Origin of the sequence: Maribacter spongiicola, from assembly GCF_004364165.1 — a bacterium.
In the GTDB taxonomy this organism is placed as follows: domain Bacteria; phylum Bacteroidota; class Bacteroidia; order Flavobacteriales; family Flavobacteriaceae; genus Maribacter; species Maribacter spongiicola.
This window is the reverse complement of record NZ_SOAY01000010.1, coordinates 1,037,813-1,153,155: the sequence shown is the minus strand read 5'-3', so window position 1 is coordinate 1,153,155 and position 115,343 is coordinate 1,037,813. Positions and strand designations below refer to the sequence as shown.

At 34.6% G+C, this 115,343-nt stretch carries 91 protein-coding genes and 2 tRNA genes (2 of these 93 running past the window's edge); 45 read left to right on the top strand and 48 right to left on the bottom strand.

Annotated features, from left to right (window positions below; genetic code table 11):
• The 18 genes from CLV90_RS05345 to CLV90_RS05255 form a co-directional block, all read right to left on the bottom strand.
• Positions 1 to 590, bottom strand: partial view of a leucine-rich repeat domain-containing protein gene (locus CLV90_RS05345; protein ID WP_208295097.1) — the 5' portion only. 322 nt of this gene lie to the left of the window's left edge; 590 of the gene's 912 nt are visible here — the first part of the coding sequence; its start codon is at positions 588 to 590; its stop codon lies beyond the left edge, outside the window.
• A gap of 121 nt (positions 591 to 711) precedes the next feature.
• Positions 712 to 1,662 carry an alpha/beta fold hydrolase gene (locus CLV90_RS05340; protein ID WP_133686456.1) on the bottom strand — a complete coding sequence of 317 codons (951 nt, stop codon included), beginning with the start codon at positions 1,660 to 1,662 and terminating at the stop codon, positions 712 to 714.
• A 1-nt stretch (position 1,663) separates the two neighbouring features.
• Positions 1,664 to 2,524, bottom strand: a complete 861-nt coding sequence (locus tag CLV90_RS05335) for an alpha/beta fold hydrolase (RefSeq protein WP_133686455.1) — start codon at positions 2,522 to 2,524, stop codon at positions 1,664 to 1,666.
• 91 nt (positions 2,525 to 2,615) lie between these two features.
• Positions 2,616 to 4,049 carry an amidohydrolase family protein gene (locus tag CLV90_RS05330; protein ID WP_133686454.1) on the bottom strand — a complete coding sequence of 478 codons (1,434 nt, stop codon included), beginning with the start codon at positions 4,047 to 4,049 and terminating at the stop codon, positions 2,616 to 2,618.
• 343 nt (positions 4,050 to 4,392) lie between these two features.
• Positions 4,393 to 5,298: a TolB family protein gene (locus tag CLV90_RS05320; RefSeq protein WP_133686453.1), complete on the bottom strand. Its 906-nt coding sequence runs from the start codon at positions 5,296 to 5,298 to the stop codon at positions 4,393 to 4,395.
• A gap of 28 nt (positions 5,299 to 5,326) precedes the next feature.
• The gene (locus tag CLV90_RS05315) at positions 5,327 to 5,896 is read right to left on the bottom strand and encodes a hypothetical protein (RefSeq protein WP_133686452.1); all 570 of its coding nucleotides are present in this window, start codon (positions 5,894 to 5,896) and stop codon (positions 5,327 to 5,329) included.
• A gap of 226 nt (positions 5,897 to 6,122) precedes the next feature.
• Positions 6,123 to 7,184, bottom strand: a complete 1,062-nt coding sequence (gene trpS / locus CLV90_RS05310; RefSeq protein ID WP_133686451.1) for a tryptophan--tRNA ligase — start codon at positions 7,182 to 7,184, stop codon at positions 6,123 to 6,125.
• A 119-nt stretch (positions 7,185 to 7,303) separates the two neighbouring features.
• A complete protein-coding gene (locus CLV90_RS05305) occupies positions 7,304 to 7,990 on the bottom strand; it encodes a DUF4386 domain-containing protein (RefSeq protein WP_133686450.1) in 687 nt (228 codons plus the stop codon).
• A gap of 238 nt (positions 7,991 to 8,228) precedes the next feature.
• Positions 8,229 to 9,047 carry an alpha/beta hydrolase gene (locus CLV90_RS05300; RefSeq protein ID WP_133686449.1) on the bottom strand — a complete coding sequence of 273 codons (819 nt, stop codon included), beginning with the start codon at positions 9,045 to 9,047 and terminating at the stop codon, positions 8,229 to 8,231.
• A gap of 51 nt (positions 9,048 to 9,098) precedes the next feature.
• Complete coding sequence (locus CLV90_RS05295) at positions 9,099 to 9,716, bottom strand: hypothetical protein (RefSeq protein WP_243835267.1); 618 nt, start codon at positions 9,714 to 9,716, stop codon at positions 9,099 to 9,101.
• Positions 9,717 to 9,764: 48 nt separating this feature from the next.
• Complete coding sequence (locus CLV90_RS05290; RefSeq protein WP_243835266.1) at positions 9,765 to 9,965, bottom strand: hypothetical protein; 201 nt, start codon at positions 9,963 to 9,965, stop codon at positions 9,765 to 9,767.
• A gap of 375 nt (positions 9,966 to 10,340) precedes the next feature.
• Positions 10,341 to 12,131 (bottom strand): helix-turn-helix domain-containing protein, encoded by a 1,791-nt coding sequence (locus CLV90_RS05285; protein ID WP_133686448.1) that lies wholly within the window; start codon positions 12,129 to 12,131, stop codon positions 10,341 to 10,343.
• A gap of 430 nt (positions 12,132 to 12,561) precedes the next feature.
• A complete protein-coding gene (locus tag CLV90_RS05280) occupies positions 12,562 to 14,787 on the bottom strand; it encodes a CocE/NonD family hydrolase (protein WP_208295096.1) in 2,226 nt (741 codons plus the stop codon).
• A gap of 46 nt (positions 14,788 to 14,833) precedes the next feature.
• A complete protein-coding gene (locus CLV90_RS05275; protein ID WP_133686447.1) occupies positions 14,834 to 15,442 on the bottom strand; it encodes a hypothetical protein in 609 nt (202 codons plus the stop codon).
• A gap of 130 nt (positions 15,443 to 15,572) precedes the next feature.
• Positions 15,573 to 16,295, bottom strand: a complete 723-nt coding sequence (locus tag CLV90_RS05270) for a LytR/AlgR family response regulator transcription factor (protein WP_133686446.1) — start codon at positions 16,293 to 16,295, stop codon at positions 15,573 to 15,575.
• Positions 16,264 to 17,373, bottom strand: coding sequence for a sensor histidine kinase (locus tag CLV90_RS05265; RefSeq protein WP_243835265.1), 1,110 nt, complete (start codon positions 17,371 to 17,373; stop codon positions 16,264 to 16,266). Before CLV90_RS05265 ends, CLV90_RS05270 begins: the two co-directional genes overlap by 32 nt.
• Before the next feature lie 322 nt (positions 17,374 to 17,695).
• Positions 17,696 to 20,986 carry an ABC transporter permease/M1 family aminopeptidase gene (locus CLV90_RS05260; protein WP_133686445.1) on the bottom strand — a complete coding sequence of 1,097 codons (3,291 nt, stop codon included), beginning with the start codon at positions 20,984 to 20,986 and terminating at the stop codon, positions 17,696 to 17,698.
• Positions 20,987 to 20,988: 2 nt separating this feature from the next.
• The gene (locus tag CLV90_RS05255; RefSeq protein ID WP_133686444.1) at positions 20,989 to 21,876 is read right to left on the bottom strand and encodes an ABC transporter ATP-binding protein; all 888 of its coding nucleotides are present in this window, start codon (positions 21,874 to 21,876) and stop codon (positions 20,989 to 20,991) included.
• Between the two features lie 208 nt (positions 21,877 to 22,084).
• Here CLV90_RS05255 and CLV90_RS05250 point away from each other — a divergent pair, with 208 nt between their 5' ends.
• Positions 22,085 to 22,876, top strand: a complete 792-nt coding sequence (locus CLV90_RS05250) for a sensor histidine kinase (protein WP_133686443.1) — start codon at positions 22,085 to 22,087, stop codon at positions 22,874 to 22,876.
• Positions 22,876 to 23,571, top strand: coding sequence for a LytR/AlgR family response regulator transcription factor (locus tag CLV90_RS05245; RefSeq protein WP_341777682.1), 696 nt, complete (start codon positions 22,876 to 22,878; stop codon positions 23,569 to 23,571). Before CLV90_RS05250 ends, CLV90_RS05245 begins: the two co-directional genes overlap by 1 nt.
• Positions 23,572 to 23,782: 211 nt before the next feature.
• Here the strand turns inward: CLV90_RS05245 and CLV90_RS05240 are convergent, their stop codons facing one another.
• The 5 genes from CLV90_RS05240 to CLV90_RS05220 all read right to left on the bottom strand — a co-directional run bounded on the left by CLV90_RS05240 (position 23,783) and on the right by CLV90_RS05220 (position 28,148).
• The gene (locus CLV90_RS05240) at positions 23,783 to 24,283 is read right to left on the bottom strand and encodes a thioredoxin family protein (RefSeq protein ID WP_243835264.1); all 501 of its coding nucleotides are present in this window, start codon (positions 24,281 to 24,283) and stop codon (positions 23,783 to 23,785) included.
• Positions 24,284 to 24,306: 23 nt separating this feature from the next.
• Complete coding sequence (locus CLV90_RS05235; RefSeq protein ID WP_133686441.1) at positions 24,307 to 25,350, bottom strand: serine hydrolase domain-containing protein; 1,044 nt, start codon at positions 25,348 to 25,350, stop codon at positions 24,307 to 24,309.
• 36 nt (positions 25,351 to 25,386) lie between these two features.
• A complete protein-coding gene (locus tag CLV90_RS05230; RefSeq protein ID WP_243835263.1) occupies positions 25,387 to 26,208 on the bottom strand; it encodes a CPBP family intramembrane glutamic endopeptidase in 822 nt (273 codons plus the stop codon).
• Between the two features lie 159 nt (positions 26,209 to 26,367).
• Positions 26,368 to 27,471 carry an acyltransferase family protein gene (locus tag CLV90_RS05225; protein ID WP_133686439.1) on the bottom strand — a complete coding sequence of 368 codons (1,104 nt, stop codon included), beginning with the start codon at positions 27,469 to 27,471 and terminating at the stop codon, positions 26,368 to 26,370.
• Between the two features lie 26 nt (positions 27,472 to 27,497).
• Positions 27,498 to 28,148 carry an ankyrin repeat domain-containing protein gene (locus CLV90_RS05220; protein WP_243835262.1) on the bottom strand — a complete coding sequence of 217 codons (651 nt, stop codon included), beginning with the start codon at positions 28,146 to 28,148 and terminating at the stop codon, positions 27,498 to 27,500.
• A gap of 649 nt (positions 28,149 to 28,797) precedes the next feature.
• On the opposite strand from CLV90_RS05220, the gene CLV90_RS05215 reads away from it, so the two are divergent.
• The 3 genes from CLV90_RS05215 (at position 28,798) to CLV90_RS05205 (ending at position 33,878) form a co-directional block, all read left to right on the top strand.
• Positions 28,798 to 30,861: a helix-turn-helix domain-containing protein gene (locus CLV90_RS05215; protein WP_133686437.1), complete on the top strand. Its 2,064-nt coding sequence runs from the start codon at positions 28,798 to 28,800 to the stop codon at positions 30,859 to 30,861.
• A 1,427-nt stretch (positions 30,862 to 32,288) separates the two neighbouring features.
• Positions 32,289 to 32,975 (top strand): hypothetical protein, encoded by a 687-nt coding sequence (locus tag CLV90_RS05210; protein WP_133686436.1) that lies wholly within the window; start codon positions 32,289 to 32,291, stop codon positions 32,973 to 32,975.
• Between the two features lie 279 nt (positions 32,976 to 33,254).
• Positions 33,255 to 33,878, top strand: a complete 624-nt coding sequence (locus tag CLV90_RS05205; protein WP_133686435.1) for a DUF4468 domain-containing protein — start codon at positions 33,255 to 33,257, stop codon at positions 33,876 to 33,878.
• Between the two features lie 171 nt (positions 33,879 to 34,049).
• On the opposite strand, the gene CLV90_RS05200 is transcribed toward CLV90_RS05205, so the two are convergent.
• Positions 34,050 to 35,213 carry a PIN domain-containing protein gene (locus CLV90_RS05200; RefSeq protein ID WP_133686434.1) on the bottom strand — a complete coding sequence of 388 codons (1,164 nt, stop codon included), beginning with the start codon at positions 35,211 to 35,213 and terminating at the stop codon, positions 34,050 to 34,052.
• A 104-nt stretch (positions 35,214 to 35,317) separates the two neighbouring features.
• Here CLV90_RS05200 and CLV90_RS05195 point away from each other — a divergent pair, with 104 nt between their 5' ends.
• Entirely contained in the window at positions 35,318 to 36,160 is an 843-nt protein-coding gene (locus tag CLV90_RS05195) for a hypothetical protein (RefSeq protein ID WP_133686433.1), read from the top strand.
• Positions 36,161 to 36,697: 537 nt separating this feature from the next.
• On the opposite strand, the gene CLV90_RS05190 is transcribed toward CLV90_RS05195, so the two are convergent.
• Complete coding sequence (locus CLV90_RS05190) at positions 36,698 to 37,300, bottom strand: JAB domain-containing protein (protein WP_133686432.1); 603 nt, start codon at positions 37,298 to 37,300, stop codon at positions 36,698 to 36,700.
• 62 nt (positions 37,301 to 37,362) lie between these two features.
• On the opposite strand from CLV90_RS05190, the gene CLV90_RS05185 reads away from it, so the two are divergent.
• Complete coding sequence (locus CLV90_RS05185; protein WP_133686431.1) at positions 37,363 to 37,806, top strand: DUF1569 domain-containing protein; 444 nt, start codon at positions 37,363 to 37,365, stop codon at positions 37,804 to 37,806.
• A 328-nt stretch (positions 37,807 to 38,134) separates the two neighbouring features.
• Here the strand turns inward: CLV90_RS05185 and CLV90_RS05180 are convergent, their stop codons facing one another.
• Entirely contained in the window at positions 38,135 to 39,490 is a 1,356-nt protein-coding gene (locus tag CLV90_RS05180; protein WP_133686430.1) for a UDP-N-acetylmuramate--L-alanine ligase, read from the bottom strand.
• Positions 39,491 to 39,742: 252 nt separating this feature from the next.
• On the opposite strand from CLV90_RS05180, the gene CLV90_RS05175 reads away from it, so the two are divergent.
• The 8 genes from CLV90_RS05175 to CLV90_RS05140 all read left to right on the top strand — a co-directional run bounded on the left by CLV90_RS05175 (position 39,743) and on the right by CLV90_RS05140 (position 49,204).
• Positions 39,743 to 42,595 (top strand): gliding motility-associated C-terminal domain-containing protein, encoded by a 2,853-nt coding sequence (locus CLV90_RS05175; protein ID WP_133686429.1) that lies wholly within the window; start codon positions 39,743 to 39,745, stop codon positions 42,593 to 42,595.
• Between the two features lie 3 nt (positions 42,596 to 42,598).
• Positions 42,599 to 43,552: a PorP/SprF family type IX secretion system membrane protein gene (locus CLV90_RS05170; protein WP_133686428.1), complete on the top strand. Its 954-nt coding sequence runs from the start codon at positions 42,599 to 42,601 to the stop codon at positions 43,550 to 43,552.
• Position 43,553: 1 nt separating this feature from the next.
• A complete protein-coding gene (locus CLV90_RS05165; protein WP_166638538.1) occupies positions 43,554 to 45,725 on the top strand; it encodes an OmpA family protein in 2,172 nt (723 codons plus the stop codon).
• Between the two features lie 81 nt (positions 45,726 to 45,806).
• Positions 45,807 to 46,124, top strand: a complete 318-nt coding sequence (locus CLV90_RS05160; RefSeq protein ID WP_133686426.1) for a cupin domain-containing protein — start codon at positions 45,807 to 45,809, stop codon at positions 46,122 to 46,124.
• A gap of 54 nt (positions 46,125 to 46,178) precedes the next feature.
• A complete protein-coding gene (locus CLV90_RS05155; RefSeq protein ID WP_133686425.1) occupies positions 46,179 to 46,964 on the top strand; it encodes an SDR family oxidoreductase in 786 nt (261 codons plus the stop codon).
• Between the two features lie 705 nt (positions 46,965 to 47,669).
• On the top strand, positions 47,670 to 48,407 hold the full coding sequence (locus CLV90_RS05150) for a hypothetical protein (RefSeq protein ID WP_133686424.1): 738 nt from the start codon (positions 47,670 to 47,672) through the stop codon (positions 48,405 to 48,407).
• A 237-nt stretch (positions 48,408 to 48,644) separates the two neighbouring features.
• Positions 48,645 to 48,890 carry an AbrB/MazE/SpoVT family DNA-binding domain-containing protein gene (locus CLV90_RS05145; protein WP_054559793.1) on the top strand — a complete coding sequence of 82 codons (246 nt, stop codon included), beginning with the start codon at positions 48,645 to 48,647 and terminating at the stop codon, positions 48,888 to 48,890.
• Complete coding sequence (locus CLV90_RS05140) at positions 48,881 to 49,204, top strand: type II toxin-antitoxin system PemK/MazF family toxin (RefSeq protein ID WP_133686423.1); 324 nt, start codon at positions 48,881 to 48,883, stop codon at positions 49,202 to 49,204. Before CLV90_RS05145 ends, CLV90_RS05140 begins: the two co-directional genes overlap by 10 nt.
• A gap of 275 nt (positions 49,205 to 49,479) precedes the next feature.
• Here CLV90_RS05140 and CLV90_RS05135 read toward each other — a convergent pair whose 3' ends face one another.
• The gene (locus tag CLV90_RS05135; protein WP_133686422.1) at positions 49,480 to 52,023 is read right to left on the bottom strand and encodes an excinuclease ABC subunit UvrA; all 2,544 of its coding nucleotides are present in this window, start codon (positions 52,021 to 52,023) and stop codon (positions 49,480 to 49,482) included.
• Between the two features lie 212 nt (positions 52,024 to 52,235).
• On the opposite strand from CLV90_RS05135, the gene CLV90_RS05130 reads away from it, so the two are divergent.
• The 5 genes from CLV90_RS05130 (at position 52,236) to CLV90_RS05110 (ending at position 56,252) form a co-directional block, all read left to right on the top strand.
• On the top strand, positions 52,236 to 52,742 hold the full coding sequence (locus tag CLV90_RS05130) for a hypothetical protein (RefSeq protein ID WP_133686421.1): 507 nt from the start codon (positions 52,236 to 52,238) through the stop codon (positions 52,740 to 52,742).
• A 104-nt stretch (positions 52,743 to 52,846) separates the two neighbouring features.
• Complete coding sequence (locus tag CLV90_RS05125; RefSeq protein ID WP_133686420.1) at positions 52,847 to 53,410, top strand: TetR/AcrR family transcriptional regulator; 564 nt, start codon at positions 52,847 to 52,849, stop codon at positions 53,408 to 53,410.
• A 51-nt stretch (positions 53,411 to 53,461) separates the two neighbouring features.
• Positions 53,462 to 53,869 (top strand): nuclear transport factor 2 family protein, encoded by a 408-nt coding sequence (locus CLV90_RS05120; protein WP_133686419.1) that lies wholly within the window; start codon positions 53,462 to 53,464, stop codon positions 53,867 to 53,869.
• A gap of 4 nt (positions 53,870 to 53,873) precedes the next feature.
• Positions 53,874 to 54,848: an alpha/beta fold hydrolase gene (locus CLV90_RS05115; protein ID WP_133686418.1), complete on the top strand. Its 975-nt coding sequence runs from the start codon at positions 53,874 to 53,876 to the stop codon at positions 54,846 to 54,848.
• A 222-nt stretch (positions 54,849 to 55,070) separates the two neighbouring features.
• Positions 55,071 to 56,252, top strand: a complete 1,182-nt coding sequence (locus tag CLV90_RS05110) for a hypothetical protein (RefSeq protein ID WP_133686417.1) — start codon at positions 55,071 to 55,073, stop codon at positions 56,250 to 56,252.
• 258 nt (positions 56,253 to 56,510) lie between these two features.
• Here CLV90_RS05110 and CLV90_RS05105 read toward each other — a convergent pair whose 3' ends face one another.
• Complete coding sequence (locus CLV90_RS05105; protein WP_133686416.1) at positions 56,511 to 58,124, bottom strand: choice-of-anchor I family protein; 1,614 nt, start codon at positions 58,122 to 58,124, stop codon at positions 56,511 to 56,513.
• A 385-nt stretch (positions 58,125 to 58,509) separates the two neighbouring features.
• On the opposite strand from CLV90_RS05105, the gene CLV90_RS05100 reads away from it, so the two are divergent.
• Positions 58,510 to 64,611, top strand: coding sequence for an alpha-2-macroglobulin family protein (locus CLV90_RS05100; RefSeq protein WP_133687021.1), 6,102 nt, complete (start codon positions 58,510 to 58,512; stop codon positions 64,609 to 64,611).
• A 171-nt stretch (positions 64,612 to 64,782) separates the two neighbouring features.
• On the opposite strand, the gene CLV90_RS05095 is transcribed toward CLV90_RS05100, so the two are convergent.
• Positions 64,783 to 66,831, bottom strand: a complete 2,049-nt coding sequence (locus CLV90_RS05095; RefSeq protein WP_133686415.1) for a M13 family metallopeptidase — start codon at positions 66,829 to 66,831, stop codon at positions 64,783 to 64,785.
• 268 nt (positions 66,832 to 67,099) lie between these two features.
• Here CLV90_RS05095 and CLV90_RS05090 point away from each other — a divergent pair, with 268 nt between their 5' ends.
• Both CLV90_RS05090 and CLV90_RS05085 read left to right on the top strand, forming a co-directional pair.
• On the top strand, positions 67,100 to 67,831 hold the full coding sequence (locus CLV90_RS05090) for a carboxypeptidase-like regulatory domain-containing protein (RefSeq protein ID WP_133686414.1): 732 nt from the start codon (positions 67,100 to 67,102) through the stop codon (positions 67,829 to 67,831).
• Complete coding sequence (locus tag CLV90_RS05085; protein WP_133686413.1) at positions 67,831 to 68,838, top strand: transglutaminase domain-containing protein; 1,008 nt, start codon at positions 67,831 to 67,833, stop codon at positions 68,836 to 68,838. The genes CLV90_RS05090 and CLV90_RS05085 overlap by 1 nt, the downstream gene beginning before the upstream one ends.
• 2 nt (positions 68,839 to 68,840) lie before the next feature.
• On the opposite strand, the gene CLV90_RS05080 is transcribed toward CLV90_RS05085, so the two are convergent.
• From CLV90_RS05080 to CLV90_RS05070, 3 genes are all read right to left on the bottom strand, one after another.
• The gene (locus tag CLV90_RS05080) at positions 68,841 to 69,359 is read right to left on the bottom strand and encodes a DUF4136 domain-containing protein (RefSeq protein ID WP_133686412.1); all 519 of its coding nucleotides are present in this window, start codon (positions 69,357 to 69,359) and stop codon (positions 68,841 to 68,843) included.
• 66 nt (positions 69,360 to 69,425) lie between these two features.
• Positions 69,426 to 70,427 (bottom strand): GTPase ObgE, encoded by a 1,002-nt coding sequence (gene obgE, locus CLV90_RS05075; RefSeq protein WP_133686411.1) that lies wholly within the window; start codon positions 70,425 to 70,427, stop codon positions 69,426 to 69,428.
• A gap of 270 nt (positions 70,428 to 70,697) precedes the next feature.
• A complete protein-coding gene (locus tag CLV90_RS05070; RefSeq protein WP_133686410.1) occupies positions 70,698 to 71,807 on the bottom strand; it encodes an adenylate kinase in 1,110 nt (369 codons plus the stop codon).
• Between the two features lie 136 nt (positions 71,808 to 71,943).
• On the opposite strand from CLV90_RS05070, the gene CLV90_RS05065 reads away from it, so the two are divergent.
• The 5 genes from CLV90_RS05065 to CLV90_RS05045 all read left to right on the top strand — a co-directional run bounded on the left by CLV90_RS05065 (position 71,944) and on the right by CLV90_RS05045 (position 80,534).
• Positions 71,944 to 73,098 (top strand): 5-(carboxyamino)imidazole ribonucleotide synthase, encoded by a 1,155-nt coding sequence (locus CLV90_RS05065; RefSeq protein ID WP_133686409.1) that lies wholly within the window; start codon positions 71,944 to 71,946, stop codon positions 73,096 to 73,098.
• 5 nt (positions 73,099 to 73,103) lie between these two features.
• Positions 73,104 to 73,592: a 5-(carboxyamino)imidazole ribonucleotide mutase gene (purE, locus tag CLV90_RS05060; protein WP_133686408.1), complete on the top strand. Its 489-nt coding sequence runs from the start codon at positions 73,104 to 73,106 to the stop codon at positions 73,590 to 73,592.
• Between the two features lie 123 nt (positions 73,593 to 73,715).
• Complete coding sequence (locus CLV90_RS05055; protein ID WP_133686407.1) at positions 73,716 to 75,737, top strand: M3 family metallopeptidase; 2,022 nt, start codon at positions 73,716 to 73,718, stop codon at positions 75,735 to 75,737.
• 590 nt (positions 75,738 to 76,327) lie between these two features.
• Positions 76,328 to 80,113: a PAS domain-containing sensor histidine kinase gene (locus tag CLV90_RS05050; protein ID WP_133686406.1), complete on the top strand. Its 3,786-nt coding sequence runs from the start codon at positions 76,328 to 76,330 to the stop codon at positions 80,111 to 80,113.
• Between the two features lie 7 nt (positions 80,114 to 80,120).
• Positions 80,121 to 80,534, top strand: coding sequence for a response regulator (locus CLV90_RS05045; RefSeq protein ID WP_133686405.1), 414 nt, complete (start codon positions 80,121 to 80,123; stop codon positions 80,532 to 80,534).
• Positions 80,535 to 80,560: 26 nt separating this feature from the next.
• On the opposite strand, the gene CLV90_RS05040 is transcribed toward CLV90_RS05045, so the two are convergent.
• Positions 80,561 to 80,914 carry a rhodanese-like domain-containing protein gene (locus tag CLV90_RS05040; RefSeq protein WP_133686404.1) on the bottom strand — a complete coding sequence of 118 codons (354 nt, stop codon included), beginning with the start codon at positions 80,912 to 80,914 and terminating at the stop codon, positions 80,561 to 80,563.
• A 72-nt stretch (positions 80,915 to 80,986) separates the two neighbouring features.
• Between CLV90_RS05040 and CLV90_RS05035 the strand changes: the two genes are divergently transcribed.
• Entirely contained in the window at positions 80,987 to 81,541 is a 555-nt protein-coding gene (locus CLV90_RS05035) for a sigma-70 family RNA polymerase sigma factor (RefSeq protein ID WP_133686403.1), read from the top strand.
• A gap of 2 nt (positions 81,542 to 81,543) precedes the next feature.
• A complete protein-coding gene (locus tag CLV90_RS05030; protein WP_341777681.1) occupies positions 81,544 to 81,774 on the top strand; it encodes a hypothetical protein in 231 nt (76 codons plus the stop codon).
• Here the strand turns inward: CLV90_RS05030 and CLV90_RS05025 are convergent.
• Positions 81,761 to 82,594, bottom strand: a complete 834-nt coding sequence (locus tag CLV90_RS05025; protein ID WP_133686402.1) for a UbiA prenyltransferase family protein — start codon at positions 82,592 to 82,594, stop codon at positions 81,761 to 81,763. The two genes, CLV90_RS05030 and CLV90_RS05025, sit on opposite strands and share 14 nt — an antisense overlap.
• Positions 82,595 to 82,724: 130 nt before the next feature.
• Here CLV90_RS05025 and gcvP point away from each other — a divergent pair, with 130 nt between their 5' ends.
• The 4 genes from gcvP (at position 82,725) to CLV90_RS05005 (ending at position 88,191) form a co-directional block, all read left to right on the top strand.
• On the top strand, positions 82,725 to 85,577 hold the full coding sequence (gene gcvP / locus CLV90_RS05020) for an aminomethyl-transferring glycine dehydrogenase (protein WP_133686401.1): 2,853 nt from the start codon (positions 82,725 to 82,727) through the stop codon (positions 85,575 to 85,577).
• 161 nt (positions 85,578 to 85,738) lie between these two features.
• The gene (locus CLV90_RS05015; protein WP_133686400.1) at positions 85,739 to 86,797 is read left to right on the top strand and encodes a 3-oxoacyl-ACP synthase III family protein; all 1,059 of its coding nucleotides are present in this window, start codon (positions 85,739 to 85,741) and stop codon (positions 86,795 to 86,797) included.
• 2 nt (positions 86,798 to 86,799) lie between these two features.
• Positions 86,800 to 87,321, top strand: coding sequence for a class I SAM-dependent methyltransferase (locus CLV90_RS05010; RefSeq protein ID WP_133686399.1), 522 nt, complete (start codon positions 86,800 to 86,802; stop codon positions 87,319 to 87,321).
• A gap of 15 nt (positions 87,322 to 87,336) precedes the next feature.
• Positions 87,337 to 88,191, top strand: a complete 855-nt coding sequence (locus CLV90_RS05005) for a glycosyltransferase family 2 protein (protein WP_133686398.1) — start codon at positions 87,337 to 87,339, stop codon at positions 88,189 to 88,191.
• A gap of 49 nt (positions 88,192 to 88,240) precedes the next feature.
• Here the strand turns inward: CLV90_RS05005 and CLV90_RS05000 are convergent, their stop codons facing one another.
• The 7 genes from CLV90_RS05000 to CLV90_RS04970 all read right to left on the bottom strand — a co-directional run bounded on the left by CLV90_RS05000 (position 88,241) and on the right by CLV90_RS04970 (position 95,443).
• Positions 88,241 to 88,750, bottom strand: coding sequence for an OmpH family outer membrane protein (locus CLV90_RS05000; RefSeq protein ID WP_133686397.1), 510 nt, complete (start codon positions 88,748 to 88,750; stop codon positions 88,241 to 88,243).
• 53 nt (positions 88,751 to 88,803) lie between these two features.
• Positions 88,804 to 89,637, bottom strand: coding sequence for an OmpH family outer membrane protein (locus CLV90_RS04995; protein ID WP_133686396.1), 834 nt, complete (start codon positions 89,635 to 89,637; stop codon positions 88,804 to 88,806).
• Positions 89,638 to 89,740: 103 nt separating this feature from the next.
• On the bottom strand, positions 89,741 to 92,350 hold the full coding sequence (locus CLV90_RS04990; protein ID WP_133687019.1) for a BamA/OMP85 family outer membrane protein: 2,610 nt from the start codon (positions 92,348 to 92,350) through the stop codon (positions 89,741 to 89,743).
• A 4-nt stretch (positions 92,351 to 92,354) separates the two neighbouring features.
• A complete protein-coding gene (locus tag CLV90_RS04985; RefSeq protein WP_133686395.1) occupies positions 92,355 to 93,095 on the bottom strand; it encodes an isoprenyl transferase in 741 nt (246 codons plus the stop codon).
• Between the two features lie 8 nt (positions 93,096 to 93,103).
• On the bottom strand, positions 93,104 to 93,790 hold the full coding sequence (gene porG, locus CLV90_RS04980) for a type IX secretion system protein PorG (RefSeq protein WP_133686394.1): 687 nt from the start codon (positions 93,788 to 93,790) through the stop codon (positions 93,104 to 93,106).
• A 113-nt stretch (positions 93,791 to 93,903) separates the two neighbouring features.
• Complete coding sequence (locus CLV90_RS04975) at positions 93,904 to 94,785, bottom strand: NAD kinase (RefSeq protein ID WP_133686393.1); 882 nt, start codon at positions 94,783 to 94,785, stop codon at positions 93,904 to 93,906.
• 1 nt (position 94,786) lies between these two features.
• Entirely contained in the window at positions 94,787 to 95,443 is a 657-nt protein-coding gene (locus tag CLV90_RS04970; RefSeq protein ID WP_133686392.1) for a CBS domain-containing protein, read from the bottom strand.
• Between the two features lie 92 nt (positions 95,444 to 95,535).
• Between CLV90_RS04970 and CLV90_RS04965 the strand changes: the two genes are divergently transcribed.
• From CLV90_RS04965 to clpX, 6 genes are all read left to right on the top strand, one after another.
• Complete coding sequence (locus CLV90_RS04965; RefSeq protein ID WP_133686391.1) at positions 95,536 to 96,249, top strand: pyridoxine 5'-phosphate synthase; 714 nt, start codon at positions 95,536 to 95,538, stop codon at positions 96,247 to 96,249.
• Positions 96,246 to 97,022, top strand: a complete 777-nt coding sequence (locus CLV90_RS04960) for an alpha/beta fold hydrolase (protein ID WP_133686390.1) — start codon at positions 96,246 to 96,248, stop codon at positions 97,020 to 97,022. The genes CLV90_RS04965 and CLV90_RS04960 overlap by 4 nt, the downstream gene beginning before the upstream one ends.
• 29 nt (positions 97,023 to 97,051) lie before the next feature.
• On the top strand, positions 97,052 to 97,399 hold the full coding sequence (locus CLV90_RS04955; RefSeq protein WP_133686389.1) for a phage holin family protein: 348 nt from the start codon (positions 97,052 to 97,054) through the stop codon (positions 97,397 to 97,399).
• Positions 97,400 to 97,499: 100 nt separating this feature from the next.
• Positions 97,500 to 98,822: a trigger factor gene (tig, locus tag CLV90_RS04950; protein ID WP_133686388.1), complete on the top strand. Its 1,323-nt coding sequence runs from the start codon at positions 97,500 to 97,502 to the stop codon at positions 98,820 to 98,822.
• 88 nt (positions 98,823 to 98,910) lie between these two features.
• On the top strand, positions 98,911 to 99,591 hold the full coding sequence (gene clpP / locus CLV90_RS04945; RefSeq protein WP_133686387.1) for an ATP-dependent Clp endopeptidase proteolytic subunit ClpP: 681 nt from the start codon (positions 98,911 to 98,913) through the stop codon (positions 99,589 to 99,591).
• Between the two features lie 87 nt (positions 99,592 to 99,678).
• Positions 99,679 to 100,914, top strand: a complete 1,236-nt coding sequence (clpX, locus tag CLV90_RS04940) for an ATP-dependent Clp protease ATP-binding subunit ClpX (RefSeq protein ID WP_133686386.1) — start codon at positions 99,679 to 99,681, stop codon at positions 100,912 to 100,914.
• A gap of 79 nt (positions 100,915 to 100,993) precedes the next feature.
• Here the strand turns inward: clpX and CLV90_RS04935 are convergent, their stop codons facing one another.
• Together CLV90_RS04935 and CLV90_RS04930 are read right to left on the bottom strand one after the other, a co-directional pair.
• The gene (locus CLV90_RS04935; protein ID WP_133686385.1) at positions 100,994 to 101,551 is read right to left on the bottom strand and encodes a dienelactone hydrolase family protein; all 558 of its coding nucleotides are present in this window, start codon (positions 101,549 to 101,551) and stop codon (positions 100,994 to 100,996) included.
• 253 nt (positions 101,552 to 101,804) lie between these two features.
• Complete coding sequence (locus CLV90_RS04930) at positions 101,805 to 103,319, bottom strand: GH3 auxin-responsive promoter family protein (RefSeq protein ID WP_133686384.1); 1,515 nt, start codon at positions 103,317 to 103,319, stop codon at positions 101,805 to 101,807.
• Positions 103,320 to 103,398: 79 nt separating this feature from the next.
• Between CLV90_RS04930 and CLV90_RS04925 the strand changes: the two genes are divergently transcribed.
• On the top strand, positions 103,399 to 104,193 hold the full coding sequence (locus tag CLV90_RS04925) for a DUF2797 domain-containing protein (protein WP_133686383.1): 795 nt from the start codon (positions 103,399 to 103,401) through the stop codon (positions 104,191 to 104,193).
• Here the strand turns inward: CLV90_RS04925 and CLV90_RS04920 are convergent.
• Genes CLV90_RS04920 through sppA form a run of 3 tightly spaced genes read right to left on the bottom strand, consistent with a single transcriptional unit; the run spans position 104,186 to position 109,436 of the window.
• Complete coding sequence (locus CLV90_RS04920; protein WP_133686382.1) at positions 104,186 to 106,924, bottom strand: AsmA-like C-terminal region-containing protein; 2,739 nt, start codon at positions 106,922 to 106,924, stop codon at positions 104,186 to 104,188. The two genes, CLV90_RS04925 and CLV90_RS04920, sit on opposite strands and share 8 nt — an antisense overlap.
• A 30-nt stretch (positions 106,925 to 106,954) precedes the next feature.
• The gene (locus tag CLV90_RS04915; RefSeq protein ID WP_133686381.1) at positions 106,955 to 107,671 is read right to left on the bottom strand and encodes a queuosine precursor transporter; all 717 of its coding nucleotides are present in this window, start codon (positions 107,669 to 107,671) and stop codon (positions 106,955 to 106,957) included.
• A 4-nt stretch (positions 107,672 to 107,675) separates the two neighbouring features.
• Positions 107,676 to 109,436: a signal peptide peptidase SppA gene (gene sppA / locus CLV90_RS04910; RefSeq protein ID WP_133686380.1), complete on the bottom strand. Its 1,761-nt coding sequence runs from the start codon at positions 109,434 to 109,436 to the stop codon at positions 107,676 to 107,678.
• Between the two features lie 72 nt (positions 109,437 to 109,508).
• Here sppA and folK point away from each other — a divergent pair, with 72 nt between their 5' ends.
• Complete coding sequence (gene folK, locus CLV90_RS04905; protein WP_133686379.1) at positions 109,509 to 110,651, top strand: 2-amino-4-hydroxy-6-hydroxymethyldihydropteridine diphosphokinase; 1,143 nt, start codon at positions 109,509 to 109,511, stop codon at positions 110,649 to 110,651.
• Positions 110,652 to 110,768: 117 nt separating this feature from the next.
• Here folK and CLV90_RS04900 read toward each other — a convergent pair whose 3' ends face one another.
• A complete protein-coding gene (locus CLV90_RS04900; RefSeq protein WP_133686378.1) occupies positions 110,769 to 111,299 on the bottom strand; it encodes an RNA methyltransferase in 531 nt (176 codons plus the stop codon).
• 165 nt (positions 111,300 to 111,464) lie between these two features.
• On the opposite strand from CLV90_RS04900, the gene mutS reads away from it, so the two are divergent.
• From mutS to CLV90_RS04885, 3 genes are all read left to right on the top strand, one after another.
• Complete coding sequence (gene mutS / locus CLV90_RS04895; RefSeq protein ID WP_133686377.1) at positions 111,465 to 114,050, top strand: DNA mismatch repair protein MutS; 2,586 nt, start codon at positions 111,465 to 111,467, stop codon at positions 114,048 to 114,050.
• Between the two features lie 98 nt (positions 114,051 to 114,148).
• A tRNA-Gly gene (locus tag CLV90_RS04890) sits at positions 114,149 to 114,220 on the top strand.
• Positions 114,221 to 114,261: 41 nt separating this feature from the next.
• Positions 114,262 to 114,348 (top strand) — tRNA-Leu (locus tag CLV90_RS04885).
• 114 nt (positions 114,349 to 114,462) lie between these two features.
• On the opposite strand, the gene CLV90_RS04880 is transcribed toward CLV90_RS04885, so the two are convergent.
• A protein-coding gene (locus tag CLV90_RS04880; protein WP_133686376.1) for an AAA domain-containing protein crosses the window boundary here: on the bottom strand, positions 114,463 to 115,343 show its final stretch. 2,092 nt of this gene lie beyond the right edge of the window; only the last 881 of its 2,973 coding nucleotides appear in the window; its start codon lies off the right edge, out of view; the stop codon is at positions 114,463 to 114,465.

Here is a 115,343-nt window from a genome sequence, read left to right as displayed (position 1 = left end):
CTTATGTCGAGTGAATACAAATCATTATTACTCATATGTAAAACCTGTAACGACTCACTAGAAATACTAAAAGTTTCAAAATAATTCCAAGACAAATCCAAGTCCCTTAATTTACCCAATTCTGATAATCCAACTACTGAATTCATTTCATTAGCAGTCAAATCAAGTAAAACTAATTTACTGTTGTTGCTAATATCAATACTTAACAATTTATTCCCCGCAAGACTTAAGGTATCCAAATTTAAATTATCACTTAAATCAATTTGTGCTATATTATGCTGGATGGCAATTAATTTCGTTAAACTAATGAAGCCTTCTATTCCCGTTAAGTCAGTAATAGCTCCATATTCTAGATTACTTAAGTCAAGGGTAGTTATTTCTTCAGCATCACTGCTTAGCATTTGCTGATTTATAATACCATCAGAATCTACACCTGTTTTTATAAGTATCGCTTCAAAACTTGAATCGGGTATGTTTAAATAAGCAAGATTTAAAGCCTCAATATTATCATCATTTGAGCATGAGACTGAGACACCCATCAAAAATAATATGCAGAAATAGGTTAGTGAAATTTGTTTTGAATTTTTCATCTTATTGGCTTATTTCTCGATTATTTAAATTTTCAATTATTTTTAATGCTACATATTTGTATAGTCTCTAACAAATTCTGCTCCTTCTCTATAAAATACCTTTCTTGTTTCCATTTCTTTTTTAACCATTAAATTTTGCCAACCATTTTAAAATCGATTCATTTGTTTCATGTGGTAACTCTTGTTGAATGTGATGGCCACACTCTAGACAAATCACATCCAGATTCGGAACAAAATCCTGTAGCCTTTCAAATTTTGGAATCATATCTAGATTACCATAGATCATAAGTGTAGGCTGTTTGATGATTGGGTCTATATCTGCTAATAAGTGCCAGTTTCGGTCAAGGTTTCTATACCAATTAATAGCACCATTAAACCCAGAATTTCTAAAGGCACTTACAAATACAGACAAATCAACGTCGTTCATAATAGGCTCACCAAAAGGCTTTTCCGCTTTTGCAAGATTCATCATTAACATTCCTGGTTCTGGTGGTGCAAGAGGCAAATTCTTACGAAATAAATTACGAAGAAAGTTTTCTGCATGATTCTCTAACACAGCATCTGCTACTCCTGGTTTTTTATTAAAATGAACAAAATAGAAATCTTCACCAAAAATCTCTTCCATAAACTGAATCCATGGTTTTTCACCTCGTTCTTGATAAGGTAATGCAAGATTTAGTATTTTATTGACACGCTCTGGATGCAATAGTGCAAGGTTCCATACTACATTTGCGCCCCAATCATGCCCCACAAAAACAGCATCTCTGTAGTTGTAATAATCAAGTAAGGCCACTAAATCATCTGTTAAATGGGTTATATCATATGCCGTTACTTCTTTAGGGCACGATGAATTGCCATATCCTCTTTGATTTGGAACAATGACATGATAACCAGCTTTAGCAAGCGCTGGTATTTGATAACGCCAAGAAAAGGCATGTTCGGGAAAGCCATGACAAAATACAATTGGATTGCCAATATTTTCTTTACCTGCTTCAAATACTTCTAACTCAATTCCATTTATTGAAATTATATTGGATTTGGGAAATTTTAAAGATTTAATTTCTTGTATCATTTCAGTACCTGATTTTATCCATAATTAAATCTTCTATTTTTTTAAAATCCTTTGAATTTGGTACGTGTTTAGCATCTTCAATCAAAACAACTTCTTCTAAAGAAGAAAATATTCGTTTTGCTCTTTTAATCATTTTTTTTCCGGGAAACATGATATCCTTTTCACAGGCAAAAATGGAAATCGGTGTTTTTATTCTATTTGCATCATTTTTAGATAGTATTGGTAAAGGAGAAAAATCCATATCGCAATGTTGAAACGTAGTAGACATAAACTCAAATGCAAAATCATCGTATTCAGAAAAAAGTACGTTCATTACCTTTTTAATGTGCTTTTGATTGTTAGTTCTTATAAACTTTTTTAATGGTAGGAACATTTTAAACAAACCTACAAGAGGATTGCCATTTACCATATAGACTGGAGCGATTAAGCAAACCCGTCTAATTGGTGTCTCGTTAAACTCCAGTGCTTTTAAGCTAATGAAACCACCAAAAGAAAAACCTACTAGGGTCACGTCTTTCAGTCTTAGTTTTATGATTACTTCAATAAGCCATTTTCCATAATCTAAAGATTTCATGTCCAACCTATTCTCTGCACTTTTATTGGGCTGCGCTAAGACATCAATGGCATAGACACAATATTTTGAAGCTAGATTGGGGAAAGAATCTAAAATTTGTGGAGCACAACCTCCTGTGCCATGAATCAGTACTAAAGGAGGATTTTTAGTATTGCCAGTAGTAATAACATGAGTGACTCCAAACTTTGTTTCTACAGCTTTTTCTGAATATTCAATATTCAGCTCATCTAACTTTTGATTGTAAAGGGTTATGATTTTTTCTTTACCTTCTTTAGTTTTGAAAAACATATTTATTCTTTATTTGATTGATGATTGTAATAGTTTTTTTGATTAAATGATATATGACTATTTCTGATTTTAATACTTTATAGCCTATATTTTATTTTTCAATAATTAAGTTTTCCAAATACCTAAGAGCCGTAGCTATTAAATTCTTTCGGTTTTTTGCCTTTTCATTAAAAGAATCCAAAGTCTCTCTATTTAATTTTCTTCCCTTCACAAAAACATAGGTTGGATTACGAAGTGTCGATAACTCAACAAGAGGATTTTCATCCACTAATAATAAGTTGGCAATCTTGCCTTCTTCAATAGTTCCAAGTTGATTCATCATTGAATGTGTTTGGGAAGCATTTACAGTAGCCGTTTTCAAAACTTCGTAATTAGAAAGTCCAGCTTCTTTGTAAAAATTCAGTTCTTGATGGATTGAAAAACCGGGAAGGGTAACTCCAATACCGCCATCAGTTCCACAAATTATAGTAACACCCGCTTCATGTAGCTTTTTAACGATGGTCATATGAAAATCGTGCTGTTTTTTTATCCTATCAACGGTCGTAGGATCTTCTTTTTTTGCATTAAACCAACGTTCAAACTGTTCTTTGCTATCCGTTTTTTTAATGAGTGGATTCATGTATTTTAATGATTCTGATTCTAAAATGTAATCATCCATCATCATTTGATAAATATTATTAAATACCGTAATTGTAGGACTATAATTTGTGTGTTTGGATTGCGAAATTGAATCTATTATGGGTTGCAGTTTAATAGTATCTAAATCAAACTGTAAGGGTTGCTGTACAATTTCTTCAGCATGTTCAATAGTTTTGATTTGAAAATTCAAATGATATGAAAAAGATACTTTTTGAGAAGGGTGAGCAACAATGTCAATTTCAGAAATCTTAGCTTGTTCAATCACAGCATCAAAAATCTCTTTATCCAATCCATAATATGTTTTGATGAAATCGTAACCTCTGTCTTTATATGAAATCACCTTGTCTTTAGCTTCACTCGGATTACTTAGATTTAAATTGTCATCACCAATGAATTCTGAGCCTGTTAATTTTGGTCCTGTCGTAAAAAACGATGGTGAAAAAATATTTTCTTCCATTACATCTTCTTTAATTCTTAAATGCATTGGCATACCCCAAAGATTTCTAACTGCCGTTACACCATTGGATAGGTAAAGTCCGAGTTCATATCTATCCCACACATGTACGTGCATATCGATAAGTCCTGGTGTTAGATACTTATCTTCTCCGTCAAAAATTTGAATTCCATTGACCTCAATAGTATCAGCAATCTTATTAATAATCCCCTCTTTTATATACACCATTTTATTAACTAAAACAGTGTCTTGGTTCATTGGGATAACATTGACATTCTTTATGAGATAAGAATTATTAGATATTGATTCATTCTTATTAATATCGAGATAATTTGTTCCTGATGAATCAATCCAAAGTGTAATGATTCCTATGAGCACAAGCAAGCCGATGAGAGCGAAGACAATTTTTAAAATTCGTTTTATTATTTTCATTTGTATAAATTTAAACAACTGATGGTATCAGTTAAAAATAATTAGTAGCTGCTCGTTTAAAAAACATTTGCTGTTCGTTTTTTTATTATGATTTATAAATTGAGATTTCATTCATTCTCCGAATAAGAACATCACTTGTAGTTACTGAAGTAGCACAGGTTTTTATAAGTACTTCACTATCTTTTGGTATTGGTTTTTTTACATTACTTAGCACCAGGTTTTCTACCCCCCATATTTTAGACATTCTATTGCTTTCATAATTGTTTTTGTTAACAGCAAAGTTGGTTAAAATGTGGGGTACAAAAGTTCGTATTTTGAAATTGGAACAAACCTTTACTTTTCATTATTCCTTTTTAAGAGCAAAGATGATTTTTGCGTCTACCCAAAAAATATCTACATTTTCAAAATCTTCTGACCCTACATTTCTGCTAAAGAAAAGGTATTTACCGTCTGGTGTTATACTAGCAGAAGCTTCCCAAGCGTTAGTGTTTATTTTGTCGCCTAAATTAATTGCATTACCCCAAGTACCATCTTTATGTTTAAAACTGATATAAATATCAGATTCTCCAAAACCATCGTCCCTTTTAGCATCAAATAATAAATACGATTCATCTGGTGCTATAAAAGGATGGCTCAAAAAGGTTCCTGTATTTATTGCTTTGGGTAAGGCTTTTGGCTCTTCATATTTACCATTAATTAAACGCGAATAACGAATTGGAAATGTTGAATCGTTTTCTTTATAAGTGTCAAAATAATACGTACCATTTGAAGACGATGAAAGGCGCATAATATACATAGAATCATTACTTACAGTAGGAGGTTTTAGTTTTTGTAATTCTGACCATCCAGATTCCGTTTTTTCTAGATAACGGTCACCTAAATGCATGGTTTTACCGTCTGGAGATATTACAGGTCGTCCTATCCATGGAGATGCTATTTCAGATTTTTCCCATTTCCCATTTGTTTCGTTGTATTTGTATTCGTAAAAAGCTGATTTTTTATGTTCTTCGCCTCTTCTAATAAAATAAAACGCTTTCATATCTGGGGTGAATGCACTATTGACTTCATACAAATCTGTAGATACCAGACCTGGGGCAAATGGTATAGGCTTTAATCCTGGTGGTTTTTGTCCCAGATATGGGTTTTTAATGGTTGGTATATTATTATCTTTAGTTTTTTGTTTTTTTGCATCACAAGATTGCAAAGAAAGTATTCCAGCGATAAGTAGTGTTATGAAGGTCTTTTCCATTTTGATATTCAAATTATTATTGTTTTTGCTAAAACCTATATCCTATACGCAAGTGCATATTTAATTCCATTTCACTTTTGTTGTTCAAATAACCAGCACGTTTAGCAAATGTGTAACTAAATCCTGCACCAAGACCTGCTTCATAATTAAAGTGTTTGCCTATGTTTCTTCTAATTCCCCAGGTGGGTATAATAGAAAAATCACTTACAATAGGAGCATCGTCAGTATTGAATAAGACAAACCAATCTGGATGATAACCCATTTTTAAAGCAATAAAGTTGCCACTATTCCCATCAATTCTTTTTGAGTTTTTTGAACGTTTTTCGAGGTTATAATAAAATCTTGGCTCCACAACTATTACAGGTGTTAGTAGAAATGGAGAATCATAATCATCATAATACGTAGATTCCCAAATACCAAAATCAAAACCAATCTCTGTTCTCAGTGCTAGGGTATTTGATAGTTTTGCTTCATTATATGCCCAGATTCCTAGAACTCCAGTTTGTAATCCGAACGTTGATTTTTCTACACTTGTGTTTTGAGCTTTGGCGATTAATGTTAGTCCGCACAAAGTCAAGGTAATTAAAGTTTTTTTCATGATGATGTTTTTTGATTAATGATGATTATTGATTGATTGATATTTGTATGAAGTTTACCTTCTTGAAAAAGTAGAATTAAATAATGGTTTTAGTTATTTTGTTTTTTTGAAATGCTTCCGTTCGCTTTATTTGTTCTTCGAGATTCCATTCAAAATCAAATCTATTCTTTCAAAATAAAAAGATTGAATCAAGTCCGATTTCAGTTCTTTACTGGATGTAGTGCTATTATATTTTCATATTCATTGCCTCAGTGACTTCACTCAACGTTCCAATAGCTGTTTCTCTCGCTTTACTTATACCTTTAAGCAAAATATCCCTGACATAATCTTTATTTTTTTCAAGCTCTATTCTTTTTTTTCTAATAGGCTCAAAATATGTGTTTATGGCTTCTTCCGTTAGCTGTTTAAGTTTTCCTGAACCTTGGTCGCCAATTTTATCAGCAATATCTGTTGGACTTTTATCTGAACATAAGGAAGCTAACTTAAGTAAGTTGGAAACCTCTGGTCTGTTTTCGGGGTCGTAAGATATGTAACGACTTGAATCAGTTTTGGCAGATTTTATTAGTTTTGCTGTTTCGTCAGCTGTTGACTTTATCATAATTGAATTGTTGCGACTTTTACTCATTTTTTGAATACCGTCTAACCCAAGAATAGTAGGGGTATCAGTAAAAAATGCAACTGGTTCTGTAAAAATATTTTTATTGAATTTGGTATTAAAGCGCTTTGCAATTTTCCGAGTTAATTCTATATGAGGTAATTGATCTTTTCCAACAGGAACCACATTACTTTTACAAAACAAAATGTCAGCAGCTTGATGAACTGGATAGATATACATTCCTGCATTAATATTACTCAGTCCTGAAGCAGTAATTTCTTCTTTAACAGTTGGATTTTTGTTTAATTCTGAACTGGAAACTAATGTCAGAAATGGAATAGTTAGTTGATTTAATTCAGGAATATGACTATGTGGAAAAATATGAGTTTTATAATTTTCAGGGTCTAATCCACAGGCTAAATAGTCCAAAGTTAGTTCATAGGTGAATTTTGAAATTTCATTAAAAACATTTCTATCTGTCAACACTTGATAATCAGCAATTAAAATATTAGTCTCAATTCCCAAGCTTTGTAATTTTAATCGGTTTATAATAGAGCCAAAATAGTGTCCAAGATGCAAATTACCTGTAGGTCTATCTCCCGTTAATACGCGGTACTTTTGAGGATTCTTATACAAATCATTTTCTAATAATTTACTTTGCTCTTTTGCTTTTTCAAAACTTTTATTAATCATTTTTTGTTTAATTTTATGAAGTAAGTTCAATTTTTCACATTACACACACCGGTTTGCTATGCGTAGTGTCCAGAAGGGCGTTGCGTATAAGTTTTGTTGTGTGCCGGTTTAATTAACTTTCATTCGTCCATAGGTCTTATGCCAAAAATTAGTAAATAACCTATCATCCAAAATTCTCCAATGGTTGCGGGTAGAGTTAGAAAATTATTGTAGTTAAAATCAATTCCTGCGTAGTGGATAACGGTGCTAATTAGATAGCCAACACCACCTAAAACAATAATTCTTCCTAACCAGACAGGCATTCTTTTTGATTTGATGACTATGTATCCCATAGGAAATAGCCAAAGCCCAAAGAATAGACCACCTATACCCCAAGCATTTGAAATTATATTTTGAAAAACCTGAATTAGTAGAACTTTGTCTTCCATAGCACTTATTTCAGAATTTGCAATACCTATTGCTGAGGCGATTGAAATTGCACTTATCATAATGGCTAAAGCATTTACCATTCCCCATATACCTAGAGTCCAAGCTTCCCATTCATAATTATCTTTAAATAACTTGAAAAACCAAATTGCGGTAAGAGCCTGAGAAATTACTATGCCAAATTCTAATAGCAACCTAATTCTTGCTGTAGATTCTAATTCTACTAAATTTGTTAGCGTTTGTTCAGGATTACCAGACACAAATATTTGAGAATGAAAGACCATAAACCCTAGAATTCCTGTAATAGCCATCATTAAATACCATAAGCCAGTTATTCTAGCGGTCTTAATTAAATTTTTCTGTTCTGTATTTGCAATCATAGATTATTTATTTTTATTATTTTATACTAATTCTGACTCTGTAAAAGGGTAATTGTTACAATTTTGCCCTAATGGCACACAACGTGTTTGTATATGGTTTGTTGCGTGTTTTAAGCAACTAATTACCGACCAAGAAAGTCCGCAAAGACTTTCGCAAGTAGGCAAAAAGCCAGCAATAAATTATTTACGGTGTTACCAAACGTATTTGTTGATATTACCAGCTTCGAAATCATTCCTCTTAATTAATATATTTTAACCCTTCGTATAAAGCTACTAATGGTACAGAGCGATGGTTTTCTTTTTCAAAATATTCTATTTCGATATTTAGAGGTTTATCCGATTTCTTTGTTATTAAAGTATAAAGAGAGTCGTGTCTTTGTTTATTCCTTTCGTAATTAGCCTCTCCTTGATTGGCAGTAGCGATATAAAGTTTTTTATCTAATGATATTGAGGAAATAGAATCAACTTTGTTTTTCATCATCTCCTCATTCCACCAAATACTTGGGTCTATAGAAATGTAAGCATTGAATACGCTATTTTCATCCATATAGGAATTTAGTGTAAGTAGTCCTCCTAAAGAGTGCCCAACAAGAGTTCTAAACGATTCTGTCTTATACTTTTTATCAATATAAGGTACTAGTTCTTTCTCAATGAAATTCAAAAAAATCCTTCCACCTCCCATATTATTCGGTCGTTTGGTCTTAATTTTTGTAAATGTAAAATCTCGTTCTCGGTCAACATTCTCTATGGCTATGATAATACTTTCAGGCATTAAATTGTTTCGATTCCTATTAGAACCCATAAAATGTACAATTCCAGATGCTGTTTTAAAATGAGTATATCCATCCAATAATATGATAACTGGATATTTTTTATCAACTTCAGATGAATTATTGTATGAATCAGGAAGACTTATTAAACAGGTTCTTTCTTCATCTAAAATAATAGATTTAAAAACGAACTTACTTCCTACTATAATATCTGTTTCATTCTGTCCAAATGTGGTTTGTACTCCTGAAAGAAGAATATATAAAATTACAAATGTCAAATTTTTCATAGTTTGCTTTATATGTTTGGTAACAATAGAATATATGCCATTGATAAATTTTTATAACCAACTAAACCCTAATCCTACATTAAAAATTACTGCGTCCCTATGCGAATCACCATCTAAATTTGCACGACCAAGCACTACTTTAGATTGCACATTAAGTGCGAAGTTTTTCTTTTTGTAAATTTCGTAACCTGTACTTGCCATTACAGCGCAACCAAAATTCCAATCGTCATTTACATTGTCTTTAATATCATATAGTGCCGGCGAATCTATTGCTAAACCAATTCCGCCATGAATCCACCAGTTGTCTTTTACCCAATATTGTAGCGATGGAATAAAGCCTCCAAAGTTCCTGTCATTATCTTGAAATTCGTATATGTTTCCTGGCATAGCGGCAGTAACAGCAAGATTTTCATTCAACATATAGCCCAACTTTAGATCTGGAAAAACAAACGTTCCTTGAGATGTGTCGAACGTTTGAATACCTTCACTATCTTCTAAACTGATTAGACCTCCACCTACTGAAAATTCAATAATAAAGCCATCTCGCTGTGTTGTTTTTTTAGAATCTGCGTTTTGTGCATATGTTATACTTGATACTAATGCAAAGGCTACACAAGCCACTTTTAATCCGATTTGTTTTTTGATTGTTTTCATTTTAATTGATTTCATGATTGTTCGTTTTTTGATTTTTGTTTCTGATGTTACAAGCATTAATAGCTAATGCTTAAAAAAAAGTGGAATGTGTAATGAGTGATTTTTATTTTTTATGAATTTTTTGGCACCATATTCTAATGCTGAACCTAAAGCAATCCCTAAAACAAACCACAATTGAATATTTGAGGTCAAATAGCCAACTATAGCGCCTAGTATAATCCCTATTCCTAATTTTACGCCCTTTCCACTTTTTTCAATTTTCATTTTTGCTATAATTATTAGATTTTTGATAAAATTAAATAGACTTCGCAACTAAAAAGTTCTACTTTAAAAACCAGAACCAAATCTTTTAATCGGCAATCAGCATTCTAATTAATTAATTGATTTTGAATTTTTAGAATAACTGTTCCTATTTGATGGTACAAAGATGCCATGAACCTTGAAGCAACAGTAAACAGTTATGAAGCAAGAGTTATTAAGTTTAGCGCAAGACTATAAACTATGAAGCAAAACTATAGATTATGACGAATTTTGAAATATTGCCTAAGTATAAATCAAGTAATCTCTTACTGTTACTAATTTGATGAAGTAAAACTAATTGTAGGTTATAAAAGGAAGGTTCTATTTTTTTAATCAGAACTAACTATTACTCTTAAGATAAGTATTTGGTGTAATCCCTTCTATTTTTTTAAAAAAGGTATTGAACACTGTTTTAGAGTTAAAACCACTATCATACGCTACAGCCATTAAGGTTAAACCTTTGTTTTCCTCTAGAAGAACCCGCTCTTTAAATTCGCTAATTCTATAGGTATTAACATATTCCGAGAAGTTTTTTTGAAACCCCAAGTTTAATAATTGGGATACATAGTTCGCAGGAAGTTCCAAGTAAGAAGCTAAATCTTTTAAGGATAGGTCTGGATTTAAATACAGTTTGTAGTCTATCATTATTTGCTCTAGTTCTTTGCTATACTTTTTAATTTCGTTGGAATCTAGTAAAGCCTGTTTATACTTCTTTTTCTGTTTATAATTTAAATTATCTGGAATGGCTTTTAGCATGATGTCTTTAAACCTTTTGTGATTTTTTACAGGTTTAAGAATTGGGGATGGATTTAATAATAAAATTACTGGCAAACGATTATTGTATGCTTGAGTTATTAAATCAATTACCTTTTCGTTATTATCCAACAAGGCATTTACCAATATCAAAAACGTAAATGCCTTATCTACAAGATCAGTATTTGAATACGTCTCTAATTCTTTTAATCCTTCATTACACTTTTCCGTTTCATTGAGCATTGCATAGCACATGGTTTCACCTCCTAATTTGGTGAGGTCTTTCACAGAAACGCCTTCAAGTGAACCGAAATATGTCAAAGCTTCATTTGGTTTGCCTGACATTAATAAACAAATTCCTATATAGATTGGTGGAAAGGGTAACTTTGGGTCCAAATCTAATGCCTTTTTCAGATAAGGTATCGCAGTTTTATAATCTTCTTTCAAGTAGTACAAAAACCCCTTGTAATGATGATTTATAGCGGCATAAGGATCTAACTGTAAGGCTTTGTCAAGATAATTACTTGCCGCATCTAATTTTCCTTCCACGGTCAAAAAATTAGAAATGGTTAAATAAATATCGTCTGTTTGTTGCATCTCCAAAGCCTTATTGGCATGTTCGTAAGCTTTCTTAAGATTCCAGTTTTGCCAGCATTCTATCCAAGCCAAATTCAATTGTGACCTTGATGAGTTTGGATCTAGCTCTAATGCCTTTAACAAATAAGGCTGGGCCTTCTCGTATGCTTCCAATGCAGGTAAAAGCCCCATAGTCCCCATATTAACATAGGCTAGATTAATATCTAAATAGGGATTTGAAAAATTGGGCGACTTATGAATTACTTCTTTTAAGATATTGACACCCTTTATAGAGTTTTTATAATCTAGTCTCATCATGTAGTACCTTCCTTTCAAATATTCTCTATAAATAGCTACAGGTACATCAATAGCTTCTACTAGCTTATCTTCGATTTCCAGATGCCCTATGTGTTCGCGTAATTTCTCTGCGATAAACAGACTGATTTCATCTTGAATTTCAAAAATATTTTCAGGATTTCTATCAAAAGTTTCTGACCAGAAATGAAAGTCGTCCAAAGCATCAATCATTTGCACAGTAATGCGCATTTTATTTTTGGATGTCCTTACACTGCCTTCTATAAATGTAGCCACCTTTAGTTTTTCCCTTATTTCTTTAGAGGTTACTTTTTTGTTTTTAAAATAGAAGGAAGAAGTACGAGAGGTCACTAATAATACCTTTATAGATGCTAAGGCGTTAATTATTTCTTCGGTTAAGCCATCGCAGAAATATACATTGTTAATATCATTACTCAAATTAACAAATGGCAAGACAGCTATTGATTTCTTATCGATTACACGCATTATTCAAAGCTAAATTTACAAAAACCATATAGTTTATTTAACGATATATGGGAGAACCTTGCAAATATTTCTAAAGCTTGAAATGCCATAGAAACAAGTAATCAATTTGGATTACATATTAACTTCTATGCATATGAATGATACTCATTTTTAAAATAAATTTTTCAAGGCCTTAAACCTAGATATCGAAAAACAGGAAGTAAAGGTCATGGACTTCACTCTATTCCATAACCATTTGTGAGATGATACCAAATCCATTAAATTATTCTTTGGGGCTCCTTTTCTCATATATCTTTACTATGGAACTCACCACATCGTTAATTTTGCTTCGATCAATAAGTGCAACCCTGCAGCCCCTCCACGGAAAAAAACAGCCAAAAGGAGAATCGAACAGGCTTTTTTTGCCAATAAAATACTAATAAGAATTTGATTATTCCTTCTGGGAGTACCAAACCGGTAAGGAAATACTGCTATTACCTGAAAATATAATTTTTAACGGGACTTCCGCATCTTTAATATTTTCTTCATTCACTTCCTTCCCCGTTCCATAATTAAGTTGTGCATTATTGTTTTTATTTACATTGACCACTGCTACCATCCTACTTCCTTTTTGTAGTTTTTTACTGATTAGTTTAGAATTGTTGAAGGACACTTGTACCTTTTTATTGGGAGTTAGCAATTGTCTGTGCTCCCTACCATGAGCATAACTCGCTCTACCAATATAATAGCTTAAATGAAAATAATTTCCTTCTGGCGTTAACTGATATAGGATAACGGAATAATCAACATCTTTTTTATTTATAGTAAATTCTAGATTCCCGAGAAAGGATCCATTTATAATCACATCCTCCTCTAAGGATTCCGATTTAAAAAGCAATCCATCCTTTAAATTGATGCTTTCCTTTTCTAAAGGCCAAGGATAATAACCTGTGTTGGTCATGCTTTCTCTATCTTTAAAATCAACGGTTAAGCTAATTTTGGAAGCATTCGATTTAGATTTAAGCGCATAAAAATCATCCGTTTTAGCATCACTTAAGTGAAAAGTCAAGGTATCATTGGTCATGGCACTTAAACTCGGTTTGTGCATCCATGTATTGGTTCCCATTACCTGAAAATTCACTTTATCCTTTAGAATATTTGGTTTTTCTTTACCTTTTAAGATGTAATCGAACCATTGATAAACCAAGTCATATCTAATGTCAATTAAGGCGGTTTTATCTAATTTATAATTCCTTAAGAACTCCTGAGGTTGGGTTTGTGCCGTCCAATGATCGTAAGGTCCTACCAATACATAGTGATTTGGATTTTTTACATACTTAGTATGCTGGTCATAATAATATAGGGCTCCTATTTGAGAATCGTCATAATAGCCTGTTATGGTCAATATTGGAATGTCAATTTTCGAAAATTCCTGTTTAAAAGGAATCATTTTCTTCCAGTAATCATCATAACTAGGATGCTGCATATAGGTATTCCATAATCTATTGACTTGACCATCCAAGCTATCCAATCTATTAAAGGCAACTCCAGAGGTATACCACCTATTTTTTAAGGTATCCCATCGATTATAATCTTGCGAGACTTTAAAATCCAAAAACTTAGTATTGGTCACATAAAAATTCCAAGAGTAGGAATAATTATGCAGAACATTATTTTCCATAGGATAATCAATTCCTGGTGCTATGGCTACCATGGGAACAATGGTTTTTAAAGCTGGATGCACTTTATGTTTCATGGATGCCCATTGGGTAAATCCGTTATAACTACCACCGTACATTCCTACTTTTTGATTGGACCACGGCTGCTTGCTAATCCAATCAATCACTTCATAGACATCTGTGTGTTCATGTTCTAGAGGCTTTACCGGTCCTTTGCTTAATCGTTTTCCCCTTGTATTGGTGATTACTCCAACATAGCCTTTTGAGGCGGATAACATTGCCCCAGTCTCGTTGGTACCTGCGTAAATTGAAGCAATTAAGATGGTCGGTTTCTTCGCTTTAACAGTTTCTTTTCTTTCAACCACTACTACGGAAACCTCTGCCCCATCTTTCATGGGCACTATTATATTGTCATTTATACGATATCTGCGTTTATGGTCTTGTTTAATGGCTTCAAAAAACAGATTTCTGGTGGATTCATAAACCGTTTTTAAGAAATATTTGTGGATTAAATTTTGTGCAGTTTCATTTGAAATGGTTTCAGCAGTCATACCCTCATAAGTACGTTCGAAATCAGAAATAAAATAGTCCGTACCATCTCTGGCGATTAATGTGTCATCTAAATTAAGTACCTGAAAATCATCGGCCTTTGTCACATAGGATTTATATAATTCTTTAAAGGCCACTTGAAAGTTAGGTGCGAGTTTTGCTTTGGCATACTGGTGATATAGATCTAAATAGATCTGTTCCGTTTTTGGCTTGTCCTTAATTTCTTTTTCGATAGTTGCTATGGCATCGTCATATTTTTCACTTAGGATCTGAACCTTGATCAAGTCTAATCCTGATAACTTTTTTAAAGGATAGGATGCAGCTAAGACTTGCATATGATTGGCAAGCACCCTAGCATTGGACAATGGTACTTTTTTAAAGTCAAATTCTTGTCCAAAAGAAGTAAGATGAATAAGAGTCAGAAATAATATCAGCAATGTACTTTTCATGGTTTCCTTTTTAAAAGTGCAATTGGAAAATGCTCAATTTTCATTTTTAATTTGAATACTGTTTTAACTCCTCTTCGTATAAAAAGTCATCTTGAGTTTGAGTAAGCTTTATAAAATTTTTTACAGCTGGAGCATACAACCAAACTTCATCCGTTTTGGCATTATAGCCTCTGGAATTTGTAATTACACCTTTATATTGTATCGTATAAGCCATGAACGTTCCTGCTTCTACCGTTTCTTCCTTAAACGACAATACCTCTACATCTTGACTTTGCTTTCCTGTAGTACCATCTTGACTGGTCCAATTTTTTTCATATTTCCACTTTTTACCCACTTCCAAAGGCCAATCATATTTTGGCGTTTCGCTTTCTTCCGGTTTTACGATATCTGTTACCGGAATCGTATCATTACCCATTGTCATCCCTAAAACACCATCCGCAATAACTACTTCTCGTGTATCTTCCCCCTCTGAGCGTACCTCGCCTTCGGTGGTTACCCCTTTATACTTCCAGATCCATTTTTCTCCAACGGCGTAATCGGATAAAGTTGGTTGTGCAGCGATTTTTAAAGTGTCATTGGTACAGGAATAGAGCCCCGTAATAATCAATACAATTAGAATTACAGGTAGGTGATAATTATTTTTTAAGTTACACATCGTTCTATTTTTTTTAATTAAAATTTTAATTCTGAAGCAAAGAAATGATGAATATATATATGTGTAAAGGGAAAGTACAGGAACGTAAATAAAAGATAATAAGCGTAAATTAAATTTACAAACCAATCAATTATAAGCTGTTCCAGTTTTTAAACTTAACAGACTGTCGGCTTGAAACTTCAATCTTTTCACCAGAAATCAAGATGATGTGTAGCTTATTATTAAAATGCGGGTGAATTTCTTTAATAAAATGTGTGTTTATAATTTGACTCCTATTGGCCCTAAAAAACACGGTGGTATCTAACTTTTTTTCCAGTAGATTCAACGAACGTTTAATCATAGCTTTTTTATCGCCAAAATATAGGCGTGCATAATTCTCCATCGATTCAATATAATAGATATCGGAAATTGGAATAAAGTAACAAGATTCGCCGTCTTTAATAAAAATCTTTTTATGCATGGGCAAAACATCTTGTGGCACCTTTGCCTTCTCTACCAACTCCTGCTTTACTTTTTCTATGGTTTTTGCAAAACGTTCTTCCCGTAAGGGTTTAACCAAATAGTCCAATGCATTCAACTCAAAAGCTTTTACAGCGTATTGGTCATAGGCAGTTGTAAAAACAACTTCTGGAACTGTGGTTAATTCTTCTAATAAATCAAATCCTGACTTTTCAGGCATGTGTATGTCCAAAAACAATAGATCTGGATCTTCATTCGCTATTAATTTTATGGCGGCATCCACATTGTTTGCCTCTCCTACCACGATAAATTCTGGATATTTCTTTAAAGCACGTTTTACCTCTTCTCGCGCTAAACGTTCATCATCGATAATAACCGCTTTGTATGTTTTCATCTGTTTTATAGGGTACTAGTATAGTCGCTTGCACTATGTTATTATCTATTTCTTCTAAATTAAAAGAAGCCTCTTTGTTATATTGAAGCTCCAAGCGCTTCTTTAAGTTCATTAAACCTAAACCTCTTGCAGATTTAGTATCAGTTAATTTTCCTGGATTTTGAACTTTAATATAGACTTGATCTCCGTTCTTACCAATTTTCAAAGTTATTAGCCCACCTTCAATAATTTTGTCAATTCCGTGTTTAATTGCATTTTCTACCAACAATTGGATACTCAAAGTGGGAATTTTAAAATTGGTTAATTTTTTATCAATGGTGATATCAATGGTCAATCGTTCTTCAAAACGAAGTTTTTCCAGCTCTATATAATCTTTTACTAAAGCCAATTCGTTTTTTATTGAAATTAGGTCTTTATCTTTTTCATATAAAGAGGAACGTAATAAGTCGGACAATAGGTCTATCCCACGTCTGGCTACATTAGGGTTCTCAACGATTAAGGACTTTATGGAATTCAAGGAATTAAATAAAAAATGTGGGTTTAGTTGAGCCGCTAAATTGTCTAATTGTGCTTGTTTCGCCACTAAGGAAAGTTGAGCATATTCTCTTGCAGTTACAACTTCTTTTTGATAATAATGATACAGGTGATACGCTAAAATCCAGATAGACATTAACCGTAAACCGGTAAGCAATATGGGGTCCCAATAAAGAAGCGATGCCCATATATCCTTATCCTGTTCTGCGATCAAGGTCCAGTAACCATACCACTTCATATTGTTTAAAAGCACATATAAAACAGCCAATAAAAGTATACTGGGAATTACACGAACAAGCAACCTTTTAATGGGTAATTGACTCCAATTTGCCTTTAAAGCATATGTTCTGTACATATGGGTCAGGAAAATTCCGATGCCTACATCCAAAACATAATTACTGAAAGTGTAAAACACCCCATAGTTATCCCTGGTATATACCGTGTATGCCCAATAAACAGAAACCGTACACCATCCTAATAATTGGCACTTCCAATAAAGGGCCTTTGTAGTATTACTTTTAAGTGTTTTTGTACTGATATTCATTCATATACAAAGAAACAAATTGATTTTAAATACGGAAAGGAAAAATACATAGACGCAAGATTAAAGGTTTAAACGTAATTCAAATAAAAATTTCATTCTATGCCCATGAGCCGACCCTCCACCGATAGCAATCAGGATTGGGCGTTATAACTAGTGTTTACCCAGGTCATTTCTATTTTTATAAATCGGACCTCTTGACCGCCTACGTCGTTTTAGTCATTGCCAGTTATTTGTAAGTTCGGTATTCCTTTTGATAAACTATAATTTTACAAGATGTTCAATCTTGATTCCTAAGCCTGGAAAAGTGCCATAAGGTAAGAAATTACAATTCTACCGGTTTAACACTTTCAAATAGTTCAAGGATTATATGCTGAAGCGAATCAGGCGTAACCGCTCTAAAATAGCTTAACAAGTCTTGACTGGTAGCATAGCGATTGGTATTCATTTTTAGTTTACCGTTGGTGGTATTCCAATCTTCCAAAAAGCGTCTTAAAGCTTTATTGACCTGCTCCTCGCCTATAACCTTTTGAAATTGATACATGTTGAGGGCACCTTTGGCATAATAAATATAGTCTTGATTATCTACTAATGCTAGAGTTGGTTCTGCTCCAGACTCTCTGAGTTTGCCTTCTTCGTATTTCTCTAATTGCAACTCTAAAAATTGCTGAACCTTTTCTTTTGGATAGTGCGCTTTTAAAACCATCATGGCTGCATATTGAGAAAGCGTTTCCAAAATAAAGTATTGCCCTTTTACATTTGCGGCTTCTACTTGCATAGCAAACCATTGGTGGGCAATTTCGTGTGCAGTTACATAAAATGCCATATCTACATCCGTTTCATCATCAATATCTAAAACAAAACCTATAGATTCTGAGAATGGAACAGTGCCCGGAAATGATTGTGCAAATTGCGCATAACGCGGAAATTCCATGATACGTAACTGTTCATATTGATACGGGCTGAAACTCGTACTATAGTAATCTAATGAGGCTTTCATAGCCATCATCATTCTATCTATGTTATACTCATGACTATTATGATAGTAAATTTCTAGATCTACTTGTTTTGAAATTGAATTAGATTTTGAAATCCATTTACCTCTTTTTATATCATATTTTGCTGAAACAATTGAGTAAAAATCAATCATTGGAATTTCCATTTTATAATGAAAATAATTGCGATTATTTTCTGTCCACTCCCTCAATAAATTACCAGGAACTAATGCTGTTTGGTCAATGTCTGTTCCTATGACCATTTCAAAATGAATACCGTCAGAATCACTACCTGACCTTGCGTTAACTAATTCTTTCACGTCATTTCTATTTGCTCTATTTGTTCTTTCAGATAAATTATATTCCGAACGTTCATCCCTATCACTTAGCTCATATTTTCTGTTGTAACCTAATGTTGGAAAGTCTTTATTGTTAAAGAATGTCCCATTTTCAACAATATTGGCATTTGAATTACCTGCTTCAAATCCATTCGTAGTAAATGATTGCTTAAAGTTCATTTTAATTGAATCTCCAGGATTCAAAGGGCTATGCAACTGATAGATGGTATAATCGTAGGAAGCGTATGTATTATTTTCTATTGCGCCTCCATCAAAAGTGACAGCATCTAATGTGATATTCTCTTCGATTAGTTTTTGAATATGAATCTCATTAATGGGTTGCGCGTTGGTGTTTTTTAATATATAATACCCTTCCGCAGTATAATCTCTTGATGAAGGATACAATTCCACTTTTAAATTCACATCTACTATTTTGGGCTGTGGTATATATTCAAACTGTTTGAGTTCCTTTTCATAAGCTACTCTAAATTCAGTTGCTTTAGTATTGGTCCAATAAGTATTTAAAATATTCGTATTGTAAAAGATTAAACTTCCCATGAGTATAAATACTAGAAAGACCATAGAACCAACTTTAAAAAGCGGCTTGCTAAATCTGTTTTTGCTAACTCTTATGCGTTGCATTAAATTGGTTTCAGTACCTCTTACATTTACTAAAGACCCAATAATTAGTAATAGAATTCCGAAGAGAAACCAATATAATTTAATTAACAAATAGGGTTTTAAAAAATGACCATAACCATTCATATCAGAATACGTTCCTAAAGCACTTCCTCCGAAAAAATATAAATCGTGATCAAACCCGAATAAACCTAAAGCAACATTGGCTATAAAAAATATAATTACCAACATTATGCCTACAAATTTATGGTTTACCACAGATTGAATAAAAAATGCAATGCATGTATACAGTGCTAAAAACGGTAAAATCTCTAAGAAGAAACCATAAAAATAGACTTGGAATTCATATTTGTAATACCCACTTAATGTTTGAAATAGAATTCCTGAACCAATTAGTGCGAGCATTAATACTACATACACTAAGTTTAATCCAATGTATTTACCAATTAGTTTGATAAAACTAGATATTGGTGTTGCGTCATAGATCAAATCTAATTTAGCACCTCGCTCTTTCCATACCAATTCACTTGAATAAAACACTAAAATTATTATGAAGAAATAAATAGATGTTTCTTTGAGTTCTTCAACAATAAAATAGGTTGCTGGATAGCTATCAACACCATATACAGTTCCAAGATTTACGGAATTAATGAGAATGATAATCATCCCACAAATAACAATGCCCCAAAATGATGCTTGCTTGCAAATACTGATAAAGTAAAACCAAGAAAATTGTTTTAATTGATTCCATTTTGAAAGTAATCCATATTGCTTTGTAGCTTCAGGAATTTCTATACCACTAACAACACTAGTGCTTTTACCAACTAATTTTTCAACTTGCTTTCTCTTTGATTGCTTTTCTTTAACAACATTAAAATTGAATTTTTTATAACCATAGATTAGCGCCAGTATTCCTAGAGACATCCAAAATAGTTTGTTATATAGCAATGCTCCAATAAAAGGAAGTTCTTGTGTGCTTTTTTCTAAAGCTGACCAAAACTTTGTCGCAAAAGTGGTTGTTGTTAGCGAAAATGGATCTAGAATGGCTTGCCAAAATTCATTAGTGATAGCTTTGGTTAGCATAAAAACCACAAATAAAATAATACCTTGTGTATAGACTACCACCAGGTTTCTGCTTAAAGCACCTGTAACAAAAAATAACGAAGCTCCAAAAAACAACGTTGGTAACGTTACCATTAAAAATGTCTTTATATAAACAATGGCATTAAACCCTAATAGATCTTCTGGATTATGCCATGGCATAAATTCGCTTAGCATCATGCCAAATAAAATACCTGCAAATACAAATAGTAAAACTGCAAACGATCCTAAAAATCGACCTAGTAAATAATCTTTTTTGTTGATTGGTGCAGAAAATAGCAAAGATTCTATATTATATTCAAAATCCCTTAGTACAGAGACGCCCATTATCATCGAGGCTAAAATCATAAATATACCGGTAATGGCTCCCATTGTTTTTGCAATCACTATGGGTGAGTTTTTTTTCATAAGACCCATTTCTGAACCTTGAAAAATAAAGTCAACACCAATAATTGAAAATAGAAATAGAAAAAGGAAGAACACATAAGTATCTGGTCGTTTAATTCGGTATTGTATTTCGAACTTAAAAATAGTATACCACATAACTAATTAGATTTAAGGTTAGTAGTATTGAATATTTCCGAAAAATAGACGTCCTCTAATTCGGCATTAATAAGCGAAAAACCGTCTCCTGGATTCATATCACTTACGATATGAATGGTTGGTTTTCCAAGAAATAATCGTTCACTGATGACCTGATAATTTTCTTTATATAGGTTCAATTCTGATTTCTCGATTGTTTTTTTATAGACTTTATCCTTTAGGCCTTCTAGTATTTGCAACGGCTGCCCTTTTAAGCATACTTGTCCTTGATTAATAATGGCCATATTTGTGCAGAGCTCTTTGACATCGTCAACAATGTGTGTGGATAAAATAACCACGGTATGTTCCCCAAGCTCGCTTAGAACGTTGTAAAACCGATTGCGTTCTACGGGATCCAATCCTGCAGTGGGTTCATCTACAATAAGTAACTTCGGATTGTTAAGTAAGGCTTGTGCAATACCAAAACGTTGCTTCATCCCGCCTGAAAATCCTTTAAGGTTTTGTTGTCGTACGTCATATAAATTGGTTTTATACAATAGCGTTTTCACTAATTCTTTGCGTTCATTTTTATTAGTGATGCCTTTAAGCACTGCAAAATGATTGAGTAATACCTCGGCCGATATTTTTGGGTACAAGCCAAATTGTTGCGGCAAATAACCTAATACCTGCCGCAATTCATTTTTTTGTTTCAATACATCGATGTCTCCAAGAACAATGGAACCAGCATCGGCTTCTTGCAGTGTTGCAATAGTTCGCATTAACGTAGACTTGCCAGCACCATTTGGGCCTAATAGACCAAACATGCCTGTTGGTATAACTAGTGAAATGTTTTGTAAAGCTTTAATCCCGTTTGAATACGTTTTTGATAGATTGTCAATTCTAAGTTCCATATTGTTCGTTTTTCGATTGATTGAGGCAAACTTATAGTGGGCCTTAATTGTAAAAAACAAAAAGTGACACATCGGATGTTAGGCGTGATACAACACCTTAAGAAGGGTACAAACGTACTTTATCCCAACTAAGTATGTGTTTATCCCTGTGTATCTATTGTTTGTCAACTAATTTGTAGGAGGAATTTTATTTAATTAATCTTGACCTATGAAGTTGAAAATTTCAGATAGAAAAAAGAAAGTTATAAACAGAGTTTATAAGATATCCCTTGTAATTATAGGTATAGTCATTGTAATCTTTAATGACACTTTTGGTAAATTAGAAGGGTTTGCTGAGTTTGTTGTATTGTACTTTATTCTCTTAATCATTACAATTGCCCACTGGGTTTTTAAACAGATCAAATCAATTATTAGATTAAAGAATGAAAAAGAAAAAACAGAACTACTGCATTTAAAAAGTCAGGTAAACCCACATTTCTTCTTCAATACACTCAACAATTTGTATGGATTAATGGAAAAAGATTCTAAGGAAAGGGAAATGGTACTTAAACTTTCTGATATGATGCGATATAGTATTTATGAGGGCCAAAAAGATTGGGTTAGCCTCAAACAAGAATTAGATTATTTAAAAAACTATATTGAACTTCAAGGAATACGCTATCATAAAAAGTCTGATGTTCAATTTAATTCTGAAATTGAGAATCCGCAAGCTAAAATTATGCCTTTACTATTTATTATTCTAGTAGAGAATGCTTTTAAGCATGGCTTGGAAAATTTAGAAAAAGACGCGTATATCCATATTAACTTAACCGAAAAGGGTAATAACGTAAATTTCATAATTGAAAATAATTTTGAATTACAACAAACACCCAATACAGAAGGTATTGGTTTAAAAAACTTAAAGAGAAGATTAGAGCTAGTTTACTCCGATAAGCATGCTCTTTCTTTTGACGTAACCGCCAATAGTTATAAAGTTAAACTATCTCTAATATTAAAATAATGAGATATCTAATCATAGATGATGAACATATAGCCCACAAGATTATCATGGAATATTGTGAAATGCTTCCGCATATGAATTTGCAGAAAAACTGTTATAGCGCTTTGGAAGCGCTTGAGTATTTAAATACACATCAAGTTGACTTAATCCTTTTAGATATAAATATGCCCAAATTAAAAGGATTTGAATTTTTAAGAACCTTATCATCACCTCCTAAAGTTATTGTCACGACCGCCTATAGTGAATTCGCAATTGAAGGCTACGAATTAAACGTTGTAGATTACCTGTTAAAACCTTTTAGTTTAGAACGTTTTTTGAGTGCTATTAATAAAGTAACGTCTTCGACCATTAGTACAATGAGTATGGGAAGGCAGCAGAATATAAAGCCTGAAGGAAAGCATATTTTTTTAAAGCAAAATAATAGTCATGTTCAGGTAGCTATAGATTCCATACTATTTATTGAAGCTTCTGGCAATTATACCAAAGTTGTTACTACTGATGGCATCATCAGCATTCGAGAAAAAATATCGGATACGATACAATTATTTTCAGACAATGATTTTCTTCAAGTTCATAAGTCTTTTGCAGTTGCAAAAAAGCATATACGTAGTGTAGAAGGCAACAGAATTTACATTGGAGATCATATTGTGCCTATTGGTAAATTGTATAAATTAAATATCAACAAACTATTATAGGTTAATTGTATTAAATGAATTCTAATTTGTTTTAGGTCTAAGCGTTTCAATAATCTGAGCATCAAACCAAAAGATATTTGCATAACTTTCGTCTAAAGTATCACCCAATTTTATTATGGCTGCTTTTGGAAGCGAAATGTCTTTAGTCTTTTGTAATTTACAAGATGTATAATGTCGTTTTTTATATCAGGCGCTTCTACCTTACTTAGAATTAAGGCAAATTCAAATTTTTAAGTATTTCAAGGAATTCTGTTCTCCCAACCTTTCCTACGGCGTAATCAATTACATTTCCTTCAGAATCAATAAAAACTGTAGTTGGGGTAGCGCCAATGTTATAGTGCTTTGCGAGTTCTTTAACATTAGGGTCATCAATATTAATCTCAACGGGTATAACTTTCGCATTAATGGCACTCATAGCTTCTTTGTCTCCAAAAATTTCACGCTTCATAATGCGACAAGGTGAACACCATTCCCCAGTAAAAAATAACATTATATTTTTACCAGAACTGTCAGCAAGCTTTTGAGCAGACACCATGTCATCATTCCAAACCATATCATTTGAAGGCACATAGAATGAATACCATGCATACCAAAGAGAAACAACAAGGAAAGTGAGCCAGAACCAGCGCCAAAAAGGATAAGATTTAGTTTTCATGAGCTTGGGCGTATTGTTTGATACATTTGTTTCCGTAGTATCTGTTTTTTTTATCAAGTATATTAATTTTAAGGTATTGGTTACTTTCTCCTTTTCAGGATTTTTACAATTCTATTATTAATTTTTTCTGAGACGTTCCAAGAGTATCCGCCACTGGTATTTACAAATTGAACAACCACAGCATCAATATCCTTGTGATATTTGGCAATACTGCTATAACCTGGTAATAATCCAGTATGTTCATATACATAGATTGACGAATAGATAGCTTGTTCCTTATCATTTAGCAATGAGCCGTCGTTCAACGCCCTCAAGAATATACCCACGTCCTGTGCTGTAGCCACCATGGAGCCGGCAGGGCTTACAAAATCATTAGGCCTTAGGTCTGGCTCATAATCCACGGCATATCCGCTCATTACATCGTCTAAATTCACTTCACTTAGCAAACTGTAGGTATGGTTGAGCCCGAGGGGCATTAAAATTTCTTTTTTAATAAATTGGTGATGACTATATCCCAATGTTTTATTCAAAATATCGCCAATCAACAGATAATTTGTATTTGAGTACCTATATTTTTTATCCGGTTTAAAATCGGCAGGAGTATCGAGGACCAAATCGAGCGATTCTTTGGTATTTTTCGAATAGTCGTTTATCCAAAAATCTGGAGAGTCGGTGTAATTCGGAATACCACTCCGATGTTGCACCATCATTCTCAAGGTGATTTTATCCGCATTTTCAATTCGTCCCAATAGTTCCGGCATATAATCAGTGAGCGTTTTGTCTAAAGACAACTGATTGTCATTAACTAATTTTGCTACGGCAACAGCAACATACAACTTGCTAATGCTGGCAATCCGGAATAAAGCTTTTGGGTTGGCAGGAATTTTATTCTTTCGATCCTGCCAACCAGCGGAATAAAATTGAGGTGGCTTACCAGCTTGGTCTACATAAACAATCATGCCGTCCAATCCGTATCCAATAGCATCATTGACCTGTTCTTCAACCGTATCAGGTAATGGTGTTAACAGTAATCTTAGCAAAATCCATGGAACAAAGAATAGTGAGCTGATGCTTGACATAATTAATATGATTTTAAGTATTCGTTTTGATTGTTTCTTTGCCATAATACGGTTGTTTGTTTCATTTTATTATCTTAAAACCTATAGGTTCTCAACTTTCGCCTTTCGCCAAAAATAAATAGCAAATAGCGTCGTAATAATCGGTAGCATGAGTCCGTATTCATCTATCCAAAAAGTAGTGCGGTCATTTGTTATCGTCAACGGCGTGAAAACCTTCTGTATGAATATATTGTGTACGGAATGAAATAGGGCCGCAGGCCACAAGCTGTTGGATTTAAAAGTATAGTAGGCCAAAATGACCGAAATTGCAACTATCATTACGGTAAAAGCTGTAATGTGTAGCAACAGGTTTCCACTTCCCTTGTATATCAAAAAGATAATTGGCCAATGCCATATCGCCCAAATTACTCCACTAATAATAGAAACAGTGCCAAAGGAAAATAGTTTCCGAAGTTCGTAGATGAAGAATCCCCGCCATCCTATTTCCTCGCCCAATGTCGAACCAATGTTCTTTACAACACCAACAGTAGATAAGAGAACAATCATAGTCAATAGTATAATAGTACTATTGAAACCTTCCATACCTAATTCTTGCGACCATTCGGTGATAGTTTCCTGATTGATCATATTTCCAAAACCGATAACCCAAATTAATATATAAGAAATCGTAATGTAGGCTACCGGAATCAAATAGGATAGGCGTAAATTTTTCAAACTTTTCAGACCCCAAGAAAGACTTGAAATCGGTCTTTTCATTAGCTTCAATGTAATAAAGGCCGAAAGTGCAGGGCACATCATCAAAGCTCCGACATAGATACTTGTCGGATTTAATCTCAGTATTGCATAATAGCAAACAGCACTTAGCAAGGTCAAAATTCCCAAAAACAGCAGTATTGTTTTCAAGACTTGTTTTGGATGGCTTAATTTTTCCGACATTTTAATATTTTTAAAGAATTCTTAATAAACCTAGGCTTGTTACATTTCAACTTTCAAGACAATCAAAAAAGCAACATGAAAGTATCTTAAAAAGTGTGACCAATCGTTCGGTTTTTTAAATTGGAACTAATTTGAAGAGTCCTTAATTTTTAGATGATACATTTTCATGAGCTTTTTTGCTTTATTGGATTTCCATTTAAGTCCAAACAATGGCTTTAAGAATCCAATCCTTTTAATAATAAATTCATAAATAAGATAGCAGGCTAAAACTGTAAAAGCTACAATACCTCCGAATTTCAATAAGATAGGTATTTCCAATGGCAATATGAACATAGCCCCTACGTACAAAACAAACATGTGTATGATATAAACAGGATACGCTGCTTGGCTCAAATAACTCAGGATTTTACTTGGTTTGTTCAAGTACTTATATCCGAGTCCGAAAACGCCGAAAATCCAACAATTGGATTCGATAGCCGTAAGATAACCGGGTGCTTCCGTCGCGTAATTAAAATATCTTATACCGAACAGCACGACGGCCAAACCAATATATAACCAGCGCCATTTTAAAGCGGTCTGCCAGAATGTTTTACCACTGTACACGAAAAGAAAGCCGAAAAAGAAGGCCAAAAATCCAATAACAAAGCCATGCCAAGTCTGGGCGTATAATGCAAACAGCGAGGGCTTTACCAACAGAACCTCAAAGACAAAAAATAAGGATACCAATAAAGGCCCACCGGGATGGCTCATTAGCCACAATAACACTCTTTTAATTTTACCGTTTCCATTCTTTTTTAAGTAGTAAAAAAAAGGCAAGAGCAAGAGTACGTACACAAAGATATTTCCCAAGAACCATAAATGACCTTGATGGGGAAAATACCCCAAGGGCATGTTATAATATTCCTGAAAAATAAACATGTGCAGGGTGGTAATGGCAACGATACCAAATAGGAAAGGCAAGAGAATCCGCTTTGTGCGTTCTAAAAGTAATTGCCTCCAATTTCGTTTACGCATAGCGAAATAAAGCCCCATTCCTGATACATAGAATAATAACGGAATTCGCCAAACGTTGAGCATGGTCATTGGTTTCCATAGGCTCTCTAGGGATTCATCACTCTTGATAAAACCAATGAACATGGCCCAAGGCTGGAATATGATGGCTATGTGATAGATGAGTAGCAAGCCTATTGCTATGACCCTTAGCCAATCAATGTCGTATCTTCTTTCCATTTCATCATGTTTAATTTTAAAATCGATTATTGCAACATCATTGCTATGACCGGACGGGTTTTTTCGATTTCGGTCAACTCAATTTTCAAACCTATCGGCCCTAATTGTTGCTGTAGCATTTCATAAATGGGTTTTATTTCTACAAATGGCCCTATTACACTTTCCCTTGGCGTCATACCAAAGTTGTTTTTAGCGGTCTTATCGGCTTTGGCATCAATAAGTGACTGTACGACTTCGACTCTACAAAAGAATGCTGCCGTATGCAAAGCAGTTGCACCATCGTTATTTTTAGCCGATAGATCCGCACCGGCATCAATAAGGGCTTGAGCAATTTTATTCTTTCCAAAGCTAGCTGCTGTGATTAGTGGCGTAGCCCCGGTCATAGGGTCTTTTTTGTTCAAATCTGTTCCTGCCGAAATATGCTGTTTAACAGCTTCTAAATTATCGGATAGTATTGCAGCTTGAATATCAATTTCGGGTTTCATAACTTCTGCCTTGGTTTCGGTATTACTGGTTGCATCATCTTTTAACTTTTCACTCGACTGACCGCATGCAGCCGTAAGTAAAAGGAGTACTAAAGACATGTTCACCAAGGTTCTCAAATAATTGATTTTAAATGTTTTAGGCATGGCTTTGTTTTTTAATTTTAATAGATAGTTGTGAGCATTTGATTTCATGAATTTGAATTTTAATTGTTTGCTATAATTTTTGTTATGAGAAGGGATAGACTTTAATCTGGGCGTACCCATGTTTCTAAGCCTATAAGGTGTGTTTCTTAATGAAGGTATTCTTTTGGTGTTGCCAAACGGATTCTCTTGCTGTCCTTCATGTGACTGAAGTAAGTAAATCTTCTCAATTCCATTGGCGATTGACTGATGAATGTTTTACACATGGCTTTGATATTTGACTTTTAAAAGTATTCGTGAATCTTTGATTTCATGACTGTGTTGTTTTTTATTTTTTCTTATTGACCGTAATCAGCGGTTAAAGTTTCTGTACTGCGCCCATTGGGTTCTCTTGCTGTTGCTGAATGATGAGAAGTACTGTCCAGTCCTTGTTTCCGTTGCCGTTCTTGTAATTAATGCTTTCATAATTATTATTTTAAAATGTTCGCTATGATTTTTGTTGGTACAAAGATGCCATGGAACTTGAAGCAAGCCCTATGAGCTATGCAGCGAACTATATTAAGTTTCGGGAGGGTTTGAAAAATATGGCGCAGGTATATAAATTATGACGCAAAAGATTCTTTTAAGATTAATAAGCGACCTTAGGTATAACTGGTAATTACCTAGATTTTCACTAAATTAGAATCATTAAAAAAACAACATGTCAAATCCTTCGGTCAATACATCAACCTTTATTGAACAAGCAGAAGCGCTGATTCTGGAGAATTTGGCCAATGAACAATTTGGTGTTTCCGAGTTGGCCGAGGCTACAAATATGAGTCGGTCCAACTTACTTCGGAAAATCAAGAAGCAAACTAAACTTTCAGCAAGCCAATTCATTCGTCAAGTTCGCCTTAAAGAAGCTATGGATTTACTTAATGAAGGCTCCTCGACAGTTTCAGAAGTTTCGTATCAAGTAGGGTTTGGAAGTACCTCCTATTTTATTAAATGTTTTCGGGAACACTATGGATATCCACCCGGGGAGGTTGGAAAAGTTACGGTAGCTATTGAAGAGGAAAAGGATCATATTAGCTTTTTAAAGCGATACAGATGGGCTATCATTGCTGCTTCATGTGCAGTAATTCTACTAGTTTCCTCCTTGCTTTTCAATAAAAAGGGTGCTTTAGAAAATGCGGTAGAAAAACCAGAAATTGAAAAATCCATTGCCGTATTGCCTTTTAAAAATGAGAGTGCGGATTCCACCAATCTTTATTTTGTGAACGGCTTGATGGAATCCGCATTGAACAATCTTCAGAAGATTGAAGACTTGAGGGTAATCAGCAGAACCTCGGTAGAGAAATATAGAAAAACGGACAAGGGTATTCCAGAGATTGCTGAGGAACTGCATGTAAACTACTTGGTAGAAGGCAGTGGTCAACGCGTGGGCAATCAAGTTTTGCTCAACGTACAATTGATTAACGCTTCTACAGACACCCCTATTTGGGTAAAACAGTACAGTCGGGAAGTAAAGGACGTTTTTGAATTGCAAAACGACGTGGCCAAGAAAATAGCAGATGCCATTACAGCCGTCATAACACCCGCCGAATTGGAGCAAATTGATAAAAAACCGACCGAAAACCTATTGGCCTATGATTACTATCTAAAAGCATTGGACCCTTATTATTCTCGCTCGGAAGAAGGCTTGGAGAAGGCCATTTCATTATTCGAAAAAGCTATAGAACAGGATTCGGAATTTGCTCTCGCTTATGCTAACATCGCTATTTCATACTATCTTCTAGAAATGTCACAAATAGAGAAACAGTACACCGATAAGATTAACAGCTTTGCGGATAAGGCCCTGCTTTACGATTCAAAATCCGCCGAAAGCTTGGTAGCAAAGGCGTTTTACTATATTCAAACCAAGGAGTACAAATTAGCCTTACCATATCTTGATAAGGCACTAGAGTACAATCCAAATTCATCTTTGGCAGTACAAATGCTTTCGGAATTTTATTCACATTTACTACCCAATACTAGTAAATATTTAGAGTACGCCTTGAAAGGTGTACAGCTTACCATTGCGAGTGATTCTATTACCCAAAGCTATACGTATTTACAGCTAAGCAACGCCTTAGTATCGTCAGGTTTTGCAGATGAGGCTTTAAAATATATTAACAAGTCGTTGGATTATAATGCCGAAAACTTTTATGCTCCACATTTAAAGGCATTTATACTGTTCGCTAAGGATGGTAAAACTGAAAGGACAAGAAGTTTACTAAAAAAAGAATTGGAAAAGGATAGCACTAGACTTGATATTCTACAAGACATCGGTAAGTTGTACTATATCGATGAAAATTATGATAGCGCCTATTTCTATTATGAAAAATTTGTAAAAGCTAGGGCACTTAGTGGTCAAGATATTTATCCTCAGGAAAATATCAAAATTGCAACCGTATATAAAAAGATGGGCTTAGAGAAGAAAGCAGAGAAACTTTTCAATGATTTCTCTGAATACTGTGAAAAGGATCAATCGATTTATAAAAGTGTAAATCTAGTTTGGAAATATGCTTATGAAGGAAAGGTTAATGAGGCGATTGAACAGCTTAGAATATTTTCCGAAACAGAGAATTATCTGTATTGGTTTTTATTAATTGAAGATGAACCCTCGATTCAACCGTTAAAAAGTCACCCAGAGTTTGCCGGTATCATGCAAAAAATTAAAGATAGATTTTGGAAAAATCAGACCGACTTAAAAATGTCTCTACATGAAGAAGACTTGCTATAAACCGTAAAAAGCTTAACCACTTATTCAAATTTAAAAGACCTTACTCTAAAGAGCCTAGTTTAAAATCTAATTATAAAGGGTTTTTAAATAATAGCCTTAACACTATTTTGTAAGTTCTTATAATTTGCCTAATGAGAAAAGTTCTATACTTTAAGAATATTACCGAGGGGGATGTAAGTTTAATTATGATTTATTTTTCAAGAATCTTTTTAGTTTGATTTCTTGTTCCCTGATGAACCTATTCACAGAAAACCTTGTTTACTGTGGGTCAAATAAGTTGTGATTATTTTGTTGGCTGATTTGTTCACCATTTAGCAAATTAATCGACCAAAAACAATTTACCAAAGGAGAATTAAAAAACAAAAACGTGATAATCAATTGATTATCATGTTTACAATGTTAACAAAATATTAAAGTCAGAGTGGATGGATGACTTACCAATATAACGGAAACACTAACTCGGATAGAAAAGCGATTTACAACCGATCTGACAGCTCCCCTAATTGTAAGAGAATTCTCCTCTCACACCACAATACATACTGGTCTCGTATAGTGCGGACCGTAAATCATCAAACCAAGGCACTTTATACCTTTACACTATCTTATAATTTAGGCATAGGCTACAGCATATACTCCTATGCGAATTTTGAAGATAATTACGTTCGGTTCTTCCTTAATTGTGAGACCTCTGTTTTCTTTTTAAGAGCTCGTTTCCTCTAAGTACTATGACCTCTGCTGACTTCTTCATTTAGCTACACGTAACTTTGGAGACCTACCCCAGATAATAACATCTTCTTTCTCTCAATCCCTGCCGTATCTATATATCTACCCTTTTGGTGTTCTTAAGGCGATACAATGATGTGCTTGATTACTCAATTAAGTATGCCTCTGTATAATGTTCCTGTTCGTCAGTACCGAGTTTTATAGTCTCGCTTGCTTCAGATGTAACCTCGCGGTTACCACCCTTACGACTTACTATACTTAATAAGAGTACTTCACTTTCATATAATCATATATATCAAATACATACAATTTTCTGTTTATTTAATATGTACAGCTATTGTACTATGTAATGTCAAAAGGTATGATTTATTAAAAAATGAGGGGTGGAGGTTTATACCGACAGGCTATTGCACTATTAAAATTGACATAAAGCACTAACTAATTTCATTTAATATAAATCGATTTTCCCAAAGTGAAGAAAGTTACATTATTTTATTAAAAAGCTTGAGAAACTTTATTAAAATCAAATAGTAACTTCTATGAAAGCTTACAAATAACTCAACACTATCGACACTGTTAATAATGATATATTCTGAATTTACTTTAATTGATTTGCAAGAAACCTCGAATTACAAAACAGAATACTTAACTAAAAAAGTAATATCCATTTGATTTATATAAATTGTATCTCCAAATAAATCATAATGAATGAAATGGAAAGTTTTAAAGAAAATCAATTTAATATGAATTATGAATATACCTTTAATACATATTTTACAAATGGCATTTATTTAAGCTTAGCAGACATAGAAGATTTAATAAAAGATACTTCTAAATTTTTAATAGACCAATTATTGGAAAATTATCGATATGAAGATAACAATCAAGAATCTATTATAAATGATAAATGGACAAATAAAGTATTTCAATTTCATTTTGTTTTTCCCAATATATTATGGAAATCCATTTTTTTAAATATCTATTATACATTGGAAAGTACAATGAATCAAATCTGTAAAAATCTTGAGAATTTTTATGATTTTAATCTTTGCTACTCAGATTTAAATGGTAGCGGTATAATTAGAAGCTCGCTTTATTTTAGAAAAGTTTGCGGCATAAATAAGTGTTTTAGTACTAATATTTGGAATTGTATTTTAGATTACAACAAAATTAGAAATGTTCTTGCTCATTCAAATGGCATAATAACCGATAAAAAAAGTAAAATTCTACAATTTCCAAAAAAATATACCGATTTAGAGATTTTCGTAAACGACGAAAACAATAATGAAATTATAATTAATAAAGAGTTTTGTGAAAAATCCTTAAAAACAATAACTAATTTTATTAAATCCCTCCAAAATGAAATGAATGAAAAAAAACCTAAGATTTAGAAAAATTTAGAACTTCTCAATATAGTATGCATAATAAAATTACATATTCAATTGCCGCATTATTCATAGCACTATTTGGAAGAACTAAGGCTAATTTTAATGTAGATTTTATATACGGTTGGTAACTAGTTCCTTTGCTAATTTAATATGTAACATTAGCTCCAATTCTTTCCATAAAGTATAATAATTAATCCTTGTAGTGTTTTATTACTTATTCATTTGTCAATTTATTATAATACAAAAAGTTTAAATTTGAAACTATCCAATAAATAGAAATTAATGAAAAAATTATTACTACTTACTTTATTATTATCTTACACAGCACATTCTCAGCTAACTACAGACCCTGAAACCTATTTATACAATTATAAACAAATCTCAGAAGTTGATTTGCAAAAGGATGAACTTGCTAATGCAGTTGAAAAATGGTTTGCAGTAAAGTTCAAAGATTCAGATAAAGTAATTCGTTTATCGAACGATGAAAACATAATTGGAAAAGGTTATTTTACTGAGCCTGTAAAAAATGGTAAATATGTATTTGACCAAAAATATAATATGACTATTGATATAGCTTTTAAAGAAGGAAGATATAAACTTGAATTTTATGATTTTTATTTTGACAATCCTCTAGGTAGTGTTAATATACCAATCACTTATTTTGAAAACGTATCACTTGAAAACTATAAGGAATACAGCTTAAAAAGTCTTAAGTACTTTGAAGACCCTAAAATGAAAAAAGCTATGCTTAAGCAATTTGAAAAAGGTAAAATTGGTCAAGAACAAATCGACAATACAATTAGAATACAGAATCTGCATCGTGAAAATTTAGAAAAAAATTTAGAAGCTATTGCTAATGAATTGAATATCTATTTAAACAAGGAAAAAGACGAGGACGATTGGTAAAATAAATTTATGGGGCTTTACGAATTTATGATGTTAAGTGAAAAAGATCAATGGAGTAATGGTCAATTCATTACTGGCACGTTCCTGTTTATAAAGCCGTCTGGATAGTTGGTGCTTGGTTTACTAAAAAAATTAGAGATAATATGGGAAATGGTCGTTTTTAATAAAAGATTACTGATTTTTATAATTTTTCAACATTGACTCACTAATTTCTAATCTCAATATTTTTTCATTTATACTTTTCAATTCAAAGAAAACATCAGAAGGTACATTATCATGATTTTCAATCATATTTTCAAAATGAAGTTTACGTTCTCTATATCTAGATAATTCACTTCTAACTTTCCGTAAACTATTCAAAGATTTTAATTTTGATTCTGAGAAATCTTCCTTCAAAAATTGTTCAAAAGCAGCATCCTTCATTTTTTTTATTTTTGCTGCTTGTTCATCCAATCTTCTTGTAAATTCATCAGCTGAGTAAGATGAAGTATCTTTTACCTCATTTATAATTTCTTGTTTTACATCAGACTTTAAAAATTCGCTTATAAACTTTAGAAACTGAAAAGGTTGGTAAAATTGTATTTTTCTATTAGTCAAAGTATAAAATTCCCTAATCAGCTCTGGTCTAGGTCCAACAGTTTTTCCAGAGGAAATTAACCACCAATCTTCTTTATTATCATCCGTAATAAAAACAACATCTTTCTTATTCTCTTTCGCATATTCAATAATTTGTTTCCAAATAATTAGATCACCGTATGCACTGCCGTCATTTGCAGAAATCTTTGCCTTGTCCTTAAAACCAGGAGGAATACTTTTTTTATATCTATTTGCACCTTCATCATAAATTTTAATTAATTCCTCTTCGCTATAACTTTCTCCAATTTTTTTTGAAGTTATCTCAACCAGCTTATCTCTAACATCATCATTAACAAATCTTGATTCTTGGAATTCTTTTCCAGCTTCCAATTCTCTTTTTACCTCTGCATTAACTGATTTCATTTTCTTCAAAAGCTTAGGTGTTATAAAAGGATGTTTTCTTTCATGTTCAAAAACTTTCTCAAGGTTTTCCATATCCTTTAATGCGTCAGAGTATAAGGATTTTTGATTTTGTATTTCTCCTAAACGATTTTTTAAATATTCATTTATTGAATGATGGGCATACCATACTCTAGGACCTAGTTCCTCTATTTTCTCAATAAACTTATTTTTCGATTCTTCTGAGTATCTATAAAAATTCAGAAGAACATTGGTATCAAAAACAAATGTTGCATTCTCCCATAACTCTTTAAGCTCTGTCTCCGACAACTTAAAGTGCTCATAAAATTCATTTTTCATAGACACCAACATTAACATCAAAGAACTAATATACAATTTAGATGTAAGATGTTTGATTGTTAATTATTAATTTCCCGTTAGATAAAAAATATTTTAATAAATCAATGCAGAATACTGAAACCCAATCAAACGATAGCACCAATAAGCCTTTAGTTCATTTTATGTTATGGGAATGGACGATTATTGTTGTTTTACTCATTTTAATAATCTTTGGACCAATTATATTCACTCAACTCAGTTGGGGCCCCGATTTTAAAGCCACTGGCGGGATTGGTGATACCATTGGCGGTATTACAGCTCCGTTTGTCAATTTGCTTGCTGCATTTTTAGTTTACAAATCGTTCACAGCCCAAATAGAAGCAAATAGAAGGCAAAGAGACGATCATAATGCCCAAATGAAACAATTAATAACAGAGCACTCTTATAACTATATATCAAACCTATTCGTTTTAGCTAAGGATTATTATTACAGTAATAATGTGGATGCAGGTAACAATAAGAAATTTGTTATCAACCTATATGAAATTGCTTCCAAAGCAAGACAAAGAATTAAAGAAGATTATGAACATTCCTCAGAACACCATTTAATTTTAAAAGATCAACACAAAAATTTAATAAATAAATCAAACGGTAATGCTATTAATCAACTTCTAAAAATTAAATCTAATCTGGATAATATGTATGATTTTTTAATTGAGCTCGAAAGAACAAAATTAGAATCAGGTATAAGAAAATTTTATTTTCGGGAAATCCAAAGAATGCTAGTTGATATGAATATTTGGAGAATTACAGACAAAGAATACTTAAAAGATTTAAAGAAATATGATATTATTACAAATCAAGGATCTATAGATTTAATTGAAGATTGCTCCAATATTGTAGATAAAATGTATGATTTAGGAATTAAAATTGAAAAAGTCAGTAAGTATTTAGTAGAAACAGAATAGCAAAACAATACAAAAACCGTACATTTTTGAAACGAAAAAACCGTAACTACTTATTTAAAAGATTGTTACGGTTTTACTATGTACAGGCGGAGACGCTACCCCAACGCATAAGGGACTTGAACCCTCTAGATTTTTTCTTATATGGCTAAAAGATAAAGATGCCCATACTAGAAACACATAATGCCTAAACGTAATACGGGCTTTAGAGCAAAATAGAAAGGTCTATCTAATTTTCTAAAGTCGCTAAATCTTATAAATTTAGCTTTGAACACGAAAATTATAAAACTAAACAATAAGCTTTAGCTTGTGCGCAGACGGAAAAGAAAAGTTTCCTTACCACCGCACTAAGCTTAGCCGAGACGTCAGCCACAAGCGAAAAAATTAAAGAATTAAAGTTTGACAAAAACACGACAGTTTTATAAATCCCTAAAATCGTCCAGCGTTTATAAAGTATTTGCATTTGGTTCTGAAAGTGCCATCCTCTTTTGGAACTCAGGTACCCCTTAAACTATAATATTATGTAAAGTATAACCTCTGTTACGCCCTAAGAAACAAATATTTATCTATTTTTATTAACATAATAAAATACTTTACATAATGAGCAAGAATAATTGCAACTGCACCTAATTCTAAAGCTTGTTTCATAACAATACGCACATCTACTAAAGTACCTGTTATCCCACCTTTACTCAACTGTGCTTTATGTAGAACTTTATTGGAATTATTGAGAAAGAGAATCCAGAATTCTTCATGTTCCAAATCGCCCAACAGCGGTTGTAGAATTTCATATACATCTTTACTACTTCCTATTTTTTCAATTTTGGCGGCGTCTTCTCCCCTTCTTCTTCTACCTACTTCTAAAGCTGCTGCTATGCTTACTGCTTTTGCTTCACCAATACCTTTAAAGGTCATCAGCTGTTTTATAGAAAGTCTACCTAACTCATTAAGATTGTTATCTACAGATGCTAAAATACGTTTAGACAGTTCAACCGCACTTTCTGATCTACTACCCGAACCTATTAAAATGGCAATCAATTCAGCATCAGACAATACTGAGCGACCTTTATGTACTAGCTTTTCTCTAGGCTTATCGTCATCTGACCAATTTTTAATGGAAAACGAAGTGGGTTTATCGTGCATTGGCTAAAGATACAGAACAAATTATTTTTTGGTAAATTTATACATCATTTAAAAAACCAACCATGAAATCGATTTTAAACGAAGAGGCATACCAAGAAATTAAAGGTAGAATTGAGCAACTCTCAGAAACCTCTGAAAAAGGATGGGGTAAAATGACCGTTGGGCAAATGGTTTGGCATTGCCAATACCCGTTAAAATTAGCGATTGAAAATAAACCAAATACATCTAAAGGTAATTGGTTTATAAAAACCTTCTTTAAAAAATCTTTATATAATGATAAACCGTGGAGGAAGAATTTACCGACTGCACCTCAACTAAAAACAAAAGAAGATAAGGTGTTCAGTACCGAACATGAAATCCTTAAAACTTTAGTGAATGATTTTTATGCGGTTCGTGATCGTAAAGAATGGTATCCGCACCCTGCATTCGGACCATTTACAAAAGAGCAATGGGGACAAATGCAATACAAACATTTAGACCATCATTTAAAGCAATTCGGAGTGTAATTTGGTTATTGGTTGTTGGTTGTTGGTTGTTGGTTGTTGTTTGTTGGTTGTTGTTTGTTGTTTGTTGTTTGTTGTTTGTTGTTTGTTGTTTGTTGTTTGTTGTTAAAATAAAAGTTCAAGTTCAAAAGTCAAGTGTAAGTTCAAAAAAATTCAAAAATCAAGTGCAAGTTCAAACTCAAAAAGACTTCGTACTTTGTACTTAATACTCTTTACTTAATACTTTGTACTCTTTACTCTATTTTCTATCCTCTATTTTCTCTAACCCAACTTTGTACCTCGTACTTTTTACTTAATACTTATTACTTTGTACTTAATACTGTACTTTCCCTTAACCCATCAACTCTTGAAATCTCTTCAAATCGAATCCGCCATAATTACCTGAACTCATAAGTAACAATGTGGTATTATCGTACGCCTGCCTCTCTAGGTATTCATGAAACGAAGCTGCATCGGTAAAAATCTTTAGGTCTTTTCTTTGAAAAGCTTCTGAAATTTGTTCTGGAGTAACGGCTTCTAGTTTCTTAATAGCTACAGATTCTGGCAAGTAGAAAATAACTGCCTCATCAGCAGCATCTAAAGCACCTTTGTATTCCTTTAGAAATTCCGGATTAAAACTGCTGTATGTATGCAACTCTAAGCAAGCAATCAACTTTCTATTTGGGTATTGCTCTTTTACTGCCTTTGTAGTAGCGGCTACTTTACTTGGGGAGTGTGCAAAATCTTTATAGGCAATACTTGAATTACCCTCAGCTATTTTCTCTAAACGTTTGGATGCCCCTTTGAAAGTGGCAATTGCCTCATAAAAATCGTCTTCATCAACACCCATGTTTTGGCAAATCCACTTTGCACCTGCCAAATTACTTAGATTATGTTTTCCGAAAACCTCAATAGGCATTGGTCCTTCGTTAGTCTCTAATAAAGTTTCGCCATCTTCAACACTATATTCAGGTGTAGTATATGGTAATTTTCTAATGGCATTTTCAGAAGCTTCAACGATTTCCTTTACTGTTTCGTCTTCAATATTATAAGTTATAGAACCACCGTTAACGATACTATCGACAAATATTTTAAACTGCTCTACGTAATTCTCAAAAGTTGGGAATACGTTGATATGATCCCAAGCAATACCACTTAATAATGCGATGTTCGGTTGGTATAAATGAAATTTAGGTCTGCGATCTATTGGTGACGACAAATACTCATCGCCTTCTAGCACGATAAAATCATTATCTTCTGTCAAATGCACCATTCTATCAAAGCCATCTAACTGTGCCCCTACCATATAATCAACTTCGATATCATGAAAGTTGAGTACATGAAGGATCATTGAGGTTATAGTTGTTTTACCATGGCTGCCACCAATAACGACTCTGGTTTTATTTTTAGATTGCTCATATAAAAACTCAGGGTAAGAATAAATCGTAATGCCTAGTTCTTGCGCTTTTAGCAATTCTGGATTATCAGCCTTAGCGTGCATACCTAATACAATAGCATCTAGATCACTGGTAATTTTTTCAGAAAACCAGCCAAATTCGTCGGGCAGTAATCCTTTTGCTGCTAATCTAGATTTAGAAGGTTCAAAAATGACATCGTCACTACCTGTAATAACATATCCTTTATGTTCTAGCGCCAACGCTAAATTGTGCATGGCACTTCCTCCTATTGCAATAAAATGTATTTGCATTCCTGAATTTTAGGTGGCAAAGATACGTATTGTGCAATTAAAACTATTCAATTCCCACAAACCTAAAGCCGCACTTACATGTAAGAAAATCAATATAATATCGATGAATTGCGTTAAATTTTAACACTTTATATCATTATTAATAGTATTCACCCTACATTTTTAACTTTTCACAACATATAATTTCCTACAAAAACAATCGCAAATACCTTTAACATCTATTAATTCTATTCAACAACCAACCCCCTATTAATGAATAAATTAAAACTTAGGTTCTTAGCCATTGTAATTTTTACATTTGGTTTTTCAAACTTGGTCAAAGCACAATGCGCTGGAAATGATGCCAGCATTGTAGTTTGTGAAAAAGATGCAGATGACACTAATCGTAATTTTGCATTATTCCCAAGGTTAGGTGGCTCACCAACTGCTGGCGGAACATGGTCTACCACGAACCCAGAAAATTTCTACGCATTAAACCAAAGTACCGGTATTGTAGATTTGTGGCGTATTAATAATTACGGCACACACTCTTTTGTATATACCAACACAGATTGTAATGAAACTGCTACCGTAACCATAACTTTAGGTGGTTACCCTGGTGAGGATAATATTGATGGTAGTGCAAATGCCTGTGGTGATGACCCTAACGTTAACCTACATGGTTTTTTAGGAAGTAATGTAGACGGAAAAGTTCAAGATTTCAATGGACTTTGGGAAGAAGACCCAAGTACCTTTACCGGTCAATTAAATGAAAATTTTTTTAATGCCCAACAAGCAGGACCCGGTATCTATACATTTACATATACGGTACCTGATGTTGATAGTTGCCTAGGAAGAACCTCGACCGTAATTTTAGAAGTGCACCCGCCACCAAACGCAGGTAGGGCTCCTGCACTAATTTTTTGTGCTGGCGATGATTTATCGGGGTATACCGCATTTGACCTTAGTGAACAATTGATAGGTGAAGATCCAAATGGAACTTGGACAGAAGATGGAACCAACCAATTAAGCGACCTCAACGATTCGGTCATTAACATTCAAGAAATGTATGACAATTTTGGTTATGCTGATTTTACCTTTAATTATACAGTTTTCCCTAGTCACCCCGTGTGTGAAAAAAGAATTTCCGAGGTAAGCATTAGAATATTACCCATACTAAATGGCACAATTGAAACCGTTGATATCTGTTTTGGATCAGCATATGTCGTTAATCTTGATTATGACGACACACTCTTATTTAATGGTGATTTTTTAATTCAGTACACCATTGATGGTGTTTTAGGTGATGCACCGGCAACATTATCTGACGGAAATGGCAATTTTGTCATTGACCAGGGTCTAGTACCTTTAAATGAAGAGGTTACATTAGAAGTTGTAGGTATTACAAGCGTAACGCCACCACGAGATGTTTGCCCTAGAGTTGTTGTGCCACCCACCACATTTTTAGTAACAAGTTCAGATATTACCGCCGAAGATATTTGCGTACAAAATGACAATATTATACAAATAATTGATATACTTGATGTGGATGGAAATTTCGCAACCGGCAATTTTTCAACGACCTACACCTTAACAAACCCCGATGGTAGTACTGTAATTTCAGATTCTTTCGAGCTTGAATTTACAAATGGTAATGCTTCTTTTATAGTTCCTTCAAATAACTTTAACTCAGGTGGCGAATACAACATTAGAACAACACTATCGGGCATTTATGCCACAAGTTGCCCATTAGTGAATACTTTTATAGTAACTCCGTTACCAGATGCTATTCAGCTAAATCTTATTGTAGATAACAATTGCGATGCTACACAAATAGATGTTTTGGTAGATGCACCTATACTACCAGATGGCACCTATACGATAACCTATGATGTTACCGAATTAGGTTCAAATACCGTGCTCACTACCAATACTATAAATTTCACAGGTGGTACTGCTGCCTATCAAATCGATGTCGATGCTTTACCTATTGGTAATTATACCGCTAGTGTACGAAGCATTCAGAATGATACTACACCCTGCCGATTAGATTTTGAGTTCGAAGAGAGCGAAAATTTCTCTCGTGGCGGAGTGCCAGATGCTCCCGTAGCCGATGCCAGCCAGACTTTTTGTTTGAGCGATTTTAGTGGGTTACCGAAGTTAATGGATATTAATGTTACCGCAGCTGGCGATATCTTATTTTACGATACCGATACAGACACCAATATTCTACCGATTTCAACAGAGCTGATTGATGGTGAAGATTATTTTGTTACCAATAGCGATCCACTTACTAATTGTGAAGGAACCGAACGTGTTCAAATAACGGTCAATTTCAGTAATCCAGATGCGCCAACGAGTGATGATAATACTCCCTTGTTCTGCGCAGAAACGAGTCCGACATTGTCGAATATTACTGTAAATATAATTACAGGCAGTTCCATTACATGGTTTAGTACGCTCTCTGGCGACACTGCTTTAGATGCGTCAACCATTCTAGTAGATGGTCAAACTTATTTCGCAGCTACCAATAGCGGTGGTTGTACGAGTACAGATCGTTTAGAAATTACGCCGACAGTAATAACGGTTGCACCAACAGCAATATCTTCAGATATGTTATCAGTTTGTGGTTTAGATGACCCTACGGTCGTAGCATTACGGACTTTAGAAAACGAAACAGAAAATGAAGTATTATGGTTTATTACCGAAACTGGTGGTACAGCGCTAACAGATGACGTTCCGTTATTAGAAGACACAGTTTATTATGCAGAAAATTATAATTCCCTTACCGGATGTACTTCTGCAACACGTATACCGGTAACTGTAGATTTTAGTAATTGTGATCCCGAAAATTATGACTTCTTCATACCTGACGGATTTTCACCAAATGCCGACGGCAGAAACGATACTTTTTTCATTCCGAATATAGAAATCATTTTCCCGAATTTCACTTTAGAGATTTTGAACCGATACGGCACCTCATTATTTAAAGGCGACAAAACCAATCCCGCTTGGGATGGTAGAAATGGTTCTGCCACAGCACCAAACGGAGTCTATTTCTATATCATCAATTATAATAAAGGCAATTCAGAACCTATTCAAGGTCGCTTATACTTAAACAGATAACCCATGCACAAGAAAATAACAAACACTACTTGGGGCATCTGCATAGTTATGCTTTTGTTCTTGATACAACTACAAGGTCAACAAGACCCACAGTATACGCAGTATATGTATAACATGAATGTGGTCAACCCTGCTTACACAACCAATCAACCTGGCATGCTTAATTTTGGTACGCTCTACAGAACCCAATGGGAAAATGCTGTGGGCGCACCAAAAACGCTAACCTTCTTTGCACATACTCCGTTATCGGAAAAAATTGAAATGGGCGCATCTATAATATCAGATGATATTGGCGATGGTTCATTGAAAGAGAATAACATTTATGTCGATTTCGCCTATATATTAAAGCTAGATGAACAAAGTAATTTGAGTTTAGGTCTAAAAGGAGGTATCACCACGTTCGAAACAAATTTCAACGGATTCAGATTACCAGAGGTTCAAGATGATCCTGCTTTTAATGAGAATATGAATAACACCTTCCCAAATGTGGGTATTGGTGCATTTTATAACAGAGATAAATTTTACGCAGGTCTGTCAATTCCGAATTTATTGACCTCTAAACATTTAGAAAACAGGGATGGTCTAAACCGTATTGGATCAGAAGCTATTCACCTTTTTGGTATGGCGGGTTATGTATTTGACATTAACCCGAACCTGAAACTAAAGCCGTCTGTATTAACCAAAATGGTATCGGGCGCACCAATTACTGCAGATGTCTCTTTCAACGCATTATTCAATAATCGTTTTGAAGGTGGTGTCTCGTATAGGTTAGATGATTCTGTCAATGCCATGTTCAATATTGCGGTTATACCTTCTGTACGAATAGGCTATGCTTACGATTACACCTTGTCTAATTTAGGCGCATTCAATAATGGATCACATGAAATTTTCGTGCTGTTCAACCTAGACCTTTGGGGACTCAAAAAAGGCTATGATAAATCTCCTAGATTCTACTAAAATGAAAAACTTACATATTTATATCGTCCTAATTTTAGGCATTTTTCAATCCGCCTGGTCACAAGATTTAAAACGTGCCAACGACCTATTTGAAAAGAAATACTATGCAGATGCCATTGCCTTGTACGAAGCCGCATTACCGAGCAATAAAAGCAGTTTGGTCGTAAAGAACCTGGCAGATAGCTATTACCATACCTTTGACCTTAATGCATCGGCACGTTGGTACCGGTACCTTATTTCTAATTATGGCGATACGGTAGATGAGCAGTATTATTTTAAGCTGAATCAATCTTTAAAAGCTATTGGCGAATATGACGAAGCCGCACAGGTATTATTCGATTTTTACACCAAAGAAGGCAATTCAGAAAAATTGCAGCAACTAAAAGAAGAAAATATATACCTAGAAAATGTAAAAGCGATCGGTGATCGTTTCGCAATTGCAAATAGTAACCTGAATACGACAACATCAGAATTTGGGGCAATGCAGGTAGGTGATGCCATTTGGTATACCGCAGCACATAAAAAATCAACTTCGAAAACATACCGATGGAACAATCAGCAGTATCTCGATATTTACACGCACCCCATAGATCAAGAACAACTGGGCGATAGTATTAGTGTCAGCCTATCGAATGCTATTAACACAAAATTGCACGAAGGTTCTTTTACGGTTTCACCCGATGGAAACATCATGTACTTTACCCGTAACAACTATAACCATGGCAAGCGTAAAACGGATGATCAAAAGGTTTCTAATTTAAAGATTTACAGTGCTAGTTTAGTTGATGGCGAATGGGGGAATATTACAGAACTTTCATTCAACAGTGATGATTTTTCTAATGAACACCCTGCTTTAAATGCAGATGGTACAAAATTATATTTTTCTTCGGATAGACCTGGCGGATTTGGCTCTTTCGACATCTATGAAACAAGCTTACAAGCCGACAATTCGTTTAGCACACCCGTAAATTTAGGTAGTATAATTAATACCGATAAGAAGGAACAATTCCCTTTTATAGCTTCGGATAATTCTCTTTATTTTTCATCGAACGGACACCCAGGTTTCGGACTTTTAGATGTCTTTATTTCTATAAACAAAAATGGAACATTTCAGAATCCGGATAATTTAGGGTTACCTGTAAACAGTGGTTATGATGATTTCTCGTATGTATTGAATACTGATAATGCATCGGGCTATTTCGCAAGTAACAGACCATCTGGTATAGGTAGCGATGATATCTATAGTTTTAGCATTACCAAAGAATTATCAATTGAAGATTGCGAACAGTTTATTACCGGTATTATAACAGATCGAACCACTACCCTACCATTGGCCAATGCAACGGTAACTTTAGTAAATGCAGAAAAACAGGTGATAGCCACATGCATTACCAAAGAAAATGGTGCGTTTGACTTTGATATTGTCTGTGAAGCATCCTACGAAGTACAAGCAGAAAAAAATGGGTATGAAGGTAATGCCAAGAACATCCGTAGTACAAAAGAAAGAAACGCCGAACATGATGCATCGATGCCTTTATATTCCATCCTAGAAAAACAAAAAACAGAAGCACTAGCATTGCAAGAACAACAAGAAGCCGAACGACTACGCACAAAGCAAATGGTCGCTAAAAAGTTAGAGGTAGATAAAAAAGCCAATCTATTAGCAGAAAAACAACGTATTGAAAAAGCTGAACGTTTAACGAAACAGCGCATTGCCGAGAAAGCAAAAACCGAGAAGGCACTTGCAAAGAAAATAGCCGATGCCATAGCAACAGAAGAAGCTTTAGTAAAAGAGAGCGACCGTACGGTTATACAGACCGAAGAAATACATTTCGATTATAGTTTATGGTATCTAAGAAGAGAGTCTCGCGAACGTTTACAAACGGTCATAGATATTATGAAGAAAAACCCGGGTATGATCATTGAAATTGGCACTCATACAGATATTCGTGGCAATAAAAACTATAACAAAGACCTTTCTCAAAAACGTGCCGATTCTGCGAAAGATTTCTTGGTCAAAAACGGAATTGAATCTGGCAGAGTGGTTTCAAAAGGATACGGAGAATCAAAACCTATTGTAGTTTGTGCAACTGAAGAAGCCTGTTCTGAAGAAGATCATGAGTGGAACAGACGCTGCGAATTTGTGGTACTTGATTGGGAATACGGCAACTAACCGAAAACAACATTTCTAGACGAACAACTATTATAAAATTGCGACAGATTCTAGTATCTTTAGTTCTTAAACTAAAGAATAATGAACTATAAGCTTTCTACAATACCGTCAAAAGAGATTATGCCCGGTTTACATGGCAAATTGGTACACTCTGAAAATATGAGTATGGCATTTTGGGATGTAGAAAAAGGCGCTACAGTACCTGAACATGCGCATATGAACGAGCAGATCATGCATGTGATGGAGGGTGATTTTGAATTCACTTTAGATGGAACTACAAAGGTGTACCACCCAGGTGACATCGTGGTAATTGCCCCGCATTTAAAACATAGTGGTGTTGCTTTGACCCCTTGTAAGTTATTAGATGTATTTAGCCCAACACGAGAAGAATACCGTTAGCAGTTGGTTGTTAACCTCGGCTTCGCTCAGTTACCTAATCCAAAAATATAAGAAATGAACATATCGTTAAGAAATAAGAAAGCATTAGTTGGTGGTAGTAGTGGTGGTATTGGTAAAGCAATAGCACAGCAATTGGCTGAAAGTGGTGCCAGTGTAACTTTAATGTCGCATAGCGAAGAGAAATTGCACAACATTGTAAATGAACTGCCAACGGACCAGGGGCAACAACATCAATACCTTGCGGTAGATTTTAATAATTTTAATGACTACAAAAAGGTTATTACAAAATACTTTGAAAACAACAGTGTCGATATTCTTGTGAATAATACCCAAGGTCCCGCTGCTGGTAATGCCCTAGAAAAGCAAGTAAACGATTACCAACAAGCCTTTGATTTACTTTTTAAAACGGTGGTGTTCACCACAGAATTGGCATTAACTTCTATGATAGCAAACAATTGGGGACGCATAATAAATGTAGCTTCCGTTTCTGTAAAAGAACCACTTTCATATTTAGCATTATCTAACACGATCAGAGCGGCAGTGGTAACCTGGGCAAAATCGTTGGCTACAGATGTAGGCAAGCATAACATAACCGTCAATAGCGTTCTTACCGGATATTTCGATACCGACCGCATTACGCAACTTAATGCCAAAAAAGCCGAACAATTAGGTATTGAAGCAAGTCAGGTTAGAAAAGAAATGGAATCGAGAGTGGCAGTACAGCGTATTGGTAAACCAGAAGAATATGGTTATTTAGCAGCTTTCTTGGCATCTGACAATGCCGCTTATATTACGGGAACAAATATTCCTATTGATGGCGGACTTTTAAAATCGCTTTAGCTATATTAATTGATACGTTAAGATCAGAATTAAACGTTTACAAACGCATAATATGCGCATAATATACGTTTGTAAACGGATAACATATTGTATTAATTGACATTCTACAAGATATTATTAAATTACTGGTAAATAAGAAATATGTGCAATTGTGCACATATACAATTGTTAGCAAACATATTGCCATAAACTTAAATCGTTCCGCAATTAGCCTGAATATTTAAAAAAATTAGAGTTTGGCTCGGGTAAACCAGCATTTTTAAAATGGTTTCTTTTGGCTTGTTACTTTGTCAAACTTCAGCTATTTAATTAAAAATTACCTTACCAAAGTTCTCGCTCGGACGGACTTCACTCAGACGCAACTGTTGTGCGGTCGGACTTTTCACTTTCTTGGTTTGGTCTCCTTAAAGGCGAAATACATAAATCCTTTACTATTTAGGTTCGACGGACTTAAAAAAGAAACCATTTTAAAAGAGTTTGGGAAACAAATCAGTGGTCTTCGACCAGACCAAGGTTTGCGCTGCAACACGTTTGCTAACAATATGTATAATCTATACTGTCCGATTTTCCGTCGGAAAATCTACGTATATTTAAAATGTTATCGTACGGCGGGAAATCCTACGGATTTCAATGCCGTACAGATCATACATTAACCGTTAGCTTTAATTTTAAAACCCATAAAACTTAAACTTACCTAATAACCATATGAACCAAAATCCAGAATTATTAAACCAAATTCGGGACCTAACTCGGGAATATGATTGGATTAATATCAGATTAGAACTAAATTTTACTATTACCGGCGGTTATGGATTAAAAAGTTCGTATTTAAGTGAATCAGGAAAATATGAAACACTACCTATTTCACTTCGCTTGTTGCGTCCACATTTAAAAGAAATTATAGATCGATTTACGGATACAAAAAATACGGATACCCAATTTAACCAAGTCGTTCTATCCATAGATAAAGACTTCAATTTAAAAACTGATTATTTATTCAATCAAGAGTTCATTCAGGTTCAAAAAATCAATAATTCAAAAGTTTTTTACCAATGGTTAAATGAAACAATGATGAATCGAATTTTTGAGTTTGAAAAAGAAAACAATTTATTGAAACCTGTGTATGATGACCATGGAGAATTTGACTATTATGAATCTTCTTATGACAATGGCGTTTTTAGTTTTCTAATCAAAGAAAATAAAGTTTCACATAATTTGGAATTAATTAAAAATGGCGCTTCTAGGGACTTAAATATGCCTTTGCCCGATTATGTTAATAATGGAATATTAGAACATCATCAAATTACCAATACTGAATTAAAAAAGGAATGGAAACCTTGGAACAAATTGACTATTAAGTCTCCTCATAATGACATTCCTTTTGACAAATGCAGGGAATATGTAAAGTACAGTATGGAAAAAACTAAAGCTAACAAAGTGTAAAAATAATTGCTTGGTTCTTGCCTACTCGGAAAATCCCGCGGATTTTCCTTTGGTTCGTTCCATTTTTGTTAAGTTAGTTGCTTAAACACGCAACTATTCTTACACCAACCGTTGTGCAACATTTGGTACGATATACAAACATCCTTTACAAAGTTAAAGTCACATAGTTTACACTTTTAAGGTTATAATTTGTAAATCTAATAAAATGTAATAACTTTGTGACTACAATTTAAAGTTATGGAAACAGCAATTATTAAAATAGGAAATTCCAAAGGTTTGCGCTTGAGCAAAACCATTTTGGAAAAGTATAATATCAAGGACAAGGTAGAAATGATTTTGGAAAAAGGTCAAATAATCTTAAAACCAATAGACAGTCCAAGAAAGAATTGGGACAAAGCGTTCGAAAAAATGCGGGAAAACAATGATGACCGCTTGCTGTTCAACGATGTGTTCGAAGATGAAAACTTTGAGGAATGGAATTAAATCAATATTCCATAGTTCTGGTAAATCTCGACCCTACAATTGGGAGCGAAATCAAGAAAACTCGTCCGTGTGTTATCCTATCTCCCGATGAAATAAATCGTTATCTTAAGACAATTATTGTTGCACCGATGACAACTAATCTGAAAAAATATCCGACCCGAATTCAGGTAAAGCACAATAATAAAAAGGGGATGGTCGCAATTGACCAAATCAGGACAATAGACAAATCACGGATAATCAAAAAGTTCGACCAACTGACCAAGTCCGAGATTCAAAAATGCAAAGAGATTCTACGTGAGACTTTTGTGGACTGAAAAGTAGAAACGGCATAATATTGCGTAAAAGTACTAACGACAACAGAACCTATAAACAATACGGGCTTCGGGCTTTACGAAAGGTTTGCGTATTTTTATAAGGTCGCGAAATCTTTGGGATTTCGCTTTTGAAGTAAAAAAGAAAAAACCTGCCGGCAGGCAGGCAGGCAGGCAAAACCAAAAGATTTCGCACGCCTGATTTAATTTAAAATTTAAAGCAACCTAAGCATAGCATGTTTTGACTAGGCTAACTTCTAAAAATTTCAACTATCAAATTAAACGTAGCCGTTAAATGTTCTAGATAAATAAAGTGCCGTTTTGCTCCTTTTGTTTTTCGCTACTTTTTCGGGTATATCTGCTACAACTACATTGCCTCCTTCTTCTCCTGCACCAGGGCCCATATCTATAACCCAATCACTTTCTGCAATTACTTGCATATCGTGCTCCACTATCACTACTGTATTACCGGCATCAACTAATCTTGCCAATTGCAATTGTAATTTTTCAACATCGGTTGGGTGCAAGCCTGTTGTTGGCTCATCTAAAATATAAAGTGTTTTTCCTCGGTTTAAGCGTTGAAGTTCTTTTGCTAGTTTTATACGCTGTGCTTCACCACCAGAAAGTTCGGTTGCTGGTTGCCCTAAGCGCAAATACCCCAAACCTACTTCTTGCAATACCTTCAAGGGGCGCAATACGCGCTCATCATCTTTAAAAAAATCTGCCGCTTGGTTTACGGTTAAACTAAGAACCTCAGCAATATTTTTTTCATGATACGTAACTTCTAAAGTCTCTGGATTATAACGTGTACCTTCGCAAACTGGGCAAGGCGCATAAACGCTGGGTAGAAATAAGAGTTCTACCATTACGGCACCTTCGCCCTCACAATTAGGGCAACGCCCTTTTCCAACATTAAATGAAAAACGACCTGCTTGGTATTTACGTGATTTTGCCAATTTTGTAGTAGCAAATAATTTTCGCACAACATCAAACAAACCGGTGTACGTTGCCAAGTTAGAACGTGGTGTTCTACCAATTGGTTTCTGGTTGACAACAACCATACGCTTTATATTTTCTGAACCTCCGGTGATTTCTCCACCAACTGTTTCTATAACTTCTGGTGTTAAAAGGTCTTCCCCCTCCTCTTTTTCAGAAGCCATGCTGTTACCTAGCTTAGCAGACATGAGTTCTACCAAAACCTGACTCACCAAACTACTTTTTCCTGAACCAGAGATACCCGTAACACTTGTTAATACCCCTAAAGGAAAAGAAACGGTAACATCGTTTAAATTATTTTTGGTGACTCCGCTTAAGCTTAGCCATCCCGCAGGTTTGCATGGTTTATTTTTTTTATAAGGCAGGTCATTAAACAGATGTGTTCTAGTTTTAGATCTTGCAATATCCTTTAATCCCGCAGGAGGTCCACTGTAAAGTATTTCTCCACCGCCCTCGCCTGCATCGGGACCAACATCTACCAACCAATCTGCATGGCGCACCACATCTAATTCATGCTCCACCACAAAAAGTGAATTACCGCTTGCTTTCAATCGGTCTAATGTTTTCAATAAAGCTTCGGTATCTGCCGGGTGCAAACCTGCAGAAGGTTCATCTAGTACATACACTACTCCGAATAAATTACTACGTACTTGGGTTGCAAGGCGTAAACGTTGGTGTTCACCGGCAGATAGTGTAGGTGTGCTTCGTTCTAAAGACAAATAACCTAATCCTAATTCCAACAAAACATCTACCCTTGCCACAAGGTCTTCGGCGATACGTTGCGCCACCAGTGCCTTCTCTTCATGCTTTTCAGCCAATTTGGCTAAGCCGGGCGCTGTACCATTTGCATAAGGTATGAAAATGGACTGTAACTGTTTTAAAGGTAATCTAGAAATATCGGCAATATCATAGCCAACAAAAGTTACGGAAAGCGACTCTGGACGTAAGCGTTTACCATGACATGTGGGGCATTCGCTACTGATCATATATTTAGATACACGCTTTTTCATTAAGGTACTTTGCGTGTTGGCAAAAGTGTGTAGCACTAGTTTTTTCGCACCAGAATAGGTACCCATATAACTGGGTTCGCTTTTGTTTTTAAGCGCAATTTGTACTTCTTCGCGATTTAGATTTCGATATACGGGTACCTTTGGTGTTTCGTCTGTAAATAGAATCCAGTTGCGGTCTTTCTGCGGAATGTCTTTCCAAGGGATATCAACATCATAATTAAGTGTAACTAAAATATCGCGGAGGTTTTTACCTTGCCAAGCTTTTGGCCAAGAGGCTATAGCACCTTCTCTAATAGTTAAAGTGTCATCAAGTACCATACTCTTTTCTGTTACTTGGTAAACACGACCAAGACCATGGCATTCTGGGCAAACACCTTCTGCAGTATTGGTTGAAAATGAATCCGCATACAAAATAGGCTGATTTGGCGGGTAATCGCCTGCCCGAGAATATAACATGCGCAACAAATTAGACAAGGTGGTCACCGAACCAACAGAAGATCGCGTGGTGCCAGAACCTCTTTGTTGTTGTAGTGCTACGGCTGGTGGTAAACCATCTATCTCATCAACTTCAGGTATAGGCATTTGATGAAAAAGACGGCGTGCGTATGGTGATACGGATTCCAAATACCTTCTTTGGGCCTCTGCATATAACGTACCAAAGGCAAGTGACGATTTACCCGAACCAGAAATACCGGTAAATACGACCAAAGCATCACGCGGTATTTCTAAACTTACGTCTTTAAGATTATGCTGTCTTGCTCCAGTAACAGTAACAAAGCCTTCTCTTATTATTCTCTCGTCATGTGTTTGCTCCATAGGTTCGAATATAGCAAGAATCTATTGATACAGGTTTCAAGTTTCCGATTTTTCAATACGATAATGGTTACAAAAGCTACTTAGAAAAAAAGAAGATATTTGATAGCAAACGATGTTATAGCTTTAAAAACTGTTAATTTTAAATCTTAAAACATAAGAACACCGAGAACAAAGAACAGCAAAATAACAATTGCTTAATATTTAAATATCATATGAAGAAAATAGCAATTGGTTGCGGAATATTTTTAGTATTGGTCATTGGCACTGTTACCTTACTGTTCTATATACTTACAAAACCTAAATACAGAAATGTAGCTAATGAGAAACCATTTTCAGAAATTTTAAGTCAGAAAATAATCACGAAAAGACCTACCCTAATTTTAAACTATGATATGCCCAAATATAAAGATTATAGCTATCACTTAGAAGATGGCAATAGTTTTGGTATGGAATCTGATTTACAAATGATAGCCGAAATACCTACAGGCACAGAAGTAGAAATAGATAAAATAGAAATCCATACCAATTGGGTCAGCGGTTCTTCTACTATATATTTATTCGGTAATATTTATAGTGAAGAGAAACAAGAAAATTATTCTTTTCAGTATACCTGGGGCGATTACCATCTCATATACGAAGACCACCCCTACTGGACCTTTGAGCTTGCCTTTTGGCAAGATAAACCATTGACTGAAAAGTATTTTATAGATGTGCCATAATCGTTAGAGTTATCCTTCAATATTTTATCGCAGCAAATACGGAATAAATTTAATTTATTTTACCAATCGTTCGGTAAATACAAAAAAAGTATTACTTTTGTCCTATGAGACCACAGAAAGTATTGGACGAAGAAATTTTAACAGGCTTGACTAAAGTATTCAGAGCAAAAGGATATGAAGGTGCTAGCCTAAAGGATTTGTCTGATGCTACCGGACTTAAAAAGGCGAGTCTTTATCATCGTTTTCCTAACGGGAAGCAAGAAATGGCAAATGCCGTTTTAAGCCACTTAGATTATTGGGTTACAAATAATGTATTTAAAACATTGTTAAATGAAGAAATAACACCACAAACAAGATTGAAAAAAGGTTTAGCCGAAATTAAAAGATTATATGATGATGGAAATGAAACTTGTATTTTCAGGGCATTATCAATGCAGGCGGGTGTCGAGTTATTTGAAGAACAAATTAAAAATGGAATGCAAGAATGGATTGCAACTTTTTTCAATTTAGGTCTAGCACTAAATTTTACCAAACAAGAAGCAGAAATAATGGCTTTACAAGTATTAATAGAAATACAAGGTAGCTTGATTGTATGTAAAGGCATGGGTGACATCAAAATTTTTGAAACCGCTGTTCAACAAATCGAGAATAAATATTTAAACACATAAAAAAATTTAAAAATAAATTTTACCGAATGTTCGGTAAGTAATTCTCTTATTATGAAAAAATATCCATTACCTCCTTTTAATGAACAAACGGCACTACAGAAGGTGCAAATGGCAGAAGATGCCTGGAACAGTCAAGATCCTATAAAAGTATCTATGGCATACTCCGAAAACACAGAATGGCGTAATAGAACCAGTTTTCTCAACGGTCGTGAAGAGGTTCAAAATTTTCTAGCCGATAAATGGAAAAACGAATTACACTATAAGCTCAAAAAAGAACTTTGGGGTTTTAGAAATAATAGAATAGCAGTACGATTTGAATATGAATTTAAAAACAAAGAAGGGCAATGGTTTAGAGCCTATGGTAACGAAAATTGGGAATTCGATGAAGACGGATTAATGCAAAAACGATTTGCAAGTATCAATGATTTAAAAATAAAAGAGTCTGACAGAAAACTATAACAAAATGAAAAAGCTACATCTAACATATCTATTGCTATTGGTGACGATGACATCTTTCCAAGTAAAATCGCCACAAGAAACTAATAAAAATTCTACAATTAAAAACATGCATAAAATGACAACTATTACATACAAAACAATTGATATTAACGGTGTAAATATTGCCTACCGAGAAGCTGGTAACAGCAACAATCCTACCATAGTTCTTCTACATGGTTTTCCATCATCTTCACATCAGTATAGAAAAGTTTTACATCAATTATCTGATGATTTTCATTTAATTGCTCCAGATTATCCGGGTTTTGGTAATAGTGATTTCCCTTCAAAGAATGATTATGAATATACTTTTGACAATATTGCGGAAACTATCAACTCGTTTTTAGAATTAAAAGGAGTCAACCGATATGCATTGATGATACAGGATTATGGTGCACCAATTGGTTTTAGGATAGCGTCTGCCCATCCTGAAAGAGTAACCGCAATAATTAATCAAAACGGGAATGCCTATGAAGAAGGGCTTGGAGAAGCATGGAAAGGTATTAGAGAACTTTGGGCGAATAGAAATGAGAAAACGGAAAAAGCACTATTACCAGCTTTCTCGTTAGAAGGTTTAAAATGGCAATACACACATGGTACTAGAAACCCTGAAAATGTAAATCCTGATACTTGGCACTTAGATTACTTAAGATTATCTAGACCCAATGCACATGCCATAAATTTTGATTTGTTTTATGATTATCAAAACAATTTAAAATTATATCCAAAATGGCAACAATATTTAAGAGATAACCAACCGCCTTTATTGATTGTTTGGGGAAAAAATGATGAGTTTTTTCCTGAAAGTGGCGCTAAGGCCTTTAAAAAAGATGTGACTGACATTGATTATCACATTTATGAAACAGGTCATTTTGCTTTAGAAGAAGATGGTGACGATATCATTTCAAAAATGAGATTATTTATGAACAATATCAAGAAATAAAAAAGAATTAAAAATCTGTATATAAGCAACTAGTTTCAAGACTGAAACCAGTTGCTTTTCTTTTAGCTCAAATGTTAAGTAGTAATACCAGTTATTTTTACATAGCTAAACGAATTGGAATAGCATAAATATCTTCAAAAGATAATTTTAATTTAAAGTGCAAACTTTTACTTACCAGTATTTTTAAGGAAAGAAACATCTTATTTAAATAATCTATTAAGGATGAAAACCATAAGCATATTTATTTTCTGCATTGCCCAAGTTTCCTTCAACCAAATCACCGCCCAAGGTAGTTGGAACAAAAGCACCCAAAACGGTGTAACATTATTTTCACCTATTGGTTTAAAAAGCGGTAAAACATTTGACGTATACGCATACGGACCCACAGTAACTGAAAACGAGGATTTAAAAAATTGGGTACTTGAAACTGCAAAACAACAACAAAAAACGTTAGGTAATCCTCTTAAAAATTGGACAATAAAGCCTGAAAAAGAAGATTATAGTACTGTCAATAGTTTTGTTGACCAAAATGGCAATACCATGCAAGTTGCCTACCAAGGCGGTAAACTAGATGATGGTCGAAACTACTTTCTTAAACTTATAACCTCTAACGACCTTACTACGGTTCTTAAGTATGGCGCACAATTAGATGATTTATTGGTAGATATAAAAGCAGATTTATTAACGAAAAAAACTACTATAAATATAACCAATAGTATTGTAAGCAATCAAGTAACACCTACGTCAAATACTGCTTCCTATGTTGAGGAATCTATAGAAGAATTGACATCAGGCAAAGCTCCAAAAGATTTTATAGAATTAAGAGGAGTACTAAGTATGGGCATGCAAGCTAGCGGTATGTTCGGTACAACGAGCGAAGTTATCGCACTCTTTAAAGACGGAACTTTTACCAGAGATCTTGGACCAACCTTTTCAAAAGGCATATCGGTATCTAAAAGTGAAAAACCATATAGATGGGGACACTGGCGTTTGCGTAATAATGAACTTCAATTAAAAGAACATGATGAATCGGAATATGAAAAAGTGAGACAATGGCTTACGAGTCCTGCTACAGAAGGGTTAAAGCTTAATAATTGCTATGGTAACATTACTTCAAGAAGTTCTGATTATTATGGTGGTGGAAGTACTGTAGGCAATGCCAGTTCTTGGTGTTTTAAGCCGAACGGTAGATTTGCACATTCTAAAACTGGTTTTGCAAATTCAACTGGCGGTGTTAGTGGTTCTACCTCGTCCAACAAAAAAAATGGAGGCAGATATCATTTAGATGGCTATGTGGCAAGGTTCGTATACGATGATGGTACCGAAGTGATTACTTCATTCTGTTTTTTGAACAAGAACAAAACACATATAGGTATTAACGGAAAGCGATTTATGAGTAATTAAGCTTCCAAATCATATTAAACAAAATATATTCCTATTTGGAAATACAAATATGAAATGAGCGTAAATGATAATATAGATAACCCTTTACTCACAGTAACAATCTATATAAATATTCTGATCCTATTTCTAATAATGAAAACATACTTAAAGATGTATTATTTTAAAATTATCATAACCCTTACCAGAGTATAAAAAAACGCCAAATAATACTATTTGGCGTTTTCTTTTCAAATATTCTCTGAAATAATGATATCATATTTATTTCATCTCGTAAATAGCTATTGTACTAGATACTTCATGAGTTGCAATCATTAGGTAATTTCCTGTTGGACTATCGTCCTTATCTACCACTATTAAGCCTTCTGGTGAAATATCAGTAGCATCATATATCCAAGTAACAAAAACTGGGTTATATGGGTTGGTTACATTGTATGCCAATATTCCACTTGTTCTTTCCAATCCTACGAACAATAAGATCTCTTCACCAACCTTTAAAGTTTTTACTGATTCTGGCTCAGCACCCTTGTCATCTGACCTACCATCTACTTCACCTTCATCTTGATTAAATATAGACGGTGCCAATGCCAATGTTCTTCTAGCTATTTCAGAACCCGAATCGTACACTAACTGTCCATTCGTATCCCAAATAGAAAACGATCGAGCGCCGTAAGAATAAATTTGCTCATAGAACCCATCGTTATCTTCATCTCCGTTTGCAGTTGTGGTTTTTAATCTACCTAAATTTTCATCTTCTTGCAATGTTTCAAAATCAGGGTAAAAAGCGGGGTCTAAATCTAAATCCTTAACCCGCACCTCTTCAGAATAACCATCATAGTCCCTAGAATCGCCTTCATTGGCAGAAACAATAAAACCGTTACCGTTAGCTGTGAAATAATCTATTGCATCGGGCATATAAAAACCTAAAACATTCCAGTTTTTTAAATTTCCTGCGATTCCGTCTCTATTAGATGCATCAATTTCGTTACCTGATACATTATGATTCTTTGTTCCCAAACCTACCAAACCGGTAATGGTTTTAGAGTTAAGGTCAACTATAGCCATTCCGTTATTCTCCTGCAAACCAATATATGCGGTGCTAGAATCGTCTGAAATGGTAACATACTCCGGCTCCACATCCTGAACAAAAGACGAAGCAGCGTTATTACCAAAAACTCGGAATCCGTTACCAGGATTTATCTGTCCGGCAAAAGAAATTTGCGTTGCGGTTTCTGTAGCCACTTCAATAACGGTAATTGAACCTTCTGGATCAACCGTATAATCATCATTTGGCTCACCTTCATTGGCAGCAACAATATATTCCCCATCAGGCGAAAAGGCAACCATATCAGGTAACGCTCCTGCTACATAAGATTTGATTAGAATTTGCGTATCAGTGTCATAGGTATCAACAGTACCGTCTAATTGTTTATCGCTATTTTCAACGGCAATGGCTAAAATGCCATTATGAACCGCAACAGAGTTGGGACTACCCGTCAAAGCGATAGAAGCACCTTTTACAGGGTTTGTTGCATCCGTCAAATCTAATACCGAAATTTCATCTTCTTCAGGGTTTACTATGAACAACTTTTTGGTAACGGCATCAAAAGCAGATATTTCTGCAAAAGCTTCGTCATTACCATTGGTAAATGTTCCTATTTTAGAAAAGGTAAGCTGATCAATAGTTATTGGAAATTCGGCATCCATACCATCGGCGCCATCAGCACCATCAGCGCCGTCAGCTCCATCTGTTCCGTCTGTTCCGTCTACGCCATTAATACCATCGACACCGTCGATACCATCATCGGCACACGATATAAACATTAGCGAAATTCCAAGAATTCCAATACAAAAAGGTCTCAATAAATTTTTCATTTTAATACAGTTTGGTTTTAAGTATCAAAACAAATGGATCAATGTAAAGTTGGGGTTAACTCTGTCGCAAATAAATATTATGAAGGTATTAAGTTCTTGTAAACAACTGCTTAATACTTAATATGACTACTGACACATATGGTATTCAAAAATTAAATCTACCTACATATCTAGATTAGAACAGCTACAGAACAATCTCTTTGTAATTATTAAAATTGATAAAAGGTCAATTAATATCTTCGTGAATTACACGTTCCTACTCTTATGCTAATCATCACCTGTAACTTCAAACTAGCATAATTACCTCAACGAAAAGCACGTTTCACTCATTTTTCATTGCATATAAAATTACCTTGGCACAGTTTTGTATTGTAATTTTACTATGATGAAAAAGCTACATTTAATTCTGATTCTGTTTATGTCCATACAATTTGGTAACGCCCAAGAGCACAATTCTTATGATTCACTTTGGGATAAAGTTCTTGATCTAGAGATGGAAAATTTGAGTTCATCGGCATTAAAGCAGACAGAAGACATCTTTGAAAAGGCGAAAAAAGAAGGAAATAAAGTTCAGATTATCAAAGCCCTTTTATACAAGTCTAAATTCATCATGAGCCTTAAGGAAGATTCTAAATTGAGTATCATCAATGATTTTAAATCTGAGATAACAATTGCAGATGAACCAACCAAGCAAATTTTACATAGTCATTTGGCAAAACTATATTGGCAATATTTTCAGCAAAATAGGCATCGTTTTTATAACAGAACAATTACAGATGCCAAAGTTGATTCAGTAGATTTTAGAACTTGGGATTTAGATACGATTTTTAAAGAAATAGATTATCACTTTACTGCATCCTTAGAAGATGCTAACACTACTCAGCAACTTTCTATTTCAGATTTTGATGCAATTCTAGAAAAGAATGAAGAAAACAGAAAGTACAGGCCTACGTTATTTGACGTTCTTGCGCATAATGCTTTACAATTTTACACGACCAGCGAAAATAGCATCAATAAACCTGCAGATGCTTTTGAGATTGACAACGAAGCTATTTTATGCGAGGCATACACTGCTAGTTTTCTGACTTTTGATGATAGACAAAACCTGTCATTACAATCTAGAGCACTTGAAATATACCAACAACTCGTAGCGTTTCATTTTGGCAACCCAGATATAAACCCGCTCGTATTGATTGATATAGAACGATTACGCTTTATTCACCAAAACGCCACATTCGGTAATAAAGACGATTTGTATTTAGAAGTACTTAAAAATTCTGCCGAGAATATAAAGCACAGTCCGCTTTCTGGTCTATATACTTATGAAATAGCGCTTCAATATCAACAATTGGGGCGCCTTTATACATCTGAAGGCATTGCATCACACCAATTTAAATTTAAAGAAGCTGTCGCTTTATGTGATGATGTTATTGCAAGATTTCCAGAAAGTTTAGGTGCTCAAAAATGCCAGGTTTTAAAATCGGAGATTCAAGACTACAATGTGCAATTAACTGCTGAAAAGTACATTCCCAAAAATACTATTGGTAGACTTTTGGTCAATTATAAAAATGTTGAAAGCTTACATTTAAATGCCTATAAAATCACTCAAAATCAACTATCAAAACTAGAAGAAACTTACCCAGACAGTAAAAAGAAATCGTTTATTAAAAATCTTCCTATTGCTAAAACGTGGTCTGCACAGTTAAAGACCGAGAATGATTATCAATCGCACAGTACAGAAATTATAGTGCCGGCACTAGAAAACGGAAGTTATATTTTAACTGCTGAATCTAATAATGAAAAAATAGATGTATTCAGTTATACTACCATACAGGCAACAGATGTTGCCGTAATTGAATCTCAAACCAACAGACAGCAACAATACCAGATCATAAACAGAAACAACGGTAAACCGATTATTGGTGCAGAAGTTATTTTAAATTATCGTAAAAACTATAAAGATGCACTAAAACGAGCAGCTTACACTACAGACAAAAACGGTTTTATAACCATTGAAAAAAGTAAAGAAAACTGGAACAACATTAACATTACGGTTAAGACTAAAAATGACAAAGCCCATTTTGGCGAATACTACGTGAACCGAAATTATGCCCAAAATAATGGTCAAATCAACCATTCATGCTTTCTATTTACAGACCGAAGTATCTACAGGCCAGGGCAGCCTATTTATTTTAAAGGTATTGCCATTAGTCAGGATAAAGGCATATCTAAAGTATTGAAAAAAACGAATATTGATGTTACACTAAGCGATGTAAACGGACAAGAAATAGAAACACTTTCATTAACAACCAATGATTACGGTTCTGTTTCGGGTGAATTTATACTACCAAACTCTGGATTAACCGGGCAATTTTCAATTCGTGCCAGTTCAGACGACCTGAACTTAAATGGATACGCAAGTATTTCAGTTGAAGAATATAAACGACCAAAATTCGAAACTAATTTTGAGCCTATTACAGATACCTTTAAAGTAAACGATAGCATAACCGTAACAGGTAAAGCAACAGCCTATGCAGGTAGTACCATATCTGATGCGAAAGTAGTGTACAGTGTAAAAAGAGTAGTAAGTGTACCTAGAAGGTATTACTGGATCAGGCCTTTTTTTAATGGCACTTCACAAGAAATTGTACAGGGAGAAACTATTACGGATGCAGCAGGAAATTATAAAATTACCTTTAAGGCTATTCCTGACAATAGTGTTGAAAAAGAGAACTTGCCCACATTTAATTATGAAGTTACGGCAGAAGTAACCGATATCAATGGAGAAACACGCAGTACTACAACCACTGTCAACGTTGGCTATCACGCATTAGACGTAAGATTGCTAGTACCCAATGCTGTAGACAAGACCCAGAAAAACGCAAGTTTTAACATTACCAGCAAAAATTTAAACGGACAATCTGTTTTTGCCACGGGTGAAGTAAAATTATATAAACTTCAGGCACCTGATCATGTTCTTAGACCAAGACCATGGCCAGCACCTGACTATTCTGGTTTTTCAAAAGAAGAATTTAAAAAATTATATCCGCATGAAGCTTTTAAAAATGAAGACAACTCTGCTAATTGGCAGGAAGGCAAAATGGTTTGGCAATCTAAATTTGACACGGAAAAATCTAACGAAATTAGTTTTGGAAAAACCAAAAATTGGGAGTCAGGAAAATATAGAATGGAACTCTTCTCAAAAGATAAATTTGGGCAAGAAGTAAAAGATATTGCCATTTTTTCAATTACGGGCAATGAGCAAACCCTAGCAGATAACCAGTTGTTTTACGTAAAAACGGATAAGGAGCAATACTCGGTTGGCGACAAGGCACAAATCACCTTTTTTTCTAGCGCAAAAAATCTGAACGTCACAGTAATTGTTGAAAAAGACCAGAAGATTTTTGAAGAAAAAGTACTGACGCTAAACGACAATTCCAAAACAATAACAGTACCTGTTACCAAAGATGATTTGGGTGGCTTTGCCATCACCTACAGCTATGCGTTTGCCAATCATTTTGATGAAAATACCGTGAACCTGCTTGTTCCCTACCCTTCTAGCGATTTGCAAATAGAAACTATGAGCTTTAGAGACAAAATAGCGCCTGGTGTTGATGAAACTTGGTCTTTCAAAGTCAAAGGTCCTAAAGGTGAAAAAGTCAGCGCAGAACTATTGGCGAGCATGTATGATGCTTCTCTAGATCAATTTAGAGCTCATTCCTGGAACTTTAACCCTATAAGCCAGCCTCATTATTATTCTCGAAGAAGAACTAGTGCTTACAATAGCTTTTCAACAATTAGTTTTCAGACATTTCCTCACCATACCAACTTTAATTATCCAAGTCTTAGCTATGATACTTTTGATTCTTTTGGTCTGGATTTCAACTTAGGTAATTTTTATCAAAGTCGTTCTATTGGTTATAATTCTGGTCCCTTAAGAAAATCTATGATGGCAGACGATGCACTCTTGGAAGAGGTCGTTATGCTTGAGGATTCAGATACAAATATAGAAAGTAATTTAGCGGGCAGAGTTGCAGGTGTTGAAATTAGTTCATCGGCACCTGAATCTAAATCTGAACTAGAACCAAAGACAGACAAAGAAGATTTTGATGCTGTTACCATTCGCAAGAACCTACAGGAAACCGCTTTTTTCTTTCCATTATTACAGACCGATAAAGAAGGAAATGTTAGTTTCAATTTCACAACTCCCGAAGCATTGACTCGTTGGAATTTGCAACTTTTGGCACATACCAAAAATTTGGAAAGCACGATAACCAATCTCACTACAGTTACTCAAAAAGAGTTGATGGTAATACCAAATGCACCACGATTTTTACGCGAAGGGGATGAAATAACAATAAGCAGTAAAATTTCTAACCTAACAGAAAAACTACTTTCTGGTCAGGCGAAATTAGAATTGACCAATGCAGTAACTGGTCTAGATATATCAACACAATTGTTAGAGGCTTCTAATACACTAGAGACAACCACTTTTGAAGTTGATGCCATGGGGAATACCCAAGTATCATGGAGATTGAATATTCCAGAAGGGTTGCAATCCGTCCAATATAAAATCCTTGCAAAAGCAGGTGATTTCTCTGATGGCGAGCAAAACATGTTGCCCGTATTGTCAAATAGAACTTTGGTAACAGAAACGTTGCCTATGTGGGTTCGTAGTAACCAAACCAAGACGTTTACACTTGATAAGCTTAGCAATACCTCATCAACTACGTTGAAACACCACAAGCTGACTTTAGAGATGACTTCCAATCCTGCTTGGTATGCAGTGCAGGCACTACCCTACTTAATGGAATATCCGTATGACTGTAATGAACAGACCTTCTCTAGATATTATGCAAATACATTGGCAAGTCATATCGCAAGTAGCAATCCAAGAATTCGTGAAGTGTTTGATCAATGGGCAAACTCAGATGCCTTATTGAGTAATCTAGAAAAGAACGAGGAATTGAAATCCCTATTAATTCAAGAAACACCTTGGCTACGCGATGCACAATCTGAAACCGAACAGAAGAAAAGAATCGGATTATTGTTCAATTTGAACAAGATGAAAAACGAGCAGCAATCTGCTTTAAACAAGCTTACTCAAAATCAGAATTTTAGTGGTGCTTGGTCTTGGTTCAATGGCGGTCCCGATAACAGATACATTACACAGTATATCATTTCGGGGATGGGTCATTTGAATCATTTGGTTACTTCGGCTACGCTCAGCAACCAAAATTTGTCAACTTCGTTCAACTCTGAATCAGAAATGATTGAAAATGCAATTTCATATTTAGATGCTGAGTTTGTGAAAGAGTATGAATATATGAAGAAACACACATCGAATATTAACGATGACCATTTAAGTGCGAATCAAGTCCATTATTTATACATGCGTAGCTTTTTTAAGGATATTAAAACCTCCAAAAAAGTAGATGAGATAACGGAGTACTATTTAAAACAAGCTCAGAAATATTGGACAAAAAGAGGTTTGTATGCACAGGGGATGTTAGCATTGGTGCTACACCGAAAAGATGACGCAAAAACGTCTACTAAAATTCTACGTGCATTAGAAGAAAATAGCATTACCAGTGATGAATTGGGCATGTATTGGAAGAGTAATACCAGCTCATGGTTTTGGTATCAAGCACCTATAGAAACTCAAGCTTTATTGATTGAAGCGTTTTCTGAAATTCGCCCTGCGGATATCGAAACTATAGATAATCTTAAAATATGGTTACTTAAAAATAAACAGACCAATCAATGGAGCACTACTAAGGCTACTACTGAAGCAGTATACGCTTTATTATTACAAGGCAGCGAGTGGTTATCGGTTACCGATGCAGTTGAGGTTTTGGTGGGCGGAGAAAAAATTGACCCGTTAACTTTAGAAGATGTAAAGGTTGAAGCAGGAACCGGCTACTTTAAAACCTCTTGGAACACTACCGAGATCGAACCAAAAATGGGAGAAGTACAAATCCGTAAAAAAGGCAACGGAATTGCTTGGGGAGCTTTGTACTGGCAGTATTTTGAGGACTTGGATAAAATTACAAGTGCTGAGACTCCGTTGAAATTAAAGAAGAAAATATTCTTGAAAAAGAATACTGATTCTGGCGAGGTGATTTCTGAAGTAACCGACAATACTACCTTAAAAGTGGGCGACTTAGTTAAGATAAGAATAGAGCTAAGATCTGACCGCAATATGGAATTCATACACATGAAAGATATGCGTGCTGCCGGTTTTGAGCCTGTAAACGTAATCTCAAGATACAAGTGGCAAGACGGCTTAGGGTATTACGAAAGCACTAAAGATGCAAGCACCAATTTCTTCTTTGACTATTTACCAAAAGGAGTTTATGTATTTGAATATGATGTACGTGTAAATAATGCCGGAGATTTCAGTAATGGTATTACTAATATACAAAGTATGTATGCACCAGAGTTTAGCAGTCATAGTGAAGGAGTTCGTGTTTCGGTGGAGAATTAACGTCATTACAAACAGCGTGAAGTAATCTGTTTATAGGCTGACCAAAAACTCTCTCATAACCAATAACACGCAGATTACCACGTCGCAAAAAGCTCCTCGCAATGGCGAGTTAAAACACAAAAAAAAGGCGCTACAATGTAGCGCCCTTTCGTCTTTTATTTAAAAAATAATCTACCAAATATGTACTCTCTTTTCAGGAGCTAGGTACATGTCGTCACCTTCTTTGATATCAAAAGCATCGTAAAACGCTTGAATGTTTAGTAAAGGTTGTGTTGCTCTAACCATACCCGGAGAGTGTGGATCGGTTTTGATTTGAGTTCTTAAAGCCTCATCTCTACTCTTTGTTCTCCAAACCGTAGCCCAAGACATAAAGAAACGCTGTTCAGCCGTAAAGCCATCAATATCTTCAGGACGACCATTTTCAGCGTAGTATTTCTGAAGTCCGTCATAAGCTCCCAACAATCCGCCTAAGTCACCAATATTCTCACCTAAAGTGAATTTACCGTTTACATAAACATCTGGTAATACCATTACGCTATCGTACTGAACAGCCAATGCATCAGCTCTTTCAGTAAATGCAGCTAAATCAGCATCTGTCCACCAATTCTTTAAATTTCCATCAGCATCGAAACGAGAACCGCTATCATCAAATGCATGAGAAATCTCATGACCGATAACAGCACCAATACCACCATAATTTACAGCTTCATCAGCAGTATAGTTATAGAAAGGTGGTTGTAAAATTGCAGCAGGAAAAACAATCTCGTTATTCAACGGATTAAAATATGCATTTACAGTCTGTGGAGACATTCCCCATTCTGTTTTATCAACAGGCTCACCAATTTCAGAGTAGTTCTTTAACTCTCCCCACTTACTAACAGCGGTCATGTTCTCAAAATAAGACTTGTCCGCAGAAACTTCCATAGTAGAATAATCTTCCCATTTATCTGGATAAGCAATCTTCACGGTGAATTTATCTAACTTTTCAATTGCTTTTGTTTTTGTAGAATCGCTCATCCAATCCAAAACAGAAATACGTTCTTTAAAAGCATCGATTACATTCGCGATCATTAATTCAGCTTTAGCCTTTGCTTCTGGCGGAAATTTAGCATCAACATATAACTGACCTAAAGCTTCACCGACAGTACCGTTTACGGTTGCCAATGCCCTTTCATCTGCAGCACGTTGTTCTTTTGCCCCTCTAAGGTATTTGCTATAAAATTCCCAATCTGCAGTTTCGATATCAGTTGTTAATTTTCCGGCAGCGCTATTAAAGGTATCCCATCTAACCAAAGTTTTGATATCCTCAATCGGAGTAGTTTTTAAAAACTCATCCAAAGCTTCTGTATATCTCAATTGAGTAACCAATAGCGTATCGAACTTTTTTGTAATTCCTAAATCAGAGATAAGTTTTTCTATGTCTATAGTAGACATCATTTTATCAACCTCCGCAATTGTTCTAGGGTTATTGTAGTTTCTAGCATCTCTACGTTCTACTTTATTTAAACGAGGTTCTGCTAACTGCGTTTCTAAAGCTAAAATTTTATCTGCAGCTTTCGTTGCATCAGCTTCAGAATCACCTAATTTCTGTAACATTTTAGAGACGTGCTTTTTGTATTCTTCACGTATTTCTACAGATTTCTCATCTTCTTCTAAATAGAAATCGCGATCAGGCAATCCTAATCCGTTAGCACCCAAATACACAGCATTCATGCTACTATTATTTAAATCTGCACCTGCACCAATATTCAGAAATGGAGAAGACACAGCGGCATTAGTTGCCAATACCGTTTGTAAATCATTTAAATTCTTTACAGAGGCAATCGCTTCAAAGGCTGACGTTAATGGCGTAATACCTGCTTTATTTCTAGCTGCAGTATCTAACTTTGTATCAAAAATAGCCAAAGCTTTCGCTTGGTCGGTATCTGCACCGTAGTTTCCACTCTCTTTTGCAGTAGCCAATATTTTTAATACATCATCATCGGTAGATTTACGAAGTACACTAAACCCACCCCAGCTTGTTCTGTCATCTGGAATTTCGGTGAACTTCATCCAGTTTCCGTTTACGTAGTTATAGAAATCTGACTTTGGATTTTGGGTGGTATCCATATTCGCTAAAACGATACCAGGAATTGTTTCTACTTCAGCAGTAGGTTTAGCTTCCTCTTTACATGAAGCTAGTGCTACCAAACCGGCAGCTAGTAAATAAATCTTTTTCATTTGTGAGTTAGTTTTAAACGTGTCGACCTATAGGACGCTCGTTTTGAGTTTTGTTACAAAAATAACAGGATTTTATTTTCAGCAAGTTTATTTCACTATCAATTTAGAACATTAACATTTGAAATTAAGCTATTTACCGGTTATAGAATCCATCAAAAAACAGAACCACATCTTGTTAACTCATTGAAAGTACCGCTTCACTCATTAGTCATTTTATAAACTCTAGTTCCATTATACTTTAGAGGTATAGAAACTAAAACCAAATATTATGAAAAGCACATTAACTATTGCCGTGAACGAACCATGCAAAGAAAAATTCAGTAATTTTAGTAAAACTGAAAAAGGAGGCTTTTGCCAGAGCTGCGAAAAAGAGGTTATTGATTTTACCAACTTCTCAGATAATGAGCTCATAAATTATTTGAGCGGCGGAAATAAGAAAGCCTGTGGAATGTTCAAGGCATCGCAACTAAAAACATATGAAACCAACTCGTTACAAATTATGAATAATTCTATGTTACATAAGGGAATAGCAATGATGAGTTTTTCTTTATTGGCACTTTGTGCCACTGAGGTTAAAGGTCAAGAAACTGCGAGTATAGAACCGCCAATCGAGGTAGTCTCTACAGATATTATGGGCGATATTTCATATGTTGAAGTAATTCAAAAAAAATATACCGTAACCGGCACCATTGTCGACGAAGCAAATGAACCTTTACCTGGTGTAAATGTGGTTTTGAAAGGAACAACAGTAGGTACCCAAACAGATTTTGACGGTAACTTTGAATTCCCGCAACAATTAGCAGAAAATGATATTTTAGTACTTAGTTTTATAGGTTATGAAACTAAAACATACCAAGTTGCTGCAAGCGCAAATTCTAACATAGACATTAATATAACATTTGATGAATATGATATGGTTTTAATGGGCGATATCGTAATTGAAGGCACGTACTCAAGCAAAAGAAACATATTTCAGAAAATCGGAGGTATTTTTAAATAATGAGAGTTTCCGTACTACTACTCACGCTCTTATTTTCGATAACGAGCTTTGCTCAACGCTCAGATTTTCAAGAAATTGACTTTAAAAAAGCGGACAGTATTGCTCATTATTATAAAGATGCAAGCCTAAAAAACTTACCGGTACTAACCCATAATTTAACCGCATCATTAAAAACCGATATTGAAAAATTTAGGTCGATATACACATGGATCAGTTCTAACATCGCCAATGATTATTCTTCCTACATAAAAATCAGCAATAAAAGAAAGCGATTTGCAAAAGACCGAGAAGCCTTTTTAGATTGGAATACGAGCATTACACCTAAAGTCTTTAAAAGTTTGTTAGAAGACCGAAAAACTGCCTGCACGGGTTATGCGTATTTGGTCAAAGAAATGGCAAATTTAGCAGGATTTAATTGCGATATTGTTGATGGCTACGGACGTACGCCTACTTTACTACTAGAGGAAGATAGCACACCCAACCATTCTTGGAACAGAATTGAGATAAATGACAAATGGTATTTGTGTGATGCTACTTGGTCTGCCGGAGAAACTATTGTTGTAAATGGCACTCCGCTTTTTCAGCAAGATTATTTCGACGGCTATTTTTTAGCTGACCCAAAATTATTTGCAAAAAATCATTTTCCCATTAACAAAGAAGACAAGCAAGATTTAAAAACAGATGCATTTAAAGATTACGTTGCAGGACCGGTTATTTACAAAGAAGCTTTTTTAGCACCAATCATTCCTATTGCCCCAGTAGCAATGCATAACATCCTTCAAAAAGGAGCTTCGGTTACTTTTACATTACAAGTACCAAAAGAATTTGATGGAGATGTTCAGCTTTTATTGAATAAAGGAGGCAGTCAAAAGAACGGAAGCCCGATAGTAACTAAAAAAGAATATGAAATTAGTCTAGCACAACAATTTGAAAAGAAAGGTTTTTACGACGTGCATATTGCAGTTGGCGAACAACTGATTGCAACCTATGTAATTAAAGTAAAATAGCATTATTCTGGCGGGTATTTGCTAAATACCTTATCGACCACAGCTTGTATTTTTTCTGATTTTTCTTGTGGTGTATCACCTTCACGAAACGGACTCTCGCTTATAGCTTGCCATATCAACATATCTTTATTAGAATCAACAAAATCGATCTGTAGCTCTCTCGTCATTTTTGGCCCGCCAACCGGAATGCCTATCGACACTCCACCACCGATACCCCGATTACCACCACCGAGTCCGACACCAACATTATTTGCTGGTTGCGCTTTAAAAACGGTACTTTTTATATTGATAAAAATATCTGGTTCTTCAGCAAACTGGTATCCTTTTTCGCCCAAGGTAGCATCTAAAGCATCCATTAATCTTTTCTCGTCCAATTCACTTAGACCAGTTTCCATATCACCAAAATAATTATAAGTAGCATATGCCGTAAAATCGGTTTGATTATCGTAATCATAATTAACCTTTGCGGCTCCGCAAGAAGTTAAAACTAGTAGCACAACACTAAAAAAAAGGATTCTCATGATATTGACTTTCCTTAAAATTAAAGAAAATAAAAGAGTAAGATACTATTTTATGAAGGTATTCGATTAAGCGTTAAGCATTGCCCAAAGCTTATCTTTCAATTCTACGATACCCATTTGTGCCACAGATGATATAAACATAAAAGGAGTACCATTTAAATCTTTATTCAATTCTTCTCTCATTTCATCCATCAATTCATCATCTAGCATATCACTTTTAGAAATACAGATAAGGCGTTCTTTATCTAACAATTCTGGATTATACCTTCTTAACTCATCGAGTAGAATCTCATACTCCTTGCTAATGTCTTTGCTATCCGCAGGAATTAAAAATAACAAATTAGCATTACGTTCAATATGTCTTAAAAAGTAGTGTCCCAAACCTTTACCTTCAGCAGCACCTTCAATAATACCAGGAATATCTGCCATTACGAAACTCTTGAAATCGCGGTATTCTACAATACCTAAGTTAGGTTTCAAGGTAGTAAACTCGTAATCTGCAATTTTAGGTTTCGCAGAAGTTATTACCGATAACAAAGTTGACTTACCCGCATTAGGGAAACCAACAAGACCAACGTCTGCTAATACTTTTAGTTCTAAAAGAAACTCACCTTCTAGACCGTCCATACCAGGTTGTGCATATCTTGGTGTTTGGTTTGTTGCTGTTCTAAAATGCCAGTTACCACGACCACCCATACCACCTTTCAGCAGAATTTTCTCTTCGCCATGTTCTGTAATTTCAAAAAGCACATCTTTAGTTTCAAAATCTTTAACAACGGTACCTAACGGCACATCTAAATACACGTCTTCGCCATCTGCACCTGTACTTCGACTTTTACTACCGTGCTCACCATGACCGGCTTTAAAATGTTTGGTATATTTAAAGTTGATCAAGGTCCAAAGATTCTCGTTACCCCGAACAATTATATGTCCGCCACGACCACCATCACCACCATCTGGTCCGCCTTTGGTAATAAATTTTTCACGGTGCAAATGCACAGATCCCTTGCCTCCTTTACCAGAAGTCAAACCCACCTTTACATAATCTACAAAATTGCCTTCTGTCATGGTATATTTTTAATTATTCAATAAACCCATTTTTTAGGGTGTACAGCTAGCAAATTGTTTACGAAATAAATGAATATTGCTAGTGGTTGTTCTATAAGCCAAAATCTAAAGAGTCATCTATGTAAAAAACATAAATTAGATAAATTATGGCGATGATTATAAATGTCAAAATAGCAAAACCTACCGTAAGCATGCAACTCTTTAAACCATCTTTAGGTCTTATTACTTCGTCTGGCATAGGTATGTGCTATAATCCGTTTTAGAAATTCTTTACTCTAGATCTTCTATCACCTTTGTTAAACGCTCGGTAATTTCAGCTAAAGTCCCGATTCCGTCTACAGTATAGAACTTATCTTGAGATTCGTAAAACTCCTTAACAGGGGTAGTTTTTACATTATACTCATCAAAACGGTTTCTAATTTTGGCAATATCTTGATCATCACTACGACCACTTACTTTACCACGTTCCAATAGGCGCTCCAATAGAACTTCATCATTGGCTTCTAATGCAATGGTAGCATTGATTTTCATGTCTTTAGACTCCAAAAAATTATCAAGAGCTTCGGCTTGTGCCGCAGTTCTAGGGAAACCGTCAAAAATGAATCCATCTGCATCGGGGTTTTTCTCTACCTCTTCTTGTAACATTTTAATAGTCACCTCATCTGGCACCAAATCTCCCTTATCAATATATGACTTTGCCAAAGTTCCTAAATCCGTTCCGTTTTTAATATTGAATCTAAAAACATCTCCGGTAGAAATATGCTTCAAATTATATTTTTCTTTTAGGAATTCTGCTTGCGTGCCCTTGCCGGCTCCCGGCTTACCAAAGAGTACAAGATTAATCATATGTTTCTGGTTTAGTTGGTATACTTCTTTTAAATTTCTTCCTTGTTCTTTATAATCTAGACCATAACCAACAATAAAATTGTCGGGTATTGCCAAGCCAAAATAGTCAATTGCATATTCACCTTTATACACATCTGGTTTATAAAAAAGACTGGCTATTTTAAATTCTTTCACCTTGGTTTTAGAAAATAAATGCACCAATTTCTGCAAGGTACGCCCTGTATCAATAATATCTTCTAAAATAATAACACTACGCCCTTCAATATTTTCTGGGACATCTAATAATGTCTCTACAATACCCGTAGATGTTAAGCCTTGATAAGAACTAAGTCTTACAAAAGAAACTTCGCAAGGGTGCTCATAGGCTTTCATTAAATCTGAAATGAACATGAATGATCCGTTCAACACACCAACAAAAATGGGTGTTTCATCTTTGTAATCTTCGGCAATTTTATCGGCAACGGTTTTTACGGCCTGTAAAATTTCAGATTCGCTGAGATAAGGTTTAAAAAACTTGTCGTGAATTTGTATCAATTTTCATAAATTATCAAGGTTTGCAAAGATAAGGTATTGCCTTGTGTTTTTGATTAGAAAGGAATTGGTTTCTAAGATTTAACCGTATTTTTGTTGTACTTAAGGCGTTTTCTCAACTGCTAAAAGCTACAATTATATGGATTATTTTTCTTCAGGTTTTAAATTAGGCATTTTAGGTGGCGGTCAACTCGGTAAAATGATGTTGTACGAAACTCGAAAATGGGATATTTACACTAAAGTTCTAGACGCTTCTTCTGAAGCGCCAAGTAGAATGTCATGTAATGAATTCGTAGAAGGCAGTTTATTGGATTTTAATACCGTTTACAATTTTGGCAAAGATGTAGATGTATTGACAATTGAAATTGAAAATGTAAATCTTGATGCTTTAGAAAAATTAGAGGATGAAGGCGTAAAAGTATATCCACAACCAAAAGCATTACGTATAATTCAAAATAAAGCAAAACAAAAATTGTTTTATGTCGATAACGAAATACCCACTGCCGATTTTCAGCGCTTTGCATACTTGAGTGAAATTGAAGATAGTATTGAAAACGGCGGTTTACAATTTCCATTTGTGTGGAAAGTAGCTCGATTTGGGTATGACGGACAAGGAGTAAAAGTGGTTCGCAGTCTTGCCGATTTGAACGGATTACCTACGGGAGAATGCATTACTGAAACTATGATACCTTTTAAAAACGAATTAGCCGTTATTGTTTCTAGAAATGCGGAAGGAGAAATCAAAACTTACCCAGTTGTAGAGATGGAATTTCACCCAGAAGCCAACCAAGTAGAGTATGTAATTTGTCCTGCACGTATAGATGAAAAAGTGGCTGAAAAAGCGAGAGCCTTAGCTTTAAAAGTAGCAGATAAAATAGGACTTACAGGTTTATTGGCTGTAGAGATGTTCCAAACAGTAGATGATAAAATATTGGTCAACGAAGTAGCACCAAGACCACATAACAGTGGGCATTATAGTATAGAAGCTAGTTACACCAATCAGTTTGAACAACATATACGCAGTATTCTAGGTTTACCATTAGGAAACACCGATAGCAAAGTAGCAGGTGTAATGGTAAATCTAGTAGGTGCAGAAGGCCATACCGGTGATGTTGTATATGAAAATATAGAAGAAATTTTAGCAATGGAAGGTGTAACCCCGCATATATACGGAAAGGCACAAACAAGACCATTTCGTAAAATGGGACATGTTACCATCGTAAATAATGATTTAGCAAAAGCAAGAGCCATTGCCGAAAAAGTAAAGGAAACAATTCAAGTGATTTCAAAATAAAAAAAATGAGTAAAGTAGCCGTAGTAATGGGTAGTACAAGTGACATGCCCGTAATGCAAGATGCCATAGATATTTTAAAAGGTTTTGATATAGAGGTAGATGTAGATATTGTATCTGCCCATAGAACACCAGAAAAATTGTTCGATTTCAGCAAAAACGCACACACTAATGGGTATTCTGTAATTATTGCCGGTGCTGGTGGTGCCGCACATTTACCAGGTATGGTTGCTTCTATGTCTCCGTTACCTGTAATCGGAGTTCCTGTAAAAAGTAGTAATTCTATTGATGGATGGGATTCTGTGTTATCTATTCTTCAAATGCCAGGCGGCGTACCAGTTGCTACTGTTGCACTTAATGGCGCAAAAAATGCAGGAATTTTAGCTGCACAAATTATTGGTAGCTCAGACAAATGTGTTTTAGATAAAATTATTCTATATAAAGAAGGTCTGAAGCAAAAGGTAATTGAAGGCGCAAAAGCTGTAAATGGCAAATAGTTAATAAACAACCTCGGAACTTCGACTGAAACGTCGGAGTATTTAAATCTCGATGATCGAGTAAAACTAATTTTAATTTATTTGAGTGGTCTTGAATTTGACTCTTAAACTTGAACTTGAAATATGAATCCATTATTATCCCCTTTTGATACCGCTCCGTTTTCACAAATAAAAAATGAGCATTTTAAGCCTGCATTTTTACAATCTATAGAAGATGCACGAGCGGAAATAGATGCCATTACAGGAAATACAGATGCTCCGACATTTGAAAACACGATAGAAGCATTAGAATTTTCAGGTCAGCAATTAGACCGAATTTCAAGTGTGTTTTTCAACTTGAATTCCGCAGAAACAAATGAGGAAATTCAGAAAATTGCACAAGAAATTTCTCCGTTATTATCAGAATTCGGGAACGATATTACCTTAAACGAAGCGTTATTCAAAAGAGTAAAAGCAGTTTATGACCAAAAGGATGATTTGGACCTTACTATTGAGCAAAACACTCTTTTAGATAAGAAATATAAAAGTTTTAGCCGAAACGGAGCCAATTTATCCGAAGATAATAAGAAGCGTTTACGTGAGATAGATGCAAAACTTGCCAAGTTAAAATTGACTTTTGGCGAGAATGTACTAGCCGAAACCAATAAATATCAATTGCACCTAACGGATGAAGCTGATCTGGACGGATTACCGGAAGGAGAAAAAGAAGCAGCAGCCCAATTGGCTATTTCAAAAGGCAAAGAGGATGGTTGGATGATTACGTTAGATTACCCAAGCTATATTCCTTTTATGAAGTACGCCAAAAATAGGAAGTTAAGAAAAGAACTTTCAATGGCATTTGGCAGTAGAGCATTTCATAACGACAAACTAGACAACCAAGAAAACGTTCTTGATATTGCCAAGTTACGCTTTGAGAGAGCTAACCTATTAGGTTATAAAACACATGCAAATTTTGTTCTAGAAGAACGAATGGCAGAGACGCCTGAGAAAGTACATTCTTTTTTAAATGAATTACTAGCAAAGGCGAAGCCAGCTGCAGAGCGTGAGTTCAAGCAATTAGAAGATTTTGCAAAAAAATTAGATAATATTGACCGCTTAGAAAAATGGGACAGTAGTTTTTATTCTGAAAAATTAAAGCAAGAGTTATTTAACTTAGATGATGAAAAACTGAAGCCCTACTTTAAGCTGGAAAATGTTATAAACGGTGTTTTTAAAGTAGCGGAAAACCTATTCGATTTACAGTTTGAAGAAGTAAACGACATAGATAAATATCATGACGAAGTAAAAACCTATAAAGTTTACGACGCCGATAAAAACTTCATTTCGTTATTCTATGCCGATTTTCACCCAAGAGCAGGTAAAAGAGGTGGCGCTTGGATGACATCTTACAAATCGCAATGGAGGCGTAATGGCGAAAATGTGCGTCCGCATATATCAAACGTTTGCAACTTTACTCCGTCCACGAAAAGCAAACCATCTTTATTAACATTTAACGAGGTTACCACTTTATTTCATGAATTCGGTCACGGTTTGCATGGTATGCTGGCAAACACCACCTACCCTAGCCTATCTGGAACATCTGTATTTTGGGATTTTGTAGAATTACCGAGTCAGGTTTTAGAAAACTGGTGTTATGAAAAAGAAGCATTAGAATTGTTTGCAAAGCATTATGAAACTGGAGAAACCATACCGATGAAACTAGTTGAAAAAATAAAGGAATCGGCCACCTTCCAAGAAGGGATGCAGACCTTACGTCAATTAAGTTTTGGCTTATTAGATATGTCTTGGCACGGAATTGACCCAACAAGTATTACCAATGTAAAAGCACATGAAGACGAAGCATTTAAAGATACTAGTCTATACCCCGAAACACCGGAAACCTGCATGAGTACAGCATTCTCTCATATTTTTCAAGGAGGCTACTCATCTGGCTATTACAGTTACAAATGGGCAGAAGTTTTAGATGCAGATGCTTTTGCTTACTTTAAAGAAGAAGGCATTTTCAATAAAGAAGTTGCAACTAAGTTTAAAGACAATGTACTGTCGCAAGGTGGTACTGAAAACCCTATGACACTTTACAAAAGGTTTAGAGGCGCAGAACCAAAGGTTGAGGCTTTGTTAGAAAGAGCCGGGTTGCTAAACTAGCTTATACTTAAAATTGCATAGCATTTTATTTTAGAATAAAGAAATAGCCTGATATTAACTTATGAATACAATTCAGAATCAATATCAGGTTAAATTTATTCAATAAATAAGAAAATATCTGATTTAATTATTGTTATTATTAACATAATAAGACACCTTAATTTGAATTCAATGTTAAGCCCTCAAAAAACCATATACCGTTTATAATTTTACCTCTATTTATCTGCTTATCAATCCTTTTTAACTTAATATATTCGCTGTATCTCCCTGTTATCTATTTAAAGATTCAAATCCTTCTCACAAATAAAATTTTACTGTATTATATGTGGTTAAATTAATATCAACTAAAAGTGATAAAAAAAATTTAACCCAAAACTAAACGGTATTATGTTTAATAGCCTGTTAAATGCTACGATTAGTAACAATAGTTGCCTAACGGAAAAGATATTTACATTTCAAGAAAGCTACGAACCTTCTATAAATCAATTATTTATTAATTATATTGTAGCTAATTAGCCACAACACAGCTTTACAATCAAAACCTCCCCCGTTTTGTTTTCACATGTTTAATAGTAAACTCTTGAAATGAAATGAGTAAAGAGAACACTCTTCTTCAAACAGACCAAGTTGATGCAGCCATCAACAGCAATACTGATATAGGTATATTCAAATTTGAAGTAGATTCTAATAAGGTATATTGGAACGATGCCTTGAAAGAAATTCATCAAGTACAAAAAACATATATACCCCATACAGATAATATCTACGGAAATTGCAAAGAAGGTACTCTTAAAGAAAATCTTCTAAAAGCACACACACAGGCTTTATTAAACGGAGTTTCATTTGAACTGGAATATGAAGTGTTGACCAGTAAAGGAAATTCTCGTTTTCTAAGCATAGCAACACATGCTTTTAAAAGTGATGCTAAATGCACAAGCTTACATGGTTTCATCACAGACATTACGCATTCTAAAGTGAAAAACATTGAGACTCATTTGTTAAAAAAACAACTAGCCTATGCTGAGAAATTAGCAAATTCAGGCTCCTGGAAATGGGATATAAATTTAGACACGCTGACCTGGTCAGGTAATTTTTACCATATTCTAAATCGCAATAAAGAAAACCCTTTGTCCTTCGATACATTTTTAGAATATGTTCATGAAGAAGATAAAGAAAAAATAGTTGCAAAATTTGACCTAGCCTTAAAAACAAAGCATTTTCCTGATTCAAATTATCGTATCGTATTAAAAGACGGCTCCATCAAAACCATGAAATCTATTGGTGAGGTAATAACCGATACACATGGAAAAGTAATAACAATAATGGGCACCTGCCAAGATATTACCGAAAGCAAAGTAAGAGATCACCAGCTAAAACAAAAAAACAAACAATTACAATTAACTGAAAGCAGTACTGAAGCAGGCACATGGCAATTGAATACAAAAACAGGTGCGTTTAAATGGTCAGAAAATCTATACAAGATAACAGATTTTGAATATGGGGAACCCATGAGTTTCGAAGTTCTTTACGCCAGAATACACCCAGAAGACAAATCGCATGTTGATGAGGCTTTAAAATGTGTACAAAAAAATGGTATAAAGCACACCTTCATTCACCGACTTATCACCAGAAATGGCTGTGTTAGAACACTAGAGATAACTGCAGATCTCGTATCAAATAAAATAAGTAATAGTAAAGAATTAATAGGCACTGCACTCGATATTACCAATAAAGTAAAAATTGAACATGAACTAATAGAAAAAAACCAATTACTTAATTTTACTGAGCATCTAACCACAATGGGTTATTGGAGATATAAACCCGAAACAAATGATGTTTTTTGGTCAGACAACCTTTTTCAAATTTTCGACCAACCAAAAACCGATAAATTATCATTTAGTTCGTATTTCAATAAAGTTCACCCAGATGACAAAGCATTTGTAAAAGAAAAAATAGACCAATCTATTACTGATCATCAATTTTATGACTTTACACATAGAATTATTCATCGTAATAACTCTATAAAAATTATTCAAATTATCGGTAAGGTAACGATAAACGAAAATGATGGTTCGCAAGAATTACTGGGAACATGCCTCGATATTACAGAAAATGAATCTAGAGAGTTTGAACTTACAAAAAAAAATCAACAGCTAAACTTTGCCGAAAAATTGGCTATGATAGGGTATTGGCAATGGGACACACCTACAAACAAAGTGTATTGGTCAGATAACTTACACGCTATATACGGTCATGACAAAAGTGACGATTTAACCTTTGAAACTTACATTAGCTATATACATGATGAAGATAGAGAAAGGGTAGTTTCTAGCCTAGAAAACGCCATGTTAACTGGCAAATTCCCTGAATCAACTTATAAAATTCAATTAAACGATGGTAGTGTAAAAACTATTAAAACTGTAGGTCAAATAGATCGTAATAACCAAGGTGAAGTATTAAAAATGTCTGGCACGTGCCAAGATATAACTGAGGTAAAAAGAAAAGAATTAGAATTATTACAAAAAAATGATCAATTTAATTTTGCAGAAAAAATAGCGAATATTGGTTCTTGGCAGTGGAACCCAAAAACTAAAGAAATTAAATGGTCAGACAACCATTACAGAATTTATGAATTTGAAATTGGCTGTTCATTACATATAGAAACCATACTCTCTCGCATTCACCCAGAAGATATCAGGGTCGTTCAAGAGTTAAAAAACCAAATTTTTATTGATAAGAAGTTTGAAAAAATAATATTCCGTTTAAAATTAAATAACGAAACAACTAAAACGGTAGAGGTTATAGGTCAAGCTATTACTGATCAAGAAGGTAATATTATCTTATTTAAAGGCACTAGCCAAGACATTACAAGCCGTGTAAAAGCAGAACAACTAATTAAAGAGAAAAACCAATTACTCTCTTTTACCGAAGAAATGGCACTAATGGGGTCTTGGCAATGGAACCCGAATACAGGCACGTCTAATTGGTCAGACAATCTGTACAAGATTTATGATATAGAGCCGGGCCATCCAATAGATATGGATTTATTTTTATCAAGAGTACATACAGATGATACTAATAGGATAAAAAAAGAATTAGAGACCATTGTTAAAGCTAAAACCAGCAAAACTATACTGTCATTCCGAATTGTTTTAACCAATGGAAACATTCGTTCTATTGAGCTTTTAGCAGAGGTTATAAAAGACCGACAAGGAAATATATTAGAAATGATAGGTACCGCACAAGACGTTACAGATCGCATAAGAAGAGAACAAGATTTAATAGAAAAAAACCAACTTTTAAATTTTGCCGAGCAACTATCTAGCCTTGGGCATTGGAAATGGGATATTGTGAACGACATAATGGAAAAGTCGGCAAACCTGTTGAAAATTTTGGATTTTAATAAAAATACGCACTTAGATTTTAAAACCTATTTAGATAGGGTACACCCAGATGACAGAGACAAGGTCATTTCTGAAATTGAAAAAATTCTTGACTCTAAAAACTTTGATAAATTTCAACACAGAATAATTAGAGATAACGGTAACATAAGAACTATAGAAATTATTGGCGCCGTGTTACTAAATGAAGCAGGTGATGTTGTTGAACTTATTGGATCAAGTCAAGATATTACTGAACAGGTAGAAGCTCAGCAAAAAATCATAAAAGCAAATAAAAATTTAGAAGAATCAACAATCATTTTGACTTCCAAAAATGAACAATTAGCAGAATTTAATCATATTACATCTCATAATTTAAGGTCTCCTGTTAGTAATTTAAATGCATTGCTCGGTTTATTTAAAAATTCAGAGAGCGAAAGTAAAAAAGTAGAAATTTTTGAAAAATTCGAAATTGTAATACATCATTTAACAGAAACACTAAATACCCTGATCGAAACCATAACAGTTAAACACAACGCTGGCGGGATCAAAGAAAACCTTTACTTTGAACAAACCTTAAGCAAAACAAAAGAGATCCTAGCTGCTGAAATAATGAATACAGGTGCCATTATAAAATATGATTTTTCTAAAATTGAAAACGTACTGTATAACCCCATATATTTGGAAAGTGTATTTCTAAATCTAATTAGTAATTCTTTAAAATATAAAGCTCCTGACAGAGCACCCGAAATTTTAATAATTTCGAATGTGGTAAATGGAAAAACAACTTTAGAATTTAAGGATAACGGATTAGGTATAGACATGAAAAATTACGGTGATAAATTATTCGGACTTAATAAAGTATTTCATAAACACCCAGATGCAAGGGGGGTTGGTTTATTTTTAACCAAAGCACAAATAGTAGCAATGAACGGCTCAATTTCGGCGGAAAGTGAAGTTAATGTGGGCACCACATTTTTCATCACCTTAAACTAATAAATAGATGGACAAAAGTATAAATGTTTGCATAATAGATGATGATGAAGTTTTTCAATACACCATACTTCATACATTAGAGGCCCATAAATCTGTTGGTAACATAATGCCATTTACAGATGGTGCCGAAGCTATGACCTTTTTTAATGAAAACTTAGACAATCTTGACAAATTACCAGATGTCATTTTTTTAGATGTAAATATGCCGGTAATGGACGGGTATAGATTTATGGATGAATACACTAAAATAATACCCGAAGTTGTCAAGAAAATAACCATTTACATCTTATCCTCTTCAGTAGATTTAGTAGATTTTGAAAAGACGAAAAATATAAAAGAGGTATCAGATTATATTATTAAACCTATACGAGAACCTCAGTTGACAAAAATTCTGGCTGAATTGGTAATGAATAAAAATTAATAGGGGGATTAAAATGCTCTTCTAAATTATTTTTTAGCCAAATATGCATCATAGCCACCTTCTAAATCCACTACATTTTTAAATCCGAGTTCGAGAAGTCTTGCTTGAGACTTTAAGCTTCTACCGCCTTTTTTACAATAAACATAAATCTTTTTGGTTTTATCGAGTGATGCTACTTTTTGGTTGAACTCGCTTGACAACCAATTCATATTCAGAGCTCCATTAATACAACCAGCAGCATATTCTTCTGGTGTTCTTACATCAAGTAATATTGCTTTTGTTTCATCGAAGCCTTCAAATTCAACAATTGGTTGCGATACTATTTGCGCCAAAACAAAATGTGAGCTAAGTATCAAAACGAAAAAAAGTATATTCTTCATTACATAAGTGTTTATACTCAAAAGTAATCATAATACACAAAATTAAATTACTTTTGAAGAGCAGATTATAAAATGGAAACAAACAGCCTAAATCCTGATAAATGGGTAGATCTCTATGCAGACTACCTCTTCAATTACGCCGTAACAAGAGTAAGTGATACAGAAATCGCGAAAGATCTTGTTCAAGATACTTTTATAGCGGGATTAAAATCTGCAAAAAATTTCAAAGGCGATGCAGCAGAACGCACGTGGTTAATAGCCATATTAAAACGTAAGGTAATTGACCACTACCGCAAAATAAATTCAAAAAAAGGCAAGGCAGAGGTTCGCATGAGTTACAGTTCGCAAACAGACGCTGAAGGTGATTGGTTAGAAGAGCGTATTGCCGATCCTAATAGCAATTTTGAAAATGACGCTCTTGAAAATGAAGAATTAGGTCTTGCGATTCAAAACTGCATATCAAAATTACCTAAAAAGCAAGCTCAGGTTTTTACCATGAAAACTATTGAAGGCATGGAAACTGAAGATATTTGTAATGCATTAGGAATAAATGCGTCTAACCTCTGGGTAATGATACATAGGGCCAGAACAGGCTTAATGGGTTGTTTAAATCAAAATTGGTTTTAGTTATGATGATTTCATGTGAAAAGGCAGCAAATATTTGTGATAAAGCACAATACAAAGAAGCTACGGGTTGGGAAAAAATAAAATTAAAGTTTCACTTACTATTATGTAAAACCTGTGCAAAGCACAGCAAAGACAATACGAAATTAACATCGCTTTGCAATCAAGCACGACTAGCTGTATTGTCTGATGAGGAAAAAAAGAAAATGAAAGAAACTTTTTCTAAAGCAAAATAATACACTTTTTACTTACTATAAAAAACAACCACCAAAGCAACGGAATTGCCTCTACCCAAAAAGAGGAAAAATATTTCTTTTGGTTTAATTTCGTCTTATAAATCACTATCAATAAAACTAAGAACAGCATTGTTTTGACTAAAATGTGTGTACTATCTAAATCTGTTTTTAGAAAGGTGATTAAGTAGAATAGAATTGTCCACCCGTAACCAATCATTTTCGCCCCTTTTACCCCTACTCGTTGTGGTAATGTTTTCAATTCATCATTATCATATTTCAGATCTCGTATTTCAAAAGGTACCAATAGTATCAGTACAAAAAGAAAACGTTGAAAAGTTTCTATCTTCACATTCCAAGAGATAGTATCTAATTGAGATATTGCGGGTAAAATTACCGTTGTACCTGCCCAAACTGCGGCAACTATTAATATTTTTAATCCGCTAAAGCTTCTAAAATTCTTATTCTTCGGCAAAACAGGTAACGCATACAATCCGGTAATAGCCGCTAAAATCAATAATCCTACAAATACTCTTTCCGAAAGAAAAAACAATTGATAACCTGCAACAAGAAGGCATCCAAAACTAAAAAATTGTATGTTTTTTTGATACGTATTGGCAACAAGAATATATTTCTCGGCCTCAACTCCGAATTTCACAAAATTATAACAGCTTATCGACCCGAAAAAAATAAAAAAATAAAGCTCAAGAGGCACATTTATGTTTAAGGTAAGTGCAGTTACATGTACCAAACTAAAGATACCTAAGGCAACGTGTATACTGGCATCGAGATAAAAATCAAATATCTTGTTGATTAAGCTCATTAAACAAAAGTAGCTAAAGTGTTTATAACCTTTAGCTTTGGTTAAAAACTTTCAATAGTTGAACAACTTACAACCCTAATTTAAACACATAAAAGTGGTAATTTTACACATTATATAACAATTAGTATCTATGAAGACTGACGTGTTTGCTCTGCGCCATATCGGCATTAGGGAAGAAGATTTAAATACCATGTTCAACACTGTCGGTGTTGAAAATTTGGAACAACTAATTAGTGAGACCATACCGGATCATATTCGCCTAAAGCAGCCTTTGAAATTAGATGCGCCTATGAGTGAGCATAAATTTCTTGCACACACCGAGGCTTTATCTAAAAAGAATAAAGTTTTTAGAACTTATATTGGTTTAGGTTATCATGAAAGTTTGACCCCTTCGGTAATTAAAAGAAATATTCTCGAAAATCCGGGATGGTATACCGCCTATACTCCGTATCAAGCAGAAATAGCACAAGGTAGACTAGAAGCGCTATTAAATTTCCAAACCATAGTTGCCGATTTAACAGGTATGGAATTGGCCAATGCTTCGCTACTTGACGAAAGTACGGCAGCAGCCGAGGCAATGACAATGCTTTTTGATGTAAGAAGTCGAGATCAAAAGAAGAACGATGTAGTAAAATTCTTTGTATCAGAAGAAATATTACCACAAACGTTATCGCTTTTAAAAACCCGTTCTATTCCTTTAGGTATAGAGTTGGTGGTTGGCAATCATGAAGAGTTTGATTTTGGTACTGATTTTTACGGTGTATTATTACAATACCCGGGCAAATATGGACAAGTATATGACTACTCCAGTTTTGTCGCTAAAGCAAAAGAAAATGATATTAAAGTTGCGGTAGCCGCTGATATCATGAGTTTGGTTTTATTGACCCCACCGGGCGATTTCGGTGTAGATGTAGTTGTCGGTACTACCCAGCGTTTCGGAATTCCGTTAGGTTATGGTGGTCCGCATGCAGCTTTCTTTGCCACTAAAGATGAATATAAAAGAAGTATACCTGGTAGAATAATCGGTCTTACAAAAGACACCGATGGCAAACCTGCATTACGTATGGCATTGCAGACCAGAGAGCAACATATTAAAAGAGACAAGGCAACCTCTAACATTTGTACAGCTCAAGTCTTATTGGCTGTAATGGCAGGTATGTATGGCGTATATCACGGCCCGAAAGGCCTTACCTATATCGCAACTAAAATTCATTCCACGGCCGTTACTTTGGCTGATGCTCTTGAAAATTTAGGGCTATACCAACTAAATACTGCCTATTTCGATACTATAACGGTAAAAGCAAATTCAAGTAAAGTACGCCCAATTGCAGAAGCAAATGAAGTTAATTTTTGCTACGTAGATAATGAAACTATTTCAATAGCTATAAACGAAGCGACATCGTTAGAAGACTTAAATCAGATTATTGCCATTTTCTCTGAAGCACTTGGCAAAACTGCATCTGAGGTTAGCAGTTTATTGAATTCAACTTCAATACCAGAAAATAATCAACGTACTACTACTTTCATGGAAAATAAGGTATTTAACTCTTACCATTCAGAGACAGAGTTAATGCGTTATATTAAAAAGTTGGAGCGTAAAGATTTAGCTTTAAACCATAGCATGATTTCACTAGGTAGCTGTACCATGAAATTGAATGCCGCAAGTGAAATGTTGCCATTAAGCTCATCGAACTGGGGAAACATTCATCCATTTGTACCAGTTCAACAAGCAGAAGGCTATCAAATTATTTTACGCGAATTGGCAAAAGACCTTTCTACAATCACTGGTTTCGCAGATACTTCGTTACAACCAAATTCTGGTGCACAAGGTGAATATGCAGGGTTGATGGTTATTAGAGCATACCATGAATCTAGAGGGGAATCTCATAGAAACATATGCTTGATTCCTTCATCAGCACACGGTACCAACCCAGCTTCTGCTGTTATGGCAGGTATGAAGGTTGTGGTAACAAAAACTGATGAAAAAGGAAATATCGATGTTGCCGATTTAGAAGAAAAAGCATTATTACATTCAGACAACTTGGCTGCGTTAATGATCACATACCCATCTACACATGGCGTATTCGAATCATCGATAAAGAAAATCACACAATTAATTCATGATCACGGTGGTCAAGTTTATATGGATGGTGCAAACATGAATGCACAAGTTGGCTTAACGAACCCGGCTACTATTGGCGCAGACGTTTGTCACCTAAACTTACATAAAACATTCGCTATACCACATGGAGGTGGCGGACCAGGTGTAGGACCAATATGCGTGGCACCACAACTTGTACCATTTCTACCAAGCAACCCAGTAATAAAAACCGGCGGCAAAGATGCCATAACCGCAATTTCAGCAGCACCATGGGGAAGCTCATTGGTATGCCTTATTTCTTACGGATATATTAAAATGCTGGGTGAATATGGCTTAACACATTCTACAAAAATTGCCATACTGAACGCCAATTATATTAAGCACAAACTTGAAGGTAAGTTCGATGTTTTGTATACAGGTGAAAAAGGTAGAGCAGCCCACGAAATGATATTGGACTGTAGACCATTTAAACAAAATGGAATTGAGGTGACCGATATTGCCAAACGACTTATGGACTATGGTTTTCACGCACCAACCGTATCCTTTCCTGTTGCAGGAACGGTGATGATAGAACCAACGGAAAGTGAAAACTTAGCAGAGCTAGATAGATTCTGTGAAGCTATGGTATCTATTCGAGCAGAGATAGATGAATCTAAAACTGACGAACCAAACAATGTACTTAAGAATGCACCGCATACTTTAGAAATGGCCACAACAGATGATTGGCAATTACCGTACTCAAGACAAAAAGCAACTTTCCCGTTACCATATATTGCCGAAAATAAATTTTGGCCTACGGTACGTAGAGTTGACGATGCTTATGGAGACCGTAATTTAATTTGCACATGCGCACCAATTGAAGCGTATATGGAAGCTGAATAAACCCTCTAAACCTATACTAGCAAGCCTTTTCGAGAAATCGAAAAGGCTTTTTTAATGAAGCTTACTTTCAACAATCTTCATTGAGCATCGTAAATTTTACTATGCATGCATATTATATTTTAACAATTTGCTTAAATTCGGTTACAATTCAATTATTAAAAATGAGCATATCAATTACGGGAACAGGAAGCTATATACCTGAATTAAAAGTTACCAATAAAGATTTCAATAATCATAATTTTCTAAATTTAGACGGAACTACTTTTAAACATAATAATGAGGTCATTATTGAAAAGTTCAAAGCTATTACCGGTATAGAAGAAAGAAGATATGCTCCCCAAGAATACACCACATCTAACTTGGCTTTTTTCGCTGCTGAAAAGGCAATTGAAAATGCTAGCATAGACAAAGAAACATTAGACTATATTATTGTTGCCCATAATTTTGGGGACTTAAAAGACGGGTATATTCAAGGCGATACATTACCTAGTTTAGCTACTAGAGTAAAACACCAATTACAGATTAAGAATCCGAAGTGTGTTGCTTACGATTTAATCTTTGGCTGCCCAGGTTGGCTCGAAGGTATGATACAAGCCAATGCTTTTATTAAGAGTGGTATTGCAAAAAGATGCTTGGTTATTGGTGCTGAAACCTTATCAAGAATAGTAGATGATTTCGACCGCGATTCTATGATATATTCTGATGGCGCTGGTGCTGCGGTGGTTGAAAAATCTGATGATGGTGGCGAAATAATAGCACACGAGTCTGCTACTTACGCTAATGATGAAGCTAATTTTCTATTTTTCGGAGAAACCTATGACAAGGACGATGAAAAAAAGAAATTCTACATTAAAATGCATGGTAGAAAAATATATGAATTTGCGGTTACCAATGTTCCTGCGGCGATGGCATCATGTCTAGACGATAGTGGTATTAACATTGACGAAGTAAAAAAGATATTTATTCACCAAGCCAATGAAAAAATGGATGAGGCAATCGTAAAACGCTTCTACAAAATTTACGGTAAAGAAATGCCAGAAGGTGTTATGCCAATGAGTATTTCAAAGTTAGGCAATAGCTCTGTAGCGACCATACCCACGTTATACGACCTAGTAAAAAACGGGAAATTAGAAAATCAGGAAATTAAAAAGGGAGATGTTGTTATATTTGCTAGTGTTGGCGCCGGAATGAACGTCAATGCAATGGTATACAGAATCTAAACATGTACGAAAACAGCTTTCCAAACAAACGATATAAGCATACACTTCATTTTTTACGCAAACATATTACCACCGACGAATCAATTTTAGATTTAGGTGTCGATAATCCATTCGCCAAAATAATGAAAGAAGACGGTTATTCTGTTGCGAATACCGAAGGTGAAGATTTAGATATCGATTATGGCACAGTAACTAATACTGACGCTGAAGTAATTACTGCATTCGAAATTTTTGAACATCTTTTAGCTCCGCTAAACTTATTATCTAATACCAAGGCTACTAAATTAGTTGCCAGCATACCGCTAAAATTATGGTTTTCCCCTGCTTACAGAAGTAAAACTGATAAATGGGATAGACATTACCATGAGTTTGAAGATTGGCAATTCGATTGGTTATTAGAGAAAGCAGGTTGGGTAATTCAAGATTCTCAGAAATGGGCTCATCCTGTTAAAAAAATAGGGTTTAGACCTTTTCTACGATTATTCACCCCAAGGTATTATATAGTTTACGCTACCAGAAAATAAGAGACTATAATTCATATGAATTACTACATAGTTATTCCTATACACAACGAAGAGGCTTTTTTAAAAAGCACCTTAGACTCTATTTTACTTCAGACGTTAGCCGCAAAACAGGTTATTCTAGTTAATGATAATTCTACCGATGGTACAGAAAACATCATAGATGAATACTGTACAACGAGCAACCTGTTTAAAAAGGTAAACACTACTTCGTCTACACAGCATATGCCCGGCAGTAAAGTCATTAATGCGTTTAATAAGGGACTTGAATTATTAGACGACAACTATGATTTTATTGTAAAATTAGATGCAGATATTATTCTACCGTTGAATTACTTTGATGTTATTAGTCAGCACTTCAAAAAAAATCAAAATTTAGGCATTTGTGGTGGATTCATTTACGAACAGAATAATGCTAAAGAATGGATTTTAAATCACCCGATGGACAAAAACCATGTTAGAGGTGCCATCAAAGCCTATTCTAAAGCTTGTTTTAAAGCAATAGGAGGATTGAAGAACGCAATGGGATGGGACACTGTAGATGAGCTCTTAGCTCAGTTTAACGGCTACTCATTACAAACAGATGCAACACTTAAAGTAAAACATCTCAGACCTACAGGAAGGGCATATAACGCAAAAGCGAAAAGGTTACAAGGTAAAGCAATGTACACGATGCGTTATGGATTCGTGATCACCTGTATTGCTTCTATGAAAATGGCAATGAAAAATAAATCTGTAAAATCATTCTGGAACAATATGTCTGGGTACATACAAGCCAGTCGAAACAAAACCTCTTACCTGGTAACTGAAGAAGAAGGCAAGTTCATCAAAAATCTACGTTGGACGAATATTAAAAGAAAAATAAAAGCATAAAAAAAGCCATCTAAATAGATGGCTTTTCTTTTATACTATAAGGCTCTAATTAAAAACCTAATTGTTTTTTAACATCGGCTAAAAGGTCTTTACCTTTTGCTACGATTAGACCACCACCCGCTTGCGCATCGATAACGTAGTCAAAACCTTGTGCAGCTGCAACTTTTTCAATAGCCGCTTTAGCTTTTTCAGAAATAGGAGCGAATAACTCACCTTGCTTCTTTTGGAATTCTTGTTGTGCAGCTTGCTGCGCCTCACCAATATTCTTTTCGTAACCTTGTAATTCTATAGCTCTTTTTTCATTCTCTTCTTTAGACTTAGAGGCCGCTTCGTTTTGGTACTGTGTGTACTTATTACGCAATTCTGTCATTGAAGCTTGAATGTCTGCATTGTAAGTTTCTTGCAATTTCTTAAGTTCAGCTTCTGCAGATTTCATTTCTGGCATTGCTGATAATAATTGAGTAACGTCTATATGAGCTACCTTACTTTGGGCATTTACAAAACTTGTTGTTGCTACGAACAACAATAAGGCTACCGCAATTTGTTTTACTTGTTTCATGAGTGTAATTTTAATTCTAATTGAGTGTTAATTTTTATGGTCGTTAAACCTATTTAAATAGTACCGTTGTTATCATCTTTTTCGGTATCGCTATTTCTCTCTTTTAATTTTTCTTGCTTCTTAGCTTCGCGCTCCTCTAACAATTTCTTTCTTCTCTCTTCGTACGCTTTTTTACGCTCTTCTCGCAATTTCAGTTGTTCGGCTTTCGTATCGGCCGCACTTTTCGCTCTAGTTTCTGCTGCTTGGGCCGCTTTATCTAAACGATCCTGTAATGCCTCACTAACCACTTCTTCATCTTCGCCTTCAAAATCATCTAATCTACTAAGATCTTCTGATTTTTTTGTTGGTTTGCTAGTTTTTCTTGTTCTAGCAATACCTCTTAATACCAAATCACTGATATCATGTCTTTTTTCAGAATACAACATTACAACATCCGCAGATTTATCAAAAATAAAATCATACTTTTTATTCGTGCCAATTGATTGTACTTCATTGAACACTTGATCCTGAATTGGCTGTATGAGCCTGCGCTTCTGTAACACTAAATCCCCTTGAGGACCAAAACGATCTTGTTGATACTCGATCATTTCTCGTTCTAAAATTTGAATCTCCTCTTCGCGCTCAGCAATTAGCTCTGGAGTCAATAGCACTTTCTCTGCCATTAAATCTTTCTTCATTTGCTCCACTATACTTTGCTTCTGCTCTACTTCAACCTTCCAACGTTGTACTTTAGTTTCTAACTGTTCGGTCGCTTCTCTGTACTCATCTACATTCTGTAAAATGTACTCCATATCTACGTAGGCCATTCTTACCCCTCTTTGGGCAAAACCCTGTATTGTCATAAAGATGACCGAAACTACTAATAGAACTTTTGTTTTTGTACTCATTGTTAATGTCGTTTAATCCTATAGAAAATATCGTGCCAAAATTACTAAATCTTTTAAAATTAAAGGATTAGCACTAAGCACGATTTTAATAATTCAATGAAAATTAAAACTGTTGACCAATAATGAAGTGTGTTTGCCATCCGCTTGGACCTTGCCCAGCAGATTGTGGCCTAAGATCCTCATCGAATCCGTATCCAAAATCAATACCCAACAAACCAAATGCTGGCATAAAGATTCGCAGCCCCACACCGGCCGATCGTTTTAATTCAAACGGATTAAAGTCCTGAAAATTGTTGAACGAATTACCACCCTCTAAAAATGCCAGTCCGTAAATAGATGCCGAGGGCTTTAAGGTTAATGGGTAACGTAATTCTAATGAGAATTTATTGTAAATCAATGCACCATCTGGTGTATTAGATCCATTTGCATAAGGCGTTATTGATTGATTATCGTACCCTCTAAGTTGTACAACATCTCTACCATCTAATGTAAAATTACCTAAACCGTCACCACCCACATAAAATCTTTCGAAAGGCACATTACCAACTGCACTGTTATAACTACCCAAAAAGCCAAATTCAGCATTTGTCTTCAATACCAATTTATCTACTAACGTAGTATACCAATCTCCTTTAAATTTAACTTTATAATATTCAAGTAATCTAAAACGCTCTTGATCAATAGACGACAATTCAGCTTGATCAGTAGTACTTAAAGCACCACCCTGAGCATTTTTTAAATCTTCAAGTTCTTCAGATCTATTCTTTAATGCTCTAAAATCTTTATTACTGAATAACGACCAAGGTGGTGTAAATTTAGCAGATAATTCAAATGTAGATCCAGACATCGGAAAAATACGACTAGGTCCTTGAGAACTTCTTGAAATACCAAAGGTATAAGCTACAGAATTTGCCTTACCATCTCCAAAGTTAAATAGACCGATGTTGTAGTTTCTAAAATCATATAATTGATAACTCAGTGAATGAGAAATGGTAAAGAAATCATCTGGCCATTGTACACGTTTTGCCAAACCAGCTGTGATACCTGTTATAGAAAATTGTTGATCTTTATCTACCTCAATGTTACCGTTATTACCATACGTAGCATTAAATTGTTGTGTTCTAGACATACTTAAGTTAAAACGTACCGGCTTTTTGCCTCCTAACCATGGCTCGGCAAAATTTAAACTGTATACTCTGTAAGTACGACTTGCCTGTAAACGAAGTGCAAAGGTTTGACCGTCACCCATAGGCACTGGCTTATACTTCTCACCTTTAAATAAATTCTGTATAGAGAAGTTACTAAAAGACAACCCTAATGTACCTATGAAGCCACCGCCACCATAACCACCTTGTAATTCTATTTGGCTAGATCCAGATTCTACCAAATTCCATGCTAAATCAACAGTACCTTCATTAGGGTTTGCGTTTAAAACATCTGGTGTAATCTGTTCTGCATCGAAAAAGCCAAGCTGACCTAATTCACGAATAGTTCTAATAATATCAGCTTTATTATACTTTTGACCTGGTCTTGTACGAAGTTCACGATAGATAACGTGGTCATTCGTTTTATCGTTACCAGAAACGGTAACATGATCCAAGAACGTTTCTTTACCTTCTATAATTCTTATTTCAAAATCAATAGTATCATTAGCAGCTGAAATCTCTACTGGGTTAATCGTAGAAAACAAATATCCGTTATTTTGATAAAGACTTGTAACATCAGTTGGGTCTGGCTTAGAATTATCTGCAATTCTTTCGCGTAATAATACTCCATTATAAGTATCACCTTTTTTAATACCTAAAACTTGATTTAATTGACGATCCGTATAAACCGTGTTACCTACAAAGTCGATATTACCAAAATAGTACTTATCGCCTTCTTCAACTTTTATTTTGATATCGATGTTATTTTCATCGACCTTAATAATAGAATCAGAAATTACCCTTGCATCTCGGTATCCATTTTCAGCAAATTTATCAACCAATAGCCCAAGATCCTCTTCGTAATCTTCTTGAATGTATTTAGATTTTTTCCAGAAACGACCAAATTTCTTCTGCTTTGTGCTCTTTAAAGCCTTACGTAATTTCTTATCGGCTAACTGCTCGTTACCTTCAAAAATAATGTCACGAATTTTAACCTTATCACCTTTATCAACATTTACCACCATACTTTGAGTATTGGTATCGGTAGTGTCTTTAGCAGTTGCAATGGTTACATTAGCATTTAAATACCCTTGCTTCTTATACTTGTTGGCAATGTAGTTCTTAGAATTAGAAATTAAACTTTCGGTGATTTTTTTTCCTTTCTTAAGATCTGTATCCTTAATTAGTCCTTCGATTTTACCTTTTTTAACACCGTAAAATTTTACATTAGTTAAAGTTGGCCTTTCGATAATATTAAGTTCTAAGAAAACGGTGTTTTCTTCTATGTTAGTTATAAAAAACTCAATCTCGCTAAAAAGCTCAAGACCCCATAATTTCTTAATAACCTCGCTAATTTGCTCTCCTGGCAAAGTAATAGGTTGCCCTACTCTAAGACCGGTATACGTTTTAACGGTTTGTTCATTATAGCTCTGCAGTCCGGTAACATCTAATCCTCCTAAAATATAACTTTTTCCGTCCTCATAGGAAGCATCCTGTGCGGCGGCAATAAAGGTGGTTAAAAATAAAAGGGTAGTTAAAAAGTGGTTCAAGGATATGAACCTAGCCATATCTTTAAGTGAGTTGTTCGCTTGTTTTTCCAAATCTTCGTTCTCTGTTCTGGTAATTTTTTATGGCTTCCACCAAGTGGTGCTCTCTAAAATCAGGCCAATATACGTCAATAAAATATAACTCTGCATAGGCTATTTGCCATAATAGAAAATTGCTGATCCGATGTTCTCCACTAGTACGGATAAGCAAATCTACGTCTGGTAAATCATGCGTGTAAAGATGGCTATTAATAATTTCTTGGTCAATGTTTTCAATTGAAATTATATTATTTTTAACTTTGGCACTTATCTCTTTTACCATAGACTGCAGCTCTTCGCGTGCACCATAACTCAAAGCCAAAGTCAACGTCATGCCTGTGTTTTGCTTAGTTTGATCCATTACTTCGACCAATTCCTTAAACGCTTTAGATGGCAGTGCATCTATATTACCGATGGTATTTAAACGAATGTTGTTTTTGTTAAAAGTTTTAAGTTCTTTCTTTAATGAAGACACCAATAAGCGCATAAGGGTTTGCACTTCTATCTTTGGTCTGTTCCAATTTTCTGTAGAAAACGTATATAATGTTAGGTAATCAATCTTTAGCTGAACACATTGTTCAACAATAATTCTGACAGTTTTTACACCATGTTCGTGACCAAAAACTCTTAATTTACCACGTTCTTTTGCCCACCTACCATTACCGTCCATGATAATAGCAAGGTGCTTTGGAACATTCAGTTTGTCAATATCGTTTATATCACTCATCTTAAAATTTACTCAAAACAATCCATACAAGGTTTTCTGCCAAAGGTATACGTTAGTGTTAAACCAGAAAAAACATACCAGTCATCACTAAAAATATTACCGAATTGAAATTCTTCAAAGTTAGAACCCTCAGGATTACTGCCATCTAGGTTATCTGTAAAGGTATATCTAGCACCAATTTCGCCCCCAAAAATAAGAAACTGATTGATACGATACTTAAAACCTACGGTCATTGGCACTGCAAAACTACCTTCTTTTTGATTGATATCTTGAAGAATACCACCATTAAAGTACTGATAATCATACCTAAAATACGTAAGACCCGTATATAAATAGGGAGTAAAAGCTGGCCCGAGTTTGTGTAAATTATATTCTACAAAGTTAAATTCTAGACCAACAGAACCTTCTAAAATAGAGTTATCTACTACGTACCCCCTTTGTTGTCTTGCCGTAGAATTAGATTTAGTATCATCGGCAGTAAATTTACCATATGTTAAACTACCACGCCATGCATACCTTTTACTTATGTTCCATTTAAACAATCCGCCAAAAGCAATATTAGACGGCAAAAGATAATCTGTTCTACCAACATCACTAATAGTATTGGCACCACCCGCAAAAATACCTACTTCATACGTCTGCGCCTGCAAACCCGAAAGTAAAAAAAGCAATACTAATAACGTTATATAACGCATAAAATAGATTTTATAATTATTGCAGTTATCATATTGAATATTGAAAAAGCAATAATTTTTATGTTCTCAAAAGATAAACAGTGATTAAAGACAATTATTGTTTGAAAGTGGGCTCAATTTCGCCTATCCTCACCCCAAAGCAGCTTATTCCTAAGGGTCTTTAAAAAACTTTCTGAAGTATATTCTATCATTTTAATGGTATAAGGAGCCTTACTAATAGTGATTTCCTCTCCATTTTCTAAAGATGCTATTCTCGAATCTAAAGAAACCAAGTGGTTTTCTTCTCTACCAGATACTTTTAAACGTATTACGGTATCATCTGAAATTACCAATGGTCTCGCATTTAAATTGTGTGGAGCAATTGGTGTCAACACCAAAGATTTAGCAGTAGGCACAATTACTGGCCCACCACAACTTAAAGAATACCCCGTTGAGCCAGTTGGGGTAGATATTATTAATCCGTCTGCCCAATAAGACGTTAAGTACTCGTTATTTAAATAAGTTTCTACCGTAATCATAGAAGTAGTCTCTTTTCTACTCACGGTAATCTCGTTCAACGCAAAATTCAAATCTCCAAATTCAGCATCCAATTTCTCGGTATTCAACTGCACCAAACTACGCTCTACAACGGTATACGCACCTTGCTTAAACTCTTGAACTACTTTTCTAACATCTTCTTTTTTGAAGGTGGAAAGAAAACCTAACCTACCGGTATTAACACCAACAATAGGAATACCTAGATCTTTTACAAAAGTGGTAGCTCTTAATATGGTACCATCACCACCAAAACTAACGAACATATCAAAAGATGCATTTAAACCTTCGTCAATAGTAAATACAGGAAATGTCTGAGCTGTTTTGTTTGTTCTATATAAATCGTAAAAATCTTTTTCAATATAAACTTCGGCAGAAACCTTGCTTAACTCATCTAATAATTCGATAAGATATTCAATGGCATTATCTTGATAGGTTTGACCGTATATAGCTACTTTCATATTAAACATTAAGATATTTCTCTAAATAGTCTGACCGGTTCTTTAAATCTTCAAGAAATTCATCATCGCTATTTCCGAATATAATATTATAGTTATATCGTCTAAAAGTCTGCACTACCTTATTATAATTATTCGCAGTAATCTTTAGGGTCACTTGAATAATATCATTTTGGGTGTCAGAAATAAAACCGCCATAAAGCTTAGCGTTATTACTTTCAACTATTTGGGCAATCTGGCTAAACGAATAATCTTTTACTCCGGTTGCAACAACCAAAATACTACCTGGATCAGTAAAAAAAGGCATATCTATGAAAACAGCTACAATATCGGTAAGGCAGTAATAGCCAGTAACCTCTTCCTTTTTATTTAAAACAGGCAAAAGATTGGCTTCATTACGTGCAAACACCTCTAAAACATCTAACCAATTGGTATCTCGACGCACAAAAAAACTTTGCAGTTCATATCTAAATTCATCGATTTTGGCATCCGGTTGTAATCCGTCTGCATCATTTTCAGAAAAAAGTCCTAAAAACCGTCCATCGTCTAAAATAGCCACATGAGAATATGTAGAATCTTGAAAAAATTCTAAAACTTTTTCAGTGGTATCTTTAATATCGAATACCGGTAAATTCGCAATGATATGTTCTTGAATATCCATAAGCCTATATATAACGCAAAATAACAATTAATAATATCAAAAGGCGTGCCTTATTCGTATTTTTGAAGCTCTTAAAAGGTAAATAAGACATAATGACAAAACTTAGCGTTAACGTGAACAAAATTGCAACTCTCAGAAATGCCCGTGGTGGCAATGTTCCAGACTTGCTTAAAGTTGCAAACGATTTAGAGGGCTTTGGCGCACAAGGCATCACTATACACCCAAGACCAGATGAACGCCATATTAGATACCAAGATGCCAGAGATTTAAAGAAAACGGTGAAGACCGAATTTAATATCGAGGGCAATCCTGTTCCTAAATTTATAGCATTAGTGCTAGAAGTTAACCCTGAGCAGGTAACACTGGTACCCGATTCTGTAGATGCCATTACCTCAAATGCTGGTTGGAATACTGTAAAGTATAAAGATTTTTTAACCGATGTTATCAAAACCTTTAAAGACGCAGGTATTCGCACATCTATATTTGTAGATCCAGACCCAAAAATGATAGTAGGCGCAAAAGCGGTGGGTGCAGATAGAATAGAATTATATACTGAAAGTTACGCCGCCGATTACGAGAAAAATAAAGAAGAAGCAATACGTCCTTTTATTATAGCTGCCCAAAAAGCTAATGAACTAGGCATTGGCATTAACGCCGGGCATGATTTAAGCTTAGATAATATTGAATATTTTGCTAAAAACATACCTAATTTATTAGAGGTATCTATTGGTCATGCACTTATTAGCGAGGCGCTTTATATAGGTTTAGATAATGTAGTAAACATGTATTTACACAGATTAAAATGAAGCAGATTTTACATTCGGTAATTTTAGGCGAAGGCAAACCATTGTGTATTTTACACGGATTTCTAGGGATGCTCGACAATTGGAAAACTTTAGGGACTTTATATGCAGAAAATGGATTTTGTGTCCACCTAATCGACCAAAGAAATCATGGTAAAAGTTTTCATTCGCCCGATTTCAATTATGACATTTTAGCGGACGACCTTCTAAATTACCTAGACGAACACCATATTCCAAGTACCGCTTTAATTGGTCATTCTATGGGCGGAAAAACAGCTATGCAATTTGCATGCACATACCCTGAGCGAGTCAATAGATTGCTCATCGCAGATATAGCCCCAAAATATTACCCACCACATCATCAAGATATTATTAATGGTTTAAATGCTATAGATACCACCAATTTAAAATCTCGTAATGATGCCGACCAGCAGTTAAAAAAATACATCTCAAACCCAGGTATACGTCAGTTTTTATTGAAAAATCTTGATAGAGATGAAAATAAAAAATTGTGTTTCAAATTTAACCTAGAAGTTTTAAGTGAAAAGATGGAAGAAATTGGCGACAACATCAATAGCACCGATAGCTACGACGGACCAACATTATTTTTAAGAGGAGATAAATCTGAATATGTTACCAAAAATGATGCTGAAATCATTCATAGACATTTTCCAAACGCAACAGTAGAAACCATAGATAATGCAGGTCATTGGTTGCATGCTGAAAACCCTGATCAATTTTTTAAAAAATCACTTACCTTTCTAAACCAAGGATAAATAACTATCTTAATTTAAAACCAAAACCTATGAAACTAATTTTACGAATTCTATTAAGTGCCGTTGCCGTTATCATCTTGGCGAATGTACTACCAAATGTATCTGTAGATGGTTTTACGACAGCTATTGTTGTAGCTATAGTATTAAGCCTTTTAAATTTATTGGTAAAACCCATTTTAGTTATTCTTACCCTACCTGTAACAGTAATTACCTTTGGTCTTTTTCTATTAATTATTAATGCGTTAATTATACTTTTAGCAGATAAACTTATCGATGGTTTTTCGGTAGGCAACATTTGGTGGGCATTGATTTTTAGCCTCTTGCTGTCGTTTTTACAATCAATCTTTTTTACCCTACTAAAAGATGACAAGTCGTAGTTGCTTGTGATTTGAAATTCAATACTTTAAAAAATTGGTTGACTTTGCAAAATATAGTATTTTTGCATCCCATTTTATACATGCAAATAGATATTAAGGAATGAATATTACGAAAGAGCAGATAGACGATTTAAATGCAGTAGTTAAAGTTGCTATCACAAAAGAAGATTACCAAGACAAGGTAGATACCATTTTAAAGGATTATAGAAAACAAGCTAATATTCCTGGCTTTAGAAAAGGTCAAGTTCCTATGGGCCTAATAAAGAAGCAATATGGTAAAGCTGTATTGGTTGATGAAGTAAATAAATTGTTGCAAGACAATCTAAACAAATATTTAACCGAAGAGAAATTAGATGTTCTTGGTAACCCTTTACCAAAACAACAAGATAATTTTGATTGGGATAAAGAAGAGTTGGCATTTGAGTTCGAATTAGGTTTAGCGCCTAATTTTGAAGTTTCATTGAAAACAAAAAATGCGATTACCCAGTATAAAATAGTTGCAGACAAGAAAATGATCGACGAGCAAGTTGAGCGTATTCAAAAGCAATATGGCAAGCTTATAAGCAAAGATGTTGTTGGCAAGAATGATGAAGTAAGCGGCACTTTCACTAACGAGGCTGAAGAAATCGATAACAAAACCATGCTTGAAACTGATAAGTTGAAAAGTAAAAAAGCTATAGATGCCCTACAAGGTAAAAAAGTTGGGGATGTTGTTACTTTAAAAACAAAAGGTCTATTTAATGAAGATTATATGTTATCAAGTGCATTAGGCATTGATAAACAAAAAGCTGAATCATTAGATACCGAAGTTACTTTCACTATTTCTGAAATTAACGAAAGAGAAGCTGCTGAATTAAATCAAGAGTTATTCGATAAACTTTTTGGCCCTGACAGCGTAAAATCTGAAAAGGAATTAAAAGAACGTATCAAAGAAGATTCTGAAAAGCAATTCGAGCAACAGTCCGATCAAAAATTATTGAACGACGTTACTGAATACTTTATTGACAACACCAAATTTGAATTACCAACCGGTTTTTTAACCAAGTGGATTCAAATGACAGGTGAAGAGCCTTTATCTGAAGAACAAGCTGTTGAAGAATATGCTAAATCTGAAAAAGGTTTACGTTACCAACTTATTGAAGGTAAAATAATTCGTGAAAACGAGTTACAAGTTCAGTTTGATGAATTGAAAGAATTCTCTAAAGGATTTATTCGTTCTCAAATGGCGCAATTCGGTCAGTTAGACCCTAAAGAAGAAGAATTAGATAGTATTGCCGCAAGAGTTCTTGGTAACCAAGATGAAGTAAAAAGACTATCAGAACAATTGATGAGTCAGAAATTATTAAATCTTTACAAAGAAAAGGCAAACCTTAAGACAAAGGAAGTTACCTATGAAAATTTCGTGAAAGAAGTTTACGGATAAATTCCAAACAATAAATTAAGTATCTTTACGGTGCCGGAAATAAAATTTTCGGCACCTTTTTTTACTCTAAAATATAGACATACAATTTATGGATTACGGAAAAGAATTCAAGAATTTCGCTATAAACGATCAAGGCATTAGCAGCACTTATTACGATTCTATAATGAGCAGCATGTACCCGACGAACATGACGCCAAACATTATTGAAGAGCGTTCTATGAACATTGTTGCAATGGACGTTTATTCGCGTTTAATGATGGATCGCATCATTTTTATGGGTACTGGTATTAATGACCAAGTAGCCAACATTATTCAAGCACAATTATTGTTTTTAGCAAGTGTTGACGCTAAAAAAGATATTCAAATTTATATCAACTCTCCAGGTGGTAGTGTATATGCAGGTTTAGGTATTTATGACACTATGCAGTTTATCACTCCTGACGTTGCTACTATTTGTACAGGTATGGCCGCTTCTATGGGAGCCGTTCTTTTATGTGCAGGTGAAAAAGGTAAACGTAGTGGTTTGCAACACTCTCGCGTTATGATTCACCAACCACTTGGGGGTGCGCAAGGGCAAGCGAGTGATATTGAAATTACAGCTAGAGAGATTTTGAAGCTTAAAGACGAATTATATCAGATTATCGCTGACCACTCGGGCACAGATATTGAAAAAGTTCGTGATGATAGTGACCGTGATTATTGGATGAAAGCCGACGAAGCTCTTAAATACGGTATGATTGATGAAATTTTGGTAAGGGAAAAGAAGTAAACCCGACTAATTGAATCAAATAAATTAATGATTTTTAAACCAAAAACGATTTTTGATCGTTAAGGAATAGAATAGAGAAGATAGATAATGGCAAAGGAAAATTTAGAGTGTTCATTTTGCGGCAGAAAAAAGCCAGAAACCAATTTATTGATTGCTGGTCTTGATGCCCATATTTGTGATCGCTGTATTGAGCAAGCTCACGGTATTGTTGCCGAAGAGTCAAAACAGACAAAGACCAATGATCTTTCTTCTGAACTTGTTCTAAAAAAACCACAAGAAATAAAAGAATTTTTAGACACTTTTATCATTGGGCAAGATCGTACTAAAAAGGTAATGTCTGTAGCTGTTTATAACCACTACAAAAGGTTACTACAACCTTCTTCAAAAGAGGATGATATAGAAATTCAAAAAAGTAACATTGTAATGGTTGGGCAAACCGGTACCGGTAAAACCCTTATGGCAAAGACCATTGCTAAATTGCTTAATGTACCATTAGCCATTGTTGATGCTACAGTATTGACCGAAGCCGGTTATGTTGGTGAAGATGTAGAAAGTATTCTTACCCGTCTTTTACAAGCAGCAGATTACAATCTTGAAAAAGCAGAACGAGGTATCGTTTTTATTGATGAAATCGATAAAATTGCGCGTAAAGGTGATAATCCCTCTATAACAAGAGATGTATCTGGGGAAGGTGTTCAACAAGGTCTTTTAAAATTGTTAGAAGGTACAGTTGTGAATGTTCCACCAAAAGGAGGAAGAAAGCACCCAGACCAGAAATTTATAGAAGTAAATACCGAAAATATCTTATTTATTGCCGGTGGAGCTTTTGATGGTATCGAACGTGCTATTACAAAACGTTTGAATATGCAAGCTGTTGGTTATAGCGCTTCAAAATCCGATAGTTTTTTAGATGATAGTAATTTATTACAATACATTATACCAAGAGATTTGAAAGATTTTGGACTTATACCTGAAATTATTGGTAGGCTTCCTGTTCTTACGCACATGAATCCGTTAGACAAGAAGACATTAAGAGCTATATTAACCGAGCCCAAAAATGCGATTATAAAACAATATGAGAAGTTATTTGCAATGGATGATATTACCTTCACCATTACAGACCAAGCTTTAGATTATATCGTAGAAAAAGCAATAGAGTATAAACTTGGAGCTAGAGGTTTAAGATCTTTATGTGAAGCCATTTTTACTGACGCAATGTTCGAAATGCCAAGTACAAGTGATAAAAACTTCAAAGTAACAAAACCTTATGCCGAAGAAATGCTATCTCACGATACCATTAAAAAGCTAAAGGCTGTTTCATAATACTATAGTAAAAAATAGAATACAAAAAAAGCGAAGATTTACATCTTCGCTTTTTTTATGCTTTGTACTTTTATTTATCTCAAACCACTTTTTTAATTTGTGGTGTAATTTGTGTTACTTCTTGCAATAGATCCATACATACTTTCTGAATGATTTTCTCATCGGTGTATAATGTATGTCCGTAATTAGGTAATACTTCCATATCTATCCCTAATTTATTTGCCCATTCATCGCTTGGTTTAAACTCATCATTAGCTCCGTACACCAATTGAAAAGGTACATTAGGACGATCATTATTTTTACGTATTCTCGTAGGAGATACACCATATAAAGACTTTACTGGTAAACCCCTCTTAGCAGCTTCCCAAACAATGGTGGCGCCGGTACTAAAAGCAAGATAATAACAAGCTTCTGTTTCTTTTTTTAATAAATGAGATGCAGCAGTATCTGTACCGCCCTCTATAAAAGCATTGTGAACATTCTCTTCAGTTTGAATAAGAATATCTAGATTTGCCAGTTGTTGACTATCGTAAAAAGTTATGTCAAAATATTGTTGTAGATACCCTAAATATGAAGTAATCCATAAACCTTTCTTAGCGCCCCACATGTCGGAAACGATCACTAATTTGTCTGCCATAATAATAGTATTTATAGTTTGGTTAAGTTTTGCTTCAGCAAGTTGAAATAATAACTGCACTTACAACAATTTAATTGTTTAGCGGGTTAAAAATATCGTTGTAGTCCCAAATATTGATACTTATTAGAACTAAAAAAGCTACAATTGTGTTGTAAGGTAAAAGCCACCTTAACTAAGGCAAATGTATGGCAAGCAATGAGGAAATATGTAAAATTGTTGTGATTAGGTTAATATTTGGTATGAATAGAGATAATTACTTGTTTATTCGTAAAAGTTCTTCTAAATAATCTCTCTTATTTGATAATCTAGGAATTTTATGCTGCCCTCCAAGTTTATCATTTAACTTCAACCAATCATAAAACAAGTTCTCTCGTGCTATGTGTACCAAAGGAGAGTTCAGTGTAATATTATTTAACCTTTTGGCTTCATAATCTGAATTTAGAGATTTTAAGGCATTATCAAAAATCTCTACGAAGGCGCTGAAATCTTGTGGTAGGGTTCTAAATTCCATTATCCACTCATGGGCACCTTTTTCTTTACCTACCATAAAAATAGGTCCGGCAGTATAATCTATAATTTCAGCTCCCGTTTTTGCACAGGCTATTTTTAATGCCTCTTCTGCATTTTCGATAATCAATTCTTCACCAAACACATTAATATGATGTTTGGTACGACCGGATACTTTAATACGATATGGACTTTTAGAAGTAAAACGAACGGTATCCCCAATTCTATATCTCCACAAACCTGAATTTGTAGTAATTACTATAGCATAATTTACACCCAACTCAACATCCCATAGAGCAATCGCCTCTTCATTTAAAGCGCCATAAACATCCATAGGTATAAACTCATAGAAAATTCCATAGTCCAACATCAAGAGCAAATCATCTGCACCATTTCTGTCTTGAATAGCAAAAAAACCTTCAGAGGCATTATAAATTTCGTAGTACCTGAAATCATTATTCGGTAGTATTTTTTTGTATTGCTCTTTATAAGGACTAAAATTTACACCACCGTGAAAGTACACTTCTAAATTTTCCCAAACTTGAAACAGATTCTCATTACCAGTTTCTTCAAGTACTTTGTTCATTAATACCAACATCCAAGATGGTACACCAGCCAAACTAGTTACATTTTCTTGAACACTTTCATGAATGATAGCCATTAGCTTACTCTCCCATTCGCTCATTAAAGAAACCTTATTACTAGGCGTGCTACTGTACTCTGCCCACAAAGGCATGTTATCTATAAGAATTGCAGATAAGTCACCAAATAACGACCCATTATCCTCGTACAACTCCTTACTACCACCTAAACGCAAACTCTTACCCGTAAATAATTGTGAATTTTCGTTATTATTCAGATACAGGCACAATAAATCTTTGCTGGATTTGTAATGACAATCTTCTAAAGCCTCACCGCTCACAGGTATAAACTTGCTTTTCGCATCTGTAGTGCCACTACTTTTAGCAAATAATTTTACTTTAGTGGGCCAAAATAAATTTTGCTCCCCTTTTCTAGTACGTTCAATTATAGGCTGAATTTCTTCATAAGAAACTATAGGTAAGCGTTCTTTAAAATCTGCATATGAACCTATCGAATCAAAATCATATGTTCTACCAATTTCAGTGTCTTCGGCAAATTCAAGCAATTGCAATAAAACCTCTTCTTGTACCTCTTCAGGATATTTTAAAAAAAGTTCTATTTGATGAAAACGTTTTTTCAGTAACCAAGAGGCAATTGAATTAAATAGGGTAATTGGCATTTATAGGTATCTTTGTATTGCTAAAAGTAGGGCATCTTACTATCATTTTCAAATTGAACATTCAATAAGCCGAAATTACATGCAATACGAGGGAGTACTTAGAAAAATGCAGACAGAAATAGGAAGTCCAATTCAATATTATATGTTGTTCGAATCTGACTTTTTGAATGTAAATCAAGTTTTGGACAAAAATGTAAAAGTAAATTTCATTAAGCACCAATGTCTAAATTGCAGTAATGATCGACCTATTTATAGACAAGGATTTTGTAGAACTTGCTTTTTTGAAATTCCATCTGCCGGAGATTGGATCATGCGCCCAGAATTAAGCAAAGCGCACTTAGACCAAGAAGACCGAGATTTAGCATATGAAAAAAAAGTGCAATTACAACCACATATTGTATACTTAGCCAATTCTAGCAATGTAAAAGTAGGTGTAACCAGAAAAGGGCAAATACCAACAAGATGGATTGACCAAGGTGCTCATGAAGCAATTGAAATTGTAGAAGTACCAAATAGGTATTTAGCTGGCATAACAGAAGTTGCCCTAAAAGACCATGTGGGCGACAAAACCAATTGGCGCACCATGCTTACTAATACAGTTGTTGATGAAAATCTTCAAGAATGGCGCGATAGACTAAAACAATATATACCCGAAGAGGCACTACCCTATTTTTTAGATTCTAATACAGAAACCGAATTGGAATTCCCGGTACTTCAGTATCCAACCAAAGTAAAAAGTTTAAACCTAAGTAAAACTCCCACTTTTGAAGGTAAGCTAAAAGGTATTAAAGGTCAATACCTCATCTTTGAAGACAACACCGTTTTCAATGTAAGAGGTAGCGAAGGTTATTACGTAGGCTTAACTATTAGTTAGTACTATCTTTTTTCTTTTTACCGAATAAGCCACCTAAGATATCTTTTGCCTTTTCTTTTACAGCTTCTTCTGTTTTAACAGGAGTTGTATCTTTCTTTACAGATGTGGTAGCGGCAGTATCTTTCTTAGTAGATAAGATTCCGCCTAAAAGATCTTTAGCAGCTGTTTTAGTGTCCGTCGATTTTTGGCTGGTAGAATCTGTCGTTGTTTTATTTCCACTAATTAAACCACCAATTAAATCTTTAGCCTTATCGGTACCTTTAGCAATTAGTTTTTGCTTTTCAACCTCAATAAGCTGAGTAGTTAATTGCTTAACACCAGACGTCATATCTGTGGTAACCGTAGGGCTATTGTAAAGACCACCGATATTAGCGACAACAGGTATCGTTAAATCAGCCAGAGAAGGATCATCTATTTTAGCAATCAACTTTGTAATATCTGAACCTAAATATTTCGCAGGTACTTGCAAAGTAGCTTTGTAATTCAGTTTTTGATCAAACGAATGGCTCCCATCAACATTTATGGCAATATCCTTATAGTTTAAAGTAAATGGTTTTACAACCACGATACCATCTTTAAAAGACAATGAAGTCTTAAGTTCTTTTAGACTTAACTCTTTAAGATCTATAAAATTTAATTTCGAAACCAATGAGCTCAACACCGGCGAGGCTTCGGTATTAACTTCCTCTGTCATTATATCAGCAAACAAGTCTCCGCTCAATGATAAAAGATTTGGCATTAAATCGTCCGTCAAATTACCTGACAAAGAAATGTCTGAAGTTAATTTACCGTTCAACATTTTAGCAATGGGTGCAACGGTCTTGAACAAATCAACAGAAGCAAATGTTTCTTGAATACCAAGTTGATTTAAATCTAACTTCATATTAAAAGTAGGTATCTCATTTTTCGTAGACACGTCGCCATTAAATGCGATTTTACCCCCAAACATACCCGCGGTCATATTACTTAAAGTAGCAGTTTCATCTTTAATCTTTAAAACCCCCTTAACGTCATTTAACACGATATCATCATAAAATACTTTTTTTGCATCTGCATTGATGGTCGCATCTAAAAAAGATGGAATTTTAATTTTTTCTTCTTGTACAACCTCACCTGAATTTGACTTGCTCTCGTTTGTGGCTGCAGGCGCATTTGTTTCAGCAACCATAAAATCGCTTAACGCAAAACTATTTGATTTAAGGCTGAAATTACCCTCTACCTTTTCATCATTGAACATAAACCCTAGAAGGTTATTGATAGTACCTGTTGCATCAAAATCGGTTGTACCTGTGATACCGTTCAATTGATTTAAGGTTACCGTCTTTGGATTAAAAGTTAATTTTGCGGTATTAAACTTAACTGGGTTTGCCAATTCATCTGAACTATATTCAAAATTGGTTACACTTAAATCTCCGGTTGTATTTGTTTTCTCGTACTGTTGCTTTTCAACAGATGCCATATCAAAAGCCGTTGTAATATCTGCTTTTAACAACCCCTTTAAATTATATTCTGCAGGAACAGGGTAAGCTTTTGAAATATTTGCCAAGTTCATAGCACCATCAATATGCGCTTTTACCTTTGTATTACCCATAAGCTCTGTAATATGTGAAGTAAGATTGAACTTATCTTCATCAATCATAAAAGAAGCCTTATTAATATCGACATAAGTATCTTCTGTAACACCAGTCTTATTATTCAATTGAATATCAAAAAACACATTACGAACCGCTTTCGGTAAATCTGGATATTTGAAAGAAGCATTATCAGATTTAATCTCAATATTAAATTTAGGAATATGGGTATCATCAACAATACCGCTAAAATTACCATTAACGATAAAATCTCCGGTAGTACTGACGGTTGCAATATCTTTAGAATAAACTTCAGGAATTACCCCTAAGAAATTTTTAAAATCTGACGAGGGAGTTTTAAAGGTCAAATCTACTTCTTGATTAGTTTCATTAAGTTTTACAAAACCATCGAATACCAGTGGCAGTTGGTTTAGTAAAGCCTCATTCTTTAAAAAAGAGTACTTATTTTCATTTAAATCGATACCAATAAGTGCATCTAATTTTATTTTATTCTTGTTTAAATAGTTTACACTATCCATTTCTAAAGAAATAAAAGCATTGGTATGTGTATCAAGTTCTGAAGTAGCCAATGATAAATCTCCAGTTCCTTTATGCTGAAAATCATCTAACTTAAAAGTTATACCAGTAGAATTGTCGGTGTAGTAAATTCTGGAATTCGTTATTTCATAGGACTGTAGGTCAAAAGCAAATCCGTCGGTTGTACTTGGCTCTTCAACAGTTGTTGTAGTTTCTGAAGCTATGGCAATATCGTAATTAGCATTTTCTTCTTCGTCAACAACAATATTGACTAAGGCGCCATCTAAATTTATATTGTTAATGGCAATAGCATCACCAGTACCTTTAAACAATTGCATGATACCCATGGTCAAATCTAAATTTACTGCTTTAAATAAAGTATCACCTTGAAATGGAGCTTTGTTTATTAAAACTACATCTTTAAAATTCACTTCTGCATTCGGAAAACTTCGTACCAAACTTAAATTTGCTTCAGAAAAATCTAGCGTAGCATTCACATTATTATTGACGTTATTTTTAATAATATCGCCAATTTTAGCTTCTAAGAAAAAAGGCGCCGCAACAATTACAACAATGATTAATAATAAAAGTACCCCAACAATTTTTAAAATTTTCTTACCCATCGTATATTTTTATACAGTTTATTAATGCTATTACTCTAAAACATCTAAGTCCAATTCTTCATTTGGCTTTAGATCAAAACGTTTTCTCATAATATATACGAAGAAATAGAGAAAAGGGGTGTCAAAAAATGCTATAAAAATCTTAAAAATAAATCCGCTAACTACGAGTCCGAAAAAAAGATCCCACGGCAATACTTTGAAGACACATAACAACCCCACAACGGTAAACGTATCTAGAAATTGTGACAGAAATGTAGAAAAATTATTACGCAACCATAAATACTTGCCTTTGGTCAATTTTTTCCAGAAATGATAAATAGCCACATCTACATACTGCGCCAGTAAATAAGCTATCATAGAAGCTAACACGGCTATTGGCGACAGTGCAAAAACTTGTGTAAATGTTTCATCATTTATAGGTGAAGAAGGAATCGCTGGGGCTACTTCTGCCAATAAAATAATACCCATAGAAAAGAAAGAAGCAAAAATACCGGCAGTAACAATTTGGTTTGCCATCTTTCTACCATAAATCTCAGAAATAAGATCAGTAATCAAAAAAGTTATGGGGTAAGGTAAAATACCAACCGAAACTTCAAATAGCGAAACCCCGAAAACGGTGAAATCCCCGAAGGGATTCCAATAAAAAAACTTTTGAAATATAAGGTTAGAAACCACTAAAGAAGTGATAAACAAAGCCCCTAAATACAAATAAATACGTTGTGCTAGTTTTCTATCTTTTAAAGTCATAAAATTACTTAATATCTAATGCAAACGGCATTCTAGCCTGTATACCCTTTTGCTCTTTAAAAGACTGTAACTCTTTCAACACCTTATATGCCTCATCACCTATTTCATCTTTTAATACGTTCTCTTTTATTTGTAGACTAGCTCCTTCCAAATCTTCCATAAAGCGTTCGAATCCGCTTTTGTACTTAGGGAATTTTTTGACCCCATAAGAGTTTAAAGAAGCAAGCTCAGCTGCTGCTTCAATAGCATCATCTAAATTACCCAATTCATCTACCAAACCAACTTCCAAAGCCTCAGTACCACTCCACACCCTACCTTGGGCAACACTATCTACTTGTGCCATGGTCATATTTCTACCTTCAGATACCCGTTGAAGAAATGTTTGATAGGTTTCTTCAATACTCTCTTGAATTTGATTTTTGAAACTTTCTTGCATAGGTTCAAATAATGAATACTCGACCGCATTTTTATTAGTACCTACTTGTTCTGCATTAATACCAATATTATCTGCCAATTCTGTCATATTCGGTACAGTACCGAAAACACCAATAGAACCAGTTATTGTCGTTGGTTCGGCAAAAATTTTATCGGCACCTGCGGCTATATAGTATCCGCCTGAAGCTGCTACATTACCCATTGATACAATTACCGGCTTCACTTTCTTGGCAAGTGCAACCTCTCTCCAAATAATATCTGAAGTTAAAGCACTACCACCAGGTGAGTTTACACGCAATACAATTGCTTTCACTTTTTTATCATCACGAGCTTTAATTAAAGCTTCGTTTATAATACCTTGCCCAATAATATTTGGTCCTCCTTCACCGTAGAAAATTTCACCTTGGGCAAAAATAACCGCTATTTTATCATCACCAGATTTTAAAGTCTTCTTGTTCGAATACTTTACGTAGTCATCTAAAGTGCTATAGTTAATGTCGTCGTCTTTCTTAATTTTTAGAGCATTTGCCAATTTACTCTCGTACTCATCATAAAAAACAACATCATCAATCAATCCTGATTGCTTCGCGTATTTCGGAGTTCTACCACCTAAGGTATCAGCTATAACATTTAAATCAGATTCAGAAATCGATCTTGTTTTTGAAATATCAACGACCATAGAATTCCAAAGAGACTGTAGTAAAGAAGTTAATTGGCTTCTATTGGCTTCACTCATGTTATTTTCAAGATATGGCTCAACAGCACTTTTGTACTTACCATGTCGAATAACCTCCATTTTAATTCCAGATTTCTCTTGCAGTTCTTTAAAATAAAGCACCTCGGTAGACAAACCTTTAAAATCTAAAACCCCTACCGGATTTATAAAAATAGAATCCGCCACACTAGCCAAATAATAATCGCGTTGCATAAAAAAATCTGCGTATGCGTAAATAAATTTACCTTCTTCCTTAAAATCTTCTAATGATTTTCTAATAGCCTGAGTTTGTGCCAAACCTGCCATTATAAAATTGTTATTAATACTGATTCCCTTTATACGGTCATCATTTTTCGCCACATCAATAGCTTGTATTATTTCGTCTAAACCCTGCGATTCTTGAAAAATACCGGCAAAAGGGTCTAACTCGTCATTACCCGTATAATCTGAAATTGGTCTTTTTAATTGCAATTCTAAAATAGAATTATCTTTTATCGCTACACTATCTTCGCTACTACTAACAAGGCTAACAAAAATTAAAAACATAACAAATAAGATTCCAAAAGCAAATAAGGAACCTAAAATAGAGGCAAGAAAATTTCTTAAAAAATTCATTGAAATCTTTATTTTAAATAGTGAACAAAGATAAGTAATGTGAATATGTTTTAGTTATTTTGTTCTATTATTATGGGAGTATACAAAACGGCATTTTTATCTATTGGTAGTAATTTAGGCAATCGCCTTTTATTATTACAGAAAGCAATTTTCGAAATCGGCAATGTTACCGGCGAAATTAGGCAGGTTTCAGCTATATATGAAACGCCTGCGTGGGGATTTGACGGAGAAGATTTTCTAAATGCATGTTTAGAATTACAAACACTTCTCTCGCCCGAAGAATTACTTGTTAAATTACTAGCCATAGAAACTGATTTTGGCAGAGAAAGAAAAGAGAGTGATAGTTATCAAAGCAGAACACTTGACATTGATATCATTTATTATGAGAAGGATGTTATTGACACTGCAGTTTTAACGATACCGCACCCTAAAATGCAAGACAGAAAGTTCATCTTGAAACCACTTGCAGATATTACGCCGCAGTTTTACCACCCAATTTTTAATAAAGACACTAGAAATCTATTACAGGAATGTAAAGATAAAAGCACTATTACCAAACAGTTCAGAAGATTATTCAAAAATCGCCACGCCTTTTTTGCCAGTTTAGAATATGTCGCAATAGAGGGAAATATTGGAGCAGGTAAAACAACATTGGCTACTAAAATTTCTGAAGACTTTAATGCTAAATTAATATTGGAGAGATTTGCCGAAAATCCTTTTTTACCAAATTTCTACAATGATCAAGACAGATACGCTTTTCCTCTAGAGATGTCATTTTTGGCAGACCGGTATCAGCAGTTTACAGAAGACACCAATCAACTAGATCTTTTTAAAAGTTTTATGGTCAGCGATTACGACATATACAAATCGTTGATTTTCGCGAAGATTACTCTACAACAAAATGAATTTGACCTGTATAGAAAGGTTTTTAACTTTATGTACAAAGAGGTTAAAAAGCCCAAGATATACGTTTACCTATATCAAACAACAGAGAGATTATTACAGCAAATAAAGCAACGAGGTAGAGATTATGAACAGAATATAGAACTGACCTATTTAGAGAAAATTAACCGTGGTTATTTTGATTTTTTAAGAACCTACCCTAAAGAAAATCAGCTTATTATAGATGTAAGCGAGTTAGATTTCGTGACCCATGAACGTGATTACGAAACTATTTTAAGCAAGATTGAAGACTTTGCTTTAGCTAACTTATGATAATATAATTCGCGTTATTTCTTGCGTAAATGAAAAGAAAATCTTTTATTGTGCAGGCATTCGTGCAACTAACTAACTCAAACTATACTAAAAAACCTGGTCTACGACCAGGTTTTTTTATGCGGTAATTTTGCTCCAGCAATCCCAAATTACAATCCCAACACTTACCGAAATATTTAATGAATGCTTGGTGCCGAACTGCGGTATTTCTAAAACCTCATCACTAGCGCTAACCACATTTTGGGCAACGCCCTTGACCTCGTTTCCAAAAATGAATACTTGCTTTTTATCTTTGGCAGGCCGGTAATTATTTAGTTGGGTCGCATTTTCAGCCTGTTCAACAGAAACAACATGGCAACTATCTTTTTTTAATCTATTGACCAACTCCATCGTATTCTCTACATGCTCCCACTCAACACTATCGGTAGCACCAAGGGCCGTTTTATGAATATCTTTATGAGGAGGTGTAGCAGTAATGCCACACAGGTATATTTTTTCAATCAAAAAAGCATCGGCACTTCTAAAGACAGACCCAATATTATTTAAACTACGAATATTATCCAGAACTATAATAATGGGAGATTTACCAGCAAGCTTATAGCCTTCCACATCAATTCTATCTAACTCCTCATTTCTTAATTTTCTCATACTTTACTGTTCAATTCCAAAAATTTTAATGGCTATAAACTTATCCTCAAATATCAACAATTATTAAAATTCAAGGGATAAAACCATACTTTCGTGAAGGTGCAAAATTAATGAGATAAAGATAAAGTGGCGGATAAAAGCAAGACAAAAAAGGTGACCCCTTTAATGAAGCAATATAATACCATCAAGAACAAATATCCTGATGCGTTATTACTTTTTAGAGTTGGCGATTTTTATGAAACTTTTGGTGAAGATGCAGTAAAGGCTTCACGCATATTAGGCATTATTCTAACGAATAGAAATAATGGTGGCGAGCGAACCGAACTAGCTGGTTTTCCGCATCATTCAATAAACACCTACTTACCCAAATTGGTAAAAGCAGGTCAACGTGTTGCCATATGCGACCAGTTAGAAGATCCCAAACAAACAAAAACAATTGTCAAAAGAGGTGTTACCGAATTGGTTACACCAGGCGTGGCAATGAATGACGATATCTTAAACTCTAAGACCAATAATTTTCTCTGTGCCGTGCACTTCGGAAGAAAAAAAACAGGAATTTCGTTTGTTGATATTTCTACTGGTGAGTTTTTAACCTCAGAAGGAAATGAAGAGCAGATTGACAAACTGTTACAGAATTTTTCACCAAACGAGATTTTAATATCTAAAGCACATAAAAAAGAATTCTTAGAGGTATTCGGCAAAAACTATCACCTTTTCTATCTAGAAGACTGGGTTTTTCAAGAAGATTATGCGCTAGAAAACCTTACATCGCACTTTAATACAAACACGCTTAAAGGTTTTGGCGTTGACCATTTAACCTGTGGTATAATAGCATCTGGGGTAGTTTTACATTATTTAGGCGAAACCCAACATCGACAACTACAGCATATTTCTAAATTACAACGTATTGCTGAAGATGATTATATATGGATGGATCGCTTCACCATCAAAAATCTAGAACTTTATCATTCTACCAATGTAAATGCGGTTACACTATTAGATATTATAGATAAAACAATCTCACCCATGGGTGGGCGAATGATTAAAAGATGGCTTGCCTTACCACTTAAAAATCTTGAAAAAATTAAAAGGAGACAACAAATTGTTTCTTTCTTATATCATGAAGAAGAAGTTGTCTTAGAAAAGTTTCAGCACCATATTAAACAAATGGGCGATTTAGAGCGTTTGATTTCCAAAGTCGCTACAGGCAAGGTAAACCCTAAAGAAGTAGTTCAGCTAAAAAATTCTTTAGAAGCTTTAATTCCCATAAAGCAATTAGCCACCTCTTCAAAAAACGAATCGCTCGCTTTAACAGGAGACCAAATACAATCTTGCGATTTATTGCGTGCTAAAATAAAAGAGATGCTTAGCGAAGAAGCACCTGTAAATATTTTAAAAGGAAGTACGATCGCTAAAGGATTTTCCGAAGAATTAGACGAGCTTAGAGGATTAGCAACTTCAGGAAAAAACTATCTAATCAAAATGCTTGAAAGGGAAACTGCCGCAACTGGCATAACATCCCTTAAAATAGCCTCTAATAATGTCTTCGGATATTATATAGAAGTTAGAAATACGCATAAAGATAAAGTACCTGAAACATGGACGCGTAAGCAAACTTTGGTAAATGCTGAACGCTATATTACCGAAGAACTTAAAGAATACGAAGCAAAAATTCTAGGAGCAGAAGACCGTATTTCAACATTAGAGCAACAAATATTCTCTCAATTGGTCGTATGGATGCAAGAATACATCGCTCCTGTTCAGAATAACGCACATCTAATAGCGCAATTAGACTGCTTATGTGGTTTTGCACAACTAGCGAAAGAAAATGCATATAACCGCCCTACCCTAAATGATTCTACAGATTTAGAAATAAAAGACGGTAGACACCCGGTAATTGAAAAACAATTGCCGTTAGGTGAGCAATATATTGCCAATGACTTACAGCTAGATAGATCGAACCAACAGTTTATAATGATTACCGGTCCAAATATGAGTGGTAAATCTGCCCTATTAAGACAAACAGCATTAATTGTACTTCTTGCACAAATGGGAAGCTTTGTACCTGCAGAATCGGCTAAAATCGGTGTTGTAGATAAAATATTTACCCGCGTTGGTGCTAGCGACAATATTTCAATGGGCGAATCTACTTTTATGGTAGAAATGAACGAAACGGCATCAATACTTAATAATCTCTCTGAGCGAAGCCTTGTGCTTTTAGATGAAATTGGTCGTGGCACAAGTACCTATGATGGTATATCGATTGCTTGGGCAATTTCTGAATATCTACATGAGCACCCAGCAAGATCTAAAACAATGTTTGCCACACATTACCATGAGCTTAATGAGATGACCAATACTTTTAATCGCATCAAAAATTATAATGTTGCTATAAAAGAACTAAAGGATACGGTTTTATTTCTACGAAAATTAGTTCCGGGTGGTAGTGAACATAGTTTTGGTATACATGTGGCTAAAATGGCAGGTATGCCCCAACAAGTAATTCAGAAGGCAAATAAAATTTTGAAGAAGTTGGAAAATAAGCATGTTAACGAAGATATGGGAGATAAGCTTAAAAGTAGTTCTGACGAATTGCAATTGAGTTTTTTCAATTTAGACGACCCATTATTAGAAGAAATCAAGGAAGAAATCACGAATTTGGACATCGATACCCTAACTCCGGTAGAGGCATTGATGAAATTAAATGAGATTAAAAGGCTGTTAACCAAGGACAAAAAGGCAACATCATAATATTTTTAATTCTTTTGTCAATTTTTACTTTGGTTTTTACAGAATTGTTTTAAATTTGCACCCGCATCTTTTAAGAGATGCACGTTCTTAAAAAATTTGCGAAAGTAGCTCAGGGGTAGAGCATCACCTTGCCAAGGTGGAGGTCGCGGGTTCGAATCCCGTTTTTCGCTCAGAAAATGTTGCCGGTCAACATTTTTTTAAAGCCAAGTATGCTCGAGTGGTGGAATTGGTAGACACGCCGGACTTAAAATCCTGTGCTCTTTGGGGCGTGCGGGTTCAAGTCCCGCCTCGAGTACCACAAACCCCTGAAATCATCTGATTTCAGGGGTTTTTTTATTTTATAGGGCAACCTTTAGGGCAACTTTTCAGTAAAGTAGATGTAAAAAAAGTTAAGTAATGTAGTTTTCCTTAACTAAGACAAACTATTATCCTCGTATTTTAAATGATTCGCTAAGATGCCAGACGGGCTCTTACTACTCTTGTCTAAAATCTTAGTATTCGCAAAGACTATAAAATTATCCTTTGCCCTTGAAACTGCCACATTCAACATATTGGGTTTATTATCCCTATCAAAGAACATTGTTCCCGAATCACCATCACCATAAACCATTGAAAAAAGAATAATAGGTCGTTCTGCCCCTTGCAAGGCATGTACGGTTCCTAATTTCATAATACTGGTATTTATACCATTTTGCTTTAGTAAGCTTCTTAGAACATTCTTTTGACCTGTAAACGGGGTTATTACCCCTACAGCTTCCTCTACCTTCATCTCATACTTGCCTTCGATTCTATTTCTATTCAACAACAACCATTTGACCAACTCTTCTGCTTCTTGATAGTTTTGCCTACTTGTATTATTTGTAACCGAATTACTTTCTACATGAATGCAGTACATAGGAGGAAATAGTAAGTCGTTCCCAGACCTACCTTTTAACGGTATTAAAAGACCATTATAAGCTAACTCATTACAATAATTAATAATCTCGTTATAACACCTTCTATGCTCTTGTAGTATAACCCCTTTTTCTTCTAACTCTGGCTCCTTAAAACTGCTCGCGTTTTGAGCCATTTTCATTATACTACCAGTTGAAGCTAAATATCCCTTTGGATCAAAAAGTGTTTCATAAATCTCATCGTCGTAATCAACAATGAGTTGACTGTTCTTTAAATTACCTACATCAATTTTATTAGATATATTCCATACGGGCTCAATCTGTTTTACATCACCGACAACTACCGCTTTTTTAGCCAATGAAAATATTGCAGTACCTACTTCTGGCGTTACTTGACCAG

What these genes read in the sequence shown, in the direction of transcription:
- CLV90_RS05340 (WP_133686456.1), bottom strand. Translation starts at nt 1,662, where the DNA reads ATGATACAAGAAATTAAATCTTTAAAATTTCCCAAATCCAATATAATT.
- CLV90_RS05335 (WP_133686455.1), bottom strand. Translation starts at nt 2,524, where the DNA reads ATGTTTTTCAAAACTAAAGAAGGTAAAGAAAAAATCATAACCCTTTAC.
- CLV90_RS05330 (WP_133686454.1), bottom strand. Translation starts at nt 4,049, where the DNA reads ATGAAAATAATAAAACGAATTTTAAAAATTGTCTTCGCTCTCATCGGC.
- CLV90_RS05320 (WP_133686453.1), bottom strand. Translation starts at nt 5,298, where the DNA reads ATGGAAAAGACCTTCATAACACTACTTATCGCTGGAATACTTTCTTTG.
- CLV90_RS05315 (WP_133686452.1), bottom strand. Translation starts at nt 5,896, where the DNA reads ATGAAAAAAACTTTAATTACCTTGACTTTGTGCGGACTAACATTAATC.
- trpS (WP_133686451.1), bottom strand. Translation starts at nt 7,184, where the DNA reads ATGATTAATAAAAGTTTTGAAAAAGCAAAAGAGCAAAGTAAATTATTA.
- CLV90_RS05305 (WP_133686450.1), bottom strand. Translation starts at nt 7,990, where the DNA reads ATGATTGCAAATACAGAACAGAAAAATTTAATTAAGACCGCTAGAATA.
- CLV90_RS05300 (WP_133686449.1), bottom strand. Translation starts at nt 9,047, where the DNA reads ATGAAAAATTTGACATTTGTAATTTTATATATTCTTCTTTCAGGAGTA.
- CLV90_RS05295 (WP_243835267.1), bottom strand. Translation starts at nt 9,716, where the DNA reads ATGAAATCAATTAAAATGAAAACAATCAAAAAACAAATCGGATTAAAA.
- CLV90_RS05290 (WP_243835266.1), bottom strand. Translation starts at nt 9,965, where the DNA reads ATGAAAATTGAAAAAAGTGGAAAGGGCGTAAAATTAGGAATAGGGATT.
- CLV90_RS05285 (WP_133686448.1), bottom strand. Translation starts at nt 12,131, where the DNA reads ATGCGTGTAATCGATAAGAAATCAATAGCTGTCTTGCCATTTGTTAAT.
- CLV90_RS05280 (WP_208295096.1), bottom strand. Translation starts at nt 14,787, where the DNA reads ATGAAAAGTACATTGCTGATATTATTTCTGACTCTTATTCATCTTACT.
- CLV90_RS05275 (WP_133686447.1), bottom strand. Translation starts at nt 15,442, where the DNA reads ATGTGTAACTTAAAAAATAATTATCACCTACCTGTAATTCTAATTGTA.
- CLV90_RS05270 (WP_133686446.1), bottom strand. Translation starts at nt 16,295, where the DNA reads ATGAAAACATACAAAGCGGTTATTATCGATGATGAACGTTTAGCGCGA.
- CLV90_RS05265 (WP_243835265.1), bottom strand. Translation starts at nt 17,373, where the DNA reads ATGAATATCAGTACAAAAACACTTAAAAGTAATACTACAAAGGCCCTT.
- CLV90_RS05260 (WP_133686445.1), bottom strand. Translation starts at nt 20,986, where the DNA reads ATGTGGTATACTATTTTTAAGTTCGAAATACAATACCGAATTAAACGA.
- CLV90_RS05255 (WP_133686444.1), bottom strand. Translation starts at nt 21,876, where the DNA reads ATGGAACTTAGAATTGACAATCTATCAAAAACGTATTCAAACGGGATT.
- CLV90_RS05250 (WP_133686443.1), top strand. Translation starts at nt 22,085, where the DNA reads ATGAAGTTGAAAATTTCAGATAGAAAAAAGAAAGTTATAAACAGAGTT.
- CLV90_RS05245 (WP_341777682.1), top strand. Translation starts at nt 22,876, where the DNA reads ATGAGATATCTAATCATAGATGATGAACATATAGCCCACAAGATTATC.
- CLV90_RS05235 (WP_133686441.1), bottom strand. Translation starts at nt 25,350, where the DNA reads ATGGCAAAGAAACAATCAAAACGAATACTTAAAATCATATTAATTATG.
- CLV90_RS05225 (WP_133686439.1), bottom strand. Translation starts at nt 27,471, where the DNA reads ATGGAAAGAAGATACGACATTGATTGGCTAAGGGTCATAGCAATAGGC.
- CLV90_RS05220 (WP_243835262.1), bottom strand. Translation starts at nt 28,148, where the DNA reads ATGAAATCAAATGCTCACAACTATCTATTAAAATTAAAAAACAAAGCC.
- CLV90_RS05215 (WP_133686437.1), top strand. Translation starts at nt 28,798, where the DNA reads ATGTCAAATCCTTCGGTCAATACATCAACCTTTATTGAACAAGCAGAA.
- CLV90_RS05210 (WP_133686436.1), top strand. Translation starts at nt 32,289, where the DNA reads ATGAATGAAATGGAAAGTTTTAAAGAAAATCAATTTAATATGAATTAT.
- CLV90_RS05205 (WP_133686435.1), top strand. Translation starts at nt 33,255, where the DNA reads ATGAAAAAATTATTACTACTTACTTTATTATTATCTTACACAGCACAT.
- CLV90_RS05200 (WP_133686434.1), bottom strand. Translation starts at nt 35,213, where the DNA reads ATGAAAAATGAATTTTATGAGCACTTTAAGTTGTCGGAGACAGAGCTT.
- CLV90_RS05195 (WP_133686433.1), top strand. Translation starts at nt 35,318, where the DNA reads ATGCAGAATACTGAAACCCAATCAAACGATAGCACCAATAAGCCTTTA.
- CLV90_RS05190 (WP_133686432.1), bottom strand. Translation starts at nt 37,300, where the DNA reads ATGCACGATAAACCCACTTCGTTTTCCATTAAAAATTGGTCAGATGAC.
- CLV90_RS05185 (WP_133686431.1), top strand. Translation starts at nt 37,363, where the DNA reads ATGAAATCGATTTTAAACGAAGAGGCATACCAAGAAATTAAAGGTAGA.
- CLV90_RS05180 (WP_133686430.1), bottom strand. Translation starts at nt 39,490, where the DNA reads ATGCAAATACATTTTATTGCAATAGGAGGAAGTGCCATGCACAATTTA.
- CLV90_RS05175 (WP_133686429.1), top strand. Translation starts at nt 39,743, where the DNA reads ATGAATAAATTAAAACTTAGGTTCTTAGCCATTGTAATTTTTACATTT.
- CLV90_RS05170 (WP_133686428.1), top strand. Translation starts at nt 42,599, where the DNA reads ATGCACAAGAAAATAACAAACACTACTTGGGGCATCTGCATAGTTATG.
- CLV90_RS05165 (WP_166638538.1), top strand. Translation starts at nt 43,554, where the DNA reads ATGAAAAACTTACATATTTATATCGTCCTAATTTTAGGCATTTTTCAA.
- CLV90_RS05160 (WP_133686426.1), top strand. Translation starts at nt 45,807, where the DNA reads ATGAACTATAAGCTTTCTACAATACCGTCAAAAGAGATTATGCCCGGT.
- CLV90_RS05155 (WP_133686425.1), top strand. Translation starts at nt 46,179, where the DNA reads ATGAACATATCGTTAAGAAATAAGAAAGCATTAGTTGGTGGTAGTAGT.
- CLV90_RS05150 (WP_133686424.1), top strand. Translation starts at nt 47,670, where the DNA reads ATGAACCAAAATCCAGAATTATTAAACCAAATTCGGGACCTAACTCGG.
- CLV90_RS05145 (WP_054559793.1), top strand. Translation starts at nt 48,645, where the DNA reads ATGGAAACAGCAATTATTAAAATAGGAAATTCCAAAGGTTTGCGCTTG.
- CLV90_RS05140 (WP_133686423.1), top strand. Translation starts at nt 48,881, where the DNA reads ATGGAATTAAATCAATATTCCATAGTTCTGGTAAATCTCGACCCTACA.
- CLV90_RS05135 (WP_133686422.1), bottom strand. Translation starts at nt 52,023, where the DNA reads ATGGAGCAAACACATGACGAGAGAATAATAAGAGAAGGCTTTGTTACT.
- CLV90_RS05130 (WP_133686421.1), top strand. Translation starts at nt 52,236, where the DNA reads ATGAAGAAAATAGCAATTGGTTGCGGAATATTTTTAGTATTGGTCATT.
- CLV90_RS05125 (WP_133686420.1), top strand. Translation starts at nt 52,847, where the DNA reads ATGAGACCACAGAAAGTATTGGACGAAGAAATTTTAACAGGCTTGACT.
- CLV90_RS05120 (WP_133686419.1), top strand. Translation starts at nt 53,462, where the DNA reads ATGAAAAAATATCCATTACCTCCTTTTAATGAACAAACGGCACTACAG.
- CLV90_RS05115 (WP_133686418.1), top strand. Translation starts at nt 53,874, where the DNA reads ATGAAAAAGCTACATCTAACATATCTATTGCTATTGGTGACGATGACA.
- CLV90_RS05110 (WP_133686417.1), top strand. Translation starts at nt 55,071, where the DNA reads ATGAAAACCATAAGCATATTTATTTTCTGCATTGCCCAAGTTTCCTTC.
- CLV90_RS05105 (WP_133686416.1), bottom strand. Translation starts at nt 58,124, where the DNA reads ATGAAAAATTTATTGAGACCTTTTTGTATTGGAATTCTTGGAATTTCG.
- CLV90_RS05100 (WP_133687021.1), top strand. Translation starts at nt 58,510, where the DNA reads ATGAAAAAGCTACATTTAATTCTGATTCTGTTTATGTCCATACAATTT.
- CLV90_RS05095 (WP_133686415.1), bottom strand. Translation starts at nt 66,831, where the DNA reads ATGAAAAAGATTTATTTACTAGCTGCCGGTTTGGTAGCACTAGCTTCA.
- CLV90_RS05090 (WP_133686414.1), top strand. Translation starts at nt 67,100, where the DNA reads ATGAAAAGCACATTAACTATTGCCGTGAACGAACCATGCAAAGAAAAA.
- CLV90_RS05085 (WP_133686413.1), top strand. Translation starts at nt 67,831, where the DNA reads ATGAGAGTTTCCGTACTACTACTCACGCTCTTATTTTCGATAACGAGC.
- CLV90_RS05080 (WP_133686412.1), bottom strand. Translation starts at nt 69,359, where the DNA reads ATGAGAATCCTTTTTTTTAGTGTTGTGCTACTAGTTTTAACTTCTTGC.
- obgE (WP_133686411.1), bottom strand. Translation starts at nt 70,427, where the DNA reads ATGACAGAAGGCAATTTTGTAGATTATGTAAAGGTGGGTTTGACTTCT.
- CLV90_RS05065 (WP_133686409.1), top strand. Translation starts at nt 71,944, where the DNA reads ATGGATTATTTTTCTTCAGGTTTTAAATTAGGCATTTTAGGTGGCGGT.
- purE (WP_133686408.1), top strand. Translation starts at nt 73,104, where the DNA reads ATGAGTAAAGTAGCCGTAGTAATGGGTAGTACAAGTGACATGCCCGTA.
- CLV90_RS05055 (WP_133686407.1), top strand. Translation starts at nt 73,716, where the DNA reads ATGAATCCATTATTATCCCCTTTTGATACCGCTCCGTTTTCACAAATA.
- CLV90_RS05050 (WP_133686406.1), top strand. Translation starts at nt 76,328, where the DNA reads ATGAGTAAAGAGAACACTCTTCTTCAAACAGACCAAGTTGATGCAGCC.
- CLV90_RS05045 (WP_133686405.1), top strand. Translation starts at nt 80,121, where the DNA reads ATGGACAAAAGTATAAATGTTTGCATAATAGATGATGATGAAGTTTTT.
- CLV90_RS05040 (WP_133686404.1), bottom strand. Translation starts at nt 80,914, where the DNA reads ATGAAGAATATACTTTTTTTCGTTTTGATACTTAGCTCACATTTTGTT.
- CLV90_RS05035 (WP_133686403.1), top strand. Translation starts at nt 80,987, where the DNA reads ATGGAAACAAACAGCCTAAATCCTGATAAATGGGTAGATCTCTATGCA.
- CLV90_RS05030 (WP_341777681.1), top strand. Translation starts at nt 81,544, where the DNA reads ATGATGATTTCATGTGAAAAGGCAGCAAATATTTGTGATAAAGCACAA.
- CLV90_RS05025 (WP_133686402.1), bottom strand. Translation starts at nt 82,594, where the DNA reads ATGAGCTTAATCAACAAGATATTTGATTTTTATCTCGATGCCAGTATA.
- gcvP (WP_133686401.1), top strand. Translation starts at nt 82,725, where the DNA reads ATGAAGACTGACGTGTTTGCTCTGCGCCATATCGGCATTAGGGAAGAA.
- CLV90_RS05015 (WP_133686400.1), top strand. Translation starts at nt 85,739, where the DNA reads ATGAGCATATCAATTACGGGAACAGGAAGCTATATACCTGAATTAAAA.
- CLV90_RS05010 (WP_133686399.1), top strand. Translation starts at nt 86,800, where the DNA reads ATGTACGAAAACAGCTTTCCAAACAAACGATATAAGCATACACTTCAT.
- CLV90_RS05005 (WP_133686398.1), top strand. Translation starts at nt 87,337, where the DNA reads ATGAATTACTACATAGTTATTCCTATACACAACGAAGAGGCTTTTTTA.
- CLV90_RS05000 (WP_133686397.1), bottom strand. Translation starts at nt 88,750, where the DNA reads ATGAAACAAGTAAAACAAATTGCGGTAGCCTTATTGTTGTTCGTAGCA.
- CLV90_RS04995 (WP_133686396.1), bottom strand. Translation starts at nt 89,637, where the DNA reads ATGAGTACAAAAACAAAAGTTCTATTAGTAGTTTCGGTCATCTTTATG.
- CLV90_RS04990 (WP_133687019.1), bottom strand. Translation starts at nt 92,350, where the DNA reads ATGGCTAGGTTCATATCCTTGAACCACTTTTTAACTACCCTTTTATTT.
- CLV90_RS04985 (WP_133686395.1), bottom strand. Translation starts at nt 93,095, where the DNA reads ATGAGTGATATAAACGATATTGACAAACTGAATGTTCCAAAGCACCTT.
- porG (WP_133686394.1), bottom strand. Translation starts at nt 93,790, where the DNA reads ATGCGTTATATAACGTTATTAGTATTGCTTTTTTTACTTTCGGGTTTG.
- CLV90_RS04975 (WP_133686393.1), bottom strand. Translation starts at nt 94,785, where the DNA reads ATGAAAGTAGCTATATACGGTCAAACCTATCAAGATAATGCCATTGAA.
- CLV90_RS04970 (WP_133686392.1), bottom strand. Translation starts at nt 95,443, where the DNA reads ATGGATATTCAAGAACATATCATTGCGAATTTACCGGTATTCGATATT.
- CLV90_RS04965 (WP_133686391.1), top strand. Translation starts at nt 95,536, where the DNA reads ATGACAAAACTTAGCGTTAACGTGAACAAAATTGCAACTCTCAGAAAT.
- CLV90_RS04960 (WP_133686390.1), top strand. Translation starts at nt 96,246, where the DNA reads ATGAAGCAGATTTTACATTCGGTAATTTTAGGCGAAGGCAAACCATTG.
- CLV90_RS04955 (WP_133686389.1), top strand. Translation starts at nt 97,052, where the DNA reads ATGAAACTAATTTTACGAATTCTATTAAGTGCCGTTGCCGTTATCATC.
- tig (WP_133686388.1), top strand. Translation starts at nt 97,500, where the DNA reads ATGAATATTACGAAAGAGCAGATAGACGATTTAAATGCAGTAGTTAAA.
- clpP (WP_133686387.1), top strand. Translation starts at nt 98,911, where the DNA reads ATGGATTACGGAAAAGAATTCAAGAATTTCGCTATAAACGATCAAGGC.
- clpX (WP_133686386.1), top strand. Translation starts at nt 99,679, where the DNA reads ATGGCAAAGGAAAATTTAGAGTGTTCATTTTGCGGCAGAAAAAAGCCA.
- CLV90_RS04935 (WP_133686385.1), bottom strand. Translation starts at nt 101,551, where the DNA reads ATGGCAGACAAATTAGTGATCGTTTCCGACATGTGGGGCGCTAAGAAA.
- CLV90_RS04930 (WP_133686384.1), bottom strand. Translation starts at nt 103,319, where the DNA reads ATGCCAATTACCCTATTTAATTCAATTGCCTCTTGGTTACTGAAAAAA.
- CLV90_RS04925 (WP_133686383.1), top strand. Translation starts at nt 103,399, where the DNA reads ATGCAATACGAGGGAGTACTTAGAAAAATGCAGACAGAAATAGGAAGT.
- CLV90_RS04920 (WP_133686382.1), bottom strand. Translation starts at nt 106,924, where the DNA reads ATGGGTAAGAAAATTTTAAAAATTGTTGGGGTACTTTTATTATTAATC.
- CLV90_RS04915 (WP_133686381.1), bottom strand. Translation starts at nt 107,671, where the DNA reads ATGACTTTAAAAGATAGAAAACTAGCACAACGTATTTATTTGTATTTA.
- sppA (WP_133686380.1), bottom strand. Translation starts at nt 109,436, where the DNA reads ATGAATTTTTTAAGAAATTTTCTTGCCTCTATTTTAGGTTCCTTATTT.
- folK (WP_133686379.1), top strand. Translation starts at nt 109,509, where the DNA reads ATGGGAGTATACAAAACGGCATTTTTATCTATTGGTAGTAATTTAGGC.
- CLV90_RS04900 (WP_133686378.1), bottom strand. Translation starts at nt 111,299, where the DNA reads ATGAGAAAATTAAGAAATGAGGAGTTAGATAGAATTGATGTGGAAGGC.
- mutS (WP_133686377.1), top strand. Translation starts at nt 111,465, where the DNA reads ATGAAGCAATATAATACCATCAAGAACAAATATCCTGATGCGTTATTA.